At 47.9% G+C, this 89,112-nt stretch carries 88 protein-coding genes, 2 tRNA genes, 1 pseudogene and 1 other annotated feature; of the genes and pseudogenes, 65 read left to right on the plus strand and 26 right to left on the minus strand.

From position 1 onward, the window contains the following. Positions 1-181 (plus strand): integrase core domain-containing protein (locus VGK02_01075; GenBank protein HEY3373643.1); only part of this gene is annotated, 181 nt, incomplete at its 5' end. Between the two features lie 217 nt (positions 182-398). On the opposite strand, the gene VGK02_01080 is transcribed toward VGK02_01075, so the two are convergent. Further along, complete coding sequence (locus VGK02_01080) at positions 399-638, minus strand: hypothetical protein (protein ID HEY3373644.1); 240 nt, start codon at positions 636-638, stop codon at positions 399-401. A gap of 142 nt (positions 639-780) precedes the next feature. Here VGK02_01080 and VGK02_01085 point away from each other — a divergent pair, with 142 nt between their 5' ends. After that, complete coding sequence (locus VGK02_01085; GenBank protein HEY3373645.1) at positions 781-1,152, plus strand: hypothetical protein; 372 nt, start codon at positions 781-783, stop codon at positions 1,150-1,152. A gap of 304 nt (positions 1,153-1,456) precedes the next feature. Here VGK02_01085 and VGK02_01090 read toward each other — a convergent pair whose 3' ends face one another. Then, entirely contained in the window at positions 1,457-2,650 is a 1,194-nt protein-coding gene (locus VGK02_01090; protein ID HEY3373646.1) for a low temperature requirement protein A, read from the minus strand. A 323-nt stretch (positions 2,651-2,973) separates the two neighbouring features. Here VGK02_01090 and VGK02_01095 point away from each other — a divergent pair, with 323 nt between their 5' ends. From VGK02_01095 to VGK02_01115, 5 genes are all read left to right on the plus strand, one after another. Next, entirely contained in the window at positions 2,974-3,498 is a 525-nt protein-coding gene (locus VGK02_01095) for a flavodoxin domain-containing protein (protein HEY3373647.1), read from the plus strand. Then, positions 3,495-3,653, plus strand: coding sequence for a hypothetical protein (locus VGK02_01100; protein ID HEY3373648.1), 159 nt, complete (start codon positions 3,495-3,497; stop codon positions 3,651-3,653). Before VGK02_01095 ends, VGK02_01100 begins: the two co-directional genes overlap by 4 nt. A gap of 267 nt (positions 3,654-3,920) precedes the next feature. Beyond that, a complete protein-coding gene (locus VGK02_01105) occupies positions 3,921-4,223 on the plus strand; it encodes a hypothetical protein (protein ID HEY3373649.1) in 303 nt (100 codons plus the stop codon). 352 nt (positions 4,224-4,575) lie between these two features. Then, positions 4,576-5,079: an MBL fold metallo-hydrolase gene (locus tag VGK02_01110; GenBank protein HEY3373650.1), complete on the plus strand. Its 504-nt coding sequence runs from the start codon at positions 4,576-4,578 to the stop codon at positions 5,077-5,079. Positions 5,080-5,092: 13 nt separating this feature from the next. Further along, on the plus strand, positions 5,093-5,800 hold the full coding sequence (locus VGK02_01115) for a DUF4386 family protein (GenBank protein ID HEY3373651.1): 708 nt from the start codon (positions 5,093-5,095) through the stop codon (positions 5,798-5,800). 84 nt (positions 5,801-5,884) lie between these two features. On the opposite strand, the gene VGK02_01120 is transcribed toward VGK02_01115, so the two are convergent. From VGK02_01120 to VGK02_01135, 4 genes are all read right to left on the minus strand, one after another. Next, positions 5,885-6,172, minus strand: a complete 288-nt coding sequence (locus VGK02_01120; protein ID HEY3373652.1) for a hypothetical protein — start codon at positions 6,170-6,172, stop codon at positions 5,885-5,887. Between the two features lie 210 nt (positions 6,173-6,382). Beyond that, positions 6,383-6,727, minus strand: coding sequence for a hypothetical protein (locus tag VGK02_01125; protein ID HEY3373653.1), 345 nt, complete (start codon positions 6,725-6,727; stop codon positions 6,383-6,385). A 379-nt stretch (positions 6,728-7,106) separates the two neighbouring features. After that, on the minus strand, positions 7,107-7,481 hold the full coding sequence (locus tag VGK02_01130; protein HEY3373654.1) for an RNA-binding protein: 375 nt from the start codon (positions 7,479-7,481) through the stop codon (positions 7,107-7,109). Positions 7,482-7,520: 39 nt separating this feature from the next. Continuing rightward, positions 7,521-8,741, minus strand: coding sequence for a DEAD/DEAH box helicase (locus VGK02_01135; protein HEY3373655.1), 1,221 nt, complete (start codon positions 8,739-8,741; stop codon positions 7,521-7,523). A 443-nt stretch (positions 8,742-9,184) separates the two neighbouring features. On the opposite strand from VGK02_01135, the gene VGK02_01140 reads away from it, so the two are divergent. From VGK02_01140 to VGK02_01160, 5 genes are all read left to right on the plus strand, one after another. Beyond that, positions 9,185-9,475, plus strand: a complete 291-nt coding sequence (locus VGK02_01140) for a hypothetical protein (protein ID HEY3373656.1) — start codon at positions 9,185-9,187, stop codon at positions 9,473-9,475. A 520-nt stretch (positions 9,476-9,995) separates the two neighbouring features. Next, a complete protein-coding gene (locus tag VGK02_01145) occupies positions 9,996-11,657 on the plus strand; it encodes a phosphoenolpyruvate carboxykinase (ATP) (protein ID HEY3373657.1) in 1,662 nt (553 codons plus the stop codon). A gap of 234 nt (positions 11,658-11,891) precedes the next feature. Then, positions 11,892-12,512 (plus strand): LysE family transporter, encoded by a 621-nt coding sequence (locus VGK02_01150; protein HEY3373658.1) that lies wholly within the window; start codon positions 11,892-11,894, stop codon positions 12,510-12,512. Positions 12,513-12,588: 76 nt separating this feature from the next. Further along, positions 12,589-12,711 carry a hypothetical protein gene (locus VGK02_01155; protein HEY3373659.1) on the plus strand — a complete coding sequence of 41 codons (123 nt, stop codon included), beginning with the start codon at positions 12,589-12,591 and terminating at the stop codon, positions 12,709-12,711. Positions 12,712-12,879: 168 nt separating this feature from the next. Next, positions 12,880-13,551: a hypothetical protein gene (locus VGK02_01160; protein HEY3373660.1), complete on the plus strand. Its 672-nt coding sequence runs from the start codon at positions 12,880-12,882 to the stop codon at positions 13,549-13,551. Positions 13,552-13,750: 199 nt separating this feature from the next. Here VGK02_01160 and VGK02_01165 read toward each other — a convergent pair whose 3' ends face one another. After that, a complete protein-coding gene (locus VGK02_01165) occupies positions 13,751-14,500 on the minus strand; it encodes a YdcF family protein (protein ID HEY3373661.1) in 750 nt (249 codons plus the stop codon). A 195-nt stretch (positions 14,501-14,695) separates the two neighbouring features. Between VGK02_01165 and VGK02_01170 the strand changes: the two genes are divergently transcribed. The 3 genes from VGK02_01170 to VGK02_01180 all read left to right on the plus strand — a co-directional run bounded on the left by VGK02_01170 (position 14,696) and on the right by VGK02_01180 (position 16,788). Then, positions 14,696-15,391 (plus strand): flavin reductase, encoded by a 696-nt coding sequence (locus VGK02_01170; GenBank protein HEY3373662.1) that lies wholly within the window; start codon positions 14,696-14,698, stop codon positions 15,389-15,391. Positions 15,392-15,483: 92 nt separating this feature from the next. After that, entirely contained in the window at positions 15,484-15,927 is a 444-nt protein-coding gene (locus tag VGK02_01175; GenBank protein HEY3373663.1) for a DUF4342 domain-containing protein, read from the plus strand. Between the two features lie 207 nt (positions 15,928-16,134). Next, positions 16,135-16,788, plus strand: a complete 654-nt coding sequence (locus VGK02_01180; protein HEY3373664.1) for a thymidylate synthase — start codon at positions 16,135-16,137, stop codon at positions 16,786-16,788. A gap of 6 nt (positions 16,789-16,794) precedes the next feature. Here VGK02_01180 and VGK02_01185 read toward each other — a convergent pair whose 3' ends face one another. Beyond that, on the minus strand, positions 16,795-17,178 hold the full coding sequence (locus tag VGK02_01185) for a SpoIIE family protein phosphatase (GenBank protein ID HEY3373665.1): 384 nt from the start codon (positions 17,176-17,178) through the stop codon (positions 16,795-16,797). A gap of 183 nt (positions 17,179-17,361) precedes the next feature. Between VGK02_01185 and VGK02_01190 the strand changes: the two genes are divergently transcribed. Then, on the plus strand, positions 17,362-18,051 hold the full coding sequence (locus VGK02_01190) for a PilZ domain-containing protein (protein HEY3373666.1): 690 nt from the start codon (positions 17,362-17,364) through the stop codon (positions 18,049-18,051). Here the strand turns inward: VGK02_01190 and VGK02_01195 are convergent. Together VGK02_01195 and VGK02_01200 are read right to left on the minus strand one after the other, a co-directional pair. Beyond that, positions 18,000-18,818, minus strand: coding sequence for a GerMN domain-containing protein (locus VGK02_01195; protein HEY3373667.1), 819 nt, complete (start codon positions 18,816-18,818; stop codon positions 18,000-18,002). The two genes, VGK02_01190 and VGK02_01195, sit on opposite strands and share 52 nt — an antisense overlap. A 119-nt stretch (positions 18,819-18,937) precedes the next feature. Then, positions 18,938-19,621, minus strand: a complete 684-nt coding sequence (locus VGK02_01200) for a hypothetical protein (protein ID HEY3373668.1) — start codon at positions 19,619-19,621, stop codon at positions 18,938-18,940. 688 nt (positions 19,622-20,309) lie between these two features. On the opposite strand from VGK02_01200, the gene acs reads away from it, so the two are divergent. The 6 genes from acs (at position 20,310) to VGK02_01230 (ending at position 26,034) form a co-directional block, all read left to right on the plus strand. Continuing rightward, entirely contained in the window at positions 20,310-22,280 is a 1,971-nt protein-coding gene (acs, locus tag VGK02_01205) for an acetate--CoA ligase (protein ID HEY3373669.1), read from the plus strand. Positions 22,281-22,473: 193 nt separating this feature from the next. After that, on the plus strand, positions 22,474-23,025 hold the full coding sequence (locus VGK02_01210; GenBank protein ID HEY3373670.1) for a hydrolase: 552 nt from the start codon (positions 22,474-22,476) through the stop codon (positions 23,023-23,025). 179 nt (positions 23,026-23,204) lie between these two features. Then, positions 23,205-23,873: an energy-coupling factor ABC transporter permease gene (locus tag VGK02_01215; GenBank protein ID HEY3373671.1), complete on the plus strand. Its 669-nt coding sequence runs from the start codon at positions 23,205-23,207 to the stop codon at positions 23,871-23,873. A 5-nt stretch (positions 23,874-23,878) separates the two neighbouring features. After that, on the plus strand, positions 23,879-24,583 hold the full coding sequence (locus VGK02_01220) for an energy-coupling factor transporter transmembrane component T (protein ID HEY3373672.1): 705 nt from the start codon (positions 23,879-23,881) through the stop codon (positions 24,581-24,583). Next, complete coding sequence (locus VGK02_01225; GenBank protein ID HEY3373673.1) at positions 24,580-25,446, plus strand: ATP-binding cassette domain-containing protein; 867 nt, start codon at positions 24,580-24,582, stop codon at positions 25,444-25,446. The genes VGK02_01220 and VGK02_01225 overlap by 4 nt, the downstream gene beginning before the upstream one ends. 213 nt (positions 25,447-25,659) lie before the next feature. Further along, positions 25,660-26,034: an STAS domain-containing protein gene (locus tag VGK02_01230; protein HEY3373674.1), complete on the plus strand. Its 375-nt coding sequence runs from the start codon at positions 25,660-25,662 to the stop codon at positions 26,032-26,034. 92 nt (positions 26,035-26,126) lie between these two features. On the opposite strand, the gene VGK02_01235 is transcribed toward VGK02_01230, so the two are convergent. After that, complete coding sequence (locus tag VGK02_01235; protein ID HEY3373675.1) at positions 26,127-27,299, minus strand: S-layer homology domain-containing protein; 1,173 nt, start codon at positions 27,297-27,299, stop codon at positions 26,127-26,129. Between the two features lie 436 nt (positions 27,300-27,735). Here VGK02_01235 and VGK02_01240 point away from each other — a divergent pair, with 436 nt between their 5' ends. From VGK02_01240 to VGK02_01255, 4 genes and pseudogenes are all read left to right on the plus strand, one after another. Beyond that, on the plus strand, positions 27,736-28,275 hold the full coding sequence (locus VGK02_01240; GenBank protein ID HEY3373676.1) for a tetratricopeptide repeat protein: 540 nt from the start codon (positions 27,736-27,738) through the stop codon (positions 28,273-28,275). Between the two features lie 132 nt (positions 28,276-28,407). Next, a complete protein-coding gene (locus tag VGK02_01245; protein ID HEY3373677.1) occupies positions 28,408-28,869 on the plus strand; it encodes a thioredoxin family protein in 462 nt (153 codons plus the stop codon). A 12-nt stretch (positions 28,870-28,881) separates the two neighbouring features. Beyond that, positions 28,882-29,088: pseudogene (locus VGK02_01250) on the plus strand (thioredoxin family protein). Between the two features lie 131 nt (positions 29,089-29,219). Further along, on the plus strand, positions 29,220-29,918 hold the full coding sequence (locus tag VGK02_01255) for a nucleotidyltransferase (GenBank protein ID HEY3373678.1): 699 nt from the start codon (positions 29,220-29,222) through the stop codon (positions 29,916-29,918). On the opposite strand, the gene VGK02_01260 is transcribed toward VGK02_01255, so the two are convergent. Beyond that, positions 29,857-31,566, minus strand: a complete 1,710-nt coding sequence (locus VGK02_01260; GenBank protein ID HEY3373679.1) for an exonuclease domain-containing protein — start codon at positions 31,564-31,566, stop codon at positions 29,857-29,859. The two genes, VGK02_01255 and VGK02_01260, sit on opposite strands and share 62 nt — an antisense overlap. 153 nt (positions 31,567-31,719) lie before the next feature. Then, positions 31,720-32,610: a TIM barrel protein gene (locus VGK02_01265; GenBank protein HEY3373680.1), complete on the minus strand. Its 891-nt coding sequence runs from the start codon at positions 32,608-32,610 to the stop codon at positions 31,720-31,722. Between the two features lie 46 nt (positions 32,611-32,656). Here VGK02_01265 and VGK02_01270 point away from each other — a divergent pair, with 46 nt between their 5' ends. The 3 genes from VGK02_01270 (at position 32,657) to VGK02_01280 (ending at position 35,234) form a co-directional block, all read left to right on the plus strand. Continuing rightward, positions 32,657-33,391 (plus strand): hypothetical protein, encoded by a 735-nt coding sequence (locus VGK02_01270; protein HEY3373681.1) that lies wholly within the window; start codon positions 32,657-32,659, stop codon positions 33,389-33,391. Positions 33,392-33,469: 78 nt separating this feature from the next. Continuing rightward, positions 33,470-33,733 (plus strand): hypothetical protein, encoded by a 264-nt coding sequence (locus VGK02_01275; GenBank protein HEY3373682.1) that lies wholly within the window; start codon positions 33,470-33,472, stop codon positions 33,731-33,733. Positions 33,734-33,869: 136 nt separating this feature from the next. Next, positions 33,870-35,234 carry a CCA tRNA nucleotidyltransferase gene (locus VGK02_01280; GenBank protein HEY3373683.1) on the plus strand — a complete coding sequence of 455 codons (1,365 nt, stop codon included), beginning with the start codon at positions 33,870-33,872 and terminating at the stop codon, positions 35,232-35,234. Here VGK02_01280 and VGK02_01285 read toward each other — a convergent pair. Continuing rightward, positions 35,226-36,395: a hypothetical protein gene (locus tag VGK02_01285; GenBank protein HEY3373684.1), complete on the minus strand. Its 1,170-nt coding sequence runs from the start codon at positions 36,393-36,395 to the stop codon at positions 35,226-35,228. The genes VGK02_01280 and VGK02_01285 overlap by 9 nt on opposite strands. A gap of 128 nt (positions 36,396-36,523) precedes the next feature. On the opposite strand from VGK02_01285, the gene VGK02_01290 reads away from it, so the two are divergent. From VGK02_01290 to VGK02_01310, 5 genes are all read left to right on the plus strand, one after another. After that, a tRNA-Val gene (locus VGK02_01290) sits at positions 36,524-36,595 on the plus strand. 682 nt (positions 36,596-37,277) lie between these two features. Further along, positions 37,278-37,898 (plus strand): restriction endonuclease subunit S, encoded by a 621-nt coding sequence (locus VGK02_01295; GenBank protein HEY3373685.1) that lies wholly within the window; start codon positions 37,278-37,280, stop codon positions 37,896-37,898. Between the two features lie 403 nt (positions 37,899-38,301). After that, entirely contained in the window at positions 38,302-38,802 is a 501-nt protein-coding gene (locus tag VGK02_01300; GenBank protein HEY3373686.1) for a ThiF family adenylyltransferase, read from the plus strand. A gap of 206 nt (positions 38,803-39,008) precedes the next feature. After that, complete coding sequence (gene tcmP, locus VGK02_01305) at positions 39,009-40,094, plus strand: three-Cys-motif partner protein TcmP (protein HEY3373687.1); 1,086 nt, start codon at positions 39,009-39,011, stop codon at positions 40,092-40,094. A gap of 22 nt (positions 40,095-40,116) precedes the next feature. Next, positions 40,117-40,953 carry a radical SAM protein gene (locus tag VGK02_01310; protein HEY3373688.1) on the plus strand — a complete coding sequence of 279 codons (837 nt, stop codon included), beginning with the start codon at positions 40,117-40,119 and terminating at the stop codon, positions 40,951-40,953. Between the two features lie 399 nt (positions 40,954-41,352). On the opposite strand, the gene VGK02_01315 is transcribed toward VGK02_01310, so the two are convergent. Beyond that, on the minus strand, positions 41,353-41,619 hold the full coding sequence (locus VGK02_01315; GenBank protein ID HEY3373689.1) for a hypothetical protein: 267 nt from the start codon (positions 41,617-41,619) through the stop codon (positions 41,353-41,355). Positions 41,620-42,490: 871 nt separating this feature from the next. Here VGK02_01315 and VGK02_01320 point away from each other — a divergent pair. From VGK02_01320 to VGK02_01330, 3 genes are all read left to right on the plus strand, one after another. Continuing rightward, positions 42,491-43,237, plus strand: coding sequence for a hypothetical protein (locus VGK02_01320; protein ID HEY3373690.1), 747 nt, complete (start codon positions 42,491-42,493; stop codon positions 43,235-43,237). A 254-nt stretch (positions 43,238-43,491) separates the two neighbouring features. After that, complete coding sequence (gene htpX, locus VGK02_01325; GenBank protein ID HEY3373691.1) at positions 43,492-44,334, plus strand: zinc metalloprotease HtpX; 843 nt, start codon at positions 43,492-43,494, stop codon at positions 44,332-44,334. A 169-nt stretch (positions 44,335-44,503) separates the two neighbouring features. Next, on the plus strand, positions 44,504-47,194 hold the full coding sequence (locus VGK02_01330) for a SpoIIE family protein phosphatase (protein ID HEY3373692.1): 2,691 nt from the start codon (positions 44,504-44,506) through the stop codon (positions 47,192-47,194). 34 nt (positions 47,195-47,228) lie between these two features. On the opposite strand, the gene mgtA is transcribed toward VGK02_01330, so the two are convergent. Next, a complete protein-coding gene (mgtA, locus tag VGK02_01335; GenBank protein HEY3373693.1) occupies positions 47,229-49,790 on the minus strand; it encodes a magnesium-translocating P-type ATPase in 2,562 nt (853 codons plus the stop codon). A 124-nt stretch (positions 49,791-49,914) separates the two neighbouring features. Here mgtA and VGK02_01340 point away from each other — a divergent pair, with 124 nt between their 5' ends. Further along, positions 49,915-50,475: a TMEM165/GDT1 family protein gene (locus VGK02_01340; GenBank protein ID HEY3373694.1), complete on the plus strand. Its 561-nt coding sequence runs from the start codon at positions 49,915-49,917 to the stop codon at positions 50,473-50,475. A gap of 144 nt (positions 50,476-50,619) precedes the next feature. Here the strand turns inward: VGK02_01340 and VGK02_01345 are convergent, their stop codons facing one another. Beyond that, the gene (locus VGK02_01345) at positions 50,620-51,540 is read right to left on the minus strand and encodes a UbiA prenyltransferase family protein (GenBank protein ID HEY3373695.1); all 921 of its coding nucleotides are present in this window, start codon (positions 51,538-51,540) and stop codon (positions 50,620-50,622) included. 148 nt (positions 51,541-51,688) lie between these two features. Here VGK02_01345 and VGK02_01350 point away from each other — a divergent pair, with 148 nt between their 5' ends. From VGK02_01350 to VGK02_01370, 5 genes are all read left to right on the plus strand, one after another. Further along, positions 51,689-52,234, plus strand: a complete 546-nt coding sequence (locus tag VGK02_01350) for an S-layer homology domain-containing protein (GenBank protein ID HEY3373696.1) — start codon at positions 51,689-51,691, stop codon at positions 52,232-52,234. A gap of 302 nt (positions 52,235-52,536) precedes the next feature. Beyond that, positions 52,537-53,625 (plus strand): hypothetical protein, encoded by a 1,089-nt coding sequence (locus tag VGK02_01355; protein HEY3373697.1) that lies wholly within the window; start codon positions 52,537-52,539, stop codon positions 53,623-53,625. Between the two features lie 417 nt (positions 53,626-54,042). Continuing rightward, positions 54,043-56,034: a SpoIIE family protein phosphatase gene (locus tag VGK02_01360; GenBank protein ID HEY3373698.1), complete on the plus strand. Its 1,992-nt coding sequence runs from the start codon at positions 54,043-54,045 to the stop codon at positions 56,032-56,034. A gap of 141 nt (positions 56,035-56,175) precedes the next feature. Continuing rightward, on the plus strand, positions 56,176-57,270 hold the full coding sequence (locus VGK02_01365; protein HEY3373699.1) for a CAP domain-containing protein: 1,095 nt from the start codon (positions 56,176-56,178) through the stop codon (positions 57,268-57,270). Positions 57,271-57,457: 187 nt separating this feature from the next. After that, entirely contained in the window at positions 57,458-58,093 is a 636-nt protein-coding gene (locus VGK02_01370; protein HEY3373700.1) for a cyclase family protein, read from the plus strand. A 29-nt stretch (positions 58,094-58,122) separates the two neighbouring features. Here VGK02_01370 and pstA read toward each other — a convergent pair whose 3' ends face one another. The 6 genes from pstA to VGK02_01400 all read right to left on the minus strand — a co-directional run bounded on the left by pstA (position 58,123) and on the right by VGK02_01400 (position 64,264). Continuing rightward, complete coding sequence (gene pstA, locus VGK02_01375) at positions 58,123-59,001, minus strand: phosphate ABC transporter permease PstA (protein HEY3373701.1); 879 nt, start codon at positions 58,999-59,001, stop codon at positions 58,123-58,125. Further along, a complete protein-coding gene (pstC, locus tag VGK02_01380; GenBank protein HEY3373702.1) occupies positions 58,998-59,990 on the minus strand; it encodes a phosphate ABC transporter permease subunit PstC in 993 nt (330 codons plus the stop codon). Before pstC ends, pstA begins: the two co-directional genes overlap by 4 nt. A gap of 126 nt (positions 59,991-60,116) precedes the next feature. Beyond that, a complete protein-coding gene (locus tag VGK02_01385; GenBank protein HEY3373703.1) occupies positions 60,117-61,109 on the minus strand; it encodes a PstS family phosphate ABC transporter substrate-binding protein in 993 nt (330 codons plus the stop codon). Positions 61,110-61,246: 137 nt separating this feature from the next. Beyond that, positions 61,247-63,010: an ATP-binding protein gene (locus VGK02_01390; protein HEY3373704.1), complete on the minus strand. Its 1,764-nt coding sequence runs from the start codon at positions 63,008-63,010 to the stop codon at positions 61,247-61,249. Beyond that, entirely contained in the window at positions 63,001-63,699 is a 699-nt protein-coding gene (locus VGK02_01395; protein ID HEY3373705.1) for a response regulator transcription factor, read from the minus strand. Before VGK02_01395 ends, VGK02_01390 begins: the two co-directional genes overlap by 10 nt. Before the next feature lie 61 nt (positions 63,700-63,760). Next, positions 63,761-64,264 (minus strand): phosphate-starvation-inducible PsiE family protein, encoded by a 504-nt coding sequence (locus VGK02_01400; protein HEY3373706.1) that lies wholly within the window; start codon positions 64,262-64,264, stop codon positions 63,761-63,763. A gap of 291 nt (positions 64,265-64,555) precedes the next feature. Here VGK02_01400 and pstB point away from each other — a divergent pair, with 291 nt between their 5' ends. Next, a complete protein-coding gene (gene pstB / locus VGK02_01405) occupies positions 64,556-65,353 on the plus strand; it encodes a phosphate ABC transporter ATP-binding protein PstB (protein HEY3373707.1) in 798 nt (265 codons plus the stop codon). A gap of 417 nt (positions 65,354-65,770) precedes the next feature. Here pstB and VGK02_01410 read toward each other — a convergent pair whose 3' ends face one another. After that, the gene (locus VGK02_01410; protein HEY3373708.1) at positions 65,771-66,145 is read right to left on the minus strand and encodes an STAS domain-containing protein; all 375 of its coding nucleotides are present in this window, start codon (positions 66,143-66,145) and stop codon (positions 65,771-65,773) included. A 331-nt stretch (positions 66,146-66,476) separates the two neighbouring features. Between VGK02_01410 and VGK02_01415 the strand changes: the two genes are divergently transcribed. The 4 genes from VGK02_01415 to VGK02_01430 all read left to right on the plus strand — a co-directional run bounded on the left by VGK02_01415 (position 66,477) and on the right by VGK02_01430 (position 68,306). Beyond that, positions 66,477-67,304, plus strand: a complete 828-nt coding sequence (locus VGK02_01415; protein ID HEY3373709.1) for a DUF1385 domain-containing protein — start codon at positions 66,477-66,479, stop codon at positions 67,302-67,304. 188 nt (positions 67,305-67,492) lie between these two features. Further along, positions 67,493-67,564: transfer RNA gene (locus tag VGK02_01420), tRNA-Gln, on the plus strand. A gap of 146 nt (positions 67,565-67,710) precedes the next feature. After that, positions 67,711-67,995: a hypothetical protein gene (locus VGK02_01425; GenBank protein HEY3373710.1), complete on the plus strand. Its 285-nt coding sequence runs from the start codon at positions 67,711-67,713 to the stop codon at positions 67,993-67,995. Between the two features lie 23 nt (positions 67,996-68,018). Next, complete coding sequence (locus VGK02_01430; protein HEY3373711.1) at positions 68,019-68,306, plus strand: CopG family antitoxin; 288 nt, start codon at positions 68,019-68,021, stop codon at positions 68,304-68,306. Positions 68,307-68,408: 102 nt separating this feature from the next. On the opposite strand, the gene VGK02_01435 is transcribed toward VGK02_01430, so the two are convergent. Next, positions 68,409-68,891 carry a hypothetical protein gene (locus tag VGK02_01435; protein HEY3373712.1) on the minus strand — a complete coding sequence of 161 codons (483 nt, stop codon included), beginning with the start codon at positions 68,889-68,891 and terminating at the stop codon, positions 68,409-68,411. Between the two features lie 56 nt (positions 68,892-68,947). Then, positions 68,948-69,550 (minus strand): hypothetical protein, encoded by a 603-nt coding sequence (locus tag VGK02_01440; GenBank protein ID HEY3373713.1) that lies wholly within the window; start codon positions 69,548-69,550, stop codon positions 68,948-68,950. Between the two features lie 1,078 nt (positions 69,551-70,628). Here VGK02_01440 and VGK02_01445 point away from each other — a divergent pair. From VGK02_01445 to VGK02_01525, 17 genes are all read left to right on the plus strand, one after another. Continuing rightward, positions 70,629-71,165: a matrixin family metalloprotease gene (locus VGK02_01445; protein HEY3373714.1), complete on the plus strand. Its 537-nt coding sequence runs from the start codon at positions 70,629-70,631 to the stop codon at positions 71,163-71,165. Between the two features lie 839 nt (positions 71,166-72,004). Continuing rightward, positions 72,005-72,161: a sequence feature (ribosomal protein L20 leader region), on the plus strand. A gap of 77 nt (positions 72,162-72,238) precedes the next feature. After that, entirely contained in the window at positions 72,239-72,769 is a 531-nt protein-coding gene (gene infC / locus VGK02_01450; GenBank protein ID HEY3373715.1) for a translation initiation factor IF-3, read from the plus strand. A 183-nt stretch (positions 72,770-72,952) separates the two neighbouring features. Continuing rightward, positions 72,953-73,147, plus strand: coding sequence for a 50S ribosomal protein L35 (rpmI, locus tag VGK02_01455; GenBank protein ID HEY3373716.1), 195 nt, complete (start codon positions 72,953-72,955; stop codon positions 73,145-73,147). Between the two features lie 68 nt (positions 73,148-73,215). Beyond that, a complete protein-coding gene (gene rplT / locus VGK02_01460) occupies positions 73,216-73,575 on the plus strand; it encodes a 50S ribosomal protein L20 (GenBank protein HEY3373717.1) in 360 nt (119 codons plus the stop codon). A 400-nt stretch (positions 73,576-73,975) separates the two neighbouring features. Beyond that, positions 73,976-75,091 carry a phenylalanine--tRNA ligase subunit alpha gene (locus VGK02_01465; protein ID HEY3373718.1) on the plus strand — a complete coding sequence of 372 codons (1,116 nt, stop codon included), beginning with the start codon at positions 73,976-73,978 and terminating at the stop codon, positions 75,089-75,091. Positions 75,092-75,107: 16 nt separating this feature from the next. Beyond that, the gene (gene pheT, locus VGK02_01470; GenBank protein HEY3373719.1) at positions 75,108-77,516 is read left to right on the plus strand and encodes a phenylalanine--tRNA ligase subunit beta; all 2,409 of its coding nucleotides are present in this window, start codon (positions 75,108-75,110) and stop codon (positions 77,514-77,516) included. Between the two features lie 179 nt (positions 77,517-77,695). Beyond that, positions 77,696-78,733 carry an NDP-sugar synthase gene (locus VGK02_01475; protein HEY3373720.1) on the plus strand — a complete coding sequence of 346 codons (1,038 nt, stop codon included), beginning with the start codon at positions 77,696-77,698 and terminating at the stop codon, positions 78,731-78,733. A gap of 423 nt (positions 78,734-79,156) precedes the next feature. Further along, on the plus strand, positions 79,157-79,396 hold the full coding sequence (locus tag VGK02_01480) for a helix-turn-helix transcriptional regulator (protein ID HEY3373721.1): 240 nt from the start codon (positions 79,157-79,159) through the stop codon (positions 79,394-79,396). A 546-nt stretch (positions 79,397-79,942) separates the two neighbouring features. After that, positions 79,943-81,001 (plus strand): hypothetical protein, encoded by a 1,059-nt coding sequence (locus VGK02_01485; GenBank protein ID HEY3373722.1) that lies wholly within the window; start codon positions 79,943-79,945, stop codon positions 80,999-81,001. A gap of 330 nt (positions 81,002-81,331) precedes the next feature. Further along, complete coding sequence (locus tag VGK02_01490) at positions 81,332-82,156, plus strand: hypothetical protein (GenBank protein HEY3373723.1); 825 nt, start codon at positions 81,332-81,334, stop codon at positions 82,154-82,156. Between the two features lie 404 nt (positions 82,157-82,560). Further along, the gene (locus VGK02_01495) at positions 82,561-83,676 is read left to right on the plus strand and encodes a DUF6236 family protein (protein ID HEY3373724.1); all 1,116 of its coding nucleotides are present in this window, start codon (positions 82,561-82,563) and stop codon (positions 83,674-83,676) included. A gap of 1,617 nt (positions 83,677-85,293) precedes the next feature. Continuing rightward, entirely contained in the window at positions 85,294-85,470 is a 177-nt protein-coding gene (locus VGK02_01500; protein HEY3373725.1) for a hypothetical protein, read from the plus strand. A 281-nt stretch (positions 85,471-85,751) separates the two neighbouring features. Beyond that, positions 85,752-86,144, plus strand: a complete 393-nt coding sequence (locus VGK02_01505; GenBank protein ID HEY3373726.1) for a hypothetical protein — start codon at positions 85,752-85,754, stop codon at positions 86,142-86,144. Between the two features lie 388 nt (positions 86,145-86,532). Next, positions 86,533-87,120, plus strand: coding sequence for a DUF3795 domain-containing protein (locus tag VGK02_01510; GenBank protein ID HEY3373727.1), 588 nt, complete (start codon positions 86,533-86,535; stop codon positions 87,118-87,120). Positions 87,121-87,569: 449 nt separating this feature from the next. Further along, the gene (locus VGK02_01515) at positions 87,570-88,274 is read left to right on the plus strand and encodes a DUF998 domain-containing protein (GenBank protein HEY3373728.1); all 705 of its coding nucleotides are present in this window, start codon (positions 87,570-87,572) and stop codon (positions 88,272-88,274) included. Between the two features lie 42 nt (positions 88,275-88,316). After that, entirely contained in the window at positions 88,317-88,454 is a 138-nt protein-coding gene (locus tag VGK02_01520) for a hypothetical protein (GenBank protein ID HEY3373729.1), read from the plus strand. A gap of 20 nt (positions 88,455-88,474) precedes the next feature. Then, complete coding sequence (locus tag VGK02_01525) at positions 88,475-88,930, plus strand: isoprenylcysteine carboxylmethyltransferase family protein (GenBank protein ID HEY3373730.1); 456 nt, start codon at positions 88,475-88,477, stop codon at positions 88,928-88,930. Positions 88,931-89,112: the final 182 nt, after the last annotated feature.

The raw sequence follows: 89,112 nt of genomic DNA on the forward strand, positions 1-89,112 counted from the left end.
CTTTGGCAGGTTAAAGGATGAGTGGGCGGACGTGTTTGCCGCCGCTCAGAGCGAAAGTGAGGTGATTAAGCTTATCAACAAAGCGCTCTCGTACTATAATGAAAAGCGTCGGCACTCTGCAATCGATTATCTTGCGCCGGACGGCTTCATCAAACGAGAGCTTACAGTAGTGACAGTGTAATACCGCCATTCACCTTAGGATTCTTTAATAGTAGTTCAAGTTTTGGGGCGCAGGTCAGTGCCGTTACAAAAGAAATTGATTTCATTATTATATTTAGTCTTTTACTGGAAGCATGATTCTCCTTGATGACAAGCTATTGTAACTGTAACACGACAGTAAAATAAGTAAATAATAAAAGAGGCTGTAAGCCCTAATCTCACAGCCTCTTTCCTCTTCACTACGCTATTTTACGGCTCTTGTCCAGGCACAAGCCCCGGTCACTAACGATTTTCCATTTACCGTCTTCTTTAACGAGGTCGTAATTGTGCTGATAGGCTGTTCTGTTTACAACATCTGTACTCTTTAGCGTTGGCCCATCATGCTTGTACTCAGTCCAGCCCCACTCATCATCAACAACAACATGAGCGGTATCATTATCAACGGATATACCCTTGAAATCACGCGCACCAGGGCCCACAGACCCCAGTTTAGCCGGGACCTTTGTTTTAGTGAAAACCTTAAGGATTTAGGTAAAACCCTAGGGTTATTGACCCCGTTTACCCATCTTGAAATGTGGGAAAATGTACTGCCGATGTTAATGTCGACAACGGAGGTACGTCATGAAAAGAATACTTATTGCTGCGCTTACTATCTTGCTCCTATTGTTCTCCGTCTCACCAAGTTTTGCAGCCGGGCTATCTGTAAAGGCTTCTGTTGCAAAGCCGACTATCACACAGAATTCTAAACAAACGGTTACGGTTGTCGTAAAGGATTTGAAAGGCAAGCCGGTTTTGGGCGCGCTAGGGACCCTGGCCGTGCACTACAAAACAAAAAATATCACGTATGCGATTTCAAAGACAAACACAAAAGGCGTCAGCATCGTGTCGTTCGGTATTGGTCGGGCGACGAAGGGTTTCAAAGTAAATTGCGACGCTGTGATGAAGAAGGGCAAATTAACCGGAGCCGGGCGCACGTCCTTTGTTACAAAATAGATTCTTATCTAGTACAGGAACAGTTCTCCGTCAATAAAGTGAAGTTTATCCAATAATTCCCACAAAGAGAGGTCGGTGAAAACCGATCTCTCTTTGTTTATACCAGAGCTAAATCGGCAATCACCGCTATAATTACACGCCTATACGTGGTAGCTATTAAGGATGAAGTTTATGGACGAGAAGCTAATAGCCTATCCTGAACCAACAGGTGGTTTCGTTATCGCACGCGATGAGGTCGCAGCAGCAGAGCACCCTATCCAAGAATCCGGCTAATGGTGAGGAGAGATGACTGAACGATATTCGATCATTCCTGCCTGTAGCCAGTAGTTGCTTTAATAACCCGTATTGAGTAGGCAACCTGCAGGATTCCGAGGAATGTTAGAATCGCCAGGATGATTATCCCCGCAAGGAATGCCCCCAGTGCCCCGATTCCAATCGTGAGAAAAGCAATAATGTAATGTGGTATTGCGAGTCGGTGTATGGAAGTGCCCGCATGAGAGGGATAAGCGGATAAGAAGAGAGTGCTTAGTGCGAGCATGCTAACTCCAAGTGAAAAACTTAGTATTAAGGCTTGCTGCACGGGTAATATTTCTTGGAAGCCTAATGGAATTATGTGACTAATTCCCACCGCTACCGAAGCGATAGCCATAACGAGCGGCAGGTGTGAGTATAACCATTCTTGGTATCTTACTACATCTTGCATCGATTGCAGGACACGTGTCTCCGCACCCTTTACACCCTCAAAATAACCCCACCAAAGCGTAAAAGCGATCAACAAACCCAGGATACCCGCGACACCAGAGGAGATCTTTAGTCCACTAACCTCAATCCCAATGACTACCGATAAGATCGCCTCTCCGATCACGATGATGGTGAATTGCCCAAAGCGTTCCGGTAAGTGTGCGAGATGCGGTGGCAACTCCGCATGCAACCTGCCTGCAGTAAGCGGAGCCATGAAATCGACAACAACAGCAATAATCCAAAGACCAAACCGATAAGGGGTGGGAACCAAAGTAGATACTGCCCACAATGTGGCGGCAGTGCCAAAGCCTGCTATATACCTGTTTATCAGGGGACGAACGCTCGGTATGTATAGAGCCGCACGTATGTACTCGAATACCAGTATAAACCTTACGGCTGCATAGGAGAGTGCAAATCCAATCGTCGTGATACTCAGCGCGCCCGGAATGTTTACCGCTAAAAATGCTACTGCAATTATCTGTGCCATTGTGAGCAACCGGTGCCCTGTGTCATCCGTATCGAACCGCGTAAGGTAGAAGGTTTGTCCAACCCAGGCCCACCAAACCGGTATGAAAAGTACTGCGAAATCGAGGAAACCTCGCAGGTTGTAACGTGCACCCAGGCCTATTGCCAGTTGCGAGATGGCTGCCGCAAAAATAAGATCATATAACAGCTCGAGCCATGTTGCATGCCGTTCCTGCATGTGATCTCGCCCGGATTGCAGCTTCGGCGGCTTAAAAAGACTTTTCCCAAGCATAACCAGTGACCGTAACTCCTCGTCGAGGGTTTATTGACCGATGTATCTTATATGCCCCAAGGAAGAGGGATAGAAAATGATATTTGTTTTAGCAATATGCTTGCGGGCACTTTTTGCAAGGAGCGATGGCTTTGGCATCTGCCGGGGCTTTTACTTTTCATATTTATAAGACCGGTCGCTAGATTAAAGAATCTAGAAAATCTAGAGCAACGTCCCTTACCTTACAAGCAGTTGCCTATGTTCAGGTATCGGAATATGATACTTAATATGTAGCATTTGTGGGGATAACGAAACCACGGGCATCTTTCTAAAAGGAGGGTGAAGTGGACGATAAAGTCCTGGTGACCTACGCCACCAAGCACGGCGCGACAGCGGAGATTGCTGAGAAGATCGGTCAAACACTTCGTGATGCAGGCTTGCAGGCTGACGTGCTGCCAGCTAATCGCATTAGAGATTTGACCCCGTATAAGGCGGTTGTACTGGGCAGCGCCGTTTACATTGGAGGGTGGCGCAAGGAGGCAGCGAACTTCTTAAGGGCTAACGAACAGGCGCTGGCCGAGCGGCCGGTGTGGCTGTTTTCAAGCGGGCCCACGGGCGAGGGCGATCCGGTGGAGCTGGCGCAAGGCTGGCGTTTCCCTAAGGCGCTACAGCCAATCGCGGACCAAATCAAGCCCCGTGATACTGCCATCTTCGGTGGGGCGCTCGACCCGAAGAAGCTGAACTTCATCGAGAAGTGGATGGTCAATAACGTCAAAGCGCCTCTCGGTGACTTCCGTGATTGGGATGCCATCACTTCCTGGGCTAAAGGCATCGCCGATACGCTAAAGAAAGAAGCGGTCGCCAAATGAGAAACGCGACTATGATAACGGTTTCAACATTCGGCGCTCTTGCGGGGCTGGCGGGTATCGAACATGGTATCGGTGAGGTGCTTCAAGGAAACATTGCTCCCGAAGGGCCGGTGGTCTTATCCTGGCCTGGTTCTTATTCTACTGTCAATCGTTAGCTTCTGGTGGGTGGAGGCTTCGGGCCGCCGCGACCAGGATAAATTCACCGTTAACGTGGTGGCGCGCGCACCTCTCTGTCGGCTTAATCGCCTGGCTGTTCCTATTTCCCGGTTCATCCATCCTCGGGTATTTCTTCGGGGGGGGGGGGGGGGGACAACCCGAACCTGATTCCTATTGTTTTTCTCTTCGCATCAGAGCTAAATTGGCAATCACTGTTATAATTACCTATACGTATTTATGTATTGGATACTAAAGGATGTAGCACTATGGACGAGAGACTAACAATTTATCCTGAACCTACAGGTAGTTTCGTTATTACGCGGGACACGGATGTAATGACAGGCTTTTCAAGCTTCAATGAGGCACGCGACATTGCGATAGCGATTCTCTCCGGCAAAGGGGAATTTATACAAGACCGTGAGCTTGACGATATAAAGGTCGGCAAGAAGGGCGTGAGAGCCGTATTATCCCGTGCCGACGATATAATTGAGGAAAGACGGTACGCATCCAAAAAAGACGGTTCTGTCACGGTCGAAACAGAAGAGCACCCCATCCCAAAATCCGGCTAACTGTAAAGCAGAGATGCGAGGTCTAACGCTTATGACCAGGTCCGATAGGGATTCAGCAAGGCGAAATAAGAGGCGAGCAATCGCAATGGAGCATGTCTCGAACATACCTGACAATGTTCTCGCCACACCGCAAGAGCGGGACTACGATGCCTGTCCGTGCCCCAAAAATTGCACGCTGCATGGCGAGTGCCGCCTATGCGTCGCATACCACGGACGCAAGAACGCGCTGCCTCGCTGCGAGAGGTAGCGCCGCTTACTGATTATTGCAAAACGCTGTTGGCAGTGTTCGGGGATTTACCATCGAAAACAAAAGGATGAACCATGGCTTTAGAGATCAAAACCGTTACATTACCTGACAGACGTCAATTGCTACCTTGTTAAAACCGACGACGGTTGTATCTTGATCGACACCGGATTTTCATCGAGGCGCACTGACCTCGAAAAAGAACTTGAAAGCGATATCGGAATGGCCGAGCATAGAGATATGTTCTGGAACAGAAAAGCCAATATTGTTACCAAAACAATCGCCACGCTAATGCTTTTTGCGCTCAGGGTAAGTAAATTCAACAAATTCACACCCGATCTATATATCGATGAAGGTTTTGATTTCTCTGAGTACGGACTCGACGCCAAAGTGCTTTGCCTGCCGGGGCACTCCAAGGGTTCCATAGCAATTCTGACAACCTGCGGCGACATGCTCTCAGATACTGGCAAACCGGCTGTCAATTCCATTATTGACGATCCGGCGGCAGCGAACGCCAGTATCGAAAAGCTGAAAGGTTTAAAAATAAATGCCGTATACCCAGGGCATGGCAAGCCGTTTACCTGGGAACAGTTTCTGAAGAACAGCAAGTAAAAGGAGGATTAGTATGAATGAGCCTACTGCTAAAACCACAGACTTTGCCTTGAGGACGCTCTATAAGATCGGCGGCGTAGTTGCCCTGTCCATGTTGGCGTTAATCCCAAGCCAGATGGTCATCTTCATCGCCTGGCCGCCGCCTAGCACGGTAATCGGCTACTTCACGCTATTTCAGAAAAACTGGCTGCTAGGGCTCCTCAACCTCGATTTCTTATATATACTGACTAATGTTCTTTTAGTCCTGATATATCTCGCACTCTACGCCGCCCTGAAACGAGCCAATGAGTCTTTAATGGCAATCGCTTTGACCTTTGGTCTCGTCGGGATAGCGGCCTACTTTGCATCGAATACGGCTTTCGAGATGCTCTCCCTCAGCAGCCAATACGCGGCGGCGGCAACAGAAGCGCAGAGAGCGATGTTCCTGGCGGCAGGGCAGGCGATGCTTGCCATCTATAGGGGCACCGCTTTCGACGTGTATTACGATCTCAATGCCGTTACCACTTTGGTAATCTCAGCCGTCATGTTGCGCAGTAATATCTTTAGTAGAGCAACCGCTTACGCGGGAATCGTAACCGGCATATTCATGATAATACCGTCTACAGCAGGGACGATAGGTCTTTACCTTGCAGTCTTGTCCCTCGTTCCATTCGCGGTATGGATGGTCCTGATTGCCCGAAGGCTCTTCCGGCTGGCGCACGATGTTTCTCAAGAAGCTTGACAACCGGTGTTGACCTATTTTGCGGCAATATGGTCAAACACTTTTTGTTCTATTATGCCCGGTGGAAGGCTGGCGCACGTGGCCCTAGTCTACTTGTCGCGCTGAGAAGCCGTACTCGTGAAGGGTACGGATAACCGCCATGAGATGCTCTTCGGAACCAGGCTCAAGTTGGTTGTACGTCGTAAGAGCCAGGGCAGATGTTCCAGCAGTATCAACATGGGGCGTGCTATGGGATTTGCTGAAAATGAACTCGAGCTCTCGCACCGATTTGCCGTCAAGTCCGCTAATATTCGCCTTACCATCTGCGAATTCGACCACGGCGATCCCCAGCGCGGCTCTTGCTTTAAATCTATCAATCACAAACCTAGACATGGAACCTCCCTGGTTTTGAACATAGACAAAATACCAATATTTACCATTATCGGTGCAAAATGTAAGTTGCTTAATGCCCCACCAGGTATTTAATGTAGCCGCAAAGTTGTTTTTACAAAAGGATTCAAATGAAGCTTTCCGCAAATACTATCGAATTATCAAATCGTTGGTTTCTTACACAATGAGAGCCAACGAAATGAATCTCTTGCGCTAAAGAGATATGCTTTTAATAACAAGCACGATCATCGCAAAAACGAACATAGCAATAATGACGCGCAGTAAATATGGTGAGAACACTTTTGGTAGGAAAATATCGGCCAGGCGTTCCTCTTGGCCCCCGTGTTTTTGTGCGAGCGCTGTTAAAGGGCACTTGCCTCTATTTAGGACGAGCACAAAGCCCTCTGCGATTACCACAGCAATTGCAAGAAACACAAGGCGATCTTGTTGCCAGGTCGGGGTGCGGCTCAAAGCCAAGCTTACATAAAATATATAGCCTACGCACGATCCTTCAAAGATAAATATCAGGGTATGAATCGCTCTAATTGCGAACAGCATAAGAACTCCTTCATTTTGCATACAAAGTGATAACTATGAAGGTTATTCTCTAAATGTAAAAGCATTACCTTGCGGATGCAACAAATAACATATAGATAAACATATAATAACTATAAATGATAGTATTTAGATTGTTTGGGGACAATGGTGCTGGTGCACTCCACGGGCTGCAAACCCGTCGGCTGTCCGTAGAAAGGTCGGAGGAGGGTTCGATTCCCCCTTGCCCCCTCCAATTTTGTCGACGATAAAGCGTTATAAATGCTTTAGAAAACAAAAAACCCCGGCTAAGCCAGGGTTTTTAATGTTCAATACATGGCATCTTGCGCTTGAAGTATTCATGCGCAGTGCTTTAGGTTGCGGGTTTTAGCCAACGGCGTTCTTAATACCTACGGCCGCCGCCACCGCCGCCGCCGCCGAAGCCGCCACGGCCGCCACCGCCACCGCCGAAACCTCGACCGCCGCCACCGCCGCCACCGAAGCCACGACCGCCGCCGCCAGTACGACGCTCTTGCGGTTTTGCTTCGCTAACTTTAATGTTGCGACCATCAAGTTCCGAACCATCGAGGGCTTGGATTGCAGCCTTTGCCTCCTCGTCATTTGCCATCTCAACAAACGCAAAGCCTTTACTTCTACCGGAATCCCGGTCCGTGATGAGATTGACTGACTCAACCACTCCATATCCACTGAACATGGTGTTGAGTTTCTCCTCAGTCGTGTCGTAGGAGAGATTTCCTACATAAAGTTTCATAGCCATTCCAAGGCCCCTTCCTCCCGATCGTACGGGATACGTAACTTAACGGCGCTTTTTCTTGCGCCCTACACTGCGCCTCGCTCCACCATCGTAAGCTACCTTAACCGCTGAGGCAACTGTTCGATTTGCGGCCGGCGCAAAATGTTTTTCATATTCAAAGCCGGCAAGTTTTTCGTTTCTCAATGTGTGCCCAATAAGTGCTTCAATTTCACGTAAATTGCCGACTTCTTCTCGCGAGAGAAGACTAATAGCCGTGCCGCGTGCATTGGCGCGGGCTGTACGCCCGATACGATGCACATAGTCTTCCGGATTAGCCGGTATATCGTAGTTGATAACATGCGATATACTCTCGACATCGATGCCTCGGGCGACGATGTCGGTAGCGACAAGCACGCTAATACGGCCTTTCTTGAAGCTGGCCAGAGCGTCTTGGCGCTGTTTCTGACTTCTATCGGAGTGCATTAGTGCGGTAGCTATACCGCGTCTTGAAAGCACCTTACAAAGGAAGTCCGCACGTCGCTTCGTTCGCGTAAAAATAAGGGTCTTATTGAGTTCACGTTGCCGTAAGAGCGCAACAAGTAAATCGGTTTTTTGCATTGCCGCTACAGGGTAGACGATTTGCGTGATCGCTTTAGCCGGCGCGGATGGCTTATTAACCTCGACCTTTATCGGGTTGTTAAGCGTATCATGTATAACATCTGACACCTCTCGCGACATGGTCGCGGAAAACAGCATATTCTGCCGCTTCACAGGAAGCGCTTTGATAATCTGCCTAACATCCGGTAGAAATCCCATATCAAGCATGCGGTCAGCTTCATCGAGGATGAAAATCTCGATGCTTGAAAGGTCGACGTCGCCCCGCCGCATCATATCGAGTAGGCGTCCCGGCGTCGCAACAAGTACGTCGACACCCCGCTTTATAGCGCGGCCTTGGGGAGCATACGGCACACCTCCATAAACGGCGAGCACCTTATGCTCGGTGTGGCGTGCACAGCTTATAGCAACCTCTTCGATCTGGGTTGCAAGTTCTCGCGTTGGTGTGACAATAAGTGCTTTTATAGCTTTATTTTTAGATATCCGCTGGAGTGTGGGAAGAACAAAGGCGGCGGTCTTGCCGCTCCCGGTCTGAGCACACCCGATAATATCCCGGCCGGCTAATGCCTGCGGGATGGCTTTTGCTTGAATCGGCGTGGGTGAGTCATAACCAATCTTCTCTACCCATTCTACCAGCGGCAGCATAAGCCCTAAACGTTTAAATGACATTCTATTTTCTCCTTAACGTGCGTCTATTCAAATAAATCGCACAACAATAATTTCAGACGCAGTTAATCTTAGAGAGCCCCGGGATTTCATATGCAGGACAACTAGCAGTATAAATGCGACGAATCTATTATACTCTTTGTTTCCATCCAGGTCTAGAGCATTACAATCACTGTAAAAATCCGTGGATAATCCATCGGCAAGGCTATCTCTCACACCATAAACTAAGCCGGTTCACTATAGTATTTTACAGCAATTGTACACCTGTAACATAGGCAACCAGGTGTTCGGGGGTTGTTAGCCCCTTCAAATGCTGGTACCATTAAAGGACTTCAAGAGACCAGTTACTTACCGAGAAATCTGCCGCCCATAATATAAGCCCTTGGAGGCTTGCTTTGGGAACAACCATACGGGCCTTCACGCAAAAGAATAGGGAGGGAAGCGCTATGGATACTGCAAGCACAGAAAGAATGCTCATCAACAAGATCAAGAAGCTGCGCAAGCAAGACCATGCCATCGTCGCCAACATTCTTGAACTTCTCTCGGAGCTGCGCAAGGACAAAATCAGCGTCCACCATGTCGATCTTAACCATGCCGATCACTTGGATGATGAGTTCGGGATCTGGAACACGGAACCGGAACGCAAAGAAATTCTGATCAACAAGAACTTGAGTCCCGCGCGCCAGCTGCTGGCGTTACTTAAGTCACGTGACAGCCTGAAGGTGGTCGGCTCTTAGGCTGCAAGCATCATACTCGCACAGGAAAAGCCCGCTGTAGAAGGCGGGCTTTTTATTATTAGAAAAATTTTCCAGATTTTGCTAAAGGTTAGCGCCAAACACCCGATAATTATATTAACAAAGAAATGCAGCATCCCATGAAAGTTAAAGGTGGGGGAGATAGGACCACCCAGGGGCTGCATTTCTTTTTTTGTCTTCTAAAACCTCTTAGCCCGCCCCTTGGGTGCGCGGCTGCAGTTTTCAATAATGAATGAAAGACAGCCCCCATCTTGCCTACATAAATATTTTGCAAATTATTGAAACTCTTTTATTAAGTCAAAGTATTGTTCGCCGATATAAGGAAACATAAGAGAAATTCTTAAAAAGCCTTCAGCAAGCCCCGGCAGTGCCGGGGCTTTTGCAATCCTAAACTCAGCACATGAGCGACCAGCTACCCAGGCGAGCCTAAATACATTGCTAAAGTACCTATAAAGGGCGTATTCTAATATATTAGGGAAACTTATCACAAGGGAGGAATTTAATGGCCAGTACACAATTTCCGCCACGTTCTCCTTGGCGGGCTATGCTTGAAACCGCGTTTTACGCAAATTCGGTTGCTAAAACCACCATGCCCGAGCTTTACGACCTCGCGTTGAAGCAGCCAGAAGTCATAGTAACATCACACCCGTTCTACAAACCGGAGCAATTTGGTCTTTCGCAGGATGCTAAGGTTCTTGCTTCAAACGATGGCGGTATAGTTGGGCGCACTGCCCGGGCACGACGGCTTGTCCGTCAAATGGGTGACGACAAGAGCGAATATTTGAAAATCTTGAGCGAAGCCATATACCAGTTGAATAAGCGCAAGGCGTTATGGCTTGAAGCTATTGTTGGTTTGCACCCCGATTTTATGGTGAAGGCCAACCTTCTAAGTCCTGTAAGCGATGCGAAGAATATGTTTGACTGGGGCGCCAACTTTGCCCCGTGTTTACAACCATGGAGCGACCTGTACCAGCAGTCGAAGCAGATCAATGAACCCGACATCATGGTTCTTGCCGATCCTGAGTGGCGCGACGAACGGTTCCCGGATGGGCTTGTCATTATAGATGAAGATGAGAACTGTACCGCACTCCTTGGTTTGCGCTATTTCGGTGAGAGGAAGAAAGGCACCTTAACGCTGGCTTGGACCATGGGAACCAGGCAGAATATGGTCGCATGCCACGGTGGAATCAAGACTATCGATAAAGACCCGCCGATTGCCGTATTTGGTCTGTCAGGTTCCGGGAAGTCGTCGCTGACAAATAGCCACGACCACGCGGGAACGCTCAAGCCGGAGGAAAAAGTTACCGTCATCCACGACGATGCATTCCTCATCGATCTTGATGCCGATATTACTGTCGCTCTTGAGCCGAGCCTCTTTGATAAAACCGATTCTGTAAAGTTTAAGGATTCGACCATTAAGTATTATTACTCTGCACAAAACATTGGGGTGACAGAGATGCCGGACGGTTCTCGCTTAATGGTCCTGCAAGATATGCGAAATGACAACGGGCGCTGTATAAAATCGCGCGATATGTTTAACCACGCTGATAGCTGCGCGCGGCCGGGAAGCGTTATATGGTTGCAGAAGGACCCATCGCTGCCCCCCGTTTCTAAGGTTGCCGATATAGGGCTAGCAGTTGCGATGGGAGCATCTCTTAGTACGATGAGGGCGAAAGGCGTTGAGAACGTGCCGGCCGAAGAGCTTGAAAAGCTGGTTATTGAGCCTTTTGCCAACCCGTTTAGGGTGCATCCGCTGATCGTCGACTGCCAGCAATTCCGGAAGCTCTTTAAACTTGGAACCGAATGCTACGTCATGAATACGCATGCGTTTGGTTTGCCGGGTACGAAGACGGATATCCCGCTGAAGCTTTCGCTTTCTATCGTCACGAATATAATCAGGGGAACGATAGAGTGGGAAGAGTGGGATCTCTTCCCCGGGCTCATGATACCGAAAAACGGAGCGGAGCTGTTTGGTAGTGATTACGACGGGAAGTATGCACCGACCAGCGATATCACGTACCTGAAGTTCCTGAGAAAGCGCTTGCAAGACCGCATTACTTATCTCTCGAACAAGCGCGATATCGAACAAGATATGGACAGCGCGTTTATCGACCCGTTGGTTACGGCGCGCGTGAAAATCGATAAGATTATTAATCCGATTTAGGGTGCTGCAGCGGGTAGCCAAGTAAGACCTTCCATATGCAGTCGCACAATAGACGGTAAATAGCAAAATAATGCGAAAAGCCCCTCTTATAGCGGGACTTTCCTATCTGCAGCTTCTCACAGGCTATCTTGAGAGCGATCTATTATGTCTTCTAAACCGAGATTGCGGTTGAGGTTGGGCTCATAACTCTTGGCGGCTAGCTATTTGAGCGGTTATTAGCTAAAGTAAGAGTCTGTGAGTATACTAATCTTTCTTAAAGGCCTCATTCTTGGATATGCTATAGCTGCCCCGGCTGGACCGGTAAATGTTCTCTGCATGCAACGAAGTCTTACCATGGGCATGACGGCGGGTTTTCTCTCAGGAGTAGGGGCGGCCACTGCCGATGCCGCTTATGGCTTCATTGCAGCGTTCGGAATAACGCTTATCACCCAATTTATGGTCGGGCAGCAGGGACTACTGCGCTTTGTCGGCGGGCTGTTCCTATGCTGTCTAGGCTACAAAATGGCAAAGAACCGCATTTCAAGGATAGAGCGAGACGTTAACACCATGGATCTCCTGCACGCGTATCTATCGACTTTTTTAATAACGCTCACGAGCCCCGTAACAATCATCTCGTATGCGGCCGTATTTGCAAGCTTTGGTGCCGCGTACTCGGCAAAAGGCGACATACTAACCGGTGCGCTCATCGTACTCGGCGTGTTTACCGGCTCCGTCTTGTGGGCGCTCACCCTGAGCGTTAGCATGCATTTCTTAGGCAACAGGCTAACCCAAGCCCGCTTGCATCAAGTAAACATTGCCTCCGGAGCGGTAGTGGCTCTGTTTGGTGTTGCATCTATCATGGGCACGTGGCTTTAGCTGCGATATTGCGCTTTAGAATGCAAAATCATCCCTCTAGCTTCCTTTGCTTTAATAAATAGAAAGCCGATCTCTCGTGGTCACATTAGTCTTTTATGGCTATGCCGATAAGACCTTCAAACCCGAAGCACTTGCAATGCGTGCTGAAGCGGCGAAGATTATTGCTTTTATAACGCTTGAGCACACCTCGATAGTTTAAGCCTAAGAAATAGCAGATAAATAGTGCTATTAGTACTTTTGGGTGACAAGCTTTCGCTCGTTTTGATACTTATAGGCGACAGGCAAATCCTATATATTTGCCTATAATCTTTTCAGGAGCAAATTAGAAATTTCTAAGGTAAAAGAGAGATCAAGGGGTACGTAAAGCATGAAACCGTTATCTTGGCCGGAGAGCTATAGGATATTGATCGATTTTGAGACTTCCTTATATCTCAATGGGGAGCCTCGTAACGATTTGGTCAGCGATCTAAAGTATAAAAACTATCAACGCGTAGCCGATAGACTTCTAGCGATATGTGACCGTGATATGTCTAACTGCCAATTATGTGACCTAAAAGCCGCTAATTATTGGACCTGCATCTTTACTATACTTGCCCTTCGCATGCTTGCCGGATGGTATCTCGTGCTTGAGCCGAAATGCAATTGCGAGGAGCAAAGAAGGGCCGTTTTCCATGAGACCAGAAAATTGATTGAGCAAATTCTCGCCAACAACCCTGAAGCTTGCAATTTCGATACAGGCCTTCTTTATGAATTTAAAGGAGATGTCGAGATTTTTATCGGTAACGCCGCTGATGCCGCCGATAGCTACACGCGAGCGGCGACCTATTACAATTCGTTCACGCACGAAGAGCAAGCTCAGCTTATAACACACCCAAGCGTTGAGCCGCTCTTCCTGCAATACGATATTATTTGGAAAAACAAGCTTAACAATAGTTTTGCCGATGCGTACGATTTTGTAGATAATTTCGGCAACCGGATTATAAACAAGTTGGCGTACGCAATGTTGCTAACCGTCCGCGAGCCCGATTTAATGGTGTAAGAAACGGGAAGTTTAGTGCTGGTGCGCAGTATCTAAAGTGAGATGCGGCATAGCGCTTGCCCATAGTATGGAATGAATCTTATTGGTTATCTCCACCAATAATCTCCAAGTAAAGCACCCCAGCCGGGGTGCTTTCACCTTTGTTGCAAACGTGCGGACCGAACCTATCAGGACAATGCATACTTACGGCTATTTGCAGCTATAACGCTTGAATGCGATACCAGAAGTACCCTGCAAGTTCATGGAAGCTCTCGGCACTTCTAAGCAAGGATGAGGATGTAGGCGCAAATAGTTTCAGCCTTAATGTGATCGGATCGTAACTTGAATCGGACGGATAGGGGATCACCGTTTTGAAACATTGATTAAAACACCAGGCGGCTCTTCTCATATGCAGCCCGGAAGTAACCAGGCCTATCACGGGCTGCGGCGATTTCTTCAGGATCTTCTCAACCTCACGCGCTTGCTCGAGCGTGGTTTGTGACGAGGTCTCAATAGTAATGCTCTTTGCGGGAACTCCAAAACGAAGCGCCCAGTGCCGCATCACCTCGGCCTCACGCTCACCCGGTTTGCCTTGACCGCCGGACAATATCAAGCGCCTTGCTTTTGCACGCTTAAATGCATCAATACCTGCTACCAGCCGGTCCCAATCGATAGGTTCCGCTTCACGGCGAAAGCCTGTTGAAGGTGCCGCCCCGCCGCCTAGTATCACGATTACGTCGGCTTGTTTGATGTCCTGCACATGCGAGCGCGGCGCCGCGCTTTCAATGGCATAGCTGAGCGCGTTGGCTATAAGACCGGTACTGAGCGCGTAGAGACTAACCGCCGTACCAAGCATAATATACCAACCGAAGCGCAACTCCTTCTGGTTGCGGAGCTCGCGCAGGAAAACAAGCGCTACTATAAGGAGTATGAGGATCCATATAACCGGTTCAAAAAAGAGTTTAAACATAGCTTCTTGCATTGTTTTATAAAGAGACCGCCAAGTCAACCGCTGGTGCGCTGAACAGTGGCTGTGCGGGTTCAGACTTAGTAGGCTATTTGAGGGTTAAAGCGAAAAGAACACCGTGATACACTCTACTAGAACAAAAGGTATATCGAATTCTATAGGGGATTTTTTTAGAAATAACTTTCAGGAGGTTTTAAGGTGGATTCAAAAACGCTCAATAAGATTAGCTACGGCTTATACGTCGTCAGCTCCGTGCAAGGTGATCGCCATAATGGGCAAATCGCTAACACAGTATTCCAAATAACGTCCGAGCCGCCGACGATAGCTGTGAGCATCAACAAAGAAAACCTCACGCACGAGTACATTGAGAGCAGCGGGCTTTTTACCGTATCCATCCTCTCAAAAGAAGCGCCGATGCCGTTCATCGGGCAATTCGGGTTTAAGACGGGGCGTGAGGTAGATAAATTTAAAGGCGTAGGCTACCGGCTAGGCGCAAACGGTTGCCCGGTTGTTCTCGATAACGTAACCGGTTATCTCGAAGCACGCGTCGAGAAAGCCATGGATGTCGGAACTCATACGATTTTTGCCGGGTTGGTAACCGATGCGCAGAGCGTGAGCAACGGCGAGCCGATGACATATGCATACTATCACGAGGTAAAGCGGGGAACGGCTCCGAAGACGGCGCCAACATATATTAAAGACCGGGAAAAGGAAGCTAAGGAGGCTACAAAATTGGATAAGTATACGTGTACGGTTTGCGGGTATGTGTATGACCCGGGGTTGGGAGATCCGGATGCGAGCATAGCTCCGGGAACCGCGTTTGAGGATTTGCCGGAGGACTGGGTATGTCCGATTTGCGGCAGCGGCAAAGACGAATTTGAAAAGGTTGGTTAACGGCTGCAAATCTTTTAATAAATCGCAGGATGCGCTTTTCGAAAACGGGAATACTAAACGAACTAAATACCTTATTGAATCGAGGTGTACACATGGAAGAGCGCAATGAAAACGCCGCGCATGCAGCACAGACACCGGAAGAGCCTACCATGCAACAACCGCCGCGCGAGGAGCAGGAAACACCGCATGAGGCGCAAATGCAAGGGGAGCCACAAGCTACGGCACAACAGCAGGCACAAGGCCCCTCCACCGGAAGGATTGTTGTGGAAGAATTTGCGGTTCGCGGCAACCAGCTTCTTGATACCGTCCAGCGGGTTCTTCGTGAATCGAGCGTACGCAGAATCAAGATTAAGAACCAGGAAGGTAGAACCCTCCTAGATATCCCCGTCTTGGTCGCCGCGGTCGGTAGCGCGACCGCTATCGTGTGGTTGCCGATACTCTCAGCGTTGGCGCTATTGACCGGTTTATTTGCAAACTTGAAGGTTGAAGTCGAGCGCGTCGAGCCGCCTGAAAAGCCGCCCATGAACCGCATGTAGGTTTGCGACAGAGACCCACACTATAATAAAAACCCCGGCCTGCCGCCTGGGGTTTTTATTATATCTACCTTACTCGTTTATATAACTCACGGTTGATATTCCGTGTTTCGCCAATTGTACGGGTTAGTTGTTAATGCTATTATTGGTTCTACTTCTCATGCAAATGCCTACAAAGGTCTGAGGATATCAAAGTTCAGGGGAGAGCGTATGAAACTAACCCAGATTATGGCGCGGGACATTCCCGATGCCTGGTTTCAAGCGATACATGCGGTCGTTGAAGACGGCTTTGAATATACCATCGATCGTGGTAGTTACGAGGGTACTCGTCGAAGAGAACTCGACTTCATAACGATCCGCATTACACACCCAGGTACGCATCCGCTCGTGCCCGATATCCCACCGCACCTCGGCTTAACACCGCCGGCGTCGGAAGAGTATGTCGAGGATTACCTGCGCTACCTTATGACGTCAGAGCGACAGGAGAACGAGCAGTATACATACGGGCAGTATCTTGAGCCGCAGATTTTCGAAGTTATCCGTATGTACAAAGAAGATGGTTTGATGACGAACCAGGCGTGCATGGCCGTCTGCGATGCCGACTCCATCTACCTTGACGATCCGCCGTGCCTGCGGCAGGTCGACACCAGGGTTCGCGACGGTAAACTGCACTTCTTCATCTATTTCCGTTCTTGGGACTTATGGGGCGGCTTCCCGGCTAACTTAGCGGGTTTACAGCTAATGAAAGAGTTCATGGCAAGTGAAATCGGTGTAGAAGACGGAGAGATCATCGCGGTTTCAAAGGGGCTGCATCTGTATGAGTATGCGTGGCCGCTTGCCAATATCAGAATGGGCAAGAAATAAGCTGTTCTACAAGCGCTTTAGCACAATAACCGCCACGTCATCCATAATGTTGCCGCCGGCAAAGCCGGCGCTGTCGCTAACTAATGCCTCGGTGACGTTTTGGGCGGTCATCAAGCTGCAATGCCCAGAGATTGATTCTTGCACCCGATCAAACCCAAAGAGGCCGGTATCGGCTTTTGCCTCGGTAATGCCGTCTGTGTAGAGCGCGAGAACATCGCCTTTCGCGAGCATAATCGTTGCTTGCTCATACGCGACATCGTTTGCTATATCAAAATATCTTGAACGCAGTAACTCGATTTGCTCAATCGTGAGAGATTTTAATGATTGTTGATCCGCGCATACCTTCGAAGATACATCAACTATAGGATGTGAAACGCCAAAAAGCGACAAATAATCGCCTAGCAAAACATATATCGAATTATTGGTCCGTAAAGACGAGTGTGTGGCATCACATACTGTAGATTTGCACTTACAGCCGATTTCTCGTTTAATGAAGAAAAGGGGTGTGTTCAGGGCTTTTAGCTAAAGTGGCTTTTCATTTAAGTTTACATGGATTAAGCCGATAGCGTAGGTATGAGTAGAGTATCAAGTAACGACATGTCAATTGCATGGGTTGATATCAAGCGGATTTTGCATCCCGGTACGCATATCGATGTGCAGCTGGGTGAAGCCGATCTGCCGCTGCCATATACGGTCGTAATGGTATTGGACGAGCCGCTTGTATTCTGCCGGGCAACCGGAGTAATTGATACGCTGCAGCAGAGCCCAACTTCCGCGATGGTGTTTATCCCGACCGCACGAGATCTGTGTCTCTTTAAAGCGACGATCAAGAAAGCTACCGACGGCGGTGCCTATATTGCGCTTGAGCCGACTTCGAAAGCGGAGTTCTTGCGTCACCGGCGCTCGATTCGTGTAAAAACCAAAGACGACATTAATTATCGCGTGCAGTTCGCAGGCAAGAGCAACATCTATAAAGGAATCGCGGTACAGGATCTTGGGCGGGGAGGAATAGGCCTCGTTGTCTACGCCGCCGGCCCTATAGTAGAGCGCTCGCGCGCCGAGGTGCGAATTACACTCCCTGGAATACCGAACAATATTCTTGCGCATGGGATTGTGTCGCACTGCATTCCGTTCAACGATTTGCCTCGCACATACCGTGTGGGGATACAATTTACGAAAATCAGCCCGACCGATCAGCAGCTTATCGCGCTCTATATCGAGCAGGCATACAAAGCCGTACGCGAGCCACAAACCGACGAGTAATTATTTGAAGAATGCCGTGACCTCTGCCATCCGCACTTCCGAGCCGTCCTTCGGGCTGTTGAAGTAGAAAATAATCTTCCCGTGGTCGCCCGGCCGCTTACTATGACAGGATTACTGATTTCGGTAAACGCCCGCAGCTTATCAACCGTAATTGTGCTAGAAGTGACTTTTGCTCCCCGGATAAGGCTCTCGTTACGGGTAAACGGCTGGTCACTCAAGCCGACATGGCCCCACCAATCCTGGATTTCCCGGCCGCCGACTTGCCCCTTACTCTTACCTTCGATAAGGAACGAAACCTTTTTTATATTCGGGAATTCGGTAAGCGTATTAACGATCTGTGCTATGCCCAGCTCTTCTCCGTTTGCTCCGACATTAGCGTTAAGCACCTCTCTGCTGAAATCAACTGTTGCCAGCCCGTCTTTTATATTTACTGCGAGCACTTTCGTAGTTTTCGGGATAAAAGAGGCCAGACCTTGTTGCTCCGGGCCTTTAATAAGTTCTTCAAGCGCCGCTTTTGCGACCGACACGGTTTTTGGAACCGTCCTGCGCTCAGGCACCAGAAACATCGTCGTGCGAAATTCTTTGGCGAAGTAGAGAGTTAATGTCATCTCTTCGCCGCTCGCCGTGGTTGATGATGCTTGCGTGGTAGCCGTTGTGCTTGAAGTCGCGGAATTTACCGTTGGCTGTGACGTCTTTTTTGCGCATCCAACAGCCAAGAGCGCAGTCAAAAGTGATGCAGCGACAAGTAGCAGTACGGACTTTTTCATAGCAACCATCCCATCATAGAAATAAGTGGTTCTTGGTGTATATACTACTATTTACCCAGATTACGGCTAATTGGTCTACAGTATGGTTGGCAGACGGCAAAATCGCTGTGCTTCTGTTTCTACGGGATGCCGATGCAGCCGCCGAAACTAAATGCGTAGAGGCGGATGCCGGGGGGCAGGTTTGTGAGTTTCAAAGTTCCCGTTACGAATTCATCGGCCCTAAAGAGGTTGTACATGCGAGGCTCGACAATAGTTGCCGTTGAGCCTGAAACATCGTTGCCACGGTTGGCGTCGTTAAGCGGCTCATCGTTAAAATTGACATCAAAGCTAAGCGGCCCGTTTGCCGACGTCATAACCAAATTAACGGAAACCGCTTCAATCGGTAACACCAGATAGTCCTCAGGGTTCATACCGCTGTGTTCCAGATATTGACGATCGGCTCGCCAGCGCCCCTGCAGATATATCCCCGGCTTATCGTAGCGGCCGGGCTGCGGGTCTTCATAAGTAAAATCCTCCATAGCACGCAGATCGCCCGGATTGTTTGTATAACCTCGAGAATAACCGCAGTATGTCTCGGGGGTCGGCATGCTGCAGATAGCTTGAGGATCGCCATCGACCGGTATCGAGGATAGATCGAGCTCGGGGTTAACGTGGTTTAAAAGCTGCCGGATCATGAGCTCTGTTTCGTGATAGCCACCCTCTCCAATGTGGTCGAAGTAGATTTTTCCATTTAAGACGATATACTTGCGGGGCCAATATGCATTGGCGTATGCGTGCCATATCTTAAAATGGTTATCCAGCACGACCGGGTACTTGATCCCGTAGCGCTCAATCGCCCAGCGAACATTATCCGGGTCGCGTTCGAAGTCGAATTCCGGCGAATGAACCCCGATGATTGTAAGTCCTTTGTCGCTGTACTTATTATGCCAATCTACCAGATATGGCGCTACGCGGATGCAGTTGATTCAGCTATATGTCCAAAAATCCACGATAAAAACGCGGTTTGGCGTGCCGCGGATACTGATGGGCGGCGAATTAAGCCACATGTCCCCACCTGCTAATTCCGGAGCCGATAATCCGACTGATTGGCGAAATATCTCACGAAAGCTCATGGGCACTATGTACCCAAATGAGTGCGAATTATACATATAACTAGGGGTTTTCACACTAACATAGTTCACAAGTAGTTGCGTCTATTGGCAAAAAGATGCCCTTTAATCCGCAAAACGTGCCGTTAGCCATTTTTTTATTAGATGTATGGATGTGCGCAAGTACACTTGATATATGGGGTATGACGCCACACCTATATCTCCAACCGGGAGCTTAAAGACGCACATGATAATATCACTGGCAGGGCTTCGGCGCTGCCTATTGTAGCAATCCCTTTAAACCCCAACAGGACATGAGCTGCTTTACCAGGGCGGCTGTAATATATCGCACGGTATCAAGATTGTCTTTATGTCGTAAAAGAGAAAAAGGGGGCAATTATCAATGAGTGACCACGGTTTTAGCGTTTTACTGGATGAGCAGCGGGCTTTCCCGCCGTCGCCCGAGTTCAGCGCCAATGCGTATGTTAAGAGCATGGCGGAATACGAAGCGATGTACCAACGCTCAATCAATGACCCGGATGGGTTCTGGGCAGAAATGGCGGAAAAAGAGCTTACCTGGTTCAAGAAATGGGACAAGGTGCTCGGCTACGACTTCAATAAGCCATACATAAAGTGGTTCGAGGGAGGCAAACTTAACGCCTCATACAACTGCTTGGACAGGCATGTTGCTACATGGCGCAAGAATAAAGCAGCGATTATCTTTGAAGCCGATGATGGCAGCTATATGACTTATACTTACGAACAGCTCTATTACGAGGTTAACAAGTTCGCCAACGTCTTGAAGAAAAAAGGCGTTAAGCGAGGTGATAGGGTAACGATCTACCTGCCAATGATCCCCGAGCTGGCAATCTCCATGCTGGCTTGCGCTCGTATCGGCGCTATTCATTCAATCGTCTTTGGCGGCTTTAGTTCACAGGCGCTCAGCGATCGTATTCAGGATGCCAGTTCCACCATGCTCATTACGGCAAATAACGGCCTCCGTGGCAGCAAAGCCGTTCCGCTTAAGGCCAACGCCGATATTGCGGTTGCCGATTGTCCGACAATCGAAAACGTTATCGTTGTAAATCGCACCGGCGAATGCAATATGGTAGAAGGCCGCGATTGCTGGTGGCAGGAGGAAATGGCGGCAGATGATATTAAGCCGTACTGCGAACCCGAGCACATGGATGCAGAAGACCCGCTCTTTATCCTGTACACATCGGGTTCAACCGGCAAGCCGAAGGGCGTGCTTCACACGACCGGCGGTTATACGCTTTTCGCCAGCCTCACGTTTAGGCTTACCTTCGATTGTCACGAGGAAGACACCCACTTCTGCACCGCCGATATCGGCTGGGTAACGGGGCATAGCTATATCGTCTACGGCCCGCTCGCAAACGGTGCGACGAGCATTATGTTCGAGGGTGTCCCAACATATCCGAATCCAGGCCGGTTCTGGGATATTGTCGACAAACATCAGGTAAACATCTTCTACACCGCGCCGACCGCTATTCGTTCGCTGATGAAAGAGGGAGAGACCTGGGTTAATAAGTACGACCTCTCGTCGCTTAAAGTGCTCGGTACCGTTGGTGAGCCGATCAACCCGGAAGCGTTCATGTGGTATCACACCAATATTGGAAAAGGGAAACTCCCAATTGTCGATACCTACTGGCAAACCGAGACCGGCGGCTTCTTGATCACACCGCTACCCGGGGCGATGACCCTAAAACCAGGCTCGGCCACCAGGCCGTTCTTCGGCGTAGAGCCGGAGGTTATCAAAGAAGACGGCTCACCGGCACCGGTTGATGAAGGCGGCTACTTGGTTATCAATAAGCCGTGGCCGGGTATGCTTCGCGGCACCTACGGCGATCCTGAGAATACCAGGATTAAAGAAGTCTACTTCAGCCGCTTCCCCGGCAAGTACTTCACCGGTGACGGCGCCCGCGTCGATAAAGACGGCGACTTCTGGCTCATGGGCCGCATCGATGATGTTATCAACGTCTCGGGCCACAGGCTCGGTACGGCCGAGGTCGAATCGGCGCTCGTCGCTCACGCATCGGTAGCAGAGGCCGCAGTCGTCGGCTTCCCGCATGATATCAAAGGCGAGGGCATCTATGTCTACGTCACACTAAAAGACGGCTTTGAGCCTTCACTAGAGCTGCAAAAAGAGCTGGTAGGCCATGTTCGCAAGATTATCGGCCCTATTGCTACACCGGATAAAATGCAGTTCTCACCGGGCCTGCCGAAGACCCGTTCCGGAAAGATCATGCGCCGTATCCTGCGCAAGATCGCGCACAATGAGCTCGATAGCCTCGGCGACGTTTCAACACTCGCCGATCCGAGTGTTGTCGAAAGCTTGATTGCAAATCGCCAGTAAAAAGCTTAGACACCGTATGGTGTGTATATATTCACAGCAAGGGCCGGTTTTTGTAAACCGGCCCTTGCTGTACCGCTAATATTCTATTCGGGATTGCTCGCTTGCATAGGTATCAGATTGTATGGGATGTAAGGGTATAATTATCTAGTTATTAAGATTTACGTTCACTTAATAATAAGAAGGAGAGCATGGGATGAACAAATTCAAGCTTAATAAAGAGGATGCCGTCCTGCTTGTCATCGATATTCAAGATAAGCTTGCAGCCGCGATGCCGCAGCGCCAACCGGTAATCGATAATACGGTACACCTCATTGAGCTGGCGAAGATGATTAAGCTGCCGGTCATACTTACCGAGCAATACCCGAAAGGCCTTGGTTCAACCGTCGATGAGATTAGAGAGGTACTGCCGGCATACAAACCCCTTGAAAAGATTACATTTGATTGTTGCGGCGCGGATGGGTTTTTTGATGCGATGCGGCAGACAGGCCGGCGTTCAATAGTTGTTGCCGGGATGGAAACGCATATTTGCGTATTGCAGACTACGGTTGGGCTGATCGAAGCGGGATACGACGTTCACCTTATATCAGACGCAATCTGCTCGCGCACCAAAGAGAATTGGAAAATCGGCCTGAGCTACATGCAGCAGGCCGGTGCTGTTATTACTTGCACGGAAACGGTCCTTTTTCAGCTTTTTGGAAAAGCCGGCACGGAAGAATTTAAGATGGTATCCAAGCGCATTAAATAAAACCATCATGTGATTACTTATTTCTCGCACACCTACCAAGCGCACTTCTGCTAGAATTATTATGACCAAGCCGACAGCCTAAGCCACTCTACAGGAGAGCGGTTTGCGGGAAACCGCCGGGCTGAGTGCAACGCGCGTGTAATGGGTACACTACAAGAAAACGAAAGGGCTTATCAAGTATGTCACATATTCACCTGCCGGATGGAGTTATACCGGTTGTCTGGTGGGTTCTCGGGTATATAATCGTAGGCATTCTGCTGGCGTTTGCGTTTAAAAGAACACAATCAACCGAAGGCAGAAAGAGGGTTCCGCTTCTGGGCATTATGTCGGCTTTGATGCTTATCGGCCAGTCGGTGCCGCTGGGAATTATTCCGTTTCACCTGAATCTTGCGGTACTCTCGGGGATAGTGCTCGGGCCGTGGCTCGGCCTTATCGCGGTATTTACCACAAACATATTTCTGGCGTTCCTCGGGCATGGGGGAATCACCGTAGTCGGGCTTAATACGCTGGTTGTAGGCAGCGAAGCGGTTTTTGGCAGCTTGCTATTCAGATTCTTCAGCGCGCATTTTTCGTCGGTTCGTGCCACGGCGGTTGTGACTACCGTGCTTACGCTTTCGATCTCAATATCATTGATGGTCGGCGTAGTTTCGTTGTCACAGATTAACCCATCACTCTTGCTGGAGCACGTGAAACCCTCAGCGGCAACCGGCGCGATAGTTATTTCGATTCCAAGGTTTGTCGGTATTATCGCGCCATTTGCGGTGATCGGCATAATTATCGAGTCGTTTGTTACGGCCTTTGCCATTCGGTTCTTACTCAGCGTGCGCCCGGATATCGTGGAGAGTTGATGTAAATGGATATTTCATATATCGATAATCTAGCAATCAATACAAAAAGCCCGGTGCACAAAGCATCGGCGATCTCAAAAATCGTCCTCGTTGTGCTCGTGATCACCGCCATAATCGTCACCGCCAACCCCCAAGCACTCGCGATATGTTTTATGCTGCTTGTCGTTACGATCTTACTTGCGCGACTGCCCGTCGGTCGAATCCTGGCCATGACAGGTTACGCGTTTTTCTTCAGCCTAATTTTTGCGTTTAGCGAGGTAGAGGGAGGAATAGATGCCCGCGTAACCATTATTTTAAAGTCGGTTACGGCCGCACTCTCACTAATTTTGCTGATAACGACGACACCATATCCGCAAGTTTTCGCGCTTTTCCAGAAGGTGCTTCCCAGCGTAATGGTTGATGTAATGCTCGTGACCTACCGATCGTTCTTTATCCTGATCGGCCAGATCAGCAGTATGATTACGGCGATTCGCATCCGGGGCGGGTATTCCTCTCGGGCGGTATTTAAGAATCTTAGCAGTATAGGGCGTATTGTTGGCAACGGCATCATTCACGCCTGGGAGTTGAGCGAGAGCATGCAGGATGCCATGTACGTGCGCGGTTATAGCGGCCGCCTTCCGGCCGGATCTTCGTGGAATAAAATCGGCAAGTACGATATACTACCGCTTGCAATAGGTGTAGCGGTACTCGCTGTGGCGGTGTTGGTATGAGTAAAACGGCAAAAAATGAAGTCGCGAAGGTAAGCTGCATTCGCCATATATATCCGGATCAAACAGAAGTAAAGATCTGCGGCCTTGAATTTATTGTTCGTGAAGGCGAGCGGGTTGCGATACTCGGGCCGAACGGGTCGGGCAAAACCACGCTCTTGAACCACTTAATGGGGCTATTAAAGCCGGTTGAGGGTACAGTGAGCGTCTTCGGCGTTGATCCCAATACGCACTTTGACGAGATCCGGCAAAAGATCGGTGTTGTTTTTCAAAATGTCGACGCCCAGCTTATTGCACCAACGGTGTGGGATGATATTGAGTTTTCGCCGCTTAATTACGGGTATCCACCTGAGAAAATAAATGCGCTTGCCAACGAGATTGTTGAGCTCATCGGCATTTCAAATCTGACAAAGAAAATCACTCACTATCTGAGCGGCGGAGAGAAACGTAAAGTCGCCCTGGCCGGGGCGATGATCACGCACCCCAAGCTCCTTATCCTCGATGAACCGTTCGAGGGGCTTGACCCTCGTTCAAAAACCGATATGATTGGCCTGCTTAACACCTTCAATCGCGATTACGGAACCACGCTTATTCTCACAACACATGATGTAAACGTCGTCCAGCACATTGCCGACCATGTGTATGTAATGGCGCACGGTAATGTATTGCTGTCGGGCAGCCCGGATGAAATCTTCAGTAAAGTAGATCTTATCCGCTCGATAAACCTGGAGCCGCCGCTTATCTCGGAAATTATCGCCGGCTTAAGGGATAAAGGGATCTACATAGAGGTCACCGATGATGTAAGCGAGCTTGTACGCGATATCGCCGAGCTTATACGCCCAACCGATGATGCTTCCGCGATATAGGCAACGAACCTGACAGTGACCTTCGATATTCGCGCTATCTCCGTTTACGCTTATACCGTTGCCCCAAGCCGGCGCTGCGCCCTTCTCTGTAACACATGGTAATAATTGACAAAATACCAGAATTTTGTGATTTTGTGCAGAGATTTGGGAATTAATATAGGGTGACTACTGATTCCTATCGAGAGTGCTCAAACATCATGAGGTGATATTATATTGCAAGAGAAAAAGCTTAGTGATCTTACAGTTAAGCGTGCGGTGGTCAACAACGTACACATGATCATTGCGAGCGGCGAATGCGATCTCTTCTCGGTGCCCCTTCTCAAGGATGAAATGACGGAAGTCATAAATGAAGGACATAAAAAGTTGATCGTAGATGTTAAGAGCCTGAAGTACATAGACAGCAGCGGGCTTGCAGCGATTCTTTGGGCGCGGCACAAAATCGAGGAAACCGGCGGCAGTCTCGTTATGATTAGCAATACCGAAAGGCTTGGGCGGATGTTGCGTCCCATCGGGAACCTGCTTAGCGTCACATCATCAATCAAGGAGGCGCTTAAGCTTCTCAACAAGAGAAGCTTAAGCTCGGCGTAAGAGAAGCGCAGGAAAGCCGGTCGCAATGACCGGTTTCTCTTTGTGGGCTCACTCTACGGAAATGGTGCCCGGCGCGTATTTTGTCCCGACGCTTAGTTTACAGTGCCCGTCGTGACCGTTTCTTCTTTGGTCAAACCGATATTAGCATCGGCGTTAACCGCCAGCATGGTCGAGATGATCTTGCATACCTCGGCACGTGTTGCATAGTTGAGCGGTCGGAATGTCTCATCCTGATAGCCCGTGATAATACTGCTGGATTTGAGGACTGCGATATATTGATCTGCCCAGTAGCCTTTGCAATCGCTAAAGCCGCTTGCGGTATCGGTTGTACTGAAGCCCTGTGCGGTTGCGATCATTTTTGCGATTTCGGCTCTTGTAATATTGCTTTCCGGCCTAAAATCACCGTTGGGGTAGCCACTTGCGATATTGAGTTCTTTCGCCGCTTCGATATAGCCTCGCGCCCAATGTGATTTTGTATCGCTGTACGATGAGGTCGCCAACGAGGGACTTTCACCCAGTGCAGTCATCAACACTTTACAGAACTCAGCTCTGGTAATGTTCTTTTTCGGCTTAAACGTGCCATCGCTGTAGCCGTTTACAATATCTTTTGATATAAGGTCGTCAACATTAGCGTAAAACCAGTCGCTTTGCTCGATATCGCTATAGCTACCGGCGGAAACATACAGTTCATAGGTCGCGTATCCTTTATCCGGCACGGCGTCGTACGCTTTATAATCGCCCTGTTTTTCGCTGAAGAGTTGCATTTTCCAATTGAAATTCCCCCATACGTCGAGCATTCTTCTCGGCACTAATGCGGTCAGATTCGTGCCGTCGAATCCCACGGAGAGCGAGGTGCCGAATATCTTCCGGCCGTTATGAACCGTCGCGAATAGGTGCTGCTTACCCTTGTCTTCAAGGTAACCGATTTCGATAACCCGATCTATCCCCATGCCGTAGTTCGGCGAGTACACACCGGTTTTAGCATTTTGATCGGTATCCAAAAAGAAGTAAATATGCTGACCGGCAAGGAGCTTTTGGTCGTATGCTTTCGCTGCAGTAACCTGGAATGCGGCGATTGAACCATCATCACCGACGATCACTTTCGTAACGTCGATCTGGTTTCCATCCACCAGGTCGCTGACGGTCATTGAGGATTTCGCCACGAAATCCTGTTTGTAGCAGCTCGCCGCCAGCGCATTAGCCCCCGTTAATGCCGCGACAATAAACACCAGCATACACGCAGCAATTGCACATCTTCGTTTCATGTACTGTCTCCCTTCTTGTAGCAAGATTAAATTTTGCATCTGTGCGCAAAACTAAGTTTGTAAACCGGTTATAGCGAACGCTTGATTAGGTGCCTGCCACTTTATCTTGCCAATAAATACAGCTAACGAACTGCAAATACGTACCACACGATGGGGGCTAGGGCAGTCATAACCATCTCGGGCTACTAGCTTTTACCCTTAGGAGAGCTTTTTAAACTACCGAACAGGCGGTATTCATTTTGTCCCGGTATCATTTGATTGCAAAATATCAACAATTGGGCAGCACATAGTTGGACAATAATAAAAACTACGCTATACTAAAGCTAACCCCAACAGGGCGCTTAATAGTGTAATTTGGGAAAGTATGCACATATTAAAGCCGGGAAGCGCGGCGTGCAATAGTTCAGCTTTGTGTATCAGAAGAGGTGAATTCTTAGTGAAAAAGAAGGTTATCATCGCTGTCATTATTATCATCGCTATCGCGGGGTTAATGTACGGCCGGAGCAGGTTAATGACGTACTATAGCCAGCAGTCGGGTATGGCGGAGGCTAAGGGTGATTATAGTACGGCGATCAAGAATTTCGACAAAGTCGTTTTGCTTGAGTCGCTTGTCCCGTTTAATGCAAACAAACCTGCCGCATACGCTTATAGGGGAAGGTTGTACTTCAACAACGGCAATACAAATGATGCGCTTACAGATTTTGATACCGCAATCAAATTAAATAAAGACCAGGCGGAATCACACTTTGGTATTGGGCTCATACGGCTCCAGGAAGGCGACAATCAGCAAGCGATCAAAGAATTCGAGAAAGTCATCAAAGTGCGCCCGAAATGGACTGAAGTTTATCTGAGCCGCGAAGTCGCATACAGAAAACTCGGTGAAAAAGAGAAGGCAATAAAAGACTTGAAAAAAGTCTTGGAGATTGAACCAAACAACGTACCTGCAAAAAGTGCGCTTAAGGCACTAGGTCAATAGCTCTCAACAAAAATCGACGTTAAGGATTAAAACCCGCTGAAAACAGCGGGTTTTTGTTTTTTAAAGAACCGATTTTGGAGATATACATGGTAAGGACGAGTTTTCTGGTGTTGTAGCTAAATGGGAGGACTTATGGTATTTAGCGACGAACAGAGACGGGAGATAACCGAGCTTCTAAGCGAGAATCTTGAACAAGACGTGCGCTTTGTCTATTTTACGCAGGATCAGCCGAGCATCGAACTGCCCGTCCAGGTTGAAGTAACCCCGTGTGAATACTGCGAAGAAACCGAAGAGATGCTGCGCGAGCTTACTGCGTTATCGGACAGACTAAGCCTTGAGGTCTTTGATTTTATCAAAGACAAGGACAAGGCCGATCAGTACGGCATAATCGAAGTACCGGGTATTGCTATTATCGGCGACAGGGACTACGGCATACGATATTATGGCATTCCGTCGGGTTATGAGTTTTCGGCACTCCTGGATGCGGTTATGCACGTTTCAAAACGGCATACCAATCTAGCCGACGATACGAAGCAAGCACTGCAGAATCTTGACGAGCCGGTAAACATGAAAGTCTTTGTTACCCCGACCTGACCGTATTGCCCGAGAGCGGTCAGTTTGGCTTACCAAATGGCGATGGAAAGTGACAAAGTTACCGTAGAAACCGTAGAAACAGCAGAGTTTCCCCACCTGGCACAGCGGTACTCGGTCGCGGCGGTTCCAAAAACTGTAATTAACGATCACGTATACGTCGAAGGTGCCGTTCCCGAAACAGCACTTGTCGAGGAGCTAAAACACGCAGCCGGGTTTTAGCATTTCGCTCGGATTCTTCTCCTTATGGGTATATGTAAGCTTACAAAAATTACACAACAGGTCGCATGTGTCGACCTTAGTTCAATGGTGCCATGTGACGGTGCTTACGCGGTGCCGGGAAAGGAGCTTATATGCCGGACGGAACAGATCCTGTCGTTGATATAACACCACTCATGCCGGAGGGCATGCAAGATGCTATCCCTGTCTTTATCGACGCGATAGAGACCATGCACAAGCTTACCGTGCCGTTTGTTGTTGTTGGCGGTATCGCTATGTTGGAATATGGACGCACCCGGATCACGAAAGATCTGGACCTTCTTGTTTACAAACAAGACGCGATTCGGCTTCTCGACATATTGCCGCAATACGGTTACCGCACTCAGCGCACTGATGATAATTGGGTGTATCATGCCTTCAAGGGTGGCCAAATCATCGATTTGCTCTTTGCACTCGGCAAAGGGTTTTTAGGCAACACGGAAGGGGTTATTCTAAACGACGAGGTTCTAGCCCGCGGCCGGTTGGTAAGCTTGGGAGGCGCGGTCTTTCCCGTTATGTCACCGGAAGATATCATCCACTCCAAGTTGTTGGTCTCGTGGAAAGCCACCAGGCAGGAAGACTTCCAAGATGTCCTTCTCATTTTACGGAACGCCAAACAACCGGATTGGGATTACCTGCTCGACAAAATATCGCGCTATCCGGTGCGGACGCTTGCAATGTTCAGCTATGCGGCATCCTGCCAAATAACGGAGGATTCAATTCCAATAGAGCTTACGACTGAAGTCGAAAACTTGAGCAGACGACTTTTTCAGTGGATGGGGCGGGCGGCGTAGCTTGTAGCGTGTCGAGAACCGAGCGCAGCGTTTTATCCGGCGAGGAACCGATTTTTATACGGGCAACCCGGCGTTTGTGAAAATACGATGTGAGAAGCGACAGATTTTCAATCTGCTCCGGTGTTATTTCGGCCGGCCGGGTTTTTCGCTCGAAGTATATCTTCTCGATTTTTCGCTCAAGTCGCGAGATATCGCGTTTTCGGCCTTTAAAATCGATGCATGAACGCAGTTGCCCTTCTTCTACCAGGTAAAGCTTGGTGGCACCCTCAAGGTTTTCGATGAGCAAGAAATCGAGGTTGGCCCGCGCATTTTTTATGCCGTCCAGGAGCTTTACCGTGCGCTCAAGGCTTTCAAGCGCCCGGTTCAGCAGGGCTGCCCGCTCGAACAGCAGCCGCTCGGAAGCAATATTGCGGCGTCGTATAAGCTCGCTTTGAAGCTGTTCCGGGCGACCCTCGAACGCACCGGTCACAGCAGCCAAACGGCGGAGGTATTCATCTTTTGAAACCGTTCCCGAACACACCCCCATGCACCTGTTAACCTCGTAGTAGAAGCACGGCTGCTTATGCATTCCGGGGCGCAGTTGGTTGCTGCATTGTTTAAGCGCGTACATATCTTTAATGACTTGCAGCAGGAGCTCCACATCGGCGGTGTTGGAAAACGGGCCATAATGAAACCCTTTGTCGGTTATTTTCTTAACGATGTGCGGTGCCGGGAATTCATCATCGAAGTTGATGTGAACGAAAGGATAGCGCCGGTAGCGCTTGCCAAGCACGTTATACGGCGGCTTAAACACCTTGATAAGCTTGCTTTCCAGGAGCAGCGCCCCTATCTCCGTACCGGTTTTTATATGATCGATCGCATGTATTTCTTCCAGCAGCGCGAGCTGGCGCTCGGTCTTAGGCCCCGCATAGAAGTAGCTTCTGACGCGCTTATTAATATCCTTCGCCTTGCCCACGTAGACGACATCGCCCGACCGGTTTTTCATCAGGTATACACCACTCGTGTTCGGCAAGGCTGCCGCCAGCGCTTTTTTATACGTGAAATTGTGACGGATTCTTGGGTAAAAGAAATCACCCGCCCGGTCCACGGTTGAAAGTCCTTTGTCCTTCATAAGACCGATAAGGCTGGAAAAAACCTCGGCTGTCGCCAGCGCATCGGGAAGCGCCCGGTGACACGGTTGGGCGGCCGCACCAAAATGCACGACGAGGTTCTCAAGCCGGTAGAACCCGAGCATGGGTTTTAGCTTTCGAGCGATAAGTAGCGTATCGAAGTAGCGGCTCCGAAACGATTTATGCCCGATGCTCCGCGCCGCCCGGTTAAGAAACGAAAGGTCGAACGGTGCATTATGCGCGACAAGGACAGAGTCTTTCGCAAACTCGGCGAATTGACCGAAGGCTTTTTCGAGCTCGAGTGCATCGGCGAGCATTCCATTGGTAATGCCGGTAAGCGCGGTGATTTTTGGGGGTATCATGCGGTTTGGGTTTACGAGCCGGTTAAATGTCTCCACCGGTTGCGAGCCGATCATCTTTACCGCACCTATTTCTATAATATGCTCGGTGCGCGGATCAAGGCCTGTTGTCTCAAGATCGACCACAACATATGTAGCTTCGTCTAATGGTGTTTCCCTGGATACTTCTCTGGCTGCCATGATTAGATAATATCATGGTTACTTACCCGGACAATATATAATGGCTCGCCCCAGAACCGGAAATTGAGCGACCGGTCGAAAACTATCTGAGAAATTGATCAGCAGATTAGAATCGTACAATAGATTATTTGCTAAGGCCTAGCGAGAATATAGCTAAGCCGCAGCACTAAGGCTATGCAGGTAATTTTGCAGCAGTAACACATCTGCTTCCCGGTGTGGGCTTTCCACCAGGACGATAACGTCTTTATTGGCGTGTTTCTCATACAGGCTTAGCGCTTTCGCAAATACCCGGTAATCAGGTGGACCGGCATCGAGTGACATGTGCTTTCTCCGGCTGACGGCAGAGAAGTGGAAATATATATAGTCTTGCCAAAACGGCTCCGCGGTTTCAATAATTGAGAGATAGTCATTTGGCTCTTGTAGCGTATAACCCAGATCGTAGAGGTGACCCCAATCGATAACGGGAGCCGTCCCTCGGGCCTGTTTGCAGATAGACAGTACGGTTGGCAGGTCGCCAATACCAACATCGGTAGTTTCGACACCGATCGTTACAGGGCTCTCGTCCAAACTGTTGAGGATATTAATGATACGCTGTAGTGCTGCGGGCTCGTCGCCTTGTGCATAGCCAGGGTGGACATAGACCGTAAGCCCGCCGGCGAGCTCCAGACCTTTTCGCAGCGCCGCCACCTCTTTAATCGAGCGCTCGCGAATCGTTTCATCACGGGTGGTTAAAACGGCGGAATTTCGTACATGGAAGCTTAAGGCAATATCATATGCCCTGTGCAGATATCGTATCTCGGCAAGCAGCGGCCCGAAAGACCGCTCTACCTCAGCCTCATCCGGTTGATATTTTGAGTAGTCGCCCCACCCAACTGTTTCCGGGGGCATATTGTAATAATGCAACCCCCATCGGTTGCATGCATTGATAATGTCGATTGTCCTACGGTATTCGCCAAGGCCATCCGGCCTTGGGTTTTTTAAGTGCTTTTCGAGCGGCCGCGCCGAGAACCCGATTCTGATCATGCTTTGGATGTACCCATACAATCCTGCCTGCCATCGAAAACTTGGGTACAAATTCTTAGGTGATGTAATGGGCGCAGAACATAATGCGATGGATACACAGCGAGACGCAATCGATATCCAACGCAACGCGACAAAGTTTATCGTAGACGCGGCGCAAACGGAGCGAGCAGGCATTCTTTACCATGGTGATGCCGACGGCATTACCGCGTGCGCTATCATCTTTGAAGCGCTTGAGCGCCTCGGGGCGGGCAGTATCGTGGCGATCCCTCTAGGGCGCGGCTTGAACCCATTTTCACCGCAAACGCGCACGGACCTTGAGGATGCAAAGCTATCAAGCCTGATAGTCGTCGATTCGGGAAGCAGAGCGGGCGAAATCCCGGCCGGCGCACCAACGCTTGTTATCGACCATCATCCACCGGTTGGTGTGCCGCAAGTAGATGTGTTTTTCTCGACCTATAGTGAAAACCCGGCGCCCCCGGCAAGCCTCGCGGCGTTTGGTGTATGTAACGAGGCGGTCGGGTTCGGCGACCTTGATTGGGTTGCGGCCATTGGCGTTGTCGGCGATCTCGGGCCGAAGGCGCCGTTTTCGATTGTCGCCGACGCGTTTAAGAAATACGGCCGGAAAAATATAACAGATAGCGTTGTGCTGCTTAACGCGGCAGGACGGCACCGCGACTACTTGGTAGGATTGGCGCTAGATGTGCTGCTTTCAGCCCATATGCCGTCTGAAATCGCCAAGCATGAAATACCGGGCACACGAGAGCTTGAACGCATGCGGATCGAAGTACAGGACGAGCTCTGACTGCGCGCCAAAACACCACCGCAGTTTGCGGGCAATGTCGCGCTCCTATATTTTAAAAGCCCTCATAAAGTCCATCCGTTGATTGCTAAGGTCTGGGCGCAGCGTCTTAAGGGCTATATCGTTATCGCCGCCAATGAGGATTTTATTCCCGGCATGGTAAGCTTTAGCGTACGAGCGCCAGCCGGCACTAACCTTCGCGACTTCATGGCCCATTTTGCTGATATCGGTAGTGAGATCGGGCATGGGCACGAAACGGCTACCGGCGGCATTCTCACCAAGCATGAGTTTCGGCAGTTTTTGCGGCATCTTGGTTTTGGCCCGGATATCAAAGCGGCGGCATAGTATGCGGGCTCAGCCCTTATCTAAGGTTTCTCATAAGCGCTGTTATCTGGTACATTAGTAAGTTGTATGCAGATAACTGATGTTTTACGATTAAAGAGAGGGATTTACAATAGAGCAACCCTTAAATACCGATAATCTGGTACCCACATATAAGCATCCGATAATTCAGGAACTTAGCAATCTCTTCAAAGCAGCCGGCAAGAGGCTCTACCTGGTAGGAGGTACTGTCAGAGATGCGCTTCTCGGGCAATACCACGAAGACCTCGATTTTGCCACCGATGCGCTTCCCGAGGAAACGATCAATATTGTTAAAGCTTGGGCGGATGACTTGTGGCTTATCGGTATCAAATTCGGCACGATAGGCCTTAATAAAGGGCATTTGAAAATTGAGATAACAACGCTGCGCGGCGACATTTACCATGATGAAAGCCGCCACCCCCACGTAACATTCAGTAACGACATTATTTTCGATCTATCGCGACGCGATTTTACCGTTAATGCAATGGCGATTGAGCTGCCGCAAGGTAAGCTTATCGATGCGTTTAACGGCCAAGCGGATCTGGCCAAGCGGATGCTTCGCACGCCGGACAGCCCTACGCGCAGCTTTATCGACGACCCGTTGCGCATGATGCGGGCGGTCCGTTTTGTCTCGACGATGGGAATGCATCTATCACCTGAGGTAGAAACGGCAATCATCCAGTACAAAGGCGAGCTTGGGAGGGTTTCGAGCGAGCGCATCCGGGATGAGTTTTCAAAAATGCTTCTCGGGCGTGCACCCGCAAAAGCGCTTCGCCTGTTGCTCAATACCGGCCTAAACGAGGTGTTCTTGCCGGAGCTTACGCGGCTTGAGATCACGCAGGACCCCGAGCATCACCATAAGGATGTGCTGGAGCACACATTCACGGTTATTGAAAGCGTCACGCCTGACATGGTGCTTCGTCTGGCGGCGCTCTTTCATGATATCGGCAAACCCGAGACGAAAGAGATTATTGAAGGCAAGGTAACTTTTTACAATCACGACGCCGTCGGCGCTTCGATCACCAAGCGACGCTTGCGGGCATTGAAATACCCCAAGGCGATCATCGAAGAAGTTACCAGCTTAATTTACCTGCATATGCGCGTCTACACCTACCGCATGGGCTGGACCGATAAAGCGGTTCGGAAATATATCCGCGATGCCGGTGAGCTGCGTGGGAAGCTCAACACGCTTATCCGCGCCGATTGCACGACAAAAAACCAGCGCAAGATGCGCCAGGCGTTGAGCGTACTCGACGAACTCGAAGAGCGCATCCTGCGGCTCGAAGAAGAGGAAGAAACCGCTAAAATCAGGCCACCCATCGACGGCAATGAAGTCATGGAGCACCTCGGCATCAAACCGGGGCCTATCGTTGGTGAAATCATGCGCTTGCTTTTAGATGCGCGTCTTGAGGGCGACATCGAAACTAAAGAAGACGCATATTCCCTGGTAGATAAGTGGGCAAAGGATAAAGGTTTACCGTAGGCGCGAGGCGTAAATATCCCATGTGCTGAATGGTTCTGATAGCACCACGATTTTATAGGGTAGATGATCGTTAAGATATCGCTCAATATCTTCTCCGGTGAAACCGGTGCTTTTGCCGACATGCGGAAAGTTGCTTTTTCCACAGGTAATCCCGATATAGATACGTTTGATGTCGTTCCGGCGCCTGGTTTTAAGGGCAATTTCCTGTTTTGCCGACCTTAAAACATTCTCCTTGCGAGGTGTTTCTCCTACTTCAAGCGATATAAAGAGCGCATCCCTATTAACCGGGCGAATGCGCGGGGTGGCTATCCCGCGATGCTTCGGCGGCAGTGCGTTTGTTTGTGCCGCGCTTGAGCTCATTGAGCTCGAAGACTTAGCCATCCGTGCGATTTTTAACAGTGCTTGCATGGTCAGTAATTCCATTCCCGCGGGGTTTTTCACGGGGATGCCACTGCGCGGAAGCTCCGCAATAACGCATCCGATATGCTCTTTGCGGATAGCCGATTCCAGCTTTAGAAGTGGGACGCTATCCCGTGTATACCAGTGACTTATATACTCGGTATTTCCGTACTTGATGACCGGCGCCAAAATAACATCGGGCTGAAGCGGCAACGTTCCTACATGGTGCCCGCCATCGAATATTACCAGGCGAATCACACCGGCAGCGTGAAGTTCTCGCACCTGCCTCCTACCCCAGGCGTTCGAACGCGCCAGGTCGGATGTCGTTGATTCGACAATCGCATTGACCTTTTCTTTAAGCGCCAAATTATCGACGGATTCTATAATTTTCCTCTGAAGCTTATGGGGTTTGGCCTCCACGTCACATGGCTCAATGGTGGCTACTACAAAAGCTTTGTTATGTTTAGTAGATTTGTATGCGCCGCTAAAAATGTCGGTCGCGGTCACTACCTGAACGTTGCCTTCTTGCAGTGCGCTAAGTCTCGGTTGGATAAGGGCTGCTACATGGTCGAGCCCCTGGCCTTTAGGAATCGTTATAGCATCAACGCGGGAGAGCATGATTCGCGTGATAAAGGATTCGACGTTAACAAAGACCATGCTTCGCGCCCACGGTGGGTTGGTAAGCGCCAGCAAGGTTATGATAATTGGGATGATGACAGCCGCAACGATAGCGGCGAGTATAATGATCGTTTTCTTTTGCACAAGCAAAATGCTCCTATACCAACCGATTTGTGATAAATGCTTCGATAAATATAGCACAATAAAAGCGGTTTACCGTGTTTGAATTTTCCCTCAAATTTGGGATAATAAAAATGAAGTATAATATAGAAGGGCGTTTGGCTCAGCGGGAGAGCGCTGCCTTCACACGGCAGAGGTCACTGGTTCAAATCCAGTAACGCCCACAGCTCAGAGGCCTAGAATCGGCATATAAGCGATTCTAGGCTTTCTTCGTAAGTGCATAGTAAGTGCAGGATAATGGTTTTCGTGTCCGAAAACCCACTGTGTTGGCCTTATCTCGACCAAGCTTCGTGCCCTGGATGCTTCCGAATTCTTTATTCTTTAGACTCTAAATCGCGGCTGAGACAATTTCCAGGCGCGATCCACAAGCAAAGCTTCTAGATATTGTGGGCTTCATCGAGGGATCGAGAAAGAGAACAGGGATAGTTGAGTAGAAGGAAGTGCTAAAGCGGAAGGGTGGATCCAATGTATTATGTGTATGAGAATTGGCGAGCGATGGGTCACAAGGCGGTGATTCATATGGGGACATGCCGGTTTTGCAATAATGGTCGAGGGCTATCTACTGGCACGCGCTCTGATAACGGCAAATGGCATGGACCGTTTCCGACATTAATAGATGCTGAGGGTGCTGCCAACAAAACCAGTGGTCGGGTTAGTCGTCACAGTTGTGCATAGCTGGAGCTTGATTGCTTATACCCATTATAGCAAGGTCACTGCAAAGCCAATTTCCTTCAGACACTTGAACTAAGTTATCCTGCCCATACCCGCTCATTGCGAAAAAGCTACGCCGTATACTGGGAGAACTTACACCAATGGAGTGGCCGGGCAACTTACTTGCTTGCGCAGATGGACAATATAACCAGTGGCAAATATCCTGTTGTTTTAGGTAAGGACTGTCTGCTTGATGTTAAACATGGTTCTTCAAACAGCCCCGCATCTAAGCCGACAGGGTTAGGTGTCCTTAAAATCAGTGCTGTTACCCAGGGTGAATTTGTGCCAAGCGAAAAGAAATATGCTATTGATGATCAACGTTTGCTGAAGGAGTTTGACTTAAGAGCGGGCGATATTCTTATGTGCCGAACTAATGGGACATTAGCATATGTAGGAATGTCGGCGTTGGTTGAGCAGGATATGGCGAATTTGATATTCCCAGACAAAATAATTCGTATTCGCACAAAAGAGAACATACTGCCTAGTTACTTATGGAAGCTTCTGCAACTACCTCCAATGCGCCAACAAATAGAAGCTGCAGCACGGACGGCAGTTGGCAATTATGCGATTGGCAACAAAGACATCTGGAATCTACGGATTCCCCTTCCACCTCTACGAGTACAGCATTTTATTATCAAAACGCTGGAAGAACAGTTAAGCAAAATCAAACGGCAAATGAAAGCGCGAACAGAAGTAGTCCACGATATAGAACGTGATATTGAAATTTTAATCTTAGGCACCAAAGACAAGGATTAAAGGATAGAGATTATGCCAGCAGGAAGTCGTTATGTTACGCTTGAAGGCCAGTTTGAAAAGGACGTCTTAGGGATATTCACCGTAATTCGGGGTTTTGCTAACCTAAAAGACCTTTGACCTAAATGCTGCTATTATTGAAGTTCACTCACACACGTCCCAAAAAGGTGCTCAGTTCTCTCCTTCAGATTTCCAGGGTTTTCAGGATTTCATTCCGCATGTCTGGTGGCGTCTAAAAGCGAAGCCATATGCAGCGCTTGTCTTTTCCAAGTCTGATTTCGACGGCTTGGTATGGGCCGATGATCCAAGAACGCCACAGCAGCTAACAAAGATAATCGCAAAGCGCATATTTAGGAGGCACTATCTTTATCCCAATTGTTTAACACTAAAAAAGGGGGGCGAGTAGATGAATTCTAAACGCTATGAACGGCAAATTGGTCTCTTTGGTCAAGAAGGTCAGGCAAAACTCAAAAAAGCCCGTGTTGCAGTCGTTGGTGTTGGTGGCTTGGGTTCTCATGTGGCCCAACAGCTTTCTTTTCTTGGTGTAGGCTTCTTATCTTTCATTGATTCAGACGAGCTGGAAGAGCACAACCTTAACCGTCTAATTGGGGCTCGTTTTGATGATCCTATCCCAGGCACGAAAAAGGTAGATATTGCTCAGCGCTTAGTTAAATCAATTGATCCATCTATTGAGGTAAACCCTTTGCCGGTTGAACTTAGGACGCTTGAAGCTTTTATCGAAGTTAAGAAGGCTGACTATATATTCGGCTGCGTCGATAATGACGGTGCAAGATTGGTTCTAAATGAGATATGTTGTGCTTATCAAATCCCCTATATCGATCTCGCTACCGATGTATTAGTGGAAGGGTACGCTTTTTTGCTTAAAAAGCCAATCCACAACTTTTAGTTATAACTCACGGAGTTGTGGCTGAAGTTGTTTTTAGATCAATTTCACCCGTTATCTATTCTATTCATCTACTACGCATGAACGATCTCCACTATTACCGAACAAGTGTTTGTAGTATAATATGTCTATCGGGTTATGACCTATATTAGAGATTTAGGTGTAGTGGTCATTAATAACAAACCTTTCTTATAAAAAGGGATAGGAAAATGGCAGAGTTACCTTTTAAAACATGGCCATATGAAGATCAGACAAAGATGAAGCACATGGTCTTTGAGGACTATATTGATAAGTGGATGAAAATTGTCGGCCAGAAAAACAAACTGAACTATGTTGACGGTTTCGGGGGTATTGGCGCCTACCAAGATGTCAATGATAACCTATTTTTTGGTTCTCCTGTCTTGGCGGCAGAAGTTGCCCAAAGGGCTACTAATAGGCTACAACGTAAAGTCAATATCATAATTATCGATAGCGACGCAGGGAATTTAGAGAATATCAAGAAGATTTTTGACCACAGAAGAATTAGCATAGAACCGATTTTGATAAATGACGACTTTGACGGGGCTATTAATAAGATTTTGGATAACATTAATAATTTAGCCCCCACCTTCGTTTTTGTTGATCCCTTTGGTTTTACGCTTAAAATGAAAACCATCGAGCGTATAATGCGTATTGACAAATCAGAGATCCTTCTTAATTTCATGTTTACGAGAGTTAATCAATTCTTGGGCGCGCCAAAAGTTGAGAAAATCTTTAATGAATTGTTTGGTAGCACTGATTGGCAGCAGCTTAAAGAACTAAAAGGACTGCAGAGAGAAAGAGCCATTATTGAGCTCTATAGACAACAGCTGAAAAAGTTCTCTAAGTTTGTTTACTACTACCGTTTTGAGTTTCCTAGTGCCAAAAGAACCTATTATTATCTCTTCCACTTAACAAATTACTTTAAAGGCTGCGTAATCATGAAGTCATCGTTTGCAAAGTTTAATCTGGGTCAAGTTGAATATAGAGGAAATCGTTTTGATAGCAATCAACTGACATTGTTTAACGAGAGCGAAAATAGGACTGAGCGAGCTGCTAGTTATATGCGTTCTGAGTATGCTGGTCAACAGAAATCCTTCCAACGGATTGTTGAGGAACTTATAGATGAAACGGAGTTTTTAGAATCAGATCTAAGGGCTGCTGTAAAAGAGCTAGAGAAGACTGATCTGGTAAAAATCAGCAGAATTCCAGAAAAGACACCTAAAGGAAGGGCTCGAACGGGTATAGATTACAATGATATAATAAAATTTCAATAGAATTAATAAAAAAGCAGGTATCATGAAAACTAGCTTACAACGAATTACAAGAAAAACTCTACTTTATAAAAGCGGCGTGGAATATGCCGATTATGGTTTGAACCATGTTGAAGGATGCACTCACGGTTGCACTTATCCGTGTTATGCCATGATGATGAAAAAAAGATGCGGCAAAATAAAAACTTACCAAGATTGGATTCAGCCAAAGATTGTTGAGAATGCGCTTGATTTGTTAGACAAGGAAATACCTCGACTAAAACATAAAATTAAGCAGGTATTCCTATGTTTTGCGACTGATCCCTTCATGTATGAGGTAAGAGAAGTTGAAGAATTGACACTAAAAATTCTCGAGAGATTAAATAAAGACAAAATCAAATCGACTCTAATAAGCAAAGGCATTTATCCGAGTGTGCTAACTAACCAATCCATGTTTAATAATCTTAATGAATATGGCTCGACCATTGTATCTCTATCAGAAGATTTTCGTAGAAGATTTGAGCCGTTTGCAGCACCAATCGATCTAAGAATAAAGGCATTGAAGAAACTAAGCGACGCCGGTTTAAAAACTTGGGTAAGCATGGAGCCTTATCCGACCCCAAACATAATAGGGCAAGATATCAGAAAGATCTTAGATGAAATTTCTTTTGTAGATAAAATTGTCTTTGGCAAATGGAACTACAATCGCCAGACAAGCCAGTTTCTCCTTTATAAGAATTTTTATAACTCGATGGCTTGTGAGGTTATTAATTTCTGCAAAAAGAATTCGATAGAAGTCCATATCAAAGAAGGAACTATTAATTTGGGAAGTTTATCTAACAATCAATCCTCTGAAAAAGAGCTCCTTGAGTGTTATGCATAACACAATAGAGAACAGTTTTATTTCACCGAGCAAGTCTCATTTTCTTGAAACACGATTCTAATTGTTCTACCTGCCAGGTATTATTGTTCGCATAATGTCCAATAAGGTCCACAACCTTATTTAAGCCCTGATGAAATGCCGAGGGCTTTTGTGCCCCTTAGGTTCTCGTGGTAAATCTGCCGGAACGATGAGAGGATGCTTCGATACTACAAGATGAGGCGAGCCCTTAAGCACCCAGCGTTCGCTTGGGGACTGTAAGACAATAGGCGAGATGTGAGTCCCTTACGAAAAGAGCCTATAGTCCATCTTATAGTATCTGACTTTTCACTGCTACCGATGACAAAATAAAGTATAGAGGTGCTTACGTCCATCTATACTTTATTTGCGTGCGGTATTAAGTTAACGCTTTTTGCGTAGATAAGACAAGGCGAGCGCAGCGCTACCGGTTGCTAATGGAATTAATGGATTTATAGGCAAGCCACCGGTACGCGGCAGCGTTGTCCTTGCAGCCCTTGCTTCGCGTGCCCGCTCCGCTGCACTTTCGGTGCGCTCCTCACTAAGTGTGGTCACGGAACGAGAGGTAGTAGTAGTTTGGGCAAATGCTCCAGTGTACATCGAAAGGACCATGATCACAGCTAGCATAAGTGTGATTAGAGTTTTCTTCATCCTTACACCTCCTCTATATGAGGGCGTTCTGGCTACCCTCAGCCTTCCTTAAAGATTCGGATTCCTTTCGGCTCTTAGGCGACTGTCAGTATCTGCAAAAAGGTCAAGCTAGAATCATAGGTATAGGGATGCTTTTACCTACTTATAAACCTCAGCAGATATCTCACGCAGTTTTTTCCCTTTAGTATGCAGCCTAAACATCAAAGAAGATGTCATCTAATCTGTTGCTGAATGATGCGATTCTGAAGGCAACCGTTATTCTTTATCGGAATCAGAGGTTGCAGAAGATATAATAACCCTGCAGGTAATAACGGGGTGTTCAATTGCGAAGATGCCGAAAAAACGTCTTATTTACAATATGATTCATTAGCTTTGCAGCTAGACGATCTTCAAGCGAAGGGCCACCAAACCTCATCTACAGCGATTTGTGAGACAGCTTCCAAGCCATATTGCTCGGCCAGCTCGCGTATCTTATCTCGATTGAGGTCGGTTTCTACTTTTGAGGTACCTTTCGGATATGATATCCAGATAATACCGTTAGCTTTGAGATGGCTCTTAATCTGTACCAGGATATCATCCAGTTCTTTCTTGTCGTAGACGAATGCATGGACGAAATCGCAATCTTGCGTTAATTCGCACCTTATACTAACGCTGTCCGGTAGCGGTGCAAGAGTTTTCAGATAACCTTGCGGTGCCGGCTAAAACCTTCCGCCAAACGTTTCATGGTCTCATTTTCGCCGCCGGGGTAGAGGTGATGGTAAATATCCCAGGTGATTTTTGCCGAGATCAAGTAGCCAAATTTCGGCCTCTATCTTACAATGACAATTGTCTTATAGTAAGCCATCGAGTAATGCGGCAAGGAGAGATCAGAGTGGAACGTGTGAGCTGGCAAATCCGCATCAGTCTGGTACTAATCGGTTTATCCGCTGTTTTCTACTGGATTCAATATGAGATATTTCGGGATGCGCACCATATCTTTCTCTTCTTGCTTGGCGACATAGCCTTTGTTTTTATTGAGGTTATGCTGGTCACCGTTATTATCCACGAGTTAATGGATCAGCGGGACAAAAACGCGAGGCTTCAGAAGCTCAATATTATCATCGGCGCGTTCTTTGATGAGGTTGGGACGAAACTTCTCGCGTACCTCTCGGACTGTGATCCGAAGCTGAACTCCATTAAAGACGAACTAGTCGTTACTAACGCTTGGACCGAAAAGGATTTCAAGGCTACCAGCGAGCGTCTTAAAAAGTACGACTACGATGTGCAAATCGGTAAAGTCGATTTGGAGCATGTGCGTGATCTGCTGTCCAACGAGCGAGATATATTATTGCGATTGCTCGAAAACCCAAACATACTGGAACACGCAAAGTTTACCGAGCTCCTTCAGGCAATCTTTCATTTGAACAGCGAACTTATCGCCAGGGATACTCTGCATATGATGACGGAAGTCGATCTTGAGCACCTCGCCGGAGATATTAAACGGGTATACGGTTATATAGTAGACCAGTGGCTTGCATATATGCTCTATTTGAAAAACAATTACCCCTACCTGTTTTCTCTCGCGATGCGGCAGAACCCTTTTGATCAGAATGCATCACCCGTTGTGGTTGAGGCATAGCAGGCTCTTGCATATCACTTGATAAGATGTACGTCTTCTGCTAAGCTTATATCGTCAACAAAGGGGAGTAGCTAGTCTCACGGCTCTAGGCCGATGAGGCGATGCGGTCGTCAATACGGATAATAATCCCGGCCGTATCTAGGTTAATCCAATAAGCGAGACCTTTGGCGAGTAATTTATTACTTATTAATAATTACTGGCCAAAGGTCTTTTTTTGTTGGATGTGCGTTTACATAATGAAAGGGATGGGTGCGATGAATATACTTAAGACGTTTTTGCTCCTGGGGTTGCTGTCGGCTTTGATGGTGACTTTAGGCAACATGTTCGGCGGCCAGACCGGAATGCTCATCATGTTGGTAATTTCATTAGGGATGAACTTCTTCAGCTACTGGTTTTCCGACAAAATGGTCATCAAAATGACCAGGGCAAAACCGTTAGATAGGAAGGATGCCCCCGAGGTTTACCAAATGGTCGAAGAGATTTCAAAAAGTGCTAATATCCCGGTTCCCAAGCTCTACGTGACTGGCGATATGCAGCCGAATGCTTTTGCGACCGGCAGGAATCCAAAACATGCTTCTGTGGTCGTAACGAGAGGCCTTTTGGATTTGCTGGATAGAAATGAACTCGCGGGCGTGCTTGCCCACGAGATTGCCCACATCAGGAATCGGGACATTCTAATCGGTTCAATCGCTGCTATGATGGCCGGTGTCATCTCGTTTATTGCGCAAATGGCACAATGGGCGGCCATATTTGGCGGTTCCAGCGACGAGGATGAGGGCGGCGGTATTTTCGGAGTTCTGATAATGGCTACTGTTGCCCCGATCGCCGCTCTGCTCATTCAGATGGCGATATCCAGATCACGCGAATTTCATGCAGATGCAACTGGAGCGCGTTTTGTTAGAGATACCCAGGGCTTATCAAGTGCCCTTAAGAAATTGGAGTTTGCTTCACAGAGAATCCCGTTACAGTCTGCAAACCCCTCAACCGCGCACATGTATATTAGCAACCCGCTCAGAGGTGGAGGATTAATGTCGCTGTTTAGCACCCACCCGGCCACGCAGATGCGTGTTGAGCGTTTACAGCAGATTAAGTTATAACAACAAAGCGCTTATAGCATCTCTTTTATCTACTGTGAAATGCCGGTAATACAAAAATTTGGACATATTGGACATATAATCAGAGAGAAGCACGCGGACGACCGTATGGGCTAGTTTGCATATTAATAGCACTTGGGACAATATCACAAAATCATAGGGTACTTGGCATATGCGAAGATTAAGCATTACCCGGAAGCTTATTATCATCTATCTTGTTATAGCTATTCCCCTGATAGCTATAACAACAATCGTCTACATCAGCTGGTATCAAGGCAGGGTTGAGCGAGTCCTACTGGAGCGCAACGAGATCGCAAGCCTTGCCGGCACAAGTTTTTTATTGCATATCCGTGAGCTCGGGCGCTCGATGGAGTTTGTGAGCGAACCGATTATTACTAACCGGTTTCCACCACCGGAAGCAGCTGCTTCACTGTCCGTATTGCTTCCCGATTATCCAATAGATTACGCATTAATCACAAATCAACAAGGGATAGTGACCGCTTCAACCGATACTCGCTTTATTGGGCAAAATCTTTCCAAGAACCCGGCATTTGCGACGATCATTAATAGTAGTAAGCTGACCGGTATCGCACCCAGTGAGAAGATTAACGACAGAGTCGGATTTTACGTTGCTCAAGCCATAAAACGTAATGGGCAGCTTCAAGGGATAACCGCTTCGTTTGTCGATGTTTCGAAACTCGGTAGCGAACTACCTAAGATCCCGTCTGGAGGCATAAATATCGTAGATTCAAGCGATCGCCTCGTATATCAAAGCCAGTTTCCCGATCTTGCGCTAACCAGACCGTATTGGGGTAAGTATGATTTTGTCCGGGCTGCGCTCTCCGGCAGAAGCGCATCTTCCACCACGTGGGTATTTCCAGTTACTCATCAAGTTAGATTTGTGGCTGAAGTCCCGATACCGGAGATAGGCTGGGCTGCGGGTTCCGGTATGGATAGAAGTGTTGCACTGGCACCGGTGAATCGAATCGCATTTATGTCGGCGTTCGCGGTTTTTATATTCTTAACAGTGGCTTTTGCGGTAAGCATCTATGTTGCGCGTGGCATCGTTAGCTCACTCGCTACTCTCGTTAGTAAAGCACGAGCAGTAGGAGAAGGACGTTTTGATGATCCGGTGATTCTGACAACCGGCGACGAGGTTGAAGCGGTGGCTCGCTCACTTGATACTGCGAGGCTCAACCTTAAGCACACGGTCGAAGAGCTGCGAAAAGCGCGCGATGAGTTAGAGATACGGGTTAGAGAGCGAACCGCCGAGCTCTCGGATATTACAACGAGAATGCAGTCACTTCTCGAATCAACGGATGAAGGCATTTATGGGATAGACACCAACGAGCGTTGCACGCTTTTTAACAGATCGGCAACAAAGATGACCGGATATGAATCTGAAGAAATGCTAGGGAAATCTGTCCACGACCTAATTCACTATAAGCACAATAATGGTTCACCTTATCCTCTGAAGGAGTGCCCGATCTTTCTAACAACCATGGTGGGGCAAGGTAAACGGATCGATACGGAGGTCTTTTGGCGAAAGGACGGGACGGCATTCCCGGTCGAGTATTCATCGAATCCAATTATTGAAGAGGGGGTAATTAAAGGGGCTGTTGTCGCCTTCACCGATATAACGGAGCGCAAGAAAGCAGAAGAGCTTAGCAATGCGCTCGATGATATCAACGCCGCTATAAGCTCTATCCTGGATATTAACGAGATCATGAGAAGGGTTGTTGCGGAGGCCGCTCAAGCAATAGGCGCCGAATCAAGCATAATATTTTTACGTGCCGATGACCGCTGGGTTGCCCGGTATAGTTACAGATACCCTGAAGATATTGTTGATAGGGAATTTACCGACGAGGAACTTACCTATCCATCGATTGTCGCCAAGACCGGAGAGATTCTTGTAGTTGAGGATACGCATAAGGATGCATCTACGGTTCCCGAGATTGTAAAACGTTACGGCATTAAATCATGTATATGCGTCCCCCTCCAGGTTAAGCAGAATGTTATCGGCGTTTTAACTATCAGCTACTTCTCGACCCCGGTTCCCTTTACCCGGGCACAGATTGATTCTGCATCTAAACTTGCCGCAACAATCTCCCTTGCTTTAGAAAACGCCCGACTTTATGAGACCGAACGACACATCGCCGATACACTGCAAGAAGCTCTGCTCATCCTCCCGCAAGAGATTAAAGGCATTAGCTCTGGGTCCCTGTACCGATCGGCTTCTGAAGCCGCTAAGGTCGGCGGTGATTTCTATGATCTCTTCGAGCTGGAGCACGAGAGGGTCGGTATAGTTGTAGGGGACGTCTCGGGCAAGGGGCTTGAAGCGTCCACTTTAACCTCAATCACAAAAAACACGCTCAAGGCATACGCGTATGAGGAGGATTCTCCCTCTGCGGTTGTGGCAAAGACCAATGATGTGATCACGAAGGAATCCTCATCCGGTTCTTTTATAACATTATTTTTCGGGATATTAGAACTGGCGACGGGGAACCTTACCTACTGCAACGCAGGACATCCTGCGCCGATTATTAAGCGAGGTAAATCCGACCCTTTATTGCTGATAGCCAATTCGCCGGTTATCGGCGCGTTTCTCGACTTAAGCTATACCGATGAGCATAGCATGCTTGAGAAAACAGATATCTTAATCCTCTATACCGATGGCGTGATTGAGGCGAGATGCCCTGATGGCTTCTTGGGCGAGGCGCGGCTCGTAGCATTAGTAAAAGAGCCGGAGTCCGTATCTGCGAAAGATCTACCCCGGTTCGTTTTTAATGCTGTTATGGACTGCACTGGTAACGCTTTGTCAGATGATATCGCCATTCTTGCCGTTTCAATCGCTTCCGAGTGACGGGTCTCGGAGAGCTCGTAGCGCTCTTCTTGTGCTATATAAGCTCGTGTCGCCGGTAGAACCACGATTTTACTACCTGGACAAGGCCGAGATAGGTTATTGTAAGAACAATAATCGCCGCAATCAGCAAAGGCGGCATCGGGGCGAAGCCCAGGATGGGCCCGATTGCCGTATAAGGCAGCAAAAATGCAATTATGACAATAGCTAGAACGGTTATCATTAATTGCCTACTAGGCCTACTGCTCAGAGGATTGGCGGCTGTTCGTATAACGAAAACTACGAGGGTTTGCGTTGCTAGCGATTCCACAAACCAACCGGTGTGAAAAAGAGTCTCGTTCGCTCGAAAAACGAAGAGCAACGCACCGAAGGTTAAGAAGTCATAAATCGAGCTTATCGGGCCGATAATAACCATAAACTGCCTGATAAAGTGAATTCGCCAGCGTTTTGGTCTGCGCAAAAGGGCTCGATCGACGTTGTCGCTAGGAATGCTTGTTTGCGAGGTATCGTAGAGTAAATTGTTGAGAAGTATTTGCGTGGGGAGCATGGGAAGGAACGGCAAGAAAAGGGACGCAGCCGCCATACTGAACATGTTCCCAAAATTAGAACTTGTCCCCATTATGATGTACTTCATTATGTTAGCAAAACTTCGTCGTCCTTCCACTACCCCGTCATGCAGTACCGCTAAATCCTTTTCGAGAAGGACGATATTGGCCGCGTCTTTTGCAACATCAACCGCGTTAACGACGGATATACCGATATCAGCAGCGTGTATTGACGGAGCATCATTAATGCCGTCACCAAGAAATCCCACAACCCAGCCGTGAGATTTAAGCGCAGTAATTACTCGATTCTTCTGCCCGGGGGACGCCCGCGCAAAGATAGCACCGTGCTCGGCATTGTACGCCAAGGCAGCATCATCCATCGCATCAACTTCGGTTCCGACGACTACTCGATCTGCGGGAAGGCCAACGTCGCGAGCTATCTTCTGGGTTACGTACTCATTATCACCGGTCATAATGAGGACCGAGATGCCGTCTTGAGCCAAGGTTTCAAGGGTACGGTTAATGTCTTCTTTGGGCGGATCAAGAAAAGCGGCAAAGCCAACCAGCGTCTCGTCTTGCTCGTCCTGCTTGCTGTACGCATCCCGCTTTGGAACTGTTTTTTGAGCTACGCCGAGCACGCGATAACCATCCATGCTAAGCTTGCGATAGGTCTCTTCGGCTATACTTAGGCGAGTGGCGTTGAACGGCACTGTTTTGCCGCTGAGCTGTGCGGTGCTGCAAATCTCAAAAACGCTCTCGACCGCGCCTTTGGTTATCAGTAAGCGCTCGCTATTATGCTCAACGACGACCGAGAGCCTTCTGCGTTCGAAATCAAAGGGAATCTCGGCGACCTTAGCGTACTCGTTGATGTCGAGGTTTCCGTGCTTGAGGATTGCGCTGTCCAACGGGCTTTTCACGCCGGTCTCGAAGAAGCTGTTAAGATAGATTATGCGCAGGATACCGTCATCTTCCTCACCTTCTACGTTAACATGGTGTTCGAGAACCACTTCGCCCAGGGTTAATGTACCTGTTTTGTCGCTGCATAATATCTCCATGCTGCCGAAATTCTCGATGGATGCCAGTTGTTTTACGATTACCTTCTTTGAGGCCATGCGTTTTGCACCTTGCGCCAGGGTAACAGAGAGAATGACGGGCAGAAGCTCGGGGGTAAGGCCTACGGCAAGCGCGATCGCGAAGAGGAGCGATTCGAGAATGGGACGCTTAAAAAGAACATTAACCGCAAAGACAAAAAGCACGAGTAATATGATCACGCGTATAATGAGAAAGCTGAAGCCGGCTATGCCCCGGTCGAATTCCGTCTCCGGCTCGCGCTCGGCAAGTCGCTCGGCAATTCCGCCAAATTCGGTAGCGAGCCCGGTATGAACGACTACAGCGGTGGCGATTCCGCTTTGTGCCGCGGTTCCGAGAAATACGCTGTTAGAAGCATCGGTTATGCCATGCACGCCGGGGGGCAGATCGGCGGCAGTTTTCTCTACAGGCAACGATTCACCGGTCAACGCGGATTCCCGCACAAAAAGGTCATTTGCTTCCAGCAAGCGCGCATCCGCCGGCACTAAACTACCGGCATAAAGCTTTATAATGTCTCCCGGCGCCAGGTCTTCGACCGGCAGTTCCCGCTCTTTTCCATCGCGAACAACGGTTGTTGTGAGCGCCACTTGTTGACGCAGGCTTTCTGTAGCGTGTTGCGCCTGAAATACCTGATAGAAGTTAAGCGTTACGCTTAGCACGACCATTGCAATGATGATACTTGCGCTGATTCTTTCGCCGACCGCAAAAGATACAATGCTTGCAGCTATCAAGGCAATGACGAGGGGGTTAAGGAAGAACCGCAAGAATTCAAAAACTGCCGAGAAGCGATGCTCTTTGGCAACCGAATTAGGGCCAACAATCTGCAACCTGTGCTGCACTTCAGTTGTTGACAGGCCTTGTGGCGTGGTGGCAAGCGGTGGCAATAGCTCACCTAACGGTATAATCCAGAAATCGTTTTGTATCTTATACCATGCGTCTGAACGCGGGGCGATGGCGGCAGCCATGTACACGACCTTTTTCTATACATTATTAGCCCACTTTATACCCGTAATTATCAATTACTGCTCACGGGGTTTGAATATCGTGTATAATGCTTAGATGCTTGAATTATTAAAAAGGAATCTATAGATGCTGGCATTCGTATCATCGCTGTTTTTTATCTTTATCGCCGAGATGGGTGACAAAACCCAGCTTGTAGCCCTCTCATTTGCAACTAAGCACAAGGCTTTAAAAGTCATTACCGGCATTTTTATTGCGACGATTTTAGTACATTTGCTCTCCGTTGTTATCGGAGAACAGACCAGTGCCTTTATCCCGATGCAGTACTTAAAAGTGCTCATTGGTCTCTCGTTTATCGGCTTTGGTATCTGGACGCTGCGAGGCGATACCTATGAAGAAGGGGAAGAGAAGAAACGCAGATTTGGGCCGGTTATGACCGTCGGCGTTGCATTCTTCCTGGCTGAGCTTGGCGATAAAACCCAGCTCGCAACGATATCCCTTGCGGCTCAGTATCATTCATTTATACCGGTCTGGCTAGGCTCCACATTTGGGATGGTTATCGCCGATGGCTTGGCCATCATCGTTGGGGTACTGGCGGGCAAGAAGCTGCCGGAGAAGCTCATTCAATACATCTCAGCCGTCATCTTTATTGTCTTTGGCATAGTGACAACTTTTGAAGCAATTGTCTAAGAGCAGCACGTCAAATGGTAGCGGAACCCAATTCTCTAGAGGTCTGCCGTATTAATGAAAAGCGCACGATTTCGGCGGGCTTTACTGAATATATACCCATGAGCTTCCGAGCGTATTCGACTTGCGCACGCACGGCTTACTCGTCTACAAGCTGTTAGTGAACGCAAAAGGAAGAAATGCAACCAGAACCAACATCGGGAAAAGACTCGCCTTGTTGAAGTAGGAAGAGGCCTGCATGGAAGATGGATTCAATGCTAATTTAATAGAAGGCGTTCCCATCGACCACACAGTAATGGCTAGCCCCACAAGTTTAGCGGTCAATGAAATCGGCAAAACCACCGATGAGGCTACCGTTAGCCAAGCCCCGATAAGAATCATCGTAGCCGAGGTGCGATTGCCGAAAACGCTGGCAACCGTTTTAAGACCGATGCGCCGGTCGGAGTCGACATCTGCCAGGTCGTTGGCTAGATTGCGCCCGGCCACCTCCCATAAGGCCAGGAACAAGAAAAAGTAGAGAGAGCCCCGGCTTAGCGGCGCTACGGCAGCCCAGCCCGCAAGCCCTCCCAGCCCAACCATTACTCCGGTAGCGAAGGTCTTAACCCACGAAACGGAGCGCATAGCGCAATAAAGCGTTTCGAGAACTACGCACCCAAGGAAGATCCATGCGCACAGCGGATTGAGTAGATACGCAAAAAATGCGCTAACAAAACCGGTTCCCAAAACCCAGCTTAGCGCTGCCACAAACGAGAGTTCTCCGCGTGCCAGCGGATGCTTAAAGACGGCCACCCCGATATCATGTTTGTCCCGTTCTGCTTTGCCGGCTTTGATCGATTTACTGTCAACCTTGTAATCGAGTAGATCATTCATTGAAAAAACCGCGAGGTAGCCTGTAGTTGCGGCAATAAGCCCCAGGATAATAACGCGGAGGCTTGGCATAGCGCCCAGCGCGATTATCGCTCCGAGAAGAGGCTGAGACAGCGAGAGCAACGATTGATAGCTCCTGGCCAGGTCGAAAAAGAGCGAAAAGTAACCAAGCTTCCGGCTCGGTTCGGGCGCAGTTTTCATCTTTCCTCCACGTTGCGATAAGCACGGTCTTGTACTTCTATACCCGTGGGATTCGAGTCTGTAACGACTACAGGCTTAAGCATCTAACGTCTACCCGGTGCGTTGCTTAACCTCAATGGTTACCGGGTTTGTTGCTAAGCCGCCTTATGTGGATAATGCCGTTGATAGTGATAAACCGTACACCTATCAGGTAACAGCGGTAACCGACAAAGGCGTTGAGAGTGCTAGATCGATTGAGGCTACGGCTACGCCTAAAGCTAAAGGTCCGCCTACAACAGTTATAGAACCGGGGAACACAACCACTATAAACCAGAACAATAGCACTAACATAATAAACAACACGACCAATAATACGGTGTTTGTTGATGTTTTGAACAACGCCTGGTATACCACATATATAACGGAGCTGGTTTCAATTAATGTTATTAGCGGCTATAACGATGGTACCTTTAAGCCTGATGAAGATATTACGAGAGCCGAATTCGCCAAGATGATTTGCCTGGCTACGGGCTGGGATGCGAAAGCAACGAGAATGTCGTTTCGCGATGTAACCCAGGGCCACCGGGCATGCACGTATATCGAATCGGCAAAAGCTCACGGCGTAATAACCGGTTATCCTGATAGAACATTTAAACCAAACAACTCAGCCACCCGGGCAGAAGTATCAAAAATTATTGCTTTAGCAATTAATTAACAGAGTGTCTGAAGTCGATTAATAATATTGTGATAAAAACACACAGAACTTGCAGGAAGGGGCGTTAAGCCCCTTCCTCTTGCAATAAAAAGGCTAGCTATAGGTCTGTGACCTCTGCCGTGTGAAGGCAGCGCTATCGCACATGGACACGCAAGGAGCGTTTCTTATGACAATTCCCTGTTACAAGTTTTCTTTCGTAAGGCAGTGCAGAAAATTAAGCAAAGTGACGATACCTCAACACTATAGAGCGCTTATACCGGGAAATGGAGTTCCCGGGCACCTGTCTCAAGGAGGAGACCATTATGAAAATTGCCGGCTCTAGCTTTACAATGCAAGCACAACACACGTATATCCAGAAAGACGAGCAGCATGAAAAGCTTAGAACATGGGTGGATGCAATGCCGCCGCATACCGAAGAATCACCTGCGGCCGCATTGCAGGCCGGCAATGCTGATGGTTACATCCTTGAGTTAAAAGCAACCGAGACAGCCGCTTGGCAGTCGCAGCAGGCACACGCTACAATGCCGGAAGAGTACCAGGACATTAAAACTAGAGATGATCTCAAAGCTTTTCTTGTCGAGCGGCTGCTCGAAGCACTTACAGGGAAAAAGGTAACAATCAGGCACATCGAAATGCCCGATAAGACTGCAGATTCAGCATCTGTAAATCCTCAAGGCGCGGTATCCGCGCAGGGTCAAGCCGAGCAAGCGCAGCAGAAACAGGGTTGGGGCGTCGAGTACGACCGCACCGAATCATACGAAGAGAGCGAATCGCTCGCAGTAAGCGTCGAAGGTGTCGTAAAGACGACAGACGGTAAAGAGTTTAACCTCTCGGCCGACTTTACTGTAAGCCGCAAGTTCGTACAAGAAGACGTCATCAGGCTGCGTGCCGGTGACGCAAAACTCGTCGATCCGTTGGTTATTAGTCTCGACGGTGCACCGGTGCGTCTAACCGAAACCAAATTCAAGTTCGACTTCAATGCGGACGGCAACCAGGAACTGATATCGTCACTGAATTCCGGTAGCGGTTTTCTGGCAATAGATAAAAATAAGGATGGCGTCATCAACGATGGCAGCGAGCTCTTCGGGCCGACGACAGGCAATGCCTTTGCGGAGCTTAAGAGTTATGATGACGACGGCAACGGATGGATCGACGAAAACGACGTTGTCTTTAAAAACCTGCGGATATGGTCGAAAGATCCACAAGGAAACGATCGGCTGGCCACGCTTAAAGCAAATGATGTCGGTGCCATTTACCTCAACAGCATAACTACACCATTCACCATAAAAGACAGCGCAAATTCAACGCAAGGACAAGTTGGTAATTCCAGCATATATGTCACGGAGCACGGCAAAGCAGGTATACTCCAAAACATAGATTTCGCCGTGTAACGATTCTTTGCGCGTTCGCAGAATCAAATGCCAATATATCCCATAAATTACCAGATTATGCTAAAGTTGTGATGCTGAGAGCCGATAAATGTACTATAGACAGTGCAGTAACCCCGGGGTTCGAAATAAAGATGAAGGCGGGGGAGATTGTACCGCCACCCGGGGCTGCACTTTCTTTTTTAGAAAATAAGAGGGCGCCAGCCCTCTTATTTTTGCTTCAATGAGTATGCTTGCCGCACCGGGCGCAACAGCATCATTTAATGTAAGAATTAAGTGCCGTTTTATGCAATAAGATCTTCGAAACCGTGTCGTGGTTATGCTCCCGGCATTTGTCAGTGCACACCTGGACCAGGTTTTACTTATCAGCTTTATTATTCTGCGTTATATTAGATGAAAGTAACATAGTAGGTGAAAAGTATGTCGCGTGTGAGCCTCACGCCGCAACAGTTAAATACGCTCGATGCGATATCCTCCGCATCACCGGAGTATATCTATATTTTCGGCAGGGATTTGAGTTATCTCTATGTAAGCAAATCCGGAGCGCGAGCGTTTGGGCTTGAGCAATCGGATATTATCGGAAAATCGTCGCTCGATCTGGGTATTCCTATTGAGACTATGGCGTCTTTTAACCGGCAGGTCGAACATGTATCTGAGACCGGTATTGCGATTATCGGCGAAGTAGAGCTACAGACGGTTGTCGGTATAAGAGAATATAACTATACTCTCAAAGAAGTCTCACTGGATGGGGTTAACCCCGTAATTGTTGCCACTTTTAGCGATATTACCGAACAAAAACATCTTGAAGATGAGTTGCGTGAAAGCGCGAACCGTATACAATTATTGCTGGATTCCACCGATGAGGGTATTTACGGTCTCGATGTTGATGGCTTCTGCACGCTGTTTAACCGTGCTGCAGCCAGCATGACCGGTTTTACCGCTGAAGAGGTGCTCGGTAAAGACCTGCACCACCTCATACATCATAGCCACAGTGACGGTTCACCGTATCCGCTCGATGATTGCCCAATTGTTCGCTCATTCAGAGCAGGCGGCGGCACCAGGGTCGACAATGAAGTGTTTTGGCATAAAGACGGCTCACCGTTTCCGGTCGAGTATTCATCCTACCCGGTTATTGAACACGGTGAAGTAAAAGGCGCGGTTGTAACTTTTACCGATATTACAGCCCGTAAAAAAGCCGCCGAGCTTAGCGATGCGCTCAATCGGATTAATAATATGATTATCTCGACTTTTAACGTTGACGAGATCATGCAAACCGTTACTGTCGAGGCGGCACGAGTGCTCGAGTCCGAATCGGCGGTTCTTATGTCTCCCGAACAGGATTATTGGGTCGCGCGGTATACATACGGCACAGTGCCCCAGGAGCTAGTGAGCGCGCGTATTCCCGCCGAAGAAGCTCAAGCATCATATCTGGTTTCCAGGACGCACGAACCGCTCGTAGTCAATGACGCCCCTCATGACCCCCGGATTAATAATGAGCTCGCAAAACGCTTTGGCGTCCGCTCGGAGATTGTAGTGCCGCTTATGGTGCGCGACGAGATAATGGGGGCAATTTACTTTCATTATTACTCGACAGCGGTCGAATTTTCTGACGCACAGCTTGATTTTGCCAGACAGCTTGGCTTATCGACATCGCTCGCACTTGAGAACGCCCGGCTTTATGAGGTTGAGCGAAACATCGCCGATACGCTTCAGGACGCTCTTTTAACTATACCGGCTAGAATGCCGAATCTATCGTTCGGGCACCTGCACCGGTCGGCGACAGAAGCTGCGAAAGTGGGCGGTGATTTCTACGACCTTTTTAAACTCAAAGACGGGATAACCGGCATAATTATGGGAGACGTTTCGGGCAAAGGGTTAAGCGCGGCTGCGGTCACATCGCTGGTTAAGAACACAATCAGGGCATACGCGCTTGATAGCTTTTCTCCTGCTGAGGTCATAGCGAAAACCAATGACGCAATTTACCGCGTCATCTCCGCAACCTCGTCGTCATTTATAACGGTGTTTTTCGGCATGATAACACCTGCTACCGGTCGCTTTGTCTACTGCAACGCGGGTCACCCGCCGGCGATTCTACAGCGCCGCTCCGGCGGTATTGAGCTCTTAAGCACGGGGTCGCCGGTTATTGGTGCGTTTGATGACCTTAGATACGATGAGGCAGAGACTTCGCTTAACGAAGGAGATATTCTGCTTCTCTATACCGATGGGGTTATTGAAGCTCGCTGTGACGATGGGTTCTTCGGCGAAGCAAGACTTCAGAAACTCATGAACGGTATGGAATTTAGGCCGGCGCCGGAGGTTGCTCAACTCGTATTCAGTGAGGTCATGCAGTGTACCGGCGGGCGCTTGTCCGATGATCTTGCATTGTTCGCCGTCTCAATTCAGCCAAGCTAGTTCGCTTCTGTTTTCTTACAGAAACGCGACCTACCCTTTCCCCACCATTCATTTAGATACCTTCGTTTCTAAAATGCTCGAAATGGTTATTATAAACTGAACTCTCAGTCGTTGAATGATTCACATTAGAACGGTTTGCCGATGAACATGTCCAAAGGCTTGCTTGCCACAATACTAAAAATAATCGTTATCTGCGTAAATATAGTTGCGGCACTGGCGCTGGTTATATTTGCTTCACTCTTTGTAACCAGCCCGAAAACGGCTAATAACCTTGCGAGCTCTTGTATCTCATGCAAAAAACCCAACATAACTCTGGCCCGCCAGCCCATTTTTCGAAGCCGTGGGAGGATGACGGTAAAAGACTGGGAGGTGATGCTTTCACCGTCATCGACGGAACCCGTTATCGTACCGGAGCTGAAACCAAGCGAACAACAACGAATGGCACTCGCACGTGTAAATCACTATCGGGCACTCGTCGGTCTTGCCCCGGTTACGCTCAATAAGGATATTAACCGAGCATCGGAGTCGCACGCAGAATATAACGCCCGCCATAGCCTCTCGGGACATACTGAGAAGCGCAGTAAAGACGGGTACTCGGGGGCGTGGCCGTGGGATCGGATGGAGTGCTTCGGGTACGATAAATTCACATACGCCACGGAGATTTGTAGTACGCGCTGGGCGGAGCCCCAATTTCTTTTGTCTATCAATCCAAACTGGGCGGTCGATGGCTGGGTGGATACCGTGTACCACCGGTTTCCGATTCTAAGCCCTGACGTATATGAGGCGGGATTTGGGGCACGCAGAACCGTTACGTGCGTTTCCTATGTTATGGATTTCGGGAACCCCGGTTTTGCCGATAAAAAGACCATTGTTTGCTACCCGGTGAAAGATCAGCACGATGTACCGGTTGAGTTCACGGGGGATGAAAAGCCGGACCCGCTTCCCGGCCGTAGCTACCCGGTCGGCTATCCGATTACGGTAACATTTAACGACTACAGAGATATTGTCATCACAAGCGTTGCACTCACGAACGAATATGGTGAGAGTGTCGAATCGTATTACATAACGCCATTTTCAAATGAGTATATCCGTGAGTCATTGGCGATCCTTCCTAAAAAACCGCTATCCTACGGTGCGACATACTCTGTTTGCGTGTTGGGCGTTGCCGATGAAGAACCTGTCAATTTGACCTGGCAGTTTACAACCACAAAGCAATCCCGAAACGCAATTCCTTAAAAAAAACGGTTTTGCGACATAATGAAACTCGCTATTCATATATTGTGCGCTCCTACGTATGAGATATCTGTTTGCTGCGCTTCATTGCAAAATGAGTTTATCGCTTCCCATCAGCTTAGATTGCGAAGAGCTAAGTTCCGCGTCGGGCGTGGTACAATGAGATATATTCTATTGTGAGGGGATACAAGTGAGCGAACGCAAATTATACGATATATCGGTTCCTATTCGTCCGAAGATGCCGGTGTGGCCGGGCGACCCGGGGTTTCAGCGCACGCTATACCAGTCGTTTGAGGAGGGCGGTTCGTATGAAGCCTCGATGATTCGAATGGGAAGCCATACGGGCACGCACATCGATGCTCCGGCTCACTTCTTGCAAGGCGGCTCGACAATTGATACGGTGCCGCTTGATAAATTAATCGGTAAGGTTATCGTCGTTCAGGTAGATGTGCCTCAGGAGATAACCCGGTCACATATTGAATCGCTTTACGTTGAAGGGTACGAGCGAATACTTTTTAAGACCCGCAACTCGGCGCTTTACCAGAGCGATGAGTTTACCAGCGATTTTGTTTATCTAACGCTTGGTGCGGCGCAACACCTGGTCGATCTGGGCATGAAGCTTGTCGGCATCGATTACCTGTCGGTCGGTGAGTACCACTCCGGGGCAGACGTACACCAGACGCTCTTGGGCAGCGGCGCCGTAGTTTTAGAGACCATCAACCTGGCGGATGTACCGCCCGGCGAGTATGAGATTATGTGCTTACCGCTTAAGGTACAAGGCTCGGACGGTGCGCCGGCACGAGCTGTTTTGTGTGAACTGGGTTAGCAACGCAGCCCGCCTAAGCGCTTAGACGTTTACGCATGCATCTGCTTTTCGAATCGATTACGCAAAAACACCGAAACTGCATTCATCGATAGCAATACCGCAAGCAGGATAATAATCGCCGCTGCCGCCAGGTGGCCGTAGGCTTCCTGCGGCCTGGTAACCCAACTATAGATCTGAATAGGCAGTACGGTAAAGCCATCCATCGCGCTCTTTGGCACGAATGGTACAAAAGCAAGAGCCCCAATCATGATAAGAGGGGCCGTCTCACCGATAGCCCTGGACATCGTTAAAATCGTACCGGTGAAGATACTCGGCATTGCTGCCGGGATTACTATGTGTCTAATAGTTTGCCATTTCGTAGCGCCCATTGCCATAAAGCCGATTTTAAGTGAACTCGGCACGCTTTTAATGGCTTCGCGGGCCGCAATAATCATTACCGGAAGAACCAGTAGGGTCATAGTGAGTGCCCCGGCCAGGACGCTTCTTCCCAACGCCATTGCACGTACAAACGCCGCAAGCCCCAGAATGCCGTAGACAATTGAAGGCACACCGGCAAGATTGGCAATATTAATATCGATAATTGCCATCCAGCGGTTCTTTGGCGCGTATTCTTCAAGAAATATGGCGGTGCCAACACCGACGGGGAAGGTGAGAAGCGCTGTGATTGCGGTAACCCATAGCGTACCCGCGAGTGCGGCTAGTATTCCCGAATTGGTCGGGATAAATGACGGGAAACTCGCCAAGAAATGCCAGTTCACCCACGATGCACCCTTGCGAACAATATCTATTAAGAGTGCAGCGAGCACTACGATTGCAACCGCGCATGAAAGTAACATCAGGCCGTGAAATATGGCGTTCTTTATGCGGCGGCGTTTGAGCCGTTTGAGCGCAGCGGTATCTGAAATCATTCGTATACCTCCCTGTAACGGCGCGTAATAACTTGGCCGATTACGTTTATCGCGAGTGTGATTAAAAAGAGCAGCATTCCGACCGCAAAGATGGTCTGATACTCGATTGTGCCTTGCGGTGTGTCGCCCATGCTTATCTGAACGATCGATGCCGTCATTGTCTGGACGCTTTCCATCGGATTGAGTGTGAGTTTTGGCGTTGATCCCGCGGCGAGCGTCACGATCATCGTCTCGCCGATGGCTCTGGATATCGCGAGGATAAACGATGCGATAACGCCGGATAGTCCGGCCGGCAGGACTATCTTGCTTGCGACCTCGTAATGGGTTGCCCCAAGTGCGAACCCTGCTTCCTTAAGTGACCGCGGTACCGATGATAGCGCGTCTTCACTTAACGACGAGACCGTTGGGATAATCATAATGCCGACAACGATACTGGCGCTTAGTGCGTTAAACGTGCTTAATGACGGGATAAATGTCTTCAAAAGCGGTGTTACAAACGTGAGCGCGAAATATCCGTAGACGACGGTTGGAATTCCGGCGAGAACCTCTAAGAGCGGCTTGATCACCTTTCTAACTTTTTGATTTGAATAGATGCTTAAATAAATCGCGCTTGCGAGGCCGATCGGCAGCGCTACAATGCTCGATCCCAAAAGAATTATCGTCGTTCCCGCGATGAGCGGCCAGATGCCGAAGTGCTGGTCGGCAAAGAGCGGAGTCCACATAGTGTCAGTGAGAAATTTAGTGATCGGAACAACTCTGAAAAACGAGACCGACTCGGTGAGCAGCGACAGGATAATCCCGATTGTTGTAAACACTGATATGAGCACGCAGCCGAGCAGTACCAGATAAACTCCGCGCTCTCGAATGTTTCGCCAGGTTATTGTACGTTTAGGCGATTCAATCGCCGTTGCAAATTCAGCGGTGATTTGCTCTTCTGGTATATTTATAATATCAGCTGGTTGGCTTTGAGCTTCTTCAAAAGCATCCAACTTCATCACTCCTGGTAAGTTGAAAGCAGCATAGCATCACCGGCGAAAGGGCCGGCGATGCTAATAATCTGCATATTTGAATGTCAGATATTCAATCTAGTAACGTGCTTTTACCTATGTGACAGGCTATTTTACCGCGTTAACCGCATCCTGGGTTTTTTGGTAATCTGGCTGGTTCAGCGGCACATAGCCAACTTGTTGTACAAGGCTTGCGCCATCGGTCAGGTAGAACTTTACGAACTCCTTGACCTCAGGGCGTGCGAGCGATTTTTTGTTTGCGTAGATGTAAATCTGACGCGAAAGCGGTTTATATGTATCGCTCTTGATGGTTTGCTCGCTCGGAGCAACAGGGCCGCTGCCGGCATCTACCGACAGCACCTTTAGCTTGTCTTCGTTCTGCTTGAAGTAAGCGTATCCAACATAACCGAGAGCGCCTTTGTCGCCCTCAACACCTTGAACGATTACGTTATAGTCTTCGCTCACTTGGTAGTCGGTCCTGATGGCCTTCTGCTTACCATTGATCGTTTCCGTGAAGTAATCAAATGTACCGTGCGCGCTGCTTGGGCCGTAGAGCGTGATTTTATCCGCCGGCCAACTCGGGCGAACATCTTTCCAGGTTTTAACCTTGCTGCCCGGCTCCCAAATCTTCTTAAGCTCAGCCGTAGTGATTGATGATGCCCACGTATTATCTTTATTGACGATGATTGAGATGCCGTCATACGCGACCGGTATCTCTAGGTACTCGATGCCGTTCTTTTGCGCCGCCGCTTTTTCCTCAGCCGAGATCGGCCGCGATGCGTCACTGATATCGATCTCGTTGGCGATGAACTTCTTAAAACCGCCACCGGTGCCCGATGAACCAACAGTAACACTTACGCCGTTGTTCTGTTTCATGAACTGCTCGGCGACCGCCTCGCTGATCGGCAGTACGGTGGTTGAACCGTCGATTTTTACCGAGCCTGATAATTGTTGTGATGTTTTTTTGGCGTCACTTGCATTAGTTGAGTTTTGTGACTGGTTATTCGAACCGCAACCTGTCGCAACCAGCGCGACCAAAGCGATAACAACCATTACTAGTACAGTTTTGCTTTTCCCCGGATTCCTCGACATTAATCCCATGTAACCTCCTGTGATTTCTCGGTGCGAGATTTATTAGGGTGCTATGAGCACCCAATTACAGGATACGGTGCAAACCGGGATGTGTGGTGAAAACGGTGTAACCATCGTGTTAAATATTTATGACATCATTATTCGGATCATGCCGGTTGGATAGGAAAACCCACAGTGAAGGTACTTCCAATGCCCAGAGTGCTTTCAACATTAATAGTTGCATTATGGTTTTCAGCGATATGTTTAACAATCGAAAGCCCCAAGCCGGTGCCGCCGGTCTCCCGGCTTCTCGCCTTGTCTACCCGGTAGAAGCGCTCGAATATCCGAGGAATCTCACGTTGCGCCAGCCCGATGCCGTCATCAGCAACCAGGAAGCGGACGCGGTCATTATCCTGTGAAAGCATTACCTTGATTGTACCGCCGGATAACGTATACCTGATTGCGTTATCGACAAGGTTTCGCACAAGTGTTAAGAGCTGGTCTTTATCCCCAATTACCGGCGTTAGTTTCTGAGGAATATCGAATTCGAGCGTTAAGCCCTTATCCACAGCAAGTTCTGAAAAGCTTGAACCCACTTCGCGAACCAGCTCTCGAAGATCAACCGGTGATGCTGTGATAGCCTCATCGGAACGTTCAAGTCTCGACAAATCGATAAGTTCACGGACCATATTGATAAGCGTGCTTAGCTCCTTGTCGAGGCGCTCCGCAAATCTTTTGCTTGCCACAGGGTCTGTTTCGATGCTCTGGCACAGCGTTTCAGCCAGCAATTTCAAGCCGGTTAGCGGTGTTTTTAGCTCATGTGAGACGTTAGCAACAAAATCTTTTCGCAAGCGCTCCACGTGCTTCTCTCGTGTGATGTCTTTAATAACAGTAAGTACCTGGTGGTCACCGCTTATGCCGGTAACCGGTAATGCCCTTAATCGCAGTTTTATAAATGGAACGCTTAGCTCCACTTCTTCATTAACTTCTCGCCTCGATAATAGCGCTTCGGTAATGGCCGTCTCGATCTCATGATTATCGATTACTCGTGCAAGCGGTGCGCCGATAACGTTCTCCTGCGTGAATCTGAGAACACGTTCCGCGGCTGGATTGGTAAGAACGATAACGCCGTCTTTGTTTATCAGCACTATACCTTCAGCCATGTTATGCAGTATGTGCTCGGCCTTTGCTTTCTCCGTTCTCAACTCGTTAATCCTGTCCTTTAACTTCATGGCGAGGTTATTAAGAGATTGCGATAGCTCTCCCAACTCGTCACGAGTGTTGATTGAGAGTTGTTGCTCAAAATCATCATCGGCCATGCTGCTCGCCATATTCATCATCTGCCTAAGGGGCCTCGTAAATGAACGGGCCAGGATGGTACTCACGGCAATTATCACAAGAGTTGCCAGAAATGCGATAGCGGCCATTATCATGCTTAGCTTATTTATTGCAGCAGCTATATCAGACAAGGGAAGCGCGATCCGGATGACCCCGTTACCTTTTTCCGCATTCGTATACGGGATGGCAACGTAGAGCATTGTATGGCCGACGGTGCTGCTATAGCGCTCGCTAATACCGGTATTGCCTCTGAGGGCCTGTTGAACTTCCGGGCGCTTTGCATGGTTTCCCATGGTCTTCGGGTTAGCCTCGGTATCGGCGACCACTACGCCGTTACGGGTAATGAGGGTAATTCGCGCGTTCATTTGGCGGCTTAGTTTTTGCACGAGATCATTGGTTTGATCGCTTGCAAATCTTCCGGCACTGAGCGAATCGACCGCCACTTTTACGGTATTGGCTTCAGATATAAGCTGGTTCTTAAAGGTTTGCGTGTATGAGCTTTGCACTTCAAACCTGATGATAGCGCTGATGATAAACAGGCATAAAGCGGTAAGCAGGGTGTAGCTGATAACAAGCTTGTTGTTTATTCGCATTGGGCTTTCTCCGCGACCTGGAACTTATAGCCGAGGCCATGGACGGTCTGAATATAGGAGAAGCGGGAATTTTCTTCTATTTTGTTGCGAATCCTGCGGATGTGAACGTCAATCGTGCGACTTGATGTGTAAAATTCGTAGCCCCATATGCGCTCAGCCAAGTCCTGGCGTGTAAAAAGGACGCCTGGTTTGGAAGCGAGCACGTTTAAAAGCTGAAATTCTTTTAAGCGCAAATGCACAGAACGGCCGTTTACCTCGATGGTATGGTGCGTCAGATCGAGTTTTAGATCGCCGACTTCGATTGCCGCTGCCGCCGCTTCATCGCGAAGCGTGCGCTTGAGGTTTGCCCGTATACGCGCAACAAGCTCTTCAATGCTAAACGGTTTAGTAATGTAATCGTCGGCGCCGACGCTGAAACCTTTGAGCTTACTTCGCTGGTCTTCAAGCGCCGTTATCATGATAATCGGGACATGTTCGTCGGATTCGCGCACGCGCCGGCAGACGTCAAAGCCATCGATTTCGGGCATGAGCAAATCGAGGAGAATCAGATCGGGTGCTGCCTCTTTGATTATCGCCAGGCCTTGCATCCCGTCTTCGGCGGTAATCGCATCGAATCCAGCCCCTCTAAGGCTGTATTCGAGCGTTTCTCTAATCAGTGGGTCATCTTCGATTATTAAAATTCGAGCCATTTTTCACACTCATTTTTGCTTTAATAGTAAAGTTATCCAAGCAATATTACAATCGTAAACGCTATTCCTTTGCACGATCGGGAGAGTAGATAACGGCTAGTGTTCGTACTGTGGCTACCGCGAGCATAGCGGCACTCATCGCGAGTATCTTCATTGAATCGAAATTCGGCTCAGAGAAACGAACCCAAATCTCCTTAAAGGTGAAGACCAACGTTGCGTCGGCGATATAGGTGATTTTTACCCGTTCCTCTTTGAAATAGTCGATCAACACGCGAAACAGCTCTACAAAAATGAAGACGACCATTATGTCGTTGAGGATACCGTGGAACCCCATCGAAAGAATATCTTGTGAAATACTTGCCGGCAAGTGGATAAATATCCTGGCGGTTCCAGCCAAAAGTATGATTAAGACCGCTACAATAAGGGCATCGATTATTAGAGTGTTTACCGATTGATAAAACCGTGTGACAGTGCGTTTTCGATATTCGGCAATGAATAGCTTTTGTAAAACCGACACGTTCTTAGTGCGCTCCTCTTGAGCTATAGCGTTTTCTTCTGCGTTCATCTTTCTCCTATCACACTAAACGTAGAGCAACTGAAAGGGGCAGGGAAAATACCAGCCCCTGCCTTCCTCGTCAAGGAGTGTTATAACATAAGGGTATCAATCATGGCAAGTTTGGTGGTTGCACGGATGTTAAATATTGGTTAAAGGATTGTTAAACCTTAAGGTAGCGGTGGTTGCCGCAAAACGTATACGGAAAAACCTGTAGATAACCGCAGACGAGATGTTTACAATTGACAGTTGGCAGGCATCATACAGCAGTAATCCAGCATATTTTGAAGAAGCTGAGGTCAGATGGGTATCGTCCAATTTAATCGTGAAGATGTGAAAATCGAGTTCAAAGATGTGACGTTTTATTACAGCACGTTCAAGGCGATAGATAATATCTCCGTCCAGCTGCCGAGAAACCGCGTAACGGCGTTTATCGGCCCGTCGGGTTGCGGAAAGTCAACCGTGCTTCGGATCATTAACCGCTCGAACGAGATTACGATGAGCACGTCCCTTGAGGGCGAAGTGTTAATTGACGGGGTAAACATCTACAAAAACGGTGTTGATCCGGTGCTGCTTCGTAAAAGAGTCGGCATGGTGTTTCAAAAACCCAATCCGTTCCCCAAGAGCATCTATGAAAACCTGGCGATCGGCCCTAAGATTCACGGTACTAAGAAAAAGGGCGAACTCGACGATATCGTTGAGGAAAGCCTGAAAAAAGCAGCGCTCTGGGATGAAGTAAAAACCACGCTTCATAAATCGGCCATGCAGCTTTCCGGCGGGCAGCAGCAGCGTCTCTGTATAGCTCGTGCGCTCACGATCAAGCCCGAAGTGCTCCTCATGGACGAGCCGTGTTCCGCGCTCGACCCGATCTCAACGCAGAAAATCGAGGACCTGATAGAGGCCTTAAAAAAGGAATTCACCATTGTCATGGTTACGCATAACATGCAGCAAGCTGCTCGTGCGTCCGACTACACCGCGTTTTTCCTGGTAGAAGAGACGGGCGCACCAGGCAAACTCGTTGAGTTTGGGGATACATCTACTATTTTTACGAGGCCTGCCTACAAAAAGACCGAAGATTACATCACCGGTCGATTCGGTTAAGCTCTACGCTAGGCCGGACGTTGTTGCATTAACGGGTTAAGCGCCTTGTGACAGCTGCAGCACACCGTATCTTCCGGCGCCCGGTACTGGGACAATTTACAACCGCAACGTTCGCAAAATGCTAAGGTTGCTACTCGTCTGGGCCCTGATAAGGCTTCTTCCATAGTTTTTCCGTTGAGATTTGCGAATGATATGCCGCGAACGATAGAACCCCTCATTTCTGTGATCCTTTCTAGTCCGGGTGTTGGCATTTTTGCTGATTTCGATGCCGCTATATTCGTATTTTTTCCAGAACATTTGGCGAGTAAACCTACTTATTAAGAGTTTTTTTAACTATTTCTTAAGCGCCACGCTAAGGGGTTAGCAAGCGCCAAACACCAGTCAAGGGGACGGTTTTTGCGATGCAAATCTAGAATATTAGTTGATTTCCGGCTCTTGGTTCTCGTCGGACGACATAAAGAGTTTATCGAGACCGGTGACTTCAAAGATGCGCGCGACGTTTGGCTTAGCGTTTTCAATCACAACCGAGCTGACCCCACCGAGCTGTTTGCGTAATTTGATTAGAAAGCGCAGGAAATAGCTGTCCGCAAAATCAAGGTCGCTTAAGTCAAAAATTATCCTATTAACGTCATTGAGCTTGCGGGTGAGGGCTTGCCTGATTTTCGAGCTCCCAAGCAGGTCGGCCTCGCCGGAAAGGTGCACGATTAAGGTATCACCGATACGCTCGAAGTCAAACTTGACGTTAGTTTCTATTTGATGCGCTTGATGTCTGGGCATTTTTCTCTCAGCCATTAGAAAACCAAGCTCCTTGGCATGATCTGAATTGTGTCTAGGTATTGTTATATGACGAAAAGCACATCGTCAAACTTCATTTTACCAATTCTTACAAGAGCGTAAGCGCTTGACATAGAGATAAACCGCATGTTTGCACTAAACTTAAGGTGAATAAAATAATTTAGTGTCTCAGTGGTGAGCCGTATGTAATTATATAAAATACCTCGTAAACAAGGCATATAGCTGCCAAATGGTTGCCGGACGAAGCAAGTCGTTATACCTTGTCGGCAGCGTGTTGAGCGGGATATAATATGGAGCAGCGTGTTTTAAAAACCAGCAGGTGATTTTATTGAGTGATATTAAAGTTGGCGGCCAGGCCTTTGGCGATGGCGTTTTGATGAGGACAAAAAAATACTGGGCACTGGTACGGGAAGATGGGTCAACCGAGTTCGGCTCAACCCATTCGTGGCTCGACCACCATCCCCGTTGGAATATCTTCTTTATCCGTTCGATTATCTCATTTTTTGAGATGATTAAGTTCGGTGTCAAGACGTATCAAAAGAATCCCGCCGGAACCAATCGCCGCATTATTCTGTGGCTGGGTATCTATCTTGCCATTACCCTGCCGATTTCAATGGCGGCAACCGCGTGGCTTCCGCGCAGCATATTTATCAATGCAGGGTTCCAATTCTTCTACCTGCTGCTTGCACTCTGGACGATGAGCCGGGGTATGACGAATAAGATCTGGACGTATCATGGTGCGGAGCACAAAGCGGTTAATGCCCACGAGCAGGGGAAAGACTTGAACGATCCGGCAGCGATCCAGAGTTGTTCAAGAATTCACCCACGCTGCGGCACGAATCTGGTGTTCGTGATTCTGGTTTTAATGGCACTTTACCTGCCGTATCCGGACGCCAAGGTCAACGCGCTGTATTCTGGTGCGTATATCGTATCGTCGATGGCGATGTCTCTTGAGCTATTCAGGCAGCTCACACGCTTCCCGAACTTCATCCTGACGAAGATGGTTCTTTTTGGCGGAAGGATGCTGCAGAAGTTCATGACCACGCGAGAACCGGACAATGATCAAGTTATCATCGCGTCTAAGGCACTACAGCTGGTCTTAGCTCTCGAATTGTTGGGCGACAAGCATGAGATTGTCAGTCCACAGCAAGCATAGCACCATAACCATATCAACGAAGTTTAAAGAGCCGCTTGAAATATCGGCTCTTTTTTGTTACAAGGTAGACATTTTTACCGCGGCGTGATATATTTTTCAGTGCACAATCCGAGGTCGGCATAGATGTGGCCGGAGATTGAAAGGCTGTGTGACACATAGACGCAGCTTTTCTTTTTGAAATCACATATTGGGGCGTGGCCAAATGGTAAGGCACCGGTTTTTGGTACCGGATATTCTAGGTTCGAATCCTAGCGCCCCAGCACCGCTGGGAGCTTTTGGCTATGCAGAGCCAAAAGCTCCTGTTTTTGCCTCATTAATATTAAGAGAACAAGAGCATAATTTGTAAATCCTATTGATATATATTGACATTGTCAATATAATAAGAGGATAGGATAAGGAGTGAGCGGTGCTGGATTTTGATGACTTTGACTGGGACGAGAACAATGAGGATAAGATCGTCGAAAAGCACCACCTAAACCGCTGGGAAATTCAAGAAGCTTTTTATAACCAGCCTCAGAAACTTGAAAGTTTTGGAAAGGATTATTACCACTTCTACGGTAGAAGTAATGGTGACAAGCTCCTCTTTATTGCCTTTTCAGTAGTCAAAAAGCGAGGGCTTAAGCTAGTTCGCCCAATAACGGCCTATGAGATGGACAAAAGTAAGCGCAAAAAATATAAAAAATCTAAGTAAAAGGAGAGAAGAGGAGAATAATCATGTCTAAAAAAGAGTTTCCCGAATTTAAAAGCGAGGATGAAATACGTGAATTCTGGGATACGCATGATCCCACCGAATATGAGGGCGTGGAAGTCCCTGGCGGCATGCACCCAACTCATCCCCGTCCCAAGAAAAAAATGGTCTCCCTTCGACTTGATGAAGACCTTGTTGAGCGGCTTAATAAGCTTGCGATTAAAAAGGGCATGGGATACCAGACGCTAATGAGGATGCTCCTCTTTGAGGCCATCGAAGCTGAAGAGCAAAAAGATGCTAAGAGAGCAGGTTAGTGTCTAGGCTCCTTGAGTCTTAAAAGCATGACGGACTCTGACGAGTTTGACAATTGCGGAAGGAAAATATACAGCGTTCACCCTGATATCGTTATGATTTGTCTAAAATCCGTCCTCATCATCCTCCGGATCTCCATACTGAGGCGGAGCGTCTCCTGTCGATTCTATAACCAATGGATAGCTTACATCTTCATTGGCCGGCTCTACTTTTATAAGTTCGGCAACAAAATGCCACTCATCACCGTAGTCAAAGAGAAACAGCCATTTTATCCCGATCTTATCGAACGCTTCGTTTACCTTCGTTCGTTTTACACCTTTAAACCTGCTTTCTTCTCCAATGTCGGCAAATAGTTCATAACCCTCGGTTGAATTAGTCCATCTCTTTATATTGTTATAGAATCCGAAACAGTGATCGAAATAAAAATCGAAGCTATTGGTAATAGCTTCTGCCAAGCCGTATAATGAAAAAGTTTCAGGAACTGCTAAGGTTCTATGCGGTTTTCCACCAGCCCTACCAAACAAATCGTTTAAAGTTGCTTTAATAAAATATATACTCTCTTCTTCTTTAGCCTTACGCTTTTTCATTAACAGCCCCCCGATATAATCCTTGTTTGATTATGATATTTCAATTCTGCCCAGCGTTAGAGATCACGAACCATGTCATAGAAAGTTAGCAGGATTTGGATTCGATCGCATATTCGAGAGAGATTAACTTCGCGGCTACGATTATCGGTGTGGTTTGCCTCAAATGCAATCTCACCCACGAACTCCTCAAAACTATCAAACGGTGCGCATAGTTCAACGTCTTCTTCGATGAACGTCGCGCCATAGAGGATCGCTTCACTTTCAGATGAAAGCACCAGGATTTTCGTAAGCTCTTTGAGCTCACTCTCAAAAACCCTAAGCTCAACGACATCCTCTGGCGCCAGGTTTGAGATCGAATATCTACCTTTATCCCAATAAGCGTCTTTCCAGCTATGGATGGAACCTTCGTCTTTACATAAGGGGCATTGCCACTCGATCACACCATCATCCTGGCGGGCGATAAGAAGATGGCCTCGACATGGTTTGTGCCCAGGACGGCGTCTGCAGTTCAATGCCGAGGGAACAATAGTACCCGGTGGGTTCAGCGATGCCGCTGCAACAATTTTGCCAAAGAAACCGCCAGCGCGACCGGCAGGTCCTGAGCGTACTGGATAGCCATCTTCATCAATATAGTGGGTTATGTTGGTGATATACGCCATGACTCTCCTTTAGCCTCACAGATTTGAAATTCTTCGCATTTAACTCCGTGATGATTCTTTTAGATCGCCCTTCTGCAAAGATTATCATAACGCATAAACCGGTCCAACATTTCATTCCTTCGTTGCCTTTTAACCGCTTTGAATAACGGGCTACTGATGTGACACGGAGTCATAAATATAGTGTTAAGCCCCGCTCCCCATAGATGCGACCGCAAGATTCATCGCAGCTCAGAGATGTATTTCATCAATTTCTCCAATAATTCCAGGTTTGAATAGTGTCCACGGAGGACAGCAAAATCATAAGCACTTTGAAAATAGCTCTGACGAGCCATTTTCTGTTTGCCCAAAATTCAAGGGGTCCAAGGATTCGAACTTCTTTTGTTGCCAATCAAACTGGCATATTCTGTATATAGCTGGAACAAGTGACAATCCGGGGATTAGTTTTTAAGGTGCACATTAGAATCTGAAATAACCGCTTTACAAAGCGGTTATTCTGCTTTTTGCCTACAGTTATGGAGTATAATTACGGTTTATAAACTATGCGTTAGCTTGCAATGAAGATTAACCGGCGTGCACCAGTCTAATACAATCAAATTAACTGAACTCGCGTCACCTTCTTAAGGAATACCTAGGACTCTTTTAGACACGATTACTTCCTTTTCAGACAAACCATATTGGCAATCTAATCGAGCTAGCATACGGTCATACAAAGATATAGTAATAGAAAAAATATACTATATTAAGGTAACGTTAATAGTACATATTATAGAATAATAATATATTGTAGCTATAGTACATTTGTACATTACCCTACTTAGGATTTACTGTTCATCTGGTAACTCAGAGAGGTTGATGGAAAACAATCAGATCAGGGATCGAAGATTGGACAAGGCAATAGGATTCGAACGAGTAAGATAGAGACCTAAAGAGGAGAGCAAACACGCTAATACATATTGCATCAATAATCTGCAATAGGGTTTCCAAATATTGAAAACGCTATGTTAACGAAGGAGGTGAATTTAGTATCGAATCTTGCTTAACCGGTAAAAATGCGTTGGAAAGAACAGGAGGATTATTGATGCTAAAACGGAAGATTCTTGTAATACTAATAGCTGTAACGATTTTGCTTGCAATGTGCGCACCCGCTAATGCTTATACGATTCTTGCTCCTTGGAATTATTTTGGCGGCTACATGTACATATATTATGCTTGGGGTTCAAGCATGCCTTCAACGTCGGTTTGGAAAGATGCATTCAAAGCTGCGGCTACTGATTGGACTAATACCCCAACTGAGCTCATTTATAGCTACAGCAGCTCTGCTATAAATATAAATAAGCTCGGAATTGTGAGTATATCAGGTGGGGCATATGGTTATACGTATAGTAACATTACAAACGGCAAGACGACCTCTTTCAGTGCTGTTGGCAATACGGCAACAACGGGTAGTTTCACTGCGACAATGCGTAGGAGTACGGCAGGACATGAGTTAGGTCACGGCGCAGGTTTGGGTGAGGGTAATGTAGCGCAATCAATAATGTATCAAAACAGAGATCGCTCGAAAATATATATTCCGCAAGTAGATGACGTAAATGGTATAACCTATATGTACCACTAGTACTAAGACATATTGAAATGCATAATTTAGCGTATGTAAATCTCAATAGGAGATGCTATGAAAGAGGTAGTCGCTGACCGCTCCAGGGAATATATAGTAGTACAACCTGGAGTAGATAGGCTATAGGCTGGATATTGTTCTGGGGCTTTAAGACCCTGAAAAGGAGATTGGTCTTCGCCTATAGCTGAAACGGCACCATGGGGCTTAATGACCCTGGATAGGAGAATGGTGGTCACGGTTTTATAAGAGAAGGGAAAAGGGACGCTGCCATAGATTTATTCTTACCTCGCGTAAGACGCACCGAACAAGCGCTAATTGCAAAGGATATAGAGATTGCCAAGGAACGGCCTGCGGCATATGCGCCAAAAACTGAGCAGTACGTCTGGTACCAAAATAATAAACTATGGCTTCGGCAAGGCGCAGAATTATTATCTGAAGAGGAAATCGGCCGTTTAATAACGCTCTCGAATACATATGAAAAGGCCGTGGTTATCATAACGAGCTTTGAGGATGACAGCTCAAGAAAGACTTTTGCCGTAAAGCAAAAATCAGAGTCCCAGTTTTACCTACTTCCCTAATCCAAAAGAAAAGGGAATGCGGCTCCAAAAACTCGTGTAGAGTCAGCCAAAGATGTGTGCGGTCATTAAAGTTCGGCTGCACGCTTTACTGATTCTTAATAGTTCAAAGCTCGTATTGTATCAACTTACTCGGATGCTTAAGCTAACGCGCATCCAACCCAACACACCCCAACCCCAACCAACCGCATATAATAAAACCTGCTAGACAAGGTCAGGTTTCACATAGTATACTTATTGAGGCGTTTTGCCGATAACTGAATATTGGCGAAGTAGAAGCCGGTCGCTTCTCACCCTAAGATGCTTAGAGCACTTGAACGGGTCAAAAGATAGAAGATAAAGAGGTCAAATCTCTTAATTAAATCTTTTAATCAACCACGATGGCGTGGGTGGCGACTGCTACCCGCGTTTTTATTTTACTTAATAGTAAATAGTTATAAGATAAACGCAGCAAAAAACAAAGTTATAAGGGCGTAACAACCCAGGAGGTGGTAGAGCATCGCAACAGATGCACGCGTAAACGAGAGGATTCGTGTCCCAAGGGTACGACTCATCGCAGAAGATGGAGAGCAACTCGGCATTAAACCGACAAATGAGGCGCTCAGGATTGCGTTTGATGCAGGGCTTGACCTGGTCGAGGTAGCTCCGCAAGCCGACCCGCCGGTCTGCAGGATTATGGACTATGGTAAGTTCAAGTACGAGCAGACCCAGAAGATGAAGAAGGCGAAGAGGCATTCCGCTTCGGTTGTACTAAAAGAGATGAAGCTTCGGCCGAAGATCGACAGCCACGATTTCGACACCAAGAAGAAGCATATCATGCGCTTTCTTGAAGGTGGTTCGAAGGTCAAGGTTACGATCATGTTCAGAGGCCGAGAGATGGCCCATACCGATCTAGGTAGAAAGCTTCTTGATCGCATTGCCGAAGAGGTCGCAGAACTTGGTAAGGTTGAGTCAATGCCGAAGCTGGACGGGCGCAACATGATTATGGTTTTAACTCCGGTGCAGAAAGTCGCAGTCGCCGAAGAGTAAATCTACCTACAGCTAGGATTGCTTAAAATAAAATTGTGATTTCACCACTAGCTTAGTCGGTTATGATGCTAGGGATAGTATTTCGTTGTGTGAATGCAGGCTACATCAGCAAGGTTATAACCAGCGCTGATGTAGCCGTAGCATAAGACAAAATTATGAGCACGAGCCGGAAAGGAGTAGATTATGCCTAAGATGAAGACACACCGTGGGGCGGCAAAACGCTTCAAGGTTACAGGCGGGGGCAAACTCGTCTATAAGCACGCATTTAAAAGCCATATTCTTGGCAAGAAGACCACAAAACGCAAACGCCAACTGCGCAAAGATGGCATTGTTGATAAGACAAACGAGAAAAATATAAAGATGATACTCGGAATTTAGGCTTATCCAATACTATTTCATCGATAAGTCTGGTTTAGTTTGATTTTGTTTAAAGGAGTTGACATCCGATGCCAAGGACGAGACACGTCAAGAGCACGAGAAGAAGGCATAAAAAAGTTTTAGAGCTGGCAAAAGGGTATCGCGGTGCGAAGAGCAAGCAGTACAAGGCAGCAAAAGAGCAGGTACTTCATTCGCTTTCATATGCATATCGCGATAGAAAAGCTAAAAAGCGCAACTTTAGGCAGCTCTGGATTACCCGAATTAATGCCGGCGCACGCATAAATGGGCTGTCATACAGCAAGTTTATGAACGGCTTGAAGATCGCCGAAATCGAGATCGACAGGAAAGTACTTGCCGATATGGCGATTCATGATGCCGAGGCGTTTGCAGAGCTCGCAAATATTGCCAAAGAGAAGCTGACGGTATAATTAAATAGAAACACAACGATGATAAAGAGAAGTAGCTGAGGCCGGCCTTTACAGAGAGGCGCAAAAGCTGAGAGAGCGCTAAGGCCTAACCGGTGAAATTCACTTTTGAGTAATGAGCTGAACAAGCATAGAGGCAACCGCAACTTTGCCGGTTACACGAGCTTAAGTAGGGGAATCGGTACCCACCGTTATCGGGCGATATAAGAGCAGGTTGCTTGTACTATGAATATGCGTATGCACGCTATTGATAACCCTTAGGCTACGCATGCGTGTTAAGGAATAAAGTGGCTTGAATCAAGGTGGTACCGCGGGTCCTTTCTCGTCCTTGGTGAACGAGAGAGGACTTTTTTATTACCATCGTTTTGGAAACAAACTTTGTTGAGGAAGGTGATGAGGGGCGATGTCATCCCAGGCGGATCTAAAGTTGATACTTGAAGAGGGTAAGGCAGCAATTCAGAAGGCTTCTGACCTGCGAGAGTTAGATCAGGTACGAGTAGAGTTTCTCGGAAAGAAAGGGCGGGTGACTTCCATTTTAAAAACGCTCGGGCAATTGCCGTCCGAGGAGCGCAAGGAAGTCGGCCGGATCGCAAACGAAGTACGACAGGAACTCGAACGCTATATTTCGGAAAGGCAAGAAGAGCTGTCTCGCGCCGAAGTGGCGGAGCGGCTCGTTGCTGAAGCCGTTGATATAACGCTTCCAGGCCGTAGGCCGGTTCTTGGGCACCGGCATTTGATTGCCCAGGTTATAAAGGAAATTACGGATATCTTTATCGGGCTCGGCTATAAATTGGCCGAAGGACCCGAGATCGAGCTTGATTACTATAACTTTAAAGCGCTCAATCAGCCGACATTTCACCCGGCGCGAACGCTCTCCGATACGTTTTACGTTTCCAAGAAAGGCGTCCAGCCGGATGACAATGACGTGCTGCTTCGCACGCATACCTCTCCGGTACAGATCCGTGTGATGAAATCCCAGCAGCCGCCGGTATACATTATTGCGCCGGGGCGGGCGTTTCGTCGTGATGTCGCCGACCCGAGCCACACACCTATGTTTCACCAGATAGAAGGCCTAGTGGTGGATAAGGGCATCACCTTCGGAGATTTAAAAGGTACGCTTGAAGAGTTCACGCAGCAGATGTTTGGAAAAGAACGGCTGATGCGCCTGCGCGCCCGCGAGGGCTTCCCGGAAGAAGCGGCCCAGGGTATGGATGGTCAACACCAGCAGATACGCCTGCGTCCGCACTTCTTCCCATTTACCGAGCCGAGCGCCGAAGTGGACGTTTTGTGCTTTAGCTGTACAGGCCGGGGTTGCAGGTTATGCGGCAGCGGCTGGCTCGAAGTTCTCGGTGCGGGCATGGTCGACCCGAATGTACTGATAGAAGTCGGCTATGATCCCGAAAAAGTAAGCGGTTTTGCATTCGGCATGGGTGTCGAGCGCATCGCATCGCTTATCTACGGTATACCTGATATTCGCATGTTTTACGAAAACGATATGCGTTTCGTAAGGCAGTTCTAAGGAGGGAGAGACTAATATGCTTGTTCCTATAAGTTGGTTAAAAGATTTCGTAGAGTTCGACATGTCGCCTGAGGAGCTTGCTGAGCAGCTCAACCTCACCGGGACTGCCGTGGAGAGCATAAAAACACTCGGCGAAGGGCTCGATCACGTGCGCGTCGGGTTGCTTCTTGATGTACAACCGCATCCAAATGCGGATAAGCTGAGCATAACCACTGTTAGCATCGGGATGCCCGACACGTTGCAGATTGTCTGCGGCGCTAAAAACATCAAGCGTGGCGACAAAGTGCCGGTGGCGTTAATCGGCGCGCACTTGCCAAACGGTATCGAGATTAAACCCGCGAAGCTTCGCGGTGTTACTTCCGAAGGAATGCTCTGCTCCAAGGCCGAACTCGGCATGGGAGACGACCACAGCGGCATCTGGATTCTGCCGAACGACATAGACGTCGGGGCACTTCTTGCCGATGCCCTCGGGCTCGATGATACCGTTTTAGAGCTGGAAATCACGCCGAACCGGCCGGATTGCCTGTCGATGATAGGTATTGCCAGAGAGGTAAGCGCGATTACCGATAGCACTTTAGACAAGCCGGTGGCCGAAGTAGTAGAGGGGCCGGAAAAAGCGGCGGATGTGACGAGCGTTGAGATACTCGCCCCCGACCTCTGCCCGCGATACACCGCGCGCATTATCCGCGGTATCAAAATAGGGCCGAGCCCGACGTGGATGCAGCAGCGCCTGCAAAAGGCCGGTATGCGTGCGATTAACAATATCGTCGACATTACAAATTACGTCATGCTCGAAACCGGGCAGCCGCTTCACGCATTTGATTTCAATCTGTTGCACGGGCATCGCATTATCGTCCGGCGTGCCTATAACGATGAGAAGATGGAAACGCTCGACGGCGTTACGCGCGAGCTCGATGAGAGTATGCTGGTTATCGCCGATGCCGATCACGCGGTTGCAATCGCCGGCATCATGGGCGGCGCCGACAGTGAAGTGTCGGATCAAACGGCAGACATCTTGCTCGAGTCGGCGTATTTCGAACCGACGTCGATTACCAGAACATCGCGAGCCCTCGGGCTTTCATCCGAGTCGACGTCGCGTTTTGAGAAGGGTACCGACCCCAACGGTGTTATCTATGCGGCGAACATGGCAGCACAACTCATGGAGCAATTGGCCGGAGGCATCGTTGATGAGGGCATTATCGATGTCTATCCGACCCCGATTGAACCGAAAAAACTGCCCCTGCGCCTCGAACGCGTAAACGCGATACTTGGAACCGATTTATCGATGGATTTGGTCCGCGATATTTTGGACCGCCTGGAGATACGAACGCAAGTCGTTAACGGAACAATGGAGATGTGGGCGTTTGCGCCGACATTTAGGCCCGACCTTGAGCGTGAAATCGATTTAATCGAAGAAGCCGCCAGGATTTACGGCTACAACAATATTAAATCGCACTTGCCGGAGAGTAGCGGCAAAAAGGGCGGGTTAACGGCACGGCAGAAGATCGCCGAGATGATTAAAATGCAGCTGGTAGGTTCCGGGTTATCCGAGATCATAACCTATAGCTTTGTCGATCCGGCGGAGGTTGCAAAGTTGCAAGCCCCCGAAGGCGATCCGTTTACCTGGTTCGTTCCTTTAATGAATCCGCTGAGTGAAGAGCAATCGGTAATGCGGACCACGCTTCTTTCCGGTCTTATAAAGACGCTTCGCTACAACGTCAACCGGGAACAGTACGATGTGCAGGTATTCGAAGTCGGGCACGTCTTCTGGAAAGAAAAAGACGGGGAACTACCGGCCCAACCGACGATGCTCGGCATTGCAATGACGGGCGCTTGGCAGGAAGACCAGTGGTATGAGAAAAAACAGACCGTCGATTTCTTCGATTTAAAAGGCGTGATCGAGGCGGTGCTCGATGAGCTGAACATCGGCAATTGGTCGGTGCGGCAGTTTGCGCATCCGAGCCTGCATCCGGGCCGGAGCGCCGAGCTCTTAATCGGTGAGGAGCCGGTCGGGTTCTTGGGCGAGCTGCACCCCGAGGTGCAAGCCGGGCTCGATGTACCGGCCACCTTCGTGGCCGAACTTAACTTTAATACGCTCATTAACCATGCAAAAGTAATCACCGAGTTTACAGAAATACCAAGATACCCGGCGGTATCGCTCGATATTGCGGTTCTCGTAAACGATGATGTGACGAACGATGCGCTCATTGAGGCGATTAAAAAAGCGGGAAGCGCGCTTCTTGAAAGCGTCCGCCTGTTCGACGTGTACAGAGGCAAGGGGATTCCCGAGGACAAAAAGAGTATGGCATACTCGATGACCTTCAGGGCGCCCGACCGCACCCTAACCGATGAAGAAGTGCTCAGTGTGCGCGAACGCATTGTAGCCAAGCTTAACAAAGAGCTCGGCGCGGAGATCAGGGCTTAGAGAAAGTCGTATGAAGCACCGATGGTAGCGGTTTAGAACCATTCGCAGTAAAGTTATACAGGCATTTAGTTAACAACACAGCGTTATCGATTAAAAAAGGCGAGCTTTGAGCTCGCCTTTTTGTTTCTTATGCTTAAGCCCTATATATTCCAATCATGTCTGGATGTATACTGAATGCAATGCGTGCATTTCTACTAGCAGCCGGTCTGGGAACCCGTCTCAGGCCGCTAACCGGAACAATACCAAAAGCTCTTGTCCCAGTAGCGAACAGGCCTGCGATTATCAGACTGCTCGAGCTGCTACAACCCTATAATTTTCGTGAAACCTATATTAACCTGCATTTTCTGCCCGAAGACATCAAGGACGTTATCGGTGGCGGCACCGAATGGGATATGCGCGTTCACTACTCGTTTGAGCCCGAGCTGTTGGGCACCGGCGGCGCTATCAGAAAGATCGGAAGGTTCTTGGCCGATGACAAATTCATTCTAGTAAACACCGATGTTGTAACCGATTTCGATATATCGAAAGCAATCGCCTTCCACAACGAGACCGGTGCTAAGGCTACCCTTATTATGGCTGATCCTGCGCACAGCGAAGAGCTGGAGCGCATTAGCGTGCGACCGGATGGTAAGGTAACAACGCTTGCATCATCCGATCCGCTTATTCGCAACGGTGTCTACAGCGGTATCGGCATTTTCGAACCTTCGATTATAGGCATGATCCCGCAAGGATATTCGTCGTTGCTCCACGCAGTCCTTATACCGCTTGCCGCGTCAGGTGAGCTTTATGCGTACTTTGCCGATGGTTACTGGAACGATATCGGCACTATCGAGCGCTATCTCCAGACGAACATGGATATAATCGGCGGTAAAACCAGGCTTCCGGTTTACGGGCGTCTTATCGGCGATACCGTTTGGATGGACGAGTCGGCCGAAATCGATCTAACCGTGCAGATTGAAGAACCTGTTCTTATCGGCAAAGGTGTTTCAGTCGATAGGGGTGCGACAATCGGCCCTTATGCCGTTATCGGTGATGGGTGTTCGGTCGGCCCCGGTTGTACGATATCTCACAGTGTTCTATGGAATAACAGCCAAATCGGAGCACAAGTAACGTTAGATAATTCCATCATCGCCGATGCTAACAAGATACCCTCTTGCCAGCGGTTGAATCGCGTCATCTTCCAAGGCGGCGTCTCCGAACCTGTATTTAATCTGTAAGCTCCGGGGTTCGAATCCGATCCGGGGAGCACTGGTAATAAATGGCTCCACAGAGCCATTTATTTGTTTCTGCCTCTTATAATGCTTACGGTGCTTTATTGCGGCCTGCGAGAGAGTATAAAGCGATCTGCAATCACTAGGCTATCTTAGATCTTCTAAAACCCTCCCCTTAGCTTTCTAATCTGAAAAGTACTACCTTTTTAGACACGATTTCTTCCTTTTCAGACCTACCGTACTTACCCACTATACCCATATATGACATTATAGTATTGCCAACAAGCAATACTTTTAGTGCCGGGCGTTTATCGGATTGTTGCTTAAAATATTGCAACCCCCCCCCACAATATCACACATCAATATTTTGATATTAGACTTTAGCTGCGCCAATCATGTCAAACCTGAATAGGATATAGAGGAGGATTTGTGATCCAGGATAAGTGCCAAGCAGACACGCATTACGTACACACAGAAGATGTGGTACCCTACGCCATACTTACCGGCAGGGAGAAACAGGTTCTAAGATATCTCCAAAAAGGCTTGCCCAATAAGCAGATTGCAGGTGAGCTAGAGGTATCCGTGAAAACGGTGGAGTTTCACCTATCGAATATCTTCCGTAAGTATCAGGTACGAAATCGCTTTGACTTACTTGACCTTGGGATTTAACCCGAACCCTAGGGAAACCTAGGGATTTCAAGGGTTGTCGGTTAAATAAGTTAGATATACTATAACCAATAAGTAATATAACTTAACCGTACAGTACGGCATAACAACCATTTAGGTCACTGCATATGCAAAAGCTAGCTCCACTACCTAACAATCTATGAGAGATGCGTATAAATAGCCGGCCAAAGCAGGGCGAGCGGCTAATCAGTCAACCAGAACGCCGATAGCGGGCGAACCAAACATCTTGTCAAGACACATATCCCAGATTTCTAATTGGGCTTGATAGCTGTTAAATGGCGATTCGCAATTCCGTAAAGCTATTCTCATCTCAATTTAGCGCACGGTTAAACTAGTCAAGAAAGGAGGTGGCATTATAAATCTGGGTATCCGGTAGTGGACTTCTTCGACTTCATGTCAAGAGACGTGTTGTCGTATGCAGCTTCACGAGAAGATAGAAGGCGCAAGCAACTTCTATCTTCGATACCACAGAAATATGACAGCAAGGGTATTTAGGCAAAATTCAAAATTTTCTCAAGGAGTGTTCGCATGATTAAAGCCAGAAAAGTTGTTTTTTTAGCTTTAGCGCTATGTATGATGTTGAGTTTAATGACAACAGGTGCCGTAGCGCAAAGTAGCAACAGCCCGTATAAGTACAAAATCACCCCTGACTCACAAGATTGGGCCAAGTACAAACCTTATGAATTATTTGAGCTAACGAATATACCGGAAATCACTGTAAAAAACATGAGTACAGCAGAACTCGTCTCAACTGTGATGGATTATCCATTTCTCGGCGATATTTTTGCTTTTGATAGTATTGACGATGGCATAGCGGCTGTAAGTGAAAGATTCTCTGGTTTGAAAGAACTTATGAGCAGAAAAGATGCGGGCAGCTGCCTGTTCAACGAGTATGAGGCAATAGAACAAAATGTGACTGCAAATCCCAAAAATGATAAAAATAAAACCATTATGAAAGAAATGATCGTTGAAGAGCTACTTTCTCAACCTGCCGTTTTTAAACAATTAAGTGAAGTCCAGGTTAGCTCGATCATCGGCTTATCAAACGTACTTTCTGAAGAACTAGGTGTAACTAAAATTGGCGCCGACAGAAAATCTCCTTTTTCTGTAGCAGCCGCCGTAACTGCTAGTTACCTGTATTACACCGTATATACACCCAAGGGTAGCGCCGTATCGGTCTTCGCAAGAGGAGAAGAGCTGACTCCCGCACAAAAGTCTGCTATGGATTCTGAAATGGCTAGTAGGTATCCTGGCGCAACTAGGCTCCAATCCGCTACCACAAACTATAACTGCCATTCGTATGCATGGTACTGGCAATCAACTTCCAACGCATACTGGATGAATGACCCTTCAAAATATATGTCAGACGGTAGTTATATAAAGGTCGGCTTTTTGCCAACGGCAGCGGGTCAAAAATTGTATTATCCTGTTACAGGAGGGCATTCTGCAGTTGTTTACTCAACCGCCTCAAGTATCTGGAACGTGGTGTTAACCTCTAAATGGGGGGCATATGGTCTATATAGACACAAATACGGTATAGACCCGTACGGTAACGGTGCGCTGGCATTAACTAGCTGGAGACGTTAATCACCCTTAAATGTAACCAGATGCAATCGATGACCAGCTTTAAGATCTGATCTAAAGTGTAATATTTTAGGTAATAAGCCCGGGTCTGAGTGGGAAACCGTTGAATTTGCCACAAGTCCCGGGCTTTACCGAATTTCTTTATTAAAAACAATTTGCCATTTTACAACCGTCAACTGAGCAACACACGAAAACATAATAGCTTTTGGTAATAGCATTGGTTTAAGATTATATGCAGATTCTACAAGATAACAAAATTGCCAGCGTCTTAATAGCGAACATGTACCTTACTAAGAAAAACTCAAATGTATTGATTTTGAGGAGCGCTAAATTATGAACTCAGAAACTAAGAACATCATTGCGTATAAAAAGCCGATATTCTGGATGAGCATCTTGTCTGTAATCGGTGTCATAGGAATAGGATATTTTCTCTTCGCTAATCGTAATATTAATACGAGTAGCGATAAAATAGTATGGGCCGATGCGCTCTCTGAAAACGAGGTAAAATCTATTGAAATGGTGCTGTCGCCGGCAGATCGGACTACTCAATATAAAAAATTCCCCGACTCGGAATTTAGCTCAATAATAAAAATCGTAAACGCAAGCAAGGGACAAAAGGTAAGCCCTCCTGACGAACTTGGAAGTACAAGAACGTTTTATATAACCACAAAGGATGGCGTCGTTCATACCTATCAAAATCTAAGCAACACGTACCTGGTTATTGATGATGAGTATTATAGGGCGGATAAAGCATGGCTCAATAACAGTTTTAGGGCTTTTAAGGGCAACGCTTCTCTTCCCGCCGGTTTCTTTGAACGTGTTTCAGGAATCAGCTCAACGTACGATTTAGTGAAGTTGGGCAAGAACGGGAACGTATTAGCTTCGCTTTCCTCAGTGACAGGTAAAAACAAACAGCTTGCCGAAGATATCGTGTTTAAGGCTATGGCTGCATCCTCAATCGATCCTGCCAAGGATATTGCGTCGGTTGATGAGTACTATATGGTAAGACAAATTCTAGCGAAAAACAACTCGAAAGAGACTCATATGTACTATCTTTTTGCACTGGCAGATGGCTATTACTTGCAAAGCGACAAAGAGAAGTCATGCGTAAAGATAGACGCGGAACTATGTAGCCGTATACGACATGCTTTTCAGTAAGGCTCACTTACATTTTGACCCTGAGACAATCGACAAATTGTCAAAGATGCAAGCACGGGTTGATATTGACCTTTATGCCGAAGGTCCCGATTACCCTTACAGCGATGACTAAGAGCCCATCATGCACTTGCATATGAGCACAACTGCTCCAAAAGTTCGAAGATAGTCCGATCCGGGGATGAATTTTCAGGGCGCATAAAGTCACATGATAAAACCGCTTTGTAGAGCGGTTTTTCGTATATCCGGGTATTGTTATGGGGTACGGTTATGGGTCGGATCTAGTTAGAGCTTTATAGTCTTGATTCACGCCTACTATTTCTTTGGCGTACTTTCGCAATAAGAGCTATAATTAAATCAATCGCTGAACAAACATAAAACATATGTTAGGGCAAAGGGAGGAACACATGGCATTCACAAGAGCCTTATATTATCCGTGGATTGATATAAGGTATGACGGATGGATAAAGAGTGCCTCGCTCTACTGGGACACAATACAAACTATTGTTCCCCAGTCAATCTCATGCCCTTACTCTGGTGATGTTGCGCAAGCTTTTGAAGATGAAGGTATTCTTCAACCCTTGAGAGTGCGCTCAGATATGGTTGAGATTGAGGACTTGACAGAGGATGTCCTGAAGTTTTTGAATAGCCCAGAAGCCGCAAATATCTTCCTTCACACTGATACCCAGCGATACGCACATATCCATCCAGAAAAACTCCCGGAAACCGTAAGAAGGTTGTCATCAATTCATCCAGAAAAACTCCCCAATCGAGTACGTGATATCATCGAAAACATTGGGCTCGGTCGCGAGAATAAAGGCTGGCTTGAAGTAGATGAAAGTTTTGCAGATTTTTATATGACCTTATTGGCAACAAAGCTCTCTGAAAGATTGGGAATCGCCCTTTTAACAGAAAATGCTTCACCTCACAGACTAAGCCTTAGCGCTCGAACGGATTCAGGACTATCAACTGTGGTCCAAGAAAGCGACAGGTATGAAGGCTGGTATGGATATCGAGGAAGGAGGCAAAATATACCTCGGGAGCTAACACAAGGCATGATGGTAGATCTGATAGTCGAGAAAATAGGGCTTGATCGTGATACGCCTATCGAGAAGATACTAGAGTTCCGGAAGATCCATAAATCAGAGATCGGTCGCTTTAGAAAACAAGTCGAGGAATTAACAAAAGATATTCCAGACGAACTTGAAATAGATGCATTACGCCAGCACCTAAAAGACAAGTATGTAAATGAAGTAGAGCCGGCTATAGAAGATTTGAAACGCGCTCTTTCTGGTAGTCGTATAAAGTGGCTAACAAATAGCTGGATGAGGGTTTCGTTTCTTTCAGCCGGTTCTTCTTCAGTCCTAGTCGGAATGGGGCTTGATGTTCCAAACGCATTGCTAGTTGGTGCAGGCATTTCGCTCGTTGGTATGGGCGTGTTATTCAATGAAGAGAAACGAGACATTATTAGAGGTAACCCATATGCATATATTCTAGCTATGGAACGAGAGCAATGGATATAAACCGCCGACAATAACATCAAATCGGACAGCAAAAAGCAGAACGAGGGTTTTTAGACAACCAGACTTGCATTTTAGACACGAGAACCTGCTTTTTAGACAAGGTCTATATCAAGCCTTCGCCTTCCAATGTACGCTTAATTTATGAGGCAGGCTAAGTGTGTTGTCCTGCCACATAAGATTTAAGAGGCCACTTAGTTGCTCAGAACAGCACAAACAAGAGATGGTTGGATTTTGAAATATAGCTAATTTCTACTGTTTAAGACGGTAGTTTTTGGAAGTCAAATGGCAAGTAATGTTAGCAGCAAAATGAGAGGAGCATGTTATGAAAAAGGTCTAGCTTTACTTCTTGCAGTAATTTTGGTTTTTGGCCTCAGCGGGAGCGCTTTTGCCAAGCCGGCTTCATCCACTGGGTTGGCAGAAAAGGTTAAGGTAAGAAATGATGCTCTCGTGCATCTCTACAGGATATTTCTATCTTGGTTTTGAATATATAGCTAGTTGCACTCTGCAAGACTATAATGAGGATATCCGGGTGAGCGTAACAAGGGATGGTACGGTATATAAGAATTAGGAAATGGTTGGGATGGTAAAATCGCTAAAGTATGTACTTATCGTCGTGGGCATAATAGTTGTGTTAATAGTAGTATCTATGCTAGTTATCCTAGCAATGAATATTGGCATAGTAAGAAGATAAAAGGGTTGACGATAGAGGCAACTGCCTGATATGGTGGACGCCCCTATTTTTATTTCTCAAAGCACAAAGGTGCAATGACCGTACCCCTTTTAGGGTGCCACTGAAAAGTTCGTGTTTTTAAGCAATTGACCGTCACCCAGAAACTTTACGCCCGCACCTAGGATAATTCCGCCTCCAAACCTCGCTTAACTAATCAAACTGACAATATCTTGCAATAGTTGGAATAAGTAACTATCCGGGGAGCACTGGTAAAAAATGGCTCGTTAGAGCCATTTTTCATTTATGCTTCTTATGATGTCTATGGTTACGGCTTCTGGTCGCCCAGGAAAGAGCATGACATAATTTGTAATCACCGGGCGCCGTCTCAGTATCTCCACAACCCCTCCATTAGCTGTCTAATAGAGCAACGCCTTCTTAGACACGGTTTCTTCCTTTTCAGACACGGTTACTGGTTTAGCACTGCATGTTCTTGTAAACTTATACTGACAGGCCATATGACAATCATTTAGTATATGCTGGTCCTAACCAAGCAGCGTAATATATGGTATCAATTGGCATATCGGCGCCACGATTAGGCCATAAGGAGGCGACGCTCTTATGAAGTTGAAAAGAATCATTTTAGAGGAGGTGAGGACGGTAATGAAAAATGCTACCCCCCAATGACCCCGAATAAGAGAAGCGACCTACCTAAAGGAATATTAGAGGGTAGCAAGATTAGTTTAGCATATGATACTTGCTAAAATTAAATTGATTTATGACCAAAGGAAACAGAGTGATTATGGGAAACAATCGAGCCTTAAGATTTTAGGTGTAATGATATAAGGGAGGGTGGTTTTGAACGTGAAGCGAGTATTTGTATTGATTTTAAGAAGAGCAATAAATGTTATATTTCAAAACCTGACCCCCATCACAAAGAGGAGGAAGTAATGAGACGAATTTCGCGTAAGGCAGCTATCACTTTTGCCCTTTCGGTGGTGCTGTTATTCGTCATCGTCGTGTCGGCGCTCGCGGGAACTGCCTACAGCAGCTACTACAACTTCACTGACGGGAGCTTACGGTTACAGAAACAGAGCGACAGTCGTCACCGACACATCCGGTGCTAAAGCCTCTACTTACATCGGCGCCTATCCTTCGGCGACTCGGCCAGCAGGCTGGTACGGCGCTCTCGGCCGACTGTATAATGATGCGGGTACTCTTGTGCTGGATTCAGGTTATGTGTACAACGCAATACCAGGCACAGGCTTACAGAACTGGACAGCATACTGGACCGTAAGAGACACCTATTATAGCTATGGGGTCAGCAAATCATGGACGGGTAGCGAATATCATGGTCACGCAACCATGACGAGTCCGTACCAATCTTATTAGAGTGGAGGTGGGTTACATGAAGAGGAAGCATGTACTGGTTATCGGAATCATAGCACTTATGGCGGTGCTTGGCGCCGCATCGTTCGCAATCGCCGTGAACGCCAATCTGGGTGGGTCGACTGCCTGGCCCAAGAACGAGCAAGGTGTGACTTACGGCTCGGGGCTGGATGCAAAGTCACTCGAGGATGAGCCCGATTTGATTCGCGTTGAAGCCACGAACGGCAAAGAGGGTTACGCGTACCGCACTGACCTGGAGGGCCCAGATCCCAGCTCGCCCGCTGCGGCGGTCGCTCAACAGAAAGCCAGAGGGGGTAAGCCCCGTGTTATTCCCGTATACGAGGTGGATGGCGTCACACAGATAGGCGTTTTCTTGAGTGGGAATAGCGGGGAAACCCGGGTAATAAAGTAGTGTACTAGGTCGATATAATGTGCCGAAGCCCTGGCGTATAGCTGGGGCTTTGCTAGTCCCTATACCGCACCACAGGCGCACATATCTCGGTATAGTGATTAACCCAAAAACTATATAATCCGCATCTAGAGAAGTTTGATTAGGGAAAAGTAGGAGGGGCGTGTTAAGAATTCTCCAGATTTCTCTCGTAATACCTAAGCAATCAAACTGGCAATTTCAGACAGAAGTTGGAATAAATGCGAATCCGGGGATGGATTTTCAGGTACAAATTCGATTATGAAATAACCGCTTTGTAGAGCGGTTATTCTGCTTTTAGGGTATTGTTATGGGGTACGACTACAGAACGAATCCTCTTAATAAGTTACATCATCGGTGTTACTATAAAGTAATGGTAAATAAGCAAATCTTCGATGTAGTAAAATATCCAGCCATCGGTGTCTGCGGGCTTACTTGTGTTTTATGTCCGGATCATAACCGGGAGACCGAAAGCAGATGCCCCGGCTGTAAAACGGAGTTTCGGTTTGGCGCGGCCTGTCCCATACTGCGCTGTGCTCTGAAGAACAGGGGCGTTGAGTTTTGCTGGGATTGCCCGAAAGGTGAAACTTGCGAGAAATGGCAAAACCACCGGGAAGTCAGTAAGATTCACGATTCGTTTATCTGCTATCAGAAGCTCGAAGACAATATCTCTTTTATTAAGAAGTGTGGAGTAAGCGCTTTTGAAAAAGTACAAAATGAGCGGGCACAGCTCCTAAAAGCGCTATTAAATGAATTTAATGAGGGCCGCTCGAAAAGCTATTATTGCATAGTGGCGACTATTCTCGACATAGAAGAGTTGAAAGAAGCCTTTGCTGTGGCAAGAGTCAAATCAGCGAATCTAGATATTAAAGGCAAAGCGAAATTAATGCATGCAACCATTGATAATATAGCTCAGAATAATGGTTACATAATTAAACTGAGAAGCGCCAAATCTAAATAACTAAGATTAGTTGCTCCAAAAGTTCGAATAACGACCGATCCGGGGAGCAAATATGGAAGATTATGGCTTTGCTAAACCATAATCTTTTTTTTATCCCTTGCAGTATCTATAACAATAGGGATTACAAGAGACCGCTTTCTTATAACGTGCCTTTGAAATGCTCGCGTTTGTCCATGATGGCTCGGTCGTCGCCAAACTCCCTCTGGATTTCTCGTCCGCGACTAGAAACGGCTTCCTGAAATATTCGAGAATGTGCAGGACGACGCGTTTATGATTCAACAAACATATTCCAGCAACTGGCCCTGGAAAGCGCTCCTGGCATCATCTTGCAGTGAGTGGGATAATTAAAATGTACTTATTCGGTAAGTATTTATTGTGCGTTTGCGGCAAACTAGATTGCATACAGCCAGAGAATGGTATTATCCGAAAACCAGATTTTGGAGGGGAAAATGAAACAGGCGGCAATGGTACAAGCCAGAAAAGAACCGCAAGCACTTACGATGGTACAAAAAGCCCTGCTCGTCTGCGGCATCGTCTCCACGTTGCTGTACGCCGCTACCGACGTACTGGGGGGCATGCGATTGACAGGCTACAGCCACCTCGACCAAATGGTGAGCGAGCTCAGCGCCGTCGGAGCTCCGACACGACCGCTTATGCTTGCTTCGGGCATCGTGTATGACACACTCGTGGTCGTATTCGGCATCGGCGTGTGGGCATTGGCCGGCAAGAAGCGCTCCCTACGAGTCTCGGCGATCGCACTGGTGGCATTCGGCGTCATCGGATGGCTGGGATGGTTGGTTCCGATGAACGCGCGGGGAGCCGAGAGGTCTGCCACCGACCTCGGGCACCTAGTCTTCGGAATGGCGTCGGTTCTCTCGATGGTGCTGTTCATCGGGTCCGGGTCCGGCGCAGACAGGAGATGGTTCCGTACCTATTCGATCCTGACGATCCTGGCCACCCTGGTCGCTGGCGCCTGGACGGGCACGCAGGCCGCCCGGATCGCCGCGGGGTTGCCGACGCCGTGGGGGGGAGCCATCGAGCGTGTGGCCGTCTATGGCCCGATGCTGTGGATACTCGTGCTCGCCACCGTCCTCTTGCGAGCTCAGAAGGAGCAGGAGACTTTGCCCGCAGCGGCACCTGAGAAGGCGGTTTGAGATAGAGCTGCAAGTCTCGAATAGAAATGAGGGGAATGAGCCATGACAGGAGTAGACGACCGCACTGCCTACTACGATGACACCAAACAGGAGACAACGATACAAACCGAAAGGAAGCCGGCGGAAGGGCATGAGGCGGAGCGCAGGAACCTACGCAAACGGTTTCCCGCCCCGACTTAGAGTATTGGAGGGGGAAGAATATGAAATTGAAAGTACTTGTAGGAAGCGGAGAAAGAATTGGACTACTTACATTGCCGTTTTTGCTAGTTGGCTTGATTCTGAATACTATGATTCCATCTCTATTCAATGTTGGTGGTCCATCAATTGTTCTAAAGGCGATTTCTATTGTCATCCTAATTCCTGGGGTTACAATTTGGATATGGTCAGTAGTCTTAATCTTGACAAAAGTACCCAAGAAAGAACTGATAACAAACGGACCCTACTCTTTAGTTAGGCATCCACTATATACAAATGCGGCTCTGCTTGTGCTTCCATGGATTGGTTTTCTATTTAACACCTGGTTAGGAGTCTTGATTGGAACTATCGTATACATTGGGTCTAGGATGTTTTCGCCTGAAGAAGAAAAAGTACTGTCAAAGATTTTTGGTGCGGCCTGGGATGAATATTGCAATAGGGTAAAGATACCGTGGCTATAAAGAAGGTCCTCTCAAGGCCCTACCGGCGAGGGCGTCTCGCTGAAAGGAGATGCTATGAAAGAGGTAGTCGCTGACCGCTCCAGGGAATATATAGTAGTACAACCTGGAGTAGATAGGCTATAGGCTGGATATTGTTCTGGGGCTTTAAGACCCTGAAAAGGAGATTGGTCTTCGCCTATAGC

Origin of the sequence: Candidatus Aquicultor sp. (genome assembly GCA_036504445.1) — a bacterium.
Lineage (GTDB): Bacteria > Actinomycetota > Aquicultoria > Aquicultorales > Aquicultoraceae > DASXVE01.

Bases quoted from the DNA above. Each gene is read 5' to 3' on its own strand.
- VGK02_01130 (HEY3373654.1), bottom strand. From the start codon at position 7,481: ATGGCTATGAAACTTTATGTAGGAAATCTCTCCTACGACACGACTGAG.
- VGK02_01125 (HEY3373653.1), bottom strand. From the start codon at position 6,727: ATGCTGTTCGCAATTAGAGCGATTCATACCCTGATATTTATCTTTGAA.
- VGK02_01180 (HEY3373664.1), top strand. From the start codon at position 16,135: ATGAAACTAACCCAGATTATGGCGCGGGACATTCCCGATGCCTGGTTT.
- VGK02_01500 (HEY3373725.1), top strand. From the start codon at position 85,294: ATGAGACGAATTTCGCGTAAGGCAGCTATCACTTTTGCCCTTTCGGTG.
- VGK02_01440 (HEY3373713.1), bottom strand. From the start codon at position 69,550: ATGGCGTATATCACCAACATAACCCACTATATTGATGAAGATGGCTAT.
- VGK02_01085 (HEY3373645.1), top strand. From the start codon at position 781: ATGAAAAGAATACTTATTGCTGCGCTTACTATCTTGCTCCTATTGTTC.
- VGK02_01120 (HEY3373652.1), bottom strand. From the start codon at position 6,172: ATGTCTAGGTTTGTGATTGATAGATTTAAAGCAAGAGCCGCGCTGGGG.
- VGK02_01295 (HEY3373685.1), top strand. From the start codon at position 37,278: ATGGACAATATAACCAGTGGCAAATATCCTGTTGTTTTAGGTAAGGAC.
- mgtA (HEY3373693.1), bottom strand. From the start codon at position 49,790: ATGGCTGCCGCCATCGCCCCGCGTTCAGACGCATGGTATAAGATACAA.
- VGK02_01260 (HEY3373679.1), bottom strand. From the start codon at position 31,566: ATGGCAGCCAGAGAAGTATCCAGGGAAACACCATTAGACGAAGCTACA.
- tcmP (HEY3373687.1), top strand. From the start codon at position 39,009: ATGGCAGAGTTACCTTTTAAAACATGGCCATATGAAGATCAGACAAAG.
- VGK02_01360 (HEY3373698.1), top strand. From the start codon at position 54,043: ATGTCGCGTGTGAGCCTCACGCCGCAACAGTTAAATACGCTCGATGCG.
- VGK02_01195 (HEY3373667.1), bottom strand. From the start codon at position 18,818: ATGAAAAAGTCCGTACTGCTACTTGTCGCTGCATCACTTTTGACTGCG.
- VGK02_01270 (HEY3373681.1), top strand. From the start codon at position 32,657: ATGGGCGCAGAACATAATGCGATGGATACACAGCGAGACGCAATCGAT.
- VGK02_01310 (HEY3373688.1), top strand. From the start codon at position 40,117: ATGAAAACTAGCTTACAACGAATTACAAGAAAAACTCTACTTTATAAA.
- VGK02_01315 (HEY3373689.1), bottom strand. From the start codon at position 41,619: ATGAAGAAAACTCTAATCACACTTATGCTAGCTGTGATCATGGTCCTT.
- VGK02_01490 (HEY3373723.1), top strand. From the start codon at position 81,332: ATGAACTCAGAAACTAAGAACATCATTGCGTATAAAAAGCCGATATTC.
- acs (HEY3373669.1), top strand. From the start codon at position 20,310: ATGAGTGACCACGGTTTTAGCGTTTTACTGGATGAGCAGCGGGCTTTC.
- VGK02_01515 (HEY3373728.1), top strand. From the start codon at position 87,570: ATGAAACAGGCGGCAATGGTACAAGCCAGAAAAGAACCGCAAGCACTT.
- VGK02_01340 (HEY3373694.1), top strand. From the start codon at position 49,915: ATGCTGGCATTCGTATCATCGCTGTTTTTTATCTTTATCGCCGAGATG.
- VGK02_01445 (HEY3373714.1), top strand. From the start codon at position 70,629: ATGCTAAAACGGAAGATTCTTGTAATACTAATAGCTGTAACGATTTTG.
- VGK02_01410 (HEY3373708.1), bottom strand. From the start codon at position 66,145: ATGGCTGAGAGAAAAATGCCCAGACATCAAGCGCATCAAATAGAAACT.
- VGK02_01100 (HEY3373648.1), top strand. From the start codon at position 3,495: ATGAGAAACGCGACTATGATAACGGTTTCAACATTCGGCGCTCTTGCG.
- VGK02_01165 (HEY3373661.1), bottom strand. From the start codon at position 14,500: ATGTTTAAACTCTTTTTTGAACCGGTTATATGGATCCTCATACTCCTT.
- VGK02_01160 (HEY3373660.1), top strand. From the start codon at position 12,880: ATGAAACCGTTATCTTGGCCGGAGAGCTATAGGATATTGATCGATTTT.
- VGK02_01430 (HEY3373711.1), top strand. From the start codon at position 68,019: ATGTCTAAAAAAGAGTTTCCCGAATTTAAAAGCGAGGATGAAATACGT.
- VGK02_01510 (HEY3373727.1), top strand. From the start codon at position 86,533: ATGGTAAATAAGCAAATCTTCGATGTAGTAAAATATCCAGCCATCGGT.
- pstB (HEY3373707.1), top strand. From the start codon at position 64,556: ATGGGTATCGTCCAATTTAATCGTGAAGATGTGAAAATCGAGTTCAAA.
- rpmI (HEY3373716.1), top strand. From the start codon at position 72,953: ATGCCTAAGATGAAGACACACCGTGGGGCGGCAAAACGCTTCAAGGTT.
- VGK02_01145 (HEY3373657.1), top strand. From the start codon at position 9,996: ATGGCCAGTACACAATTTCCGCCACGTTCTCCTTGGCGGGCTATGCTT.
- VGK02_01435 (HEY3373712.1), bottom strand. From the start codon at position 68,891: ATGAAAAAGCGTAAGGCTAAAGAAGAAGAGAGTATATATTTTATTAAA.
- VGK02_01115 (HEY3373651.1), top strand. From the start codon at position 5,093: ATGAATGAGCCTACTGCTAAAACCACAGACTTTGCCTTGAGGACGCTC.
- VGK02_01190 (HEY3373666.1), top strand. From the start codon at position 17,362: ATGAGTAGAGTATCAAGTAACGACATGTCAATTGCATGGGTTGATATC.
- VGK02_01210 (HEY3373670.1), top strand. From the start codon at position 22,474: ATGAACAAATTCAAGCTTAATAAAGAGGATGCCGTCCTGCTTGTCATC.
- VGK02_01175 (HEY3373663.1), top strand. From the start codon at position 15,484: ATGGAAGAGCGCAATGAAAACGCCGCGCATGCAGCACAGACACCGGAA.
- VGK02_01385 (HEY3373703.1), bottom strand. From the start codon at position 61,109: ATGGGATTAATGTCGAGGAATCCGGGGAAAAGCAAAACTGTACTAGTA.
- VGK02_01235 (HEY3373675.1), bottom strand. From the start codon at position 27,299: ATGAAACGAAGATGTGCAATTGCTGCGTGTATGCTGGTGTTTATTGTC.
- VGK02_01365 (HEY3373699.1), top strand. From the start codon at position 56,176: ATGAACATGTCCAAAGGCTTGCTTGCCACAATACTAAAAATAATCGTT.
- VGK02_01390 (HEY3373704.1), bottom strand. From the start codon at position 63,010: ATGCGAATAAACAACAAGCTTGTTATCAGCTACACCCTGCTTACCGCT.
- VGK02_01135 (HEY3373655.1), bottom strand. From the start codon at position 8,741: ATGTCATTTAAACGTTTAGGGCTTATGCTGCCGCTGGTAGAATGGGTA.
- rplT (HEY3373717.1), top strand. From the start codon at position 73,216: ATGCCAAGGACGAGACACGTCAAGAGCACGAGAAGAAGGCATAAAAAA.
- VGK02_01255 (HEY3373678.1), top strand. From the start codon at position 29,220: ATGCCGGACGGAACAGATCCTGTCGTTGATATAACACCACTCATGCCG.
- VGK02_01520 (HEY3373729.1), top strand. From the start codon at position 88,317: ATGACAGGAGTAGACGACCGCACTGCCTACTACGATGACACCAAACAG.
- VGK02_01090 (HEY3373646.1), bottom strand. From the start codon at position 2,650: ATGCTTGGGAAAAGTCTTTTTAAGCCGCCGAAGCTGCAATCCGGGCGA.
- VGK02_01345 (HEY3373695.1), bottom strand. From the start codon at position 51,540: ATGAAAACTGCGCCCGAACCGAGCCGGAAGCTTGGTTACTTTTCGCTC.
- VGK02_01485 (HEY3373722.1), top strand. From the start codon at position 79,943: ATGATTAAAGCCAGAAAAGTTGTTTTTTTAGCTTTAGCGCTATGTATG.
- pstA (HEY3373701.1), bottom strand. From the start codon at position 59,001: ATGATTTCAGATACCGCTGCGCTCAAACGGCTCAAACGCCGCCGCATA.
- VGK02_01105 (HEY3373649.1), top strand. From the start codon at position 3,921: ATGGACGAGAGACTAACAATTTATCCTGAACCTACAGGTAGTTTCGTT.
- htpX (HEY3373691.1), top strand. From the start codon at position 43,492: ATGAATATACTTAAGACGTTTTTGCTCCTGGGGTTGCTGTCGGCTTTG.
- VGK02_01465 (HEY3373718.1), top strand. From the start codon at position 73,976: ATGTCATCCCAGGCGGATCTAAAGTTGATACTTGAAGAGGGTAAGGCA.
- VGK02_01215 (HEY3373671.1), top strand. From the start codon at position 23,205: ATGTCACATATTCACCTGCCGGATGGAGTTATACCGGTTGTCTGGTGG.
- VGK02_01220 (HEY3373672.1), top strand. From the start codon at position 23,879: ATGGATATTTCATATATCGATAATCTAGCAATCAATACAAAAAGCCCG.
- VGK02_01140 (HEY3373656.1), top strand. From the start codon at position 9,185: ATGGATACTGCAAGCACAGAAAGAATGCTCATCAACAAGATCAAGAAG.
- VGK02_01300 (HEY3373686.1), top strand. From the start codon at position 38,302: ATGAATTCTAAACGCTATGAACGGCAAATTGGTCTCTTTGGTCAAGAA.
- VGK02_01475 (HEY3373720.1), top strand. From the start codon at position 77,696: ATGCGTGCATTTCTACTAGCAGCCGGTCTGGGAACCCGTCTCAGGCCG.
- VGK02_01355 (HEY3373697.1), top strand. From the start codon at position 52,537: ATGAAAATTGCCGGCTCTAGCTTTACAATGCAAGCACAACACACGTAT.
- VGK02_01245 (HEY3373677.1), top strand. From the start codon at position 28,408: ATGGTATTTAGCGACGAACAGAGACGGGAGATAACCGAGCTTCTAAGC.
- VGK02_01525 (HEY3373730.1), top strand. From the start codon at position 88,475: ATGAAATTGAAAGTACTTGTAGGAAGCGGAGAAAGAATTGGACTACTT.
- VGK02_01495 (HEY3373724.1), top strand. From the start codon at position 82,561: ATGGCATTCACAAGAGCCTTATATTATCCGTGGATTGATATAAGGTAT.
- VGK02_01395 (HEY3373705.1), bottom strand. From the start codon at position 63,699: ATGGCTCGAATTTTAATAATCGAAGATGACCCACTGATTAGAGAAACG.
- VGK02_01400 (HEY3373706.1), bottom strand. From the start codon at position 64,264: ATGAACGCAGAAGAAAACGCTATAGCTCAAGAGGAGCGCACTAAGAAC.
- VGK02_01330 (HEY3373692.1), top strand. From the start codon at position 44,504: ATGCGAAGATTAAGCATTACCCGGAAGCTTATTATCATCTATCTTGTT.
- VGK02_01225 (HEY3373673.1), top strand. From the start codon at position 24,580: ATGAGTAAAACGGCAAAAAATGAAGTCGCGAAGGTAAGCTGCATTCGC.
- VGK02_01505 (HEY3373726.1), top strand. From the start codon at position 85,752: ATGAAGAGGAAGCATGTACTGGTTATCGGAATCATAGCACTTATGGCG.
- pheT (HEY3373719.1), top strand. From the start codon at position 75,108: ATGCTTGTTCCTATAAGTTGGTTAAAAGATTTCGTAGAGTTCGACATG.